Origin of the sequence: Planktomarina temperata RCA23, assembly GCF_000738435.1 — a bacterium.
Lineage (GTDB): Bacteria > Pseudomonadota > Alphaproteobacteria > Rhodobacterales > Rhodobacteraceae > Planktomarina > Planktomarina temperata.
Genome location: NZ_CP003984.1, coordinates 2461212 through 2571494, shown reverse-complemented (window position 1 = coordinate 2571494; position 110283 = coordinate 2461212). Strand labels below are relative to the sequence as shown.

Below are 110283 nucleotides of genomic sequence, written 5' to 3'. Positions count from 1 at the left end.
ACAATTATTGGTTTTCGGCTGCGGCCTATATGGCACTGATTGCCAATCTGCCCAACGCGCAGCTCACCGATGCGACGGGGCTGGTCAATTGGCAGCGGGCCGTGAAATCAGATGCCGAATTGGCTTTGATGCGCCAAGCCGGGCAGATCGTTGGGCGGATGCATGAGCGCATTGTTGAAAAGGTTGAGCCCGGCATTCGAAAATGTGATTTGGTGGCCGATATCTACGATGCCGCCTTGCGCTATGATCCGGCCATTGGGGCCGGTGGGGATTACCCGGCACTTGTGCCGCTTTTGCCCTCGGGCGCCGATGCCTCTGCGCCGCATTTGACCTGGGATGATGCACCGATGAGGTCGGGAGAGGGTACATTCTTCGAGATTGCTGGCGTTGTGAAGCGCTATCACTGTCCTTTGTCACGGACGGTCTTCCTGGGCAAACCGACACAGACATTCTTGGATGCGGAACAGGCGGTTTTGGAAGGTATGGAGGCTGGGCTGGAAAAGGCGCGCGTCGGCAATACTTGTGAGGATATTGCCATCGCATTTTTTGATGTTCTCAAGAAATATGGCATTACGAAAGACAACCGCACCGGCTACCCCATCGGTGTGAGCTACCCGCCCGATTGGGGCGAGCGCACCATGTCATTGCGGCCAGGCGACAGGACCATCTTGCAGGAAAATATGACGTTTCATTTCATGACGGGCCTATGGATGGACGATTGGGGTTTTGAGATTACCGAAAGCATTCGCATCGGAAGCACGGGGCCGGAATGTCTGGCCGACGTGCCGCGCAAGATGGTTGTCAAAGACTGAAAAGATTGGGTGGCGACACTCTGTAAAGACAAGGACGCAGACCATGCTGAAAAACGATCTACTCGATCAATGGGACCGCGAGAATTTTTTCCATCCTTCGACCCATCTGGCGCAACATGCGCGAGGAGACAGCCCAAGTCGGGTGATCAAGACCGCCAGCGGTGTCTATATTGAAGACCGGGATGGTCACAAGCTTTTGGATGCCTTCGCAGGGCTTTACTGTGTGAATGCAGGCTACGGCCGACAAGAAATTACCGATGCGATTGCCGCTCAAGCCAAAGAATTGGCTTACTACCACTCTTATGTTGGGCATGGCACCGAAGCCTCTATCACTTTGTCAAAAATGATTTTGGATCGTGCTCCGGCGAATATGTCGAAAGTTTACTTCGGTCTTGGCGGATCAGATGCCAATGAGACCAATATCAAACTCATTTGGTATTATAACAATATTCTTGGACGGCCGGAAAAGAAGAAGATCATCAGCCGTTGGCGGGGCTATCACGGCTCTGGGCTGGTTACAGGATCTCTGACGGGGCTGGAGCTGTTTCATAAGAAATTTGATCTGCCCCTGGCCAATGTGCTGCATACACAAGCGCCTTATTATTTCCGCCGGGAGGATCTGGGGCAAAGCGAGGCGGAGTTTGTGGCCCATTGCGTGACCAGTTTGGAAGAGATGATTGCGCGCGAGGGCGCCGATACCATCGCCGCCTTTATTGGAGAGCCAGTGCTTGGGACCGGAGGGATCGTTCCGCCGCCGGCGGGCTATTGGCCGGCTATTCAAGAGGTGTTGAAGAAGCATGATATTTTGCTGGTGGTCGATGAGGTGGTCACCGGCTTTGGGCGATTGGGATCTATGTTTGGCTCTGACCATTATGGGCTTGAGGCTGATATCATCACCATCGCCAAGGGGCTGACCTCAGCCTATGCGCCGTTGTCCGGCTCTATCATTGGGGAAAAATTGTGGAAGGTTCTGGAGCAAGGTACCGACGAAAATGGCCCCATTGGCCATGGCTGGACCTATTCGGCCCATCCCATTTGCGCTGCCGCTGGGGTGGCCAATCTGAAGGTGATTGAGGCGTTGGACTTGATGAACAACGCGCGCGACCTTGGCGCCTATTTGAAGGGGGCATTGGCCGATGCGCTGGGCGATCACCCGCATGTGGGAGATGTGCGCGGCGAGGGGCTGCTCTGCGCGGTGGAATTTGTGAAAGACAAAGATGACCGAATTTTCTTTGATACGTCAGAGAAAATTGGCCCGCAGATCTCGGCTGCTCTTTTAGCGCAAAGCCAGGTGATTGCGCGGGCCATGCCCCAAGGCGATATTCTGGGTTTTGCACCGCCGTTTTGTTTGACCCATGCGGAGGCGGATATCGTGGTGGCGGCGACCGTGCAGGCGGTCGGGGCTGTGTTGGGCTAAGGTGGTTTGGGCGCTTAGCGGCGGTCCAGCTTTGCCAAAACCCGCCAGACCGCCCAATAGGCCGCGAGCAGGCGCTTGCGACCTGCCGCCAGTCCCGCCGCCTTGCGCAGGGACTGATAGCCTTGCATTCCGCCGGCGCGCGCTTCCATCTTGAGATACCGCTTCCAGAGCCAGGATTGGGTCTTGCTGTCTGTTGCCAGAATTTCTGCATGACTGTCCAAAATATGCTTGAAATATCGGGCGCGTTGCCGCGGCCCGTAGCGTTTTGTGGTCGAGCTGGCGGCGGCTCTCCCGTGATCGCCCTGAAAAATTACCGCACCCTGTGACGGGGTGTTGTGGCAGTGCGCGCCAGCGCCCAGAAGTTTGAGGCAAAAATCTGTATCCTCATTTGTGCGCAGCTCTGGGTTAATGCCACCAACCTTTTGATATAAGGTTTTTGACACCCAAAACCCGAGGCCCAATCCTGCGATTTTGGACCTAAGAGAACTGCCCACTTGCGGCTGAATATGAAACACAGTCTGGGCTGCCGCGGCGTGCTGCATTGCTCTGCGATCGGATTGGGGGTTGGCGCGGCAAAACCCATAGGCGAGATCTGTGGATTGAAAATATGCGTCGATATAGTGGGCGACCGCCTGCCAATATCTGGCGGCAATGAGATCATCATCATCCAAAAACAAAAGCCATTGACCGCGCGCGCAGTCTGCGCCGATGTTGCGCGCGGCGCCCGCGCCGAGCCCACCTTTGGTTTTTACAGCCACGGCGCCTAATTTCTCAATCAGGTCACATGTGGGTCGCTCAAAATCAGTGCCATCGTTGACGACAATCACTTCCGAACAATCGGGCAGGGCAGCTTGGACGGACCGCAACGCCTCTGCCAGCAGGGGCTCGCGATTGTAGGTTGGTACAATCACCGAATATTTAACGCGCATATCGCCCATCTTCTCACCTTATGGTTCCGCCTGCGACCATAGCGGCTTAAGGCGATGAGGTGAATTCTTTTGTCCAACGAGCACAGGTGAAAACCCTTCGAAAGATCTGTGCATAACCCAGCCGCCACGCCAAAACACCTTGCCTGGTGGAAACACCGGGCTGCGCCTGCCTGCCCCCCCCGGCAGGCGCATTCACCATCTGGGTATGCTGGTAGGTATGGTTATGGATCAAATTCTGCAGTGATTTCACCACCGGACATATGCGCCCCCCAGGTCGGCGCTGCCCTCATATCGTGTTGAAACGGCGTTATGCAGAGGTCTATTAGATGACAAAGTCAGAGCGCCCAATTGTCTTGCCCGCTGGCGTCAATCTCTATGCCTGAGCTCAGTTGCGGCCGATTGCGACAGGGGGGCGAGGGCAAAGAGCAGGCCTGTAACCAAGGTGAGGCCAATGCCGCCAAGGATCACCAATGCGGCATTGGTCCAGATGACTTCAAATTTATTTTCAAATACAAAATGGCTGACGGCCCAGCCGCCCAGAAGCCCCGCGCCAAGGGCTACGCCGGCGGCCAGCGCTCCGATCATGGCCGAGCGCAGGGCGAAAGAGGTGAGGATTTCGCGCCGCGTGGCCCCGAGTGTCTTTAAAATTGCGCTTTCATAGGCCCGCTGGGCCGTGCTGGCTGCGGCGGCTCCGATCAGGATCAAAAATCCGGTGATCAGCGTGGCAAGCGCGCCGATCGAAGCGGCAGAGGCGATGGAGGACACCACGCTCGTGACCAAAGCCGCAGCCTCTCGAATTTGAATGCCTGTGACATTGGGGAAGGCTTCGTTCAATTCATCCAAAATTGGGATTTCAGCTGAGGCTTCGGCATAGACAGTTGCGATGTGAGAATGCGGCGCGCCCTTCAATGCCGCTTCATTCAACAAGATCACAAATCCCATGCCAACCGTTGAGAAATCCACCTCGCGCAGGCTGGTGATCGTGGCGGTGATATCGCGGCCCAGCACGTTGAGGGTCAATTGATCTCCAAGCCCGATGCCGATCTCTTCAGCCTCTTCAGCGGCAAAGCTGATTTGGGGCGGCCCGCTGTAGCCCTCCCCCCACCATTGTCCGGCTGTAATTTTGGTTTGTTCGGGTAAACCATCGGCATAGCTGATCCCGCGGTCTCCGCGCAGCACCCAATGATCTCCGCCAACTTCGGCGGCGGGTTGTTGGTTAATTTTCGTGACGAGACCGCGCAGCATGGGGGCCGTTTCAACTTGCCTTACTGCCGGATTTTCCGCCAGTCGCTTGTTGAACTCTGGCAGTTGATTGGATTGAATATCAAGGAAAAAGAAACTTGGAGCTTTGTCAGGCAAAGATTGCGTGATGGAGCGCCGCAGATTGCCGTCAATTTGCCCGACCGCAGCCAAAACCGTGAGTCCAAGACCGATGCCCATAACCACCGAGCCAGTGCGTTCCGAGCCGCTGGCCAGAGCGCTGAAAGCTGCGCGCAGCGGCAACCGGCCCTGAAACGCGGATCTGTGCATGATACGTTTGAGTGTGAATTGAAATGCGCCAGAGATCATCGCTAAGATGAGCAGCGAAATTGCAATGCCGCCCAAGAGCCAGAAGGTCATTGACCAAGAGCCGGAAAACTGCACTGCGCCAAAGAGTGCCGCCGCCAATAAGGCCCCTTGCACAAGGAGATAGCGCCGCGCGGGCCAATGGGCAGGCGCGCCTCCGCGGAACAAATTGGCTGGGCGAATGTGTTCGGTTTGCGCCAGGGGCCAGATCGAGAAAATCGCCGCAGCTAAGCATCCATAGACCGCGGCCTCAATCAGGGCTGAAGGGTAGATGGATATGAGGGCCACCTCTGCCAGATTTTCGGGTAAAAATGGCCGGGCCGCAAAGGGCGCAAGGGCGCCGAGTAACAGGCCAAGCACCACCGAAAGGCCAGTATAGACGGCAATTTGCAGCGTGTAGATCCAAAAGATTTGGCCAGGTGTGGCGCCTAGGGTCTTTAACACGGCGATATGGCCAGTTTTTTTGGCAATAAAGGCCCGCACAGCAGCGCTCACCCCAATACCGCCAACGACCAGGCCCGATAGGCCGATCAGGATTAAAAAGCGGCTCATGCGCTCAATCACACGATCGGCGCCGGGAGAGGCTTTGCGGGCATCTTTCCATTTGGCGCCAGTGCCGGGCCATTCCTCGTTAAACCTTTGTTGGGCCTGATCCAAATCACTCCTATCCTCTAAAAGCAGGCGGTATTTGCTCGAAAAAAGGGTGCCCGCGGCCAGGAGCCCTGAGCCGTCTAGGTCTTTGGTCAAGACAAGGCTGCGGGGGCCCAAAGCGAAATTGCCAAAATTATCAGGTTCTTTGAGCAGGGTTGCCATGACGACAAAGAGTTTTTGTCCAAACTTCACCTGATCACCCAAGTTGATGTTGAGGCGCCGCAGAAGCGCAGGGGCGAGAATCGCGCCCGGCAGGCCGTCCTGGCCGGCAAAGGCCTCTGATAAACCCATATCACCCGACAGGGTGACAGCGCCCACCAAAGGGTAGGCTGAATCCACCGCTTTGACCTGTGTGAGAATGCGCTTGTTCGTGTCTGGGGCGACGGCCATGGAACGAAAATCAATGATCTGCGACTGCGCCCGGCTTTGACGGGCCATCCAAGCCAATTCCTGCGCATTGGCCTGGCGGTAGGTGAGCTCAATTTGGGCGTCACCGCCGAGAAAAACCCTTCCATTGCTATTTAGTCCCGCGTCTATGGCGCCGCGCAGTGAGCCAATCGCGGAGATGGAGGCGATGCCGAAGATCAAGCAGAGCATGAGAATGCGAAAGCCGTGCAACCGCTCGCGCCAGGCTGCGATCAATTCACGCTGGGCAATTTTGAGAGCAATCATGCTCCCTGGCTTTCACAGATTTTGCCATCTCGCAGATCAATGATCCGGTCACAGCGCTGTGCCAGTTGATTGTCGTGAGTGACGAGGATCAAAGTCGTATCGGCCTGCTCTTGGGTGAGGGTGAACAGGCTGTCAACAATGCTGGCCCCATTGGCTGCATCCAGATTGCCCGTGGGTTCATCTGCAAAAACAAGTTTGGGATTGGGGGCCAAGGCGCGCGCCAGGGCCACGCGTTGTTGCTCGCCGCCGGACATTTGTTTGGGGAAATGATCAGAGCGGTGGGCCAAGCCTAAGTCGGCCAGTTTCGCACGCGCGCGCTCAAATGGATCGGGTTGCCCGGCCAATTCAAGCGCTGTTGCGACGTTTTGGAGGGCCGTCATTGAGGGAATGAGATGGAAGGATTGGAACACGACACCAACCCGCCCGCGGCGAAACTGCGCCAATTCGGCCTCCGACATCGCGCTGATATCCTCTCCCAGCACGGTCACCCTGCCGCTTGTGGCCTGCTCCAATCCGGCCATAACCATCAGCAGGCTAGACTTGCCGGATCCTGAGGGGCCAACCAAGGCGCAGCTGCTCCCTTGAGTAATTTGCAAGTCGATACTATGTAGGATGTCTACCATCCCGGCGTTGCCCTCAAGTGAGAGATGAACCTGCTGGAGATCGATTGCGAAGTGATTGTCCAAGGGAGCCGTCCTATTATGTTTTCTTCCTTTGGATATGGGCTGATCTGCCGTTTTTGCAACGCCTTGGCGCTAATTCTTTTTTGCACAATGGGTCAGGCGGAGACCCAATCGGAGGCTGCGGCTGAGACTCCCGCCAAGACCGTCGTGGCTTTCGGAGACAGCTTGACCCAGGGTTATGGTTTGCCGGCAGAAAGTGGCTTTGTGCCACAGTTGGGCGCTTGGCTGGCCGGGCAGGGGGCTCAGGCGCGCATGATCAACGCAGGCGTTTCCGGCGACACGACAGCGGGGGGATTGGCCCGGCTGGACTGGACTTTGGTCGAACCGGTGGATTTGGTGATCGTCAATCTTGGTTCAAATGACATGCTGCGGGGCTTGGATCCCGGCTTGGCACATGAAAATTTGAGTCAAATTTTAGATAAATTGGAGGCTCGGGGTATCGCGGCGCTTTTGGTTGGGCACTTGGGGCCGCTGAACTATGGCGCGGAGTATAAGGCGCAGTATGACCGAGCTTTTCAAGAGCTGGCCACTCGCTATGATGTCGCCTTCTACCCTTTCTATTTCAAAACGCTCATGGCGCCGGACGGGGTGACACCAGATTTGCAGAATTATTTCCAAGCCGACGGATTGCACCCCAATGCCGAAGGCGTCGCGGCTGTGGTTGCTGATATGGGCCCCTATGTTTTGCGCGCGTTGGGCCGGTAGCGGTCTACGCCCTAGATACTGGTGTTGGCTTTCAAAAAGAATTGAGCGCGAATGATTTCGCAGGCTGCGCCCTGGGATCGGGCATTGGCGCCAATGCTGCCGGCTTCAATTTTTGGCGGGATGAGGCCGCGGGTGTCTTGAGTGGCGACATAACGGCGGACACGGTTTACCAAATCATCGCGTAGGCTGGCCGGGAAGGACCCATCGATTAAGATGGCCTCAAAATCAATAACCGAACAGGCCGAGAGGCTGGCTTTCGCCAGCTCTTGCGCCGTTTGCAGCAGCCAGGGTTCCACATAGCGTGTCAGCCTGGTCCAGCTGTCTGGATCATCCCAAAGCTGCCGGGTTTCGATATCGACTTCGCGCAAGCGGGCCTCTAGGAGATGAATGGAGGCCATGTCGATCAATTGCATACTTTCGCCGATAGGGCTGATGCTTCGGATCGAGCCCAAAGCGCCCGCATTTCCTTGCCGTCCGACATAGACAGAGTTGTTCAGCACCACACCCCCGCCAATAAAGGCGCCAATGAAGAAATAGGCATAGTCTTGAAACTCTTTGCCGCGTCCATAGGTGTGCTCAGCTTGGCAGGCGGCCGTGGCATCATTCATCACGATGACAGGCAGGTCGCTGAATTCGCCAACTTCAGCGACCAAATCAACCTCGCTCCAGGCGCGGAAGGCATTGCTGGGCGCGTCAATCGAGGCGTCCCAATTCCAAAATTCAAATGGCGCTGCGATGCCAATGCCGCAGATTCGCGCCTGTTCGGAGGCTGACAATTGCTCGGCGAGATTGAACAGGCCGTCTTGCAGGAAGGTCAAAACCACCTGTTTGATTGGAAAGTCATAGGTGATTTGCATCTCGCCGTGCGTGCCGCCTTTGAAATCCATTAATATCAGATCGGCGGATCTGCGTCCGATTTTGATGCCAAAGGAGAAGGCGCCATTGGCCGCCAAGCCCATGGGAATCGAGGGCTTCCCCACCTTGCCGCGCACAGGCGTTCCACGTTCCACCAGCCCGTCGGCTTCAAGCTGGCGTAAAATACCGGAGACGGTGGGGGGCGATAAATCGGCCAATTTGGCCAGGGCGCTGCCGGGCAAGCTGCCATGACGTTGGATAAGAGATAGAATCAAACGTTCGTTGTGATCCCTCACACCCTTTTGGCTTAAGCCCATACTCAATGATTTTACCTGCGCGTCATCCATATTGGGTGCATCTTACTGTATGTTACTCAGATAAATATAGGCCAAATTAATTAATAAATAAAGTTAATTAATTAATTGACTTGAGCCATCGAATCGCGCAATCTTATCCAGATAACCGCGTTTGGCGGCTGATCGACGGCAAGGGCAAAAGCCCTTGTGACTTGTTTTATGGGAGGAAGACATGAAGAAACTATTAGCTGGGTCTGCATTGGCCTTGATTGCATCTGTGGGCATGGCATCCGCAGGCGACCTGACTTGCTTGATCACAAAGAACAACACCAACCCGTTTTTTGTGAAAATGAAAGAGGGTGCGGAGGCGGCTGCAACGGCTGCGGGCATGGATTTTCAGGCCTATGCGGGCGTGACAGATGGTGATGCTGCTCCGCAAATCAACGCAATTGAAAACTGTGTTGCGGCTGGCGCAAAAGGCATTTTGATCACACCGTCCAACGACTCTGTGGGACCGGCTTTGATTGATGCGCGCACAGCGGGTGTTTTGGTCATCGCTTTGGATACGCCGCTGGCGGACAAAAACGCACAAGATATGACCTTCGCAACCGATAACTTTGAGGCAGGTCTTTTGATCGGCCAATGGGCTGCTGCAACACTCGGTGCTGATGCAGCAAACGCGAAAATCGGTATGCTCGATATCAACAAAGACAATATCTCTGTTGATGTTGCGCGCGACACAGGCTTCTTGGTTGGCTTTGGTATTGATGTGCCAAATCTGAACGTCATGGGCTCAGAAACGGATCCGCGCGTGATTGGTCACGAAACATCCTATGCCTCTGTTGAGGGCGGTGTGACCGCGATGGAAAATCTGTTGGCCCGCGAGCCTGATATCAATGTCGTATATACCATCAACGAACCTGCCGCTGAAGGCGCTTATCAGGCGCTGCAAAATGCCGGCAAAACAGGGGTTCTGGTGGTCTCTGTTGACGGCGGCTGCCCCGGTATTGCCAGCGTCAAAGACGGTGTGATTGGCGCAACGTCTCAGCAGTACCCATTGCTGATGGCCTCCAAAGGTGTGGAAGCGATTGCCAAATTTGCAGCCGATGGCACGAAGCCTTCCGCTTCAGATGGTTTGACCTTCTTTAACACCGGTGTGAACTTGGTTACCGATGCGCCGGTCGATGGGGTTCCTTCTATTGACAGCGACCGCGGCACTGAGCTTTGCTGGGGCTAAGGCTGTTTTAAGCGAAACGATAAGACAGAAGGCGGCATTCAGTGTCGCCTTCTTTCGGTAAGCTGGATCAATTCGCCAGCTGCCGCGACATTGATAGAGGGTAGGATATCGCCATGAGTATGGAACAAGAGCCAAAACAAGCCGGCTCCGAGTTTGAGGTCGGCCTTGATGCCGCAGACAAATCTGTCGCCTCTTTCGCGCGCGATGATCGGTCAATAGATCACATTTTGCGCGGCATATTGCGCCGCAACCCAACCATTATTCCCGCGATGGTTTTGGTGTTCAGCGTGATTTGCTTTGGCATCATCGCGCCAAATTTCATGTCGCCGGGCGTGCTGTCTTTGGTGCTCAAACAAGTCACCGTGACCGGTGTGGTTGCCATTGCACAGACCTTGATCATTTTAACCGCAGGCATCGACCTCTCGGTGGGCGCGATTATGGTGCTCTCGTCTATGATTATGGGTCGTTTGGCGGTTGATTTTGGCATCCCGCCCTTTTTCGCCGTGACGATCTCATTGTTCGTTGGGGCGCTTATGGGCTGGGTCAACGGCGTTTTGGTGACCATCGTCAAACTGCCGCCTTTCATCGTAACCCTTGGCACGCTGTCGGTCTTTACGGCTTTGCTGCTGTGGTATTCCGGCTCGCAATCTATCCGCGGCGCGGATATCCGCGAGATGGCACCGAGCCTTCTATTTTTTGGGCATTCTTTGCGCTTTGGTGGTTTTGTGCTGACCTATGGAGGGCTCGCGCTGATCGGATTGGCGATATTGATTTGGTATCTGCTCAATCACACCGCCTGGGGACGGCATGTGCATGCGATCGGCGATGATCCGGATGCTGCGATGCTGTCAGGGATTAAGATTAATCGTACATTGATTTCTGTTTACGCGCTGGCCGGGCTCATCTGTGGATTCGCTGGCTGGGTGGCCGCCGGCCGGGTGGGGTCGATCTCACCCATTGGGTTTACCGACATCAACCTTGCCAGCATCACCGCGGTGGTGATTGGCGGCACCTCACTGTTTGGTGGGCGCGGTTCGATCCTAGGATCTGTGCTGGGGGCGATGATTGTGGGTGTATTCAATACCGGCCTGTCTTTGGCCGGGGTAGATGATTATTGGCAAATGTTTGCAGCGGGTAATTTGGTTTTGATCGCGGTGGCGCTTGACCAATGGCTGCGGAGGGCGACAAAATGAGTGAGAAGCAACCTATTATCCAAGCCCGAGGGCTTATGAAGCGCTATGGTACGGTGATCGCCATGGATGGGGCAGATTTCGATTTATACCCCGGAGAAATTTGCGCAGTGATTGGCGACAATGGCGCGGGCAAATCGACCTTGATCAAGGCTCTCTCTGGAGCGGTTGTACCAGATCATGGCGAGGTCTTGGTGGATGGGCGTCCGGTGAATTTCAAATCCCCGGATGATGCCCGCAGCGAAGGCATTGAAACGGTCTATCAAAACCTGGCTCTATCGCCAGCGCTCTCGATTGCCAATAATATGTTTTTGGGGCGCGAGATGCGCAAGCCCGGTGTCCTGGGATCAGTGTTTCGCATGATGGATCACAAACGTATGCAAGACTTTGCGCGTGATAAATTGTCCGAGCTTGGGCTTATGACCATTCAGAACATCAATCAAGCGGTGGAAACGCTCTCGGGTGGCCAACGCCAGGGGGTCGCGGTGGCGCGGGCCGCGGCTTTTGGTTCGAAGGTGATTATTCTCGATGAGCCGACAGCGGCATTGGGGGTCAAGGAATCTCGCCGGGTCTTGGAGCTCATCTTAGATGTGCGCTCGCGCGGTATTCCGATTATCTTGATCAGTCACAACATGCCCCATGTCTTTGAGGTGGCCGATCGCATTCATGTGCATCGCCTGGGCAAGCGATTGTGCGTCATTGATCCTCGTGACTATACGATGTCCGATGCGGTGGCCTTTATGACCGGTGCCAAGGAAGCGCCTGAGCAGGCCGCATGAGTGCGCAGATCTCCGCCCTGCTGGAGCGGGTGCTGCAAAGCCCCAGGCGCCATGTGCGGCGGGTGATCGCCATTGCGGGGCCTCCCGCCAGCGGGAAGTCCACGCTTGCGGCCGGGCTGGTCGCGGCCTTGCAGCAGGCTGGCGTGACCAGTCAGCTTGTGCCGATGGATGGGTTTCACCTCGACAATAGCGTTCTTACGGATCGCGGGATTTTAGACCGCAAGGGCAGCCCGCCGAGTTTTGATGCAATCGGGCTTTTGCGATTGGTGCAGGTGCTTGGCGCGGCGCAGGAGTTATATTACCCGGTGTTCGACCGGGCCCGCGATCTCTCTATTGCGGGCGCAGGGCATATTGCACCGGACTGTGATACGATCGTCATCGAAGGGAACTATCTTTTGATGGACGCGCCGATCTGGCGCGATATGGCGGGCTATTGGGATTTGTCCATCCAGCTGACTTGCTCTGACGCTGAGCTTGAGGCGCGGCTGATACAGCGCTGGCTGGATCATGGATTGACGCCAGAGGCCGCGCGCATCCGTGCCCAAAGCAATGACCTGCCCAACGCCCGACTGGTGGGGCAGACGGCGCTTCGCGCCGATGTGGTGCTGTGAGAAATCGCAGCCGCGCGCACTTTAAATCCGTTCAATTAAAAGGAGCATGAGAAGTTGTCGCCTTACGCCTGCTACCTGTTGACAGCAAAAGCGACTCTGCATATACGCCCCTCATCTGCCATGGGGGATACCTCATTGCGCAACATCAAAATTTGAAGTGGTCAAGAACAGCTTGCTGTTCCTCTGGAACCCCCGCCGCCCCCTCCGACTACGGGAAGGGATGCGGTTTTGGTTGTGCTTTGGCGAAAAATTACCGCGATCAGACGCGGAAACCGGCGATGGGTAACTGACCTGGCGCTTAACATTGGAACCGGTGGGGACTATTCCCATCACCTTATTTGTCTAGACGGGAAGAGAACCGCCAATGCCAACGATCCAACAGCTGATCCGGAAACCCCGGCAGCCTAAAGTAAAACGCAGCAAGTCCATGCACTTGCAAGAATGTCCACAAAAACGCGGTGTCTGCACACGCGTTTATACAACAACGCCTAAGAAACCGAACTCGGCGATGCGGAAAGTTGCAAAAGTCCGTTTGACCAATGGTTTTGAGGTGATCAGCTACATCCCAGGTGAAAGCCACAACCTGCAAGAACACTCTGTTGTTTTGATCCGCGGGGGCCGGGTAAAAGATCTTCCTGGTGTGCGTTATCACATCCTGCGCGGTGTTCTGGATACTCAGGGCGTCAAAGATCGTAAGCAACGTCGTTCGAAATACGGCGCGAAGCGTCCGAAGTAAGGGAATCAAGATATGTCACGTCGTCACGCCGCTGAGAAGCGCTCTGTCCTGCCCGATGCCAAATATGGTGATTTGGTGCTGACAAAATTCATGAACAACTTGATGCTCGATGGTAAAAAATCCGTTGCAGAACGCATCGTCTACGGTGCGCTGGAGCGTGTCGAAGCCAAGGTCAAGCGCGCACCTGTTGAGATGTTCCACGAAGCTTTGGAAAACATCAAACCTTCCGTCGAAGTGCGCTCACGCCGCGTCGGTGGTGCAACCTACCAGGTGCCTGTTGAAGTACGTCCCGAGCGGCGCGAAGCTCTTGCAATCCGTTGGTTGATTACAGCCAGCCGCAAGCGCAACGAAAACACAATGGAAGAGCGTCTTGCTGGCGAATTGTTGGACGCGGTGCAATCCCGTGGTTCCGCCGTCAAGAAGCGCGAAGACACTCACAAGATGGCCGACGCAAACAAAGCGTTCAGCCATTATCGCTGGTAATCCCACAGAGGCTGAACAGATATGGCACGCGAATATCCACTAGAGCTGTACCGCAACTTCGGTATCATGGCGCACATCGATGCTGGTAAAACAACCTGCTCCGAGCGGATCCTGTATTATACAGGTAAAGAGCATAACATCGGTGAAGTGCATGATGGCGCTGCAACCATGGATCACATGGAGCAAGAGCAAGAGCGTGGCATCACGATCACTTCTGCTGCGACCACCACTTTTTGGGAGCGCACAGAAGACGGTGTGTCCCCAGACAGCCCCAAGCACCGCTTGAACATTATTGACACTCCAGGCCACGTTGACTTCACAATTGAAGTTGAGCGGTCCTTGGCGGTTCTTGATGGCGCGGTCTGCGTGCTCGATGCGAATGCTGGTGTTGAGCCTCAAACCGAAACAGTTTGGCGTCAAGCGGACCGCTACAAGGTTCCACGGATGGTTTTTGTCAACAAAATGGACAAAATCGGCGCGGACTTTTTCAACTGTGTTGAGATGATCGAAGATCGTACAGGCGCGGTGGCTGTGCCAATCGCTTTCCCAATTGGCGCAGAGACTGAACTGGAAGGTTTGGTTGATCTTGTGACGATGGAAGAGTGGCTATGGCAGGGTGAAGACCTTGGCGCCTCTTGGATCAAAGCTCCAATCCGTGCTGAGCTGCAAGAAACAGCTGATAAATGGCGCGCCAAATTGGTTGAATCTGCTGTCGAGCAAGATGATGAAGCCATGATGGAATATTTGGAAGGCAATGAGCCCGACGTTCCGACGCTGCGCAAATTGATCCGCAAGGGTACATTGGCGATGGCATTCGTGCCTGTGCTTGGTGGATCTGCGTTTAAAAACAAAGGTGTTCAGCCCTTGCTGAACGCGGTTGTAGATTACTTGCCGAGCCCTCTCGATGTTGTCGACTATATGGGCTTTAAACCCGGCGATGAGACAGAAACCCGTGACATCGCCCGCCGTGCGGATGACGACATGCCCTTCTCTGCGCTGGCGTTCAAAATCTGGAATGACCCCTTTGTTGGCTCTTTGACCTTCACACGGATTTATTCTGGCAAATTGGAAAAAGGCGATTCTTTCTTGAACTCCACAAAGGGTAAGAAAGAGCGCGTGGGTCGTATGATGATCATGCACTCCAATGACCGTGATGAAATCTCAGAAGCATTTTCTGGCGACATCATCGCTTTGGGTGGCCTGAAGGACACAACAACTGGGGATACACTTTGTGCGGTGAATGCTCCGGTGGTTCTGGAAACAATGACTTTCCCAGAGCCTGTGATCGAAATTGCGGTTGAGCCAAAAACCAAGGGCGACCAAGAGAAAATGGGCCTGGCGCTGCAGCGTCTGTCTGCTGAAGATCCATCCTTCCGCGTGGAAACTGACATTGAATCAGGTCAGACCATCATGAAAGGCATGGGCGAGCTGCATTTGGATATCCTTGTGGATCGTATGCGCCGTGAGTTTAAAGTCGAAGCCAATATCGGTGCGCCACAGGTGGCCTATCGTGAGACCATCGGCCATGAAGTCACCCACACTTACACCCACAAAAAACAATCGGGTGGCTCTGGTCAATACGGTGAGGTCAAGCTGACCATTACACCGACCGAGCCGGGTGAAGGTTATTCTTTCGAATCTCGCGTCGTTGGCGGCTCGGTTCCAAAGGAATATATCCCAGGTGTTGAAAAGGGTATTCGCTCCGTTATGGACAGCGGTCCTCTGGCTGGCTTCCCTGTGATCGACTTCAAAGTGGCTTTGCTTGAGGGTAAATATCACGATGTTGACTCCTCTGTTCTGGCCTTTGAGATCGCATCGCGGATGTGTATGCGCGAAGGCATGCGTCTGGCTGGCGCGAAACTGCTTGAGCCTGTGATGAAGGTCGAAGTGATCACACCTGAAGAGTATACAGGTGGCATCATCGGCGATTTGACATCGCGTCGGGGTCAAGTTCAGGGTCAAGAAAATCGCGGCAACGCGATTGCAATTGATGCCTTTGTGCCTTTGGCGAATATGTTTGGTTACATCAATACTCTGCGTTCCATGTCTTCGGGCCGCGCCAATTTTACCATGCAGTTCGATCACTACGAACCTGTTCCGTCGAATATCTCTGAAGAGATCCAAGCGAAATTTGCATAAACGTGGTGGGCCACTGGCCCACCCTACACCAACCCGTAGGGTGGGCATTGTGCCCACCGCCACGAACAACAAGAGGAGCCACCCATGGCTAAGGAAAAGTTTGAACGCTCGAAACCCCACGTTAACATCGGCACGATTGGTCACGTTGACCATGGTAAGACAACCTTGACAGCTGCGATCACCAAGCAATTTGGTGATTTTAAAGCCTATGACGAGATTGACGGCGCGCCGGAAGAGAAGGCCCGTGGTATTACGATTTCGACTGCGCATGTTGAATATGAAACAGAGACCCGCCACTACGCGCATGTTGATTGCCCTGGCCACGCTGACTATGTGAAAAACATGATCACCGGTGCGGCGCAGATGGATGGTGCGATCTTGGTTGTGAACGCGGCCGATGGCCCGATGCCACAGACCCGTGAGCACATTTTGCTCGGCCGTCAGGTTGGCATTCCTTACATGGTTGTTTACATGAACAAAGTTGACCAAGTTGACGACGACGAGTTGCTCGAATTGGTTGAAATGGAAATCCGTGAGCTGCTGTCCAGCTACGAATATCCTGGCGATGATATCCCTGTGATTGCCGGCTCTGCTTTGGCCGCTTTGGAAGATCGCGACGCGGCTATTGGCTCTGAGTCCATCGCAAAATTGATGGCGGCTGTGGATGAGTATATCCCAACACCGGCGCGTGCGGTTGACCAGCCTTTCTTGCTGCCGATCGAGGATGTGTTCTCAATCTCCGGCCGTGGTACAGTTGTAACTGGCCGTATTGAGCGCGGTGTGATCAATGTGGGCGAAGAGATTGAAATCGTCGGCATCCGTGACACATCGAAAACTGTCTGCACAGGCGTTGAAATGTTCCGCAAACTGCTCGATCGCGGTGAAGCTGGCGACAACGTAGGTGTTCTGCTGCGCGGCATCGACCGCAATGGCGTTGAGCGCGGTCAGATCCTGTGTAAGCCAGGTTCTGTGAAGCCTCACACGAAGTTTGAAGCCGAAGCCTATATTCTGACCAAAGAAGAAGGTGGCCGTCACACGCCATTCTTCGCCAACTACCGTCCACAGTTCTACTTCCGGACCACCGATGTGACCGGCACAGTTGTTCTGCCTTCGGGTACTGAAATGGTGATGCCAGGTGATAACCTCAAATTCGACGTTGAGCTGATCGCCCCAATCGCCATGGAAACCGGCCTGCGCTTCGCCATCCGCGAAGGCGGCCGCACCGTCGGCGCCGGTGTCGTATCCAAAATCAACGAGTAAAACTCACTACCGCAGGCCTCATTCGTGAGGCCTGCACCGTTCGACGAGGGCGGGTTCGCCGGTCCTCCTATCAACAGACTTCAAGCCCTGGAAAGGGGTAACGAAATGCAAAGTCAAAATATCCGCATTCGTCTGAAGGCCTTTGACCACCGTGTGTTGGATGCGTCCACACTCGAGATCGTCAATACAGCCAAACGGACAGGTGCGCAGGTACGTGGCCCAATCCCACTGCCGAACAAAATCGAGAAATTTACAGTTCTGCGTGGCCCTCACGTTGACAAAAAATCTCGTGACCAGTTTGAAATCCGCACGCACAAACGCCTGCTGGATATCGTTGATCCAACACCACAGACCGTGGACGCGCTGATGAAGCTCGACCTGGCTGCCGGTGTTGACGTGCAAATCTCAGTTTAAGGGGGGTATTGATTATGCGCTCTGGAGTTATTGCGAAAAAAATGGGCATGACCCGTTTGTTCATGGAAGACGGTAAGCAAATCCCGGTGACAGTGCTCGCTTTGGATGGTCTGCAAGTTGTCGCACAGCGTACTGCCGATTTGGATGGTTACACAGCCGTGCAATTGGGCGCTGGATCGGCAAAAGCTAAACGCACAAGCCAAGCGATGCGCGGCCATTTTGCCAAGGCAAATGTTGCGCCCAAGCGTAAAGTTGCCGAATTCCGCGTCTCTGCTGAAAACTTGATTGAAGTGGGTGCTGAGATTTCAGCCGAACATTTCCTTGAAGGTCAAATGGTTGACGTATCCGGCACATCGATCGGTAAAGGTTTCCAAGGTGCGATGAAGCGCTGGAACTTTGGCGGTTTGCGTGCATCACACGGTGTGTCCATCAGCCACCGTTCCCACGGTTCGACAGGTCAATGTCAAGATCCGGGTAAAGTGTTCAAAGGCAAGAAAATGGCCGGTCACATGGGTGCGGCGAAAGTCACCACCCAGAACTTGGAAGTTGTGCGTACAGACGCTGATCGCGGTTTGATCATGGTCAAAGGCGCGGTTCCAGGTTCCAAGGGCGGCTGGGTCACAATCAAAGATGCGATGAAAAAGAAATTGCCTGACGGCGTTCCTTTTCCAGCAGCAATCAAATCAGCAGCCGCACCGGCCGAAGCTCCTGTAGCTGACGCTCCTGCGGAAGGCGGTGAAGCATGAAACTAGATGTCATCAAACTCGACGGCGGCAAGGCCGGTTCGATTGATCTAAATGAGGCATTGTTTGGTCTTGAGCCACGTGTCGACATCCTGCACCGTGTTGTGCGCTGGCAGCGTAACAATGCGCAGGCTGGTACACATAAGGTGAAAACCCGGTCTGAAGTCAGCTACTCCACCAAGAAGATCTATCGTCAGAAAGGCACCGGCGGCGCACGTCACGGCGCGCGTTCTGCTCCGATCTTCCGCGGTGGCGGCGTTTATAAAGGTCCAACACCGCGCAGCCACGGCCATGATTTGCCGAAAAAAGTGCGGGCGCTGGGTCTGAAGCATGCTCTGTCTGCGAAAGCAAAAGCGGGTGAGCTGGTTGTGATTGATGCGGCTGTTTCTGACGGTAAAACAGGTGCGCTGGCCAAAGCGGTTGCGAACTTGGGTTGGAAACGTGCTTTGATCATCGACGGCGCAGCTGTAAATGAAAACTTTGCACAGGCAGCGCGGAATATTGAAGGTCTGGATATCCTGCCGACAATGGGTGCGAATGTGTTTGATATCCTGAAGCGTGACACTCTTGTGATCACAAAAGCAGGGTTGGAAGCTTTGGAGGCCCGTTTGAAATGAGCGCGAAACCAGAACATTACGATGTGATCCGCAAGCCGATCATCACTGAGAAAACCACAATGGCCTCTGAAAATGGCGCGGTTGTGTTTGAAGTGGCTATCGACAGCAATAAGCCCAGCATCAAAGAGGCTGTTGAAAGCCTGTTTGACGTGAAGGTTAAAGCGGTGAACACTACGATCACCAAAGGGAAATCAAAGCGCTTTCGCGGCATGCTCGGCAAACGCCGTGATGTGAAAAAAGCCTATGTGACCCTTGAAGAAGGCAACACAATCGACGTAACGACTGGGTTGTAAGATTTTCAATGCGTCCGCATTTCGATGCGGGCGCATTTTTTGATCGTGGGCCGCGCGATCATCCAGCACGGTCTACGGTTTGCTTACGCCCGAACTAGCCCCAGCTGTAGTTAAAACTCACAGAAATTCTGTCGTCTTCTGCCATATTCATTGGCACTTCGTGGCGCAGCCAACTTTCCCACAACAACACATCCCCGACCTTTGGTTTGGCGTAGAAAAAACTGCGCAGCTCTTCGCGTGCGGTTTTTCGGCGCGTCGGGGCCGCCATCATCATGGCCAGGCGCGGGTCTTCGAATTTGATAGCGCTGGTGCCTTCAGGCATCGCCACATAGGTGGTGCCGCTGATGATTGAATGGGGGTGAATATGGGCGGTATGAATGCCACCATAGGGCAAAATATTGATCCAAAGGCTGTCGAGCGTGATGGCTTTCTCGCCCAAATCAAAGTCGAGATCTTTAGCAAATTGGGCGACATGCAAGTCCAACGCGGTCACCACATCTTTGAAGATTGGGAAACGCCAATCTAGATCGGTGAGGGAGGCATAGCTGGTGTAACCAGGAAAGTCATTCTTGTCACACCAGTCTTGACCGGCCTCGTCATCTTCCGCGATGGCCAGGCAGGAGGCCGTCAGCTCATCGGTGTCAACAGAGGGGCCGTGCTCACAGAGCGCGGCGTGATACAGGCGGGTTGCGAAAAGCGATTTGATATCGGACATAGGGTTTTGTAGCGCAGCACAACGCCGAGGGCGAGTGGGAAAAGCGCAGTCTGGCACGGGTGTTTGGACGGTAAAATCACGACAATTCAGATTGCCGCAAACAAAGCGTCGCTGCGGGGTTGCTATATGGCTCAATCCCCACTAAAGCAGCACTTCATCATGATCTCCACTGGAATCAGGGTAACCCTTCGTGCGCCCTCCAGTGATGTTGAAAGGAAAAGGCTATGAATGCCAACGAACTTCGGGACAAGACCCCGGATCAGCTCCGTGACGAGCTGGTTGCACTGAAAAAAGAAGCTTTTAACCTGCGGTTTCAGCAGGCGACAGGCCAAATGGAAAACACAAGCCGGATGCGTCAAGTGCGCCGCGGTGTGGCCCGTGTAAATACTATCTTAAACCAAAAAGCGGCCGCCGCCGCAGGCGAGGAGTAAGCCCTATGCCCAAACGTATCCTGTCCGGCGTCGTTACATCGAACCAGAACGAACAAACTGTGACTGTATCGGTCGAACGCCGCTTCAAGCACGCTTTGCTGCAGAAAACCATCCGTAAGTCCAAAAAGTACCGGGCGCACGATGAGAAGAATGCTTTCAATGTAGGTGATATCGTTCGCATTCAAGAATGTGCGCCTAAATCGAAAACTAAACGCTGGGAAGTTATTGCAGAATAACAACGCAGTTTAATCGAAACCCTGGGGGATATTGCGGCATCGCACCCCATAGGTCGGGAGTAACCACATGATCCAGATGCAAACAAATCTGGATGTAGCTGACAACAGCGGCGCACGCCGTGTTCAGTGCATCAAGGTTTTGGGTGGTTCCAAGCGTAAGTACGCATCCGTAGGCGACATCATTGTTGTCTCGGTTAAGGAAGCCATCCCACGTGGCCGTGTTAAGAAGGGCGACGTCCGTAAGGCCGTTGTTGTTCGCACCGCCAAAGAAGTTCGCCGTGAAGACGGCACAGCGATCCGTTTCGATCGCAACGCAGCCGTTATCCTCAACAATGCAAATGAGCCCGTGGGAACACGGATCTTTGGCCCTGTTGTGCGTGAGCTGCGTGCCAAGAACTTCATGAAAATCATTTCACTCGCCCCAGAGGTGCTTTGATATGGCTGCTAAACTGAAAAAAGGCGACAAGGTCGTCGTTTTGGCCGGTAAGGACAAAGGCAAGCAGGGTGAAATTTCCTCTGTAAATCCTTCCGCCGGCAAAGCTGTTGTCGATGGCGTGAACATGGCCATCCGTCACACCAAGCAATCCCAGTCTGACCAAGGCGGTCGCATCCCAGTGGCGATGCCGATCCAATTGTCGAACTTGGCCTTGCTGGACAGCAATGGCAAAGCAACCCGCGTTGGCTTCCGTGAAGAAGACGGTAAGAAAGTGCGTTTCGCAAAAACAACTGGGGAGGTCGTATAATGTTGGATGCAGCAAACTACACTCCGCGTTTGAAAGCTCTTTATGTCAGCACGATCAAAGCTGCGATGAAGGAAGAGTTTGGTTATAAAAACGACATGATGATCCCGCGTTTGGAAAAAATCGTTCTAAACATGGGTATCGGCGATGCCGTTAAAGACACCAAAAAGGTTAAGCACGCGCAAGAAGCCCTGACATTGATTGCAGGTCAAAAAGCCGTGGTGACCAAGGCCAAGAAATCTATTGCGGGTTTCCGGGTGCGTGAAGAAATGCCTCTTGGCACGAAAGTCACGCTCCGCGGTGATCGCATGTATGAATTCATGGATCGTCTGACCACTATCGCCTTGCCACGTGTCCGCGACTTCCGCGGCGTGAAAGGTTCTTCGTTCGATGGTCGTGGCAACTATGCCATGGGCCTGAAAGAGCACATCGTGTTTCCAGAAATCGACTTCGATTCCGTTGTTGATATGCTGGGCATGGATATCATTATCTGCACTGACGCTAAGACAGATGCAGAAGCCAAAGCGCTGTTGAAGCATTTCAACATGCCCTTCAACAGTTAAGGATCTGCGATATGGCTAAAAAATCAATGATCGCCCGCGAAGTTAAGCGTCAGAAATTGGTGGACAAATATGCCGCCAAACGTGCTGAGCTCAAAGGTATTGCGCGCGATGAATCCCGCCCCATGGAAGAGCGTTTCAAGGCCCAGCTTAAGCTGGCCAAATTGCCACGCAATTCATCTGCAACACGACTTCATAACCGCTGTCAGCTCACCGGACGTCCTCACGCTTACTATCGTAAGTTGAAGGTCAGCCGGATCGCGCTGCGGGAACTTGGCTCGAACGGCCAAATCCCCGGTATGGTTAAGTCAAGCTGGTAAGGAGTTTAAAACATGAACGATCCTATCGGTGATATGCTGACTCGTATTCGTAACGCTTCGTTGCGCGGCAAATCCACAGTGGAGACGCCGGCTTCTAAAGGGCGTGCGCGCGTATTGGATGTCCTGGCCGACGAAGGCTACATCCGCGGCTATGAAAATACGACTGGTAAAGATGGCCACCCGGCGATCGAAATCAGCCTCAAATATTACGACGGCGCGCCTGTGATCCGCGAAGTAAAGCGCGTATCCAAGCCTGGCCGTCGCGTATATTTGGGTGTGAAAGACATTCCTGTAGTCCGTCAGGGCTTGGGCGTGTCGATTGTCTCCACCTCTCGGGGTGTGATGTCGGATGCCAGTGCACGCGCCAACAATGTTGGTGGCGAAGTGCTCTGCACAGTCTTCTAGGAGTAAGGTATGTCTCGTATTGGTAAAAAACCGGTCGAGCTGCCCTCAGGTGTTTCGGCATCTGTGTCCGGCCAGACCATTGAAGTTAAGGGTCCGAAAGCGACCCGCAGCTTCACCGCCACTGATGATGTGACAATCACAGTACAAGAAAATAACGTATCGGTTGAGCCTCGCGGCAAATCCAAGCGCGCGCTTCAGCAGTGGGGCATGTCCCGCACAATGATCGCAAATATGGTAACTGGTGTGTCCACCGGTTTCAAAAAAGAGCTTGAGATTAGCGGTGTGGGTTACCGGGCACAGGTGCAAGGCAATGTCTTGAAACTGTCTCTGGGCTACAGCCACGACGTGAATTTTGAAATCCCTACAGGTGTAACCGTGACGGCTGCGAAGCCAACCGAGGTTGCAGTTGAAGGTACGGATGAGCAACTCGTAGGCCAAGTCGCGGCGAATATTCGCGAATGGCGGAAACCAGAGCCCTACAAAGGCAAAGGTATCAAATACAAAGACGAGTATATCTTCCGTAAAGAAGGTAAGAAGAAGTAGGGACCCAGGAAATGGCAAACAGCAAAAGAACTCTGTTTCTGAAGCGCCGCCTGCGCGTTCGGAACAAACTGCGGAAAATCAACACTGGCAAACCCCGGTTGTCGGTTCACCGCTCTGCGAAAAACATCTCGGTTCAGGTGATCGACGATATCCAAGGGATTACCTTGGCTTCGGCATCCACCTTGGAAAAGGACTTGGGATTTGTAGGCAAAAACAACGTGGACGCCTCCGCAAAAGTGGGCTCTGTTATTGCAGAGCGTGCGAAAAAAGCGGGCGTCGAAGAGGTTCTCTTCGACCGTGGCGGCCGTCTCTTTCATGGCAAGGTAAAGGCTCTGGCCGATGCTGCGCGTGAAGGCGGGTTGAAATTCTAAATCAGTGCAGGCGGGCGTTCAGCCCGCCTCGATGATGCCGCGTCCTATGGGCGACGGACATCGCAGAAATAGGGTGCATGGCGCCCACAGTTCAGGAGGCCAAAATGGCTGAAAGAAATAACCAACGGGGCAATCGTCGCGATCGCGAAGAAACTCCAGAATTTGCAGATCGTTTGGTCGCGATTAACCGCGTATCCAAGACCGTAAAAGGTGGTAAACGCTTCGGCTTCGCAGCCTTGGTTGTGGTTGGCGATCAAAAAGGTCGTGTCGGCTTCGGCAAAGGTAAAGCCAAAGAGGTGCCTGAGGCGATCCGCAAAGCGACAGAACAAGCCAAGCGCCAAATGATCCGCGTGCCACTGCGCGAAGGGCGGACGCTGCACCACGATATGGAAGGCCGTCATGGTGCCGGTAAAGTTGTGATGCGCACAGCGCCGCAGGGTACTGGTGTGATCGCCGGTGGTCCAATGCGTGCGGTGTTCGAAATGCTCGGCCTGCAAGATGTTGTTGCGAAATCTATTGGGTCGCAAAACCCATATAACATGATCCGCGCGACAATGAATGGTTTGCAAAAAGAGAGCAGCCCGCGCATGGTCGCACAACGTCGTGGCAAGAAGGTCGCAGACATCCTCAACAAGGGTGATGCGCCGGCTGCCGCTGCTGAACCTGTAGAAGCTTAAGGAGCGGAGAAATGGCTAAAACCATCGTTGTAAAGCAAATCGGTTCTCCGATCCGCCGTCCCGCCAAACAGCGCCAAACGCTGATCGGCCTCGGCTTGAACAAAATGCACCGCACACGGGAATTGGAAGATACCCCATCCGTGCGCGGCATGATCAACAAGATCCCGCATATGGTTCAGATCATCGAAGAAAAAGGCTAACGACTGCCGGAGTTTTCCGCGCAGTCGCCCAATTAAAACCCTGCCAGGAGACTGGTGGGGTTTTTTGTTTGTGGCGAGATAAGAGAAGCCGCCTGGCGCGCAGCTTTGCACTTGATCCTCTACGCTCAGGACACTATACGCACCGAGTGGCCAGAATTCTGTGCCAAGAATCAATCAAGCCGTGGTTGGCCCGCTTACGCTTCAGGGGTCACATCCGGCAAAGGAGAAGCGATATGAGACTTAATGAACTGCACGACAATCCCGGCGCAACCCGATCCAAAAAGCGCATCGCGCGTGGTCCGGGCTCTGGCAAAGGTAAAACTGCTGGTCGGGGTATTAAAGGTCAAAAATCCCGTTCAGGTGTTGCGATCAAAGGTTACGAAGGCGGCCAAATGCCCCTGTACCAACGTTTGCCAAAACGGGGCTTTAACAAGCCGAACCGCAAGGCCTATGCCGTGGTAAACCTCGGCTTGATCCAAAAATTCATTGATGCTGGCAAGCTGACCGGTGATGTCACTGAAGACAGCCTGATCGCATCGGGTCTTGTGCGCCGCAAATTGGACGGCGTGCGGGTTCTGGCCAAGGGTGATTACTCGGCAAAAGTCTCAATCACCGTGACAGGTGCCTCTGCGGCAGCGAAAGCGGCGGTGGAAGCGGCTGGTGGGTCTTTGACAGTGGCGTCTTCCGCCTCTTCTGAGTAATCGGCGGTTGCGAGCAGCCTCTAAGCTGCTTACATAACTTTTAGTTTCCAAGCGCCGCCATCGGGGACCCCCGTGGCGGCGATCTTGTTTTAGGGAGTTTTCAAATGGCATCTGCCGCCGAACAAATGGCCGCAAATTTAAGCTGGAGCACACTGGGCAAGGCGACCGAATTGCGCCAGCGCATATTTTTCACAATCGGTCTGTTGATCGTCTATCGCATCGGGACTTACATTCCAGTTCCCGGGATTGACGCCGTTGCATTGCAACAATTCATGGATGAAGCCGCCTCCGGGATTGGCGGGGTCTTGTCGATGTTCACCGGCGGCGCCTTGGCACGCATGGGTATTTTTGCACTTGGCATTATGCCTTATATTTCAGCCTCCATCATCGTGCAGCTTTTGGGCGCCATGTGGGAGCCGCTTAAGCAGCTCAAAAAAGAGGGCGAGCAGGGGCGCAAGAAAATCAACCAATATACCCGCTACGGCACTGTTATCCTAGCGACCTTCCAAGCCTATGGCCTGGCCGCCAGCTTGCAAGCTGGTGATCTGGCTTCAGATCCGGGCATGTTCTTTATTGCGGCATGTGTGATCACATTGGTGGGTGGCACGATGTTCTTGATGTGGCTGGGTGAGCAAATCACCGCGCGTGGCATTGGGAATGGTATTTCCTTGATCATTTTCGTGGGTATCATCGCCGAGCTTCCCGCAGCCTTTGGCCAGTTTTTCACTCAAGGGCGTTCAGGCGCGATTGGCACCGGCACGATGCTGGGCGTGATTGCAATGCTGATGATCACACTTGGGTTTGTGGTGTTCATGGAGCGCAGCCTGCGCAAAATCCATATTCAATATCCACGCCGTCAGGTTGGTATGAAAACCTATGACGGTGGTTCAAGCCATTTGCCGATCAAGGTCAACCCGGCCGGTGTTATTCCAGCGATTTTCGCGTCAGCCCTATTGCTGCTGCCCACCACGCTGGCGACGTTTTCCGGCGGGCAGTCTGGTCCGGTGATGTCCACGATATTGGCCTACTTCGGCCCCGGTCAGCCGGCCTATCTTGCATTCTTTACGGCGATGATTGTCTTCTTCACCTATTTTTACACGCGCGAAGTGGCATTCAAAACCGATGAGGTGGCTGACAATTTGAAAAACCAAAATGGGTTCGTGCCGGGTATTCGCCCGGGAGCGAAAACCGCCGAGTATCTCGACTATGTTGTCACGCGGCTTTTGGTTTTGGGATCTGGCTACCTCGCGCTTGTGTGTTTGGTTCCTGAGATTCTGCGCAGCCAATTTGCCATCACGGCATATTTTGGCGGCACCTCAATCTTGATCATCGTCTCGGTGGGTATGGACACCATCCAACAGGTTCAATCTCACCTATTAGCGCATCAATACGAAGGTCTGCTTGAGAAATCACAGCTGCGGGGCAAGCGCCGCGGCAAAAAGGGCGGAGTGACGCGTCGATGAATATTATTTTAATTGGTCCACCCGGTGCGGGCAAAGGGACGCAAGCCAAGCTTTTGGTTGAAGAGCGTGGCATGGTGCAATTGTCGACGGGTGACATGCTGCGCGCTGCCAAGACATCTGGTACAGATATGGGCAATAAGGTTGCCGCCGTCATGGATGCTGGCCAATTGGTCACTGACGACATTGTGATCGGCCTGATTGCAGAGCAGCTAGACAGCGAAGCTGCCGGAGGCTTCATCTTTGACGGCTTCCCGCGCACCTTGGCGCAGGCCGATGCACTGGGTGAGCTGCTGGCGTCCAAAGGCGCAGGCTTGGATCATGTGATCGAGATGCAAGTGGATGATGAGGCCTTGGTGAACCGTATCACCGCAAGGTCCACCTGTGGTGGCTGTGGGGAAGGTTATAACGACATCTCCAAACCCATCCCGGCATCGGGCGCCTGCGGCAAATGCGGCAGCAGTGAATTCAAACGCCGGGCGGATGACAATGAAGAGAGTCTGAAGACGCGTTTGATGGCCTATTATAAGGAGACATCCCCTTTGATTGGCTATTACTACGCCAAAGATAAGCTGACATCCGTGGATGGTTTGGCCGATATTGAGGATGTGACCGCATCGATTTCTCAAGTCTTGGGTTAAGGTCTTGACGTTCTGAGCGGATGCTCATAATTCACCCTATCTCTGTTAAGAGAATCATAAGGGCCATGCGCATGGCTCTGAGTACCTCAATCGCAGGCTCGATGGCTTTTAGCTCCGGGCCTGTATCTGTGAAAAAAGGTTCCGGCGTTACGGAACCGCAGTAGAAAAGGAATATGCCTTGGCTCGTATTGCCGGCGTAAACATCCCGACCCATAAACGGGTCCCGATTGCCCTCACTTACATTACTGGAATTGGCCTCACATCTGCCAAAGAAATCTGTGCCAGCACAAATGTTGACGAAACCCGTCGCGTGAATGAGCTGAGCGATGCAGAAGTCCTTGCTATTCGTGAGCACATCGACGCCACATATACCGTTGAAGGTGACCTGCGTCGTGAAACCCAGATGAACATTAAGCGTTTGATGGACCAAGGTTGCTATCGCGGCCTGCGGCATCGCCGTAATTTGCCTGTGCGCGGTCAGCGGACACACACCAATGCGCGGACGCGCAAAGGCCCAGCGAAAGCAATCGCTGGCAAGAAGAAGTAAGGGCAGATAAATGGCACGTGATAAAAGAGCGCCTAAGCGCAAAGAGCGGAAAAACATTGCAGCCGGTGTGGCGCATGTGAACAGCTCGTTCAACAACACAAAGATTTTGATCTCTGACGTACAGGGCAATGCGATTTCATGGTCGTCTTCGGGCAGCTGTGGCTTTAAAGGCTCGCGGAAATCTACGCCCTATGCTGCGCAAATGGCAGCTGAAGATGCTGGTAAAAAAGCTCAGGATCATGGCGTGAAAACTCTGGAAGTCGAAGTCCAAGGTCCAGGCTCAGGTCGCGAGAGCGCTCTGCGCGCTTTGGCAGCATTGGGTTTGAACATCACATCTATTCGTGACGTGACGCCTATGGCTCACAACGGTTGCCGCCCACCAAAGCGCCGCCGCGTATAAGTATTTTGACCGAAGGGCGCGCGGATTTTCGCGTGCCCTTTGGACGTTTTTTCCCTCGAGCGTCTTTGGTTTTGGGACATGGAGCAAAGACAAGAATGGAGGACCGCATGATCCACAAGAATTGGGCCGAATTGATTAAGCCAATGCAGCTTGAAGTGAAGCCGGGCAATGATCCGAGCCGTCAAGCGACATTGATCGCCGAACCCCTTGAGCGGGGCTTTGGTCTTACATTGGGCAACGCCTTGCGCCGCGTTCTGATGTCGTCTTTGCAGGGCGCTGCAATTGCCAGCGTGCAAATTGACAACGTATTGCATGAATTTTCCAGCGTTGCCGGTGTTCGTGAAGATGTCACGGACATTGTCTTGAACCTCAAAGGTGTTGCGATCCGCATGGAAGTGGAAGGCACTAAGCGTTTGACTGTTCAAGCCAAAGGCCCTGGTGTCGTAACGGCTGGCAACATCGTTGAGTCTGCTGGCATTGAAGTTTTGAACAAAGAGCATATCCTGTGTCACCTCGACGAAGGTGCGGATCTGTTCATGGAACTGACTGTGAACACGGGCAAAGGTTACGTGGCCGCGGATAAAAACCGTCCCGAAGATGCGCCGATCGGTTTGATTCCAATCGATGCGATCTATTCACCTGTGAAAAAAGTGAGCTATGATGTTCAACCGACCCGTGAAGGTCAGGTTTTGGATTACGACAAGCTGACTTTGAAAGTGGAAACTGACGGCTCTTTGACGCCAGATGACGCTTTGGCCTATGCTGCACGGATTTTGCAAGATCAGCTGTCGATCTTTGTGAATTTCGACGAACCAGAAAGCGCCAATGCGGCATCGGAAGATGACGGTTTGGAATTCAACCCGCTGCTTTTGAAGAAAGTGGACGAGTTGGAGCTTTCTGTACGCTCTGCAAACTGCCTGAAAAACGACAATATCGTTTATATTGGCGATTTGATCCAAAAAACCGAAGCAGAAATGCTGCGCACGCCAAACTTTGGCCGGAAATCTTTGAACGAGATCAAAGAGGTTCTGTCTGGTATGGGGCTGCATCTCGGCATGGATGTCGAGGATTGGCCACCCGATAATATCGAAGATCTGGCCAAGAAGCTCGAAGATAACTTCTAAACCGGCAGGCGGGGCTTGTCTCCGCCTTCCATACGACTGGGCAATACCGCCCCAATAGGGAGGGGTTCACTCGCATGAGCCCCCAGACAAAGCAAAATGTAAACGGAGAAATAAAATGCGTCACGCCCGTGGTTACCGCCGCCTGAATAGAACTCACGAACACCGCAAAGCGATGTTTGCGAATATGGCTGGGTCTTTGATCGAACATGAGCAGATCAAAACGACTTTGCCAAAAGCCAAAGAATTGAAATCCATCATCGAGAAGCTTGTCACTTTGGGCAAACGCGGTGATGAGCATGCGCGCCGTCAAGCGATGAGCCGCCTGAAACAGCATATGTATGTCACAAAATTGTTTGACGTGCTCGGCCCGCGCTATGCAGAGCGCCAAGGCGGCTATGTACGCGTTTTGAAAGCGGGTTTTCGTTATGGCGACATGGCGCCCATGGCGATTATCGAGTTTGTTGATCGCGACGTAGATGCAAAAGGCGCGGCTGACAAAGCCCGCTTGGAAGCCGCTGACGAATAAGCGCACTTCACCATCGACATGATTTTGAGACCTCCGCCCGGCGCGGGGGTCTTTTTTGTTCCTCCCCTATACTTTTGCTTGGGTTTGCGGCGCGTGACAGTGCGCGCAGCAGGTATTAGGCTTGCAGGCAGAGTTTTACGATTTTTTGAGCATTTTGGCTTATCGCCTGTGGCATGTTCTCGGCACAAGCCGCAGGGGGCAGATCGCAGTATTTAGGGCCTTGCGTTTATGGTTTGGGATTATTCTTTTGAGCGTGAATGCGTTGAATTGAAGCGTTTGGCACCGGCTGGCTATCACATCGGGCTGCACATCAAAGACACGACACCGCTGCACCGATTGCTCGACTACCCCGCCAGCTGGGTCGCACATTATACGGCGCAGGCCTATGCGTTGCGTGATCCGGTGGTGGCCTGGGGCTTATCTGAGGTCGGATGTTTGCGCTGGAGTGCAATCACATTGCCCGATCCTTTTGATATTTTGGGGCAGGCCAGGGCGCATGGTTTGGTCTATGGCGCGACTGTGTCAACCGGCCCGCTTGATGCGCGCACCATTGGCCGTGTGGCCAGACCGGATCGCGAATTGACCGATGAAGAACTGGCGCAGGCTGAGGTGCTCATCACAGATTTGCATCGGCGGTTGATGCCGCCCAGGCCACTTACGCCCGCGCAGGTGGAGGCGCTGCGCTTGATTGCCAAAGGATATCGCTATGCAGATGCTGCGGATGCTTTGCAAATTTCGCAAAGCGCATTGAAGGCGCGGATCACCGCAGCCCGTCAGCACCTCCGTGCGCGCACCACCGCAGAAGCCATTCAACGCGCTGCCTCTTATGATTTAATTTAATCTATGCTCGGCTCGACAGGTCGGTTGGATATTTCCCTTTGCCTGCCCCTCGCTTAGGGTGGTGGCATGATGGATTTATTCGATACGCCGGGCGAAGAGCTGCCCGCCTCAGATGCGCCGCGCCCTTTGGCGGACAGGTTGCGTCCGAGGCTTTTGGCCGATGTGATTGGTCAAAGGCAGATTTTGGGGCCAGAAGCTCCTTTGACTGTGATGCTCAAGGCCAATGCACTCGGCTCAATTATCTTTTGGGGACCACCGGGCGTGGGCAAAACCACCATCGCGCGGCTCTTGGCTGAGGAGACAGATCTGAAATTTGTGCAGATCAGCGCAATTTTCAGCGGTGTGCCGGAGTTGCGCAAAGTCTTTCAAGCGGCGCAAAACCGGCGTGACAATGGCCAGGGAACGTTACTCTTTGTTGATGAAATTCATCGTTTCAACAAGGCCCAACAAGACAGTTTCCTTCCACTGATGGAGGATGGTACGCTGGTTCTGGTGGGAGCCACCACTGAAAACCCCTCCTTTGAATTAAATGCTGCTGTTCTGTCGCGGGCGCAAGTTCTGGTGTTAGAGCGCCTCTCAGTCGATGAGTTGGAGCTTCTGGCACAGCGGGCCGAGACGGAGGCGGGGCGTGTGTTGCCGCTGGAGGCAGGCGCGCGCCGCGCAGTTTTGGAGATGGCCGATGGTGATGGGCGCAGCCTTCTCAATTTAATTGAGCAAATTTTGGCTTGGGACCTGCAGAGCCCCATAGACCAGAGCACCCTGTCCACACGTCTGATGCGCCGCGCAGCCGTCTATGACAAATCTGGTGACAGCCATTACAATTTGATTTCGGCCTTGCATAAGTCCATCCGCGGTTCGGACCCGGATGCGGCGCTCTATTGGTTTGCGCGGATGGTGCAGGGGGGTGAAGATCCGCGCTACTTGGCCCGGCGCTTGACGCGCATGGCTGTGGAAGACATCGGTTTGGCCGATCCACAAGCGCAAGACGTCTGTTTGCAATCTTGGCAAACCTACGAAAGATTAGGCAGCCCGGAGGGGGAGTTGGCTTTGGCGCAGGCCGTGACCTATCTGGCGTTGGCGCCAAAATCGAATGCGGCCTATGTGGCCTATAAGGCCGCGCTGAGAGAGGCCAAGCACACCGGCTCGCAGCCGCCTCCCAAACATATTCTAAATGCCGCGACTGGTTTGATGAAGGATCAAGGCTATGGCGACGGATATGCCTATGATCACGATGCGGAAGATGGGTTTTCCGGTCAAAATTACTTCCCAGAGGGCATGGAGCGCCCGGAGTATTATGCGCCGGTGGAGCGGGGGTTTGAACGAGAGCTGCGCAAACGTCTGGCCTATTTCGAAAAGCTGCGCAACCGCCGCAAAGGTTGACAAACCCTCCGCCTGAGCACATTGCACCCATATGCTTACGACAGTTTTACAGGTGGCCCTTGGTGGGGCGATTGGCGCGGTGCTTCGGTTTTTGGCCGGGGTGGGCATATTGCGTCTTGTGGGCCCGGGCTTTCCACTGGCAGTGATGACGGTCAACATCTTGGGCTCTTTTGCTATGGGGATGTTTGTGGTCTATGCGGCGCAACGCGGTATGACATATTTGACGCCATTGGTCATGACGGGCCTGCTTGGCGGGTTCACGACCTTCTCCGCCTTCTCCTTGGAGGCGGTGACTTTGTTTGAACGCGGCAGCATGGGGCAAGCGCTGGGGTATGTCACCCTATCGGTGGTCCTTTCGATAGGAGGTCTGATAGTGGGCCTGATGATTGCACGAGGAATATGGGCATGAGCCGAGTACAGCTTTTACAAGTCAATGAGGGGGACGGTGATCAGCGCTTGGATCGTTGGTTCCGCCGCCTCTTTCCCCAGGTGCAGCAGGGCCAGATCGAAAAGATGTGTCGCAAGGGCGACATCCGCGTTGACGGGGGACGGGTGAAGTCCAATACCCGGGTCGAAGTGGGGCAAGTGGTACGCATCCCGCCTTTGCCCGATACGCCAGCGCCGGCCATTGTCGACAAGAAAATCTCTGATGCTGATGCCAAAATGATTCAATCCTGCGTGCTGTATCGCGATGAGCATATCATCGCGTTGAACAAACCGCCGGGCCTGCCCGTGCAGGGGGGCAGCAAGCAGCATCGCCATGTGGACGGCCTCACCCCTGCGCTGCGGTTCGGCAATGACGAAAACCCACGGCTCGTGCATCGTTTGGATAAGGACACCTCCGGGGTTTTGATCCTAGGGCGCAGCCGGCAAATGGCAGCGACTTTGGCTGAGGCTTTTCGCCACCGCGAGACGCGCAAGATTTATTGGGCCGTTGTCGCCGGCGTGCCGCATCCGAAAATGGGCACCGTAAAATATGGGTTGGTCAAAGCCGGCGGCCATGGCAGCTTTGGGGAAGGCGAGAAAATGCATTGTTTGCATCCCAATGAGGTTGCAACAACCCCCGGAGCGAAGCGCGCCACCACGGATTATGCGGTTCTATCGCCGCTTGGCAGCCGGGCAGCTTGGGTGGCATTGGTACCCGTCACCGGGCGGACGCACCAGCTGCGGGCGCATATGGCCGAAATGGGGCATCCCATTGTCGGGGATGGTAAATATGGCGGCTCAAGCCAAGAAAACCTTGGGCATGGCTGGGGTGCGCAACTGGGCGGAGATATCAGTAAGAAGATGCATTTGCACGCCAGGCATTTGCGGCTGGAGCACCCGGTGACCCGCGCAATGCTCTCGTTTACCGCTCCCTTGCCAGAGCATATGCAGCGCACCTGGGATCAGATGCAATGGGATCCGCGCGATGTGGAACTTGATCCATTCGAGGGCGATGAATGAGCCGACCACGGACTTTGGTTCTATTTGATGTGGATGGTACGCTGATCGACAGCCAGTCCCATATCTTGGGAGCCATGGAATTTGCGTTCAAGGCGCGCGGTCTTCTCTTGCCGCCCGCCTCTGAGATATTAGCGATTGTCGGGTTGTCATTGTCCGAAGCTTTTGCGCAGCTCTGCCCCGAAACAGATGCGCAAGAGCGCGGGCTATTGGTTGAAACTTATAAAGAGAGTTTTGCAAGCCTGCGCCAATCGGCTGCCGCCGCTCCGCTCTATCCTGGGGCTCTGGAGTGTTTGGAGATCCTAAAAGATCTGGATGATATCGTCTTGGGCATCGCCACAGGCATGTCGCGTCGCGGGTTGAGCCATGTTTTGTCCAATCCTGATTTGGCCGGGCGTTTTGTCACAACGCAAGTGGCGGATGATCACCCCTCTAAGCCGCATCCTTCTATGGTCTTGCAGGCCATGGCGGAAAGCGGCGCGGCGCGCGGGGTGATGATCGGTGATACAACTTTTGATATGCAAATGGGCCGGGCTGCTGGGCTAAAAACGATTGGGGTCACCTGGGGCTATCATGCGGCGGAAGCCTTGCGGGGGCAGGCGGACCGGATGGTTGATCACTATGGGCAGCTGGTGCCGGAAGTTCAAAACCTATGGGGTGAGATATGAGTGATTGGGCCGCAAAACGATTTTGGAGCGATGTGACGGTTGATCTGCGCGGAGAAGACTATGTGATCTTGCTAGATAAGCGTCTGGTCAAAACGCCAGCCAAGGCAACCCTGGCGGTGCCCAGTCAAGCCATGGCCGAGGCGATTGCGGCGGAGTGGGAGGCGCAAGGTGAGAAGATTGACCCGCGCACGATGCCCACCACGCGGTCGGCAAATGCAGCCTTGGATAAGGTGACGCCGCAACAGGCTGAAGTGGCGCAGTTAATTGCGGCTTATGGCGAAGATGATTTACTGTGTTACCGCGCGCCCTCGCCTGACGAACTGGTGGCCCGGCAAAAAGAGGCCTGGGATCCGCTTTTGGCTTGGGCGGCTGAGCATCTTGATGCGCCCTTGCGCACCGTGGAAGGCGTGATGCATGTGGCGCAACCGGCGAATGCGGTGGCCAACCTAACCGCATGGGTTGTGACGCAGTCCCCGTTTCAATTGGCCGCCCTTCACGATCTTGTCAGCATGTCTGGATCATTGGTGATTGGACTGGCGGCACAGGCAGAGGCGTTTGCCATCGACGATCTTTGGACACGCTCGCGACTCGACGAACTGTGGCAGATCGAGCAATGGGGACAGGATGACGAAGCTGACGAAACGGCAAGTTTAAAGCGATCGGCATTTATACACGCCCATCGATTCTACAAAATGAGCTGAGCGGCGCGGTATGCAAAAGTATACAAATAATTCTGTCTTATTTTAACGAAATGTTCACCAAAAAGCATTGATTTTCGCGGTGATCACTTGACCCGTCGGTATAAAATTTGTCATTGTCTTTTTCATTGCAGAGGCAACTCTCGCATTCATGCCAATTAATTTAATTGGATTAGACCGCCCCTTATGGGGGTGGAAAAACAGGATGAGGTAAAAATGAAAAAAACCGTATTTCTTGGTGCACTGACCGTAGCTGGCCTGGCGGCTGGCTTGGCGTCTGCTGGCACTCTCGATGATGTTAAAGCACGCGGCAAACTGAACTGTGGTGTGACCACAGGTGTTCCTGGTTTCGCTGAGCCCGATGCAAATGGCGTTTGGCAGGGTTTTGACGTTGCTGTCTGCCGCGCTGTTGCCGCTGCAGTCTTGGGCGACAACATGGCTGTTGAATTCGTTCCAACAACCGGCAAAACACGTTTCACCGCTTTGGCATCTGGCGAAATCGATCTGCTCGCCCGTAACACAACTTGGACAATGTCTCGTGACGTTGACCTGAAGTTCGAATTTGTCGGCGTAAACTACTACGACGGTCAAGGCTTCATGGTTCCAGCGTCTTTGGGCGTGTCTTCAGCCGCTGAATTGGATGGCGCGACTGTTTGTATCAAAACTGGGACAACAACAGAGCTGAACTTGGCTGACTTCTTCCGTGCGAATGGCATCTCTTACGAGCCAGTGCCAATCGAAACCGGTTCTGAAGCTGCACAATTGTTCCTCGCAGGCTCATGCGACGTTTACACAACTGACCGGTCCGCTTTGGCCGCTCAACGTGCAAACTTTCCAAGCCCAGACGACTATGTTGTTCTTCCTGACGTGATCTCCAAAGAGCCACTTGGCCCATTGGTACGTCACGGCGACAACGACTGGGGCGATATCGCGCGCTGGACTTTGAACGCTTTGATCACAGCTGAAGAGCTGGGTGTGACTTCAGACAACATCGCTGAGATGGCTGCGGGCACAAACAATCCAGAAATCAACCGTCTGTTGGGCTCTGAAGGCACTTTGGGCGAGATGCTCGGTTTGGACGCAGAATGGGCAAAACGCGCCATCATGTCCGGCGGCAACTACGGTGAAGTGTTCGAAAGCAACATCGGCACAGCAACAAACATCGGCTTGTCCCGTGGTTTGAACGCACAATGGAAAGACGGCGGTCTGATCTATTCACCACCATTCCGCTAAGAATATTTTGGATTGGGCGCAGAGAAATCTGCGCCCTTTTCTTATCTAAGCCTAAGACAAATCTGAAAATATAAAATTCAAAATAAATTCAGAAACTCAGGGAAAAATTCTATGTCATCAACGACACACACAGAGGCAAGCAAGTTCAGCTTGTCGATGTTGATAAATGATACCCGCTACCGATCAACAACATTTCAAGTAATTGCGCTGATCGGGCTTATTTTCGCGATGGGCTATCTTGTTTCCAATCTTTTGTCGAACCTGGCCGACGCAGGTCTGAATATCAGCTGGAGATTCTTCGGTGAGACCGCGGGCTATGACATCAATCAAATGCCCATCGAATATAACAATCAGATGAGCCATGGCCGCGCCTCTATGGTGGGGGCTGTGAATACGCTGATCGTGGCCTTCTTGGCCTGTGTGAGCGCCACCGTTTTGGGCGTCATCGCCGGGGTGCTGCGCCTTTCAAATAACTGGGTCGTCTCGAAACTCATGGCCATATATGTGGAAGCCTTCCGCAATGTGCCGGTTTTGATCTGGATTTTGATTATCTTTCTTGTCATGTCGAATGTCTTGCCGCAGCCTCGCGAGTTTCGCGGTGACGCAGCGGCAAGCGCCATGTGGTTCGATATGATCGCCTTCACAAATCGCGGGGTCTACGTTCCACGGATGATTATGGGAGATCTGAGCTGGCTTGTTGTGGCCACCTTTGTCCTGTCAATCGCCGGCGTGTTTGCTTTCCGGCGCTATGCGCGGAACCTGCTTTTCAACACCGGTCGCTTGATCCCGACTCTCCTGCCATCCATTGGTATTTTTATTATTCCGACTGTGTTGGTCTATTTCATTTTAGGCAGTCCGATTGGGCTAGAATCTCCTGAACTTAAGGGCTTTAACTTTAAGGGCGGCTTGCATTTGCGCCTGTCTTTGATCGCGCTTTGGTTTGCCTTGGCCATCTACACAGGCGCGTTTATTGCCGAAAACGTCCGTGCAGGGATCCAAGCCATCAGCCACGGCCAAACGGAAGCGGCCGCGGCCTTGGGCATGCGCCCGGGTCGGATCATGTCACTGATCATTTTGCCGCAAGCCCTGCGTGTCATCGTACCGCCGCTGATCTCGCAATATCTCAATATCACCAAAAACAGTTCGCTGGCCATTGCGGTCGGTTATATGGATATCACCGGCACATTGGGCGGCATCACCCTCAATCAAACTGGCCGCGCGATTGAGTGTATTTTGGTGCTGATGCTGTTCTATTTGGTGATCAGCCTGTCAATTTCGGCGATTATGAACGTCTATAACAATGCTATGAAGTTGAAGGAGCGTTGAGATGAGCGATACACCGAACCTCGGCTTTGTACGCCATGAGCCTATCCCGCCATCACCGCCGCCTGTTCAACAGGCCGGTGCGGTCAAATGGGTGCGCGAAAATCTGTTCTCGAATTGGATCAATTCGATCCTGACCATCCTGTCCATCTATTTCGTAGCCAAAATTATTCTCGCGTCCACTCCTTGGATGTGGAACGGGGTCTGGACCACAAGCAGCCTGCGTGAATGCCGGGAAGTCTTGCAAGGCACCAGTGGCGCGTGTTGGTCGGTTTTGACGGAACGCTGGAACCAAATGTTGTTTGGCTTCCAATATCCGGTCGAAGCCTACTGGCGCCCGACCCTGGCCTTTGTGTTGCTTTTGGTCTGCATCGCCCCGGTATTGTTCCAAAAATTGCCACGCAAGATGCTGATCTTTTCCGCGATTTACCCCTTTCTGGCTTTTTGGTTGATCTGGGGTGGAACACTTTTGACCCCCGTTATTGTGGGTCTCTCACTCATTGCGGGTTATATGGCCTTCGTCAAAACGGAGCGCCTGATTGGCTTTGCAACAGGGCTTTTGTCCGGTGTTGTCGCCGTGGCGCTGGTGCTTTACCTGGGCAGCTTTGTGACCGCAGCGCTGTCTGGGTTTATCGCACTTGAGCCGGTGGCTTCTCGGGATATGGGGGGCTTTATGCTTAACCTTATCTTGGGCACGGTCTGCGTCTCTCTGTCCATTCCCCTAGGGATCGTCTTGGCCTTGGGACGTCAGTCGAATATGCCGATCATTAAGGGCATTTGTGTTGTTTTTATCGAGTTTATCCGCGGTGTGCCGCTGATCACGCTGCTGTTTGTGGCCAATGTCGTCCTGTCGTATTTCTTCCCACCCGGCACCAATTTGGATTTGATCCTAAGGGTGATTATCATGATCACGCTCTTCTCTGCGGCCTATATCGCAGAGGTGATCCGGGGTGGCCTCGCGGCCTTGCCGCGTGGGCAGTATGAGGCCGCTGACAGTCTGGGGCTGGATTACCCGCAGGCGATGCGGTTAATCATCCTGCCGCAGGCGCTCAAGATCTCAATTCCGGGTATAGTAAACGTAGCGGTTGGGCTGTTTAAAGATACGACTTTGGTCTCGGTTATCTCAATGTTTGATCTCGTTGGTATGATCCGTGGTCCTATTTCCTCCTCCACGGCTTGGACGGGGATTTATTGGGAGCTGTATCTCTTCGCGATCTTGCTGTTCTTCGTCGTCTGCTACGGCATTTCACAATATTCACAATGGTTGGAGCGTCAGCTTCGAACCGATCATCACTAAGGGAGCTTTGAGAATGTCTGAAGCCCAAATGAAAGTTTCTGATGAGATCGCAATCTCAATCAAGGACATGAATAAATGGTATGGCACATTCCACGTGCTACGCGACATCAATCTTGATGTGCAGCGTGGCGAGCGGATTGTGATTTGCGGACCGTCCGGCTCCGGGAAATCCACCCTCATTCGTTGCATCAATGCTCTGGAAGAGCATCAAAAGGGATCCATCACAGTTGATGGAACATTGTTATCCTCGGATGTGAAGAACATTGATAAGGTGCGCTCCGAAGTTGGCATGTGCTTCCAGCACTTCAATCTGTTTCCACATCTGACCATCTTGGAAAATTGCACTTTGGCCCCAATTTGGGTGCGTAAAACACCCAAGAAAGAAGCCGAAGAAACGGCGATGCACTTTCTCGAGAAAGTTAAAATTCCGGAGCAAGCGGACAAATATCCTGGCCAGCTTTCGGGCGGTCAACAACAGCGGGTGGCCATTGCGCGCTCCTTGTGTATGAAGCCTCGAATTATGCTCTTTGATGAACCCACCTCTGCGCTTGATCCTGAGATGATCAAAGAGGTGTTGGACACGATGATTGAACTGGCTGAAGACGGTATGACCATGCTCTGTGTGACCCATGAAATGGGTTTTGCACGTCAGGTGGCCAATCGGGTCATTTTCATGGATGCGGGGCAAATCGTCGAACAAAACGAGCCAGAAGAGTTCTTCAACAATCCCCAATCAGATCGCACCAAACTGTTCTTGAGCCAAATTTTGGGTCACTAGCGGTCTTGTGGGCCTATCAGAGTTTAAATCGGGCCCTTCGGGGCCCTTTTTTGTGGCGCAAGATCTGCTGGCGTCGTGAAGTCAATGAGCTGCGCGGTACCGCCTTGGGGATCGCAGTTTAGCACAAGCGTTGCGCCGGGTGGATATGTGTAAAAAGCGGCATGTGCCGGTGGTGTTTGAACCAGGGCGCTGGCCAATTCGGCGATGCCGGGATTATGCGCCAGCAGCAACAGGCAGTCCGTGTTGCGCTGGGCATTGATAGCCGCGCGTAAAGATGCAGGCTCTGCCAAATACAGCTCCGCCAGTGCATCAGCCGGGCAGCTCAGCGCCAGCGCTGCAAAACTTTGGCCTGTGCGCTTGGCATCTGAAACCAGTGCATGACTTGGCAGATGACCGGATTTTCTGAGCCAATTGCCCAGCCGGCGCGCCTCATCTTGCCCCCGTGGGCTGAGTGGGCGGGCGTGATCGTCCTGCCCGGGGGCCCAGTCGGCATGGGTATGGCGCATTAATATGAGCTTCAATTCAAAAACTCCCGCATGTGGTAGGCCGATTGTTCCACGTTGCGCGCATAGGTTTGACTAACCGGACAAGCGCGCCGGGCCAGACAGCCGTGCGTGAGGCAGCGTTGTGCTGGATCAGACCGCACATAGGATCTGCAGGCCTCAACATCGTATTGAGCGCCCTGTAGCGCGCCCACTGGGCAGGCGGTGGTGCAGGGCTTGGCGCATCCGGTGCAGGGGCGGGGCGGGGCGTCAGGCGTTTCGATATGCCAATTAAATTCCAATGCGCCGCGATAGGAGACCATAAGCCCGGCTTCGGCCTGCACCAGCATGCCGACGGGGCTGACCCAGGCGCGATCACTGGCCATAGCCCAAGTCAGAAACGGCGCCGGCTCCGCTCCAAAAGGAAAATGCACCTGCGCTCCCAGCCTGTCTGCCAACCCTGTGATCATACGTCGTGACCAGCGGTCCACAGGATCTGCCGCACCATCTTGCCACTCGGGACTGTCACAAAGCACAGGCCAAAACCCGGGCTCATGCGGCCCGAGCAATAGGATCGTGCCCTGCGCACCGCGTAAGCTTCCGAAGATTGTCAGCTGCTCCGCCTGCAGCCTGCGGAGGAGGTCGTCATATGTCATTTGCGAAAGAATGGCAGAGCCAAGGACCAGATCAGACGCGTGGGGCGTAAATCTTGCCATTGTAGGCCGATTTTCATCTGACTATGGCCGTCTTGCGGGCTCTGGGTATAGGTGCCAAATAGGCGGTCCCACCAAGATAGAGCAAATCCGTAGTTGCTGTCGTGCTCAAAGCGATGCACCGAATGATGAATACGGTGCATGTCAGGGGTGACCAAAACACTGCGAATGACGCGATCCAATTTCTTTGGCAATGCGATGTTGGCATGGTTAAACATGGCCGATCCATTGAGCAAAATTTCAAATACGACCACAGTCCAGGCCGCAGGGCCAAGCAGATAGACAATGCCAATCTTGAAACCCATCGACAGGGCAATTTCCACGGGGTGAAAGCGGATCGCTGTGGTGACATCAAATTCAATATCGGAGTGATGCACGCGGTGAATGCGCCAGAGCAGCGGGATTTTATGGCTCAGTAAATGTTGCAGCCAGATCGCGAGATCCATAACCAGGATGACCAGTACCAACTCGACCCAACCGGGCAGGGCAACAAGGTTGAGGAGGCCCCAACCCCGGGCGCTGGCATCTGCGGCCGCCGAAACGGCGGCGAATGGAAGAATTACCGCAAGGGCGCGCAGGGTGAGCGTGTCGACCACAACAAAGATCCAATTGGTGATCCAGCGCCGGTTTTTTTGCGGCCGAGGACGGCGCGGGGCCAAATGTTCAATGCCGGCTAAAATAGCAAATAGGCCAAGAAATATGGCGAGGCGCATTATGGCGTCTTGGGACATCTGCGCGCTCTTCTCTATGATCCAATGGGAGCATCGGGCGATCGGATCAAAGATCCGGCCCCATGGTCCGTGAACAATTCCAAAAGACAGGCATTCGGCGCGCGGCCATCGATGATCACCACCGCCCGGACACCGCCCGCAATCGCTTCCAGCGCGGTTTCTGTTTTTGGAATCATGCCTCCGGCAATCACACCGCTGGCGGTCAACTGTTTGATGGTGTCTGGCGACAATTCTGTAAGAATTTCGCCCTCCGCATTTTTCACGCCTGAGACATCGGTCAGAAGCAAAAGCCGATCAGCCTTGAGTGCTGCGGCAATGGCGCCAGCGACTGTGTCGCCGTTGATGTTAAACGTCTCGCCAGCATCGCCTGAGCCGAGTGGGGCAATGACTGGAATCATATCCGCCTCAAAAAGCGTATTCAGCACGGTTGGATCAATGTCACGCGGTTTGCCAACCAGGCCCAATTTCGGATCTGCAACATCGCAGGTCATCAAACTGGCGTCCTTGCCCGATAGGCCGACCGCACGCCCACCCTGCGCGTTGATGGCCTGCACGATCCGCTTATTGACACGACCTGACAGGACCATTTCAACCACTTCCATGGTGGCCGCATCCGTGACGCGTTTTCCGTCGACGAAGTCGGATTGAATATCAAGGCGCTTGAGCATGTCGTTGATCATCGGCCCGCCGCCGTGCACAATCACCGGGTTCACACCCACCTGCTGCATCAAAACAACATCACGCGCAAAGGACTCCATGGCCGCATCGCTGCCCATGGCATGGCCGCCAAATTTTATCACCACTGTCGCACCGTCATAGCGCTGCAGATAAGGCAAGGCTTTCGACAAGGTGCTGGCGGTGGTTAACCATTCGCTTTTCATGGGGTGTTCTTTCTGTGGCATCTGGTCTGAAGCGGCTTGTGCAAGCGTAGTGGCTCCAAGCCGTCGTGCCAAGAGTGTTTTACAGGCAGACAGCTATTCTAAGCTGGAGATCACCGCGCGCAATGTGGCAATGCCCTCGCCTTTTTCTGAGCTTGTCAGGATCAGCTCTGGAAAGGCGGCGGGGTGCTTTGCCAATTTCCCGCGCACTTGCTCCAATACTCGGTCTCGTTCGTGGTCTTTGATCTTATCGGCTTTGGTCATGACCACCTGAAAGGTCAGGGCGGATCTGTTCATGAGCTGCATGATCTCCTCATCCACCGGTTTTATTCCGTGGCGGCTGTCGATCAATACAAAGGCGCGGCGCAAATTTGGGCGGCCAGAAAGGTAGTTTTTCAAAAGGCGTTGCCACTTTTCAACCACGGCAAGCGGCGCATTGGCGTAGCCATAGCCCGGCAGATCGACCAAATAGCGCGCCTCGCCCAGTTCGAAGAAATTAATCTCTTGGGTGCGCCCAGGCGTATTTGACGCGCGGGCCAGGCCTTTGCGGTTGGTCAGCGCGTTGATCAAGCTGGACTTGCCGACATTTGAACGCCCGGCAAAGCAAACCTCGACGCGATCGGCATCGGGCAGGCCATCCATGGCAACCACACCCTTGAGAAAGTCGACTGGACCGGAAAACAGTTTGCGCCCCAATTCGGCGGCAGCGTCGCTTTCAGGTTCCGCGATCGGGAAAGGTAGGATCATAACAGCTCCAACGTGTCATCGAGTGAGAGTGTGCCCGGTTCAATCACGCGGGCATAGAGGCCGAAGTCTTGATGACCGCAAAGGGCGTTCAAAGCACTGAGCGTATCGGCATCGCGCAGGCCGGTGTCGGGATTGGCGGTTGTAGCCATGCAGCGCTCGATTGGCTCCACGCCTTCAAAAACCACGCTGCCGATGCGAAACTTTTGTTCAAGCCAGCTGTGTTCTACCCATGGATCCAGCCCGTCAATCCAGAGGTTGCCGCGCCATCTATGCTGTGACAGCGGCTGCCCTATATGCTCAGATAAAGCGCGCAAGGAGGCGTGGCTGTTGATGCTGATGGATGGAAAGTCGGAATCTGTAAAGCCTCGCTCGGGGAGGCGCAGAATGCGCGCGGATTGCGCGCGATCCGCAGGCATCAGAGGTTTGACCCAAGCCAGAAACCCTGACAGCTGCCGTTCATCATCGGGTTGAAAGGTGAAGTCTTTGCGATTGGGGTGCGAGAGTGTGAGGCTTTCATCTGCCTCATTGAGCCGCGCGGTGATGGCCATGAGGAGCGGCGCTTTTGAGACGCGGGAAAAATTGGCGCAGGCGGCCCATTCGCGGCCATCGGCTTTGGAGGCCTCATGGGCCACTGCCCAATGGCGATCCCAGGGCATGGCCGCCCCCTGAGACAATGTCACCCGCTGTAAGGCCTCACGCCCATGAGATTTCAGCGGGTGGCGGAATATATCCGTAACGCGCGGCATATCAGCTCTTCTTTTTCGATCGCTTGAAGGTGCTGGTGATATTGCCAAAGACGTCTGGTTTGACCCCTTGGCTGCGCATGATCGAATATTGCTGAATGAAGGTGATCGTGTTGTTGGCAATCCAGTAGACCACGAGACCCGAGGCGAAGCCGCCAAGCATGAACATAAACACCCAAGGCATCCATGCGAAGATCATCGCCTGTGTTGGATCTGTTGGCGCGGGATTGAGTTTCTGCTGCATCCACATGGAAATGCCCAAAAGAAGCGGCAAGATGCCAATCAAGATCAAGGCCACGATGGATCCAGGCTCTGGCGCGCCCCAAGGCAGGAGGCCAAACAGATTCATGATCGAAGTTGGATCTGGTGCGGAGAGATCCTGAAATGGGCCGAACCAGCTGGCGTGCCGCAGCTCCAGCGTCACGAAGATCACTTTATAGAGCGAAAAGAAAATTGGGATCTGCGGCAGGATGGGCAGGCAGCCGGCGGCAGGGTTGACCTTATTCTTCTTATAAAGCTCCATCATGCCTTGCTGCATTTTTTGCCGGTCATCACCAGCGCGTTCTTTCAGCTTTTCCATCTCTGGCTGCAGCTCTTTCATACGCGCCATAGAGACATAGGATTTATAAGCCAGGGGCAAAAGCAACGCTTTGATCACCAGGGTCAAGCAGATGATTGACCAGCCCATATTTCCGATGAAACCGTTCATTGTATGCAGCAGCCAGAATATGGGTTTGGTCAAGAAGTAGAACCAACCCCAGTCGATGCTATCGACGAAGCGATCCACGCCCTTGTCTCTTTGGTAGCTGCGGATCACTTCCCATTCTTTCGCGCCGGCGAAAAACTGCGATGTGACGGTGGTTGAGGCGCCCGCTTCGATGGTCTGTGTTGGCTGTACCGCTTCGGTCAAATAGACGTCGTTGTTGATGTCATATTTGGCCACGGATTTGAACGCGCCCTGCGGCACGATTGTGGTCATCCAATAGTGATCTGTGAAGCCGATCCATCCGCCTTCGGCCACTTGCACGACATCTGCCGGCGCGCGTTCTTTGGGGTTGATATCGAATTCGGGCATATTGTCATATTTGGTTTCGTTCAATTCGCCGTCGGACATGCGCACCATGCCCTCGTGCAGAATAAAAAAACCTTTGAGGTTGGGCGGCTCGCCGTGGCGGGCAATTTGACCGTAGGGGGCCAGCGCTACGGCCGCCGAGCCGTTGTTTTGCACGGTTTGCTCGACAGAGAACATGAAATTCTCATCGACCGATATCACGCGCTGAAAGGCCAAGCCTTTGCCATTGTCCCAGATCAGGGTCACGGGCGATGTGGGGGTCAGCTGGGTGGATTTGGTGGACCAAAGCGTGGTGGGGCCCGGCACGTCGGCAGGATCAACGCCAGAGGCGGCGGCCCAACCGTTAATGCCGTAATAGGCGTTGTCGGAGCCTTCCGGTGACAGAAGCGTCACAATTTCAGACCCTTCTTTTATGGTTTCGGTGTAGTCTTTGAGGCGTAAATCATCAATCCGGCCTGCGAGAAGCGATAGAGAGCCTTCGAGGCGCGGCGTGCTGATCGTGATGCGGCTGGCCTCTGCAACGGCCTGTGCGTTGCCAGAGGCGATATTTGTATTGACATCGGCTGTGCCGGGGGCAGTTGCGGCAACGGGCGCGGTTTCAGTTTGGGCCTGCTCTGGCGGCGGCGCAGTTTGCGGCGGCGCAATTGCGAACCAGGCCAGCATCACCGCAAAGCTGAGGCCTGTGGCCAAGAGAAGGTTTTTATTTTGATCGTCCATTTGAGCCCACCATGCGTCATTTGCCCGATATCGGGTTACATGGGGTTCAACCGTCGGCAGGGCAAAAGGTCAAGTAGATTCGGGGATTTCTGGGCTTTTCGCGCCCTTTATGCCAATTTTGCGGGTGATGTGTGCGGGTGGGGCGCTTGTTGGTATTGCAAAGCCCAATTTTGCAATTGATCAAGGGGCATCGGCCTGCCGATTCCGTAACCCTGCGCATGGCCGCAGCCAAGTTTTTGCACGACGCGCCGCTCCGCATCGGTTTCAATGCCCTCGGCTATGGTGTCAAGATTTAGGCGTTGGGCCATTAGAACGACAGCTGCGAGCATATCTTGCTTTTTGGGATCCTTATCGATGTTGAAAACAAAGGAGCGATCAATTTTCATTCGGTCAATATGCAATTGGCGTAGGGAGTCGAATGGATTTTGCGCGGTGCCAAAATCATCCAGATCAATGTGACATCCAAGCTTGGCCAGAGAATTGACCGCGTGGCGCACGGGCGATTGCGCGTCCTGCACTACGACACTTTCAAGTACCTCTACCGAGAGCCTGTTTGGCTGCAGATCGAATTGGTCCAGCGCCCATAGGATTCGGGTGACCAGCTGCGGATGCTCTAGATCCGATTGTGCGAAATTGACGCCGACTTGCGGGACGAAAATGCCAGCGTCTTCCAAATCGCGCATGGCGCTTAGGGAGTCGTGCAGTATCGTGTCGGTCAATTTATGCCAAAGTTGAGCCTGAGCGACGGAGGATAAAAATGCCAGCGGTGGAACCATGCCCTGGCTTGGATGGTGCCAGCGTGCCAAAGCCTCCATGCCGGTGATCCGCCCATCGCTGAGGCTGACCTGTGGTTGAAAATGCGGTCTAATCTCCCGATTATCGAAGGCGGACTTGAGGTCCTGCGTGGTGGCGAGATTGCTTTTGCTTGAGGCGGGCGGGGTGATGGTTGATGTTTTGGCGGCTGCCCCCCGAAGGAGGCGCGCAGCCATCGCGGCACATAGAATCGCGCCCCATAGCCAAGCCTCCGGCGCGAAGATGCGCGCCAAGGTGGCTGTTAAAGCGATGCCACAGAGTGCACCAAGGGCCCATAATAGGCCATTGTGCAATCTGGCTGCGGTTTGATTTTGCCAAGCGATCACGGGTCGTCCTCATTGTCGTCAGGACAGTTAGCGGACAAATAGTAAGGATTGGCTTAATCAGCAGGCGGATTTCGCTCGCCCTGCGGATCGAGAGCCAGGCCAAGGAAATCAAACAACTTGCTGTCAAGAAGATGAGAGGGTCTGGCATTGGTTAATGCGCGAAACAGCACATTGCGCCGCCCGGGATGATTAGCCTCCCAGCCATCCAAAATTGCCTTGACCTGTTGGCGCTGCAGCCCATCTTGGCTGCCGCAGAGATCACAGGGAATGATCGGGTAATTCATCGCTTTGGCAAAAGCCTCGCAATCTTTTTCAGCGACATGCGCAAGGGGGCGATACAAAAACAGATCTTTATCTTCATTGACCAGCTTGGGCGGCATCGTCGCCAAACGGCCGCCGTGAAACAGGTTCATGAAAAATGTCTCTAAAATATCATCGCGGTGATGCCCCAAGACCACGGCGGAGCAGCCTTCCTCGCGGGCGATCCGATACAGATTGGCGCGCCGCAACCGGGAGCATAGCGCGCAAAAGGTGCGCCCGGCCGGTGTTTTGTCCATCACAACCGAATAGGTGTCGCGGTATTCAATGCGATGTGGCACCTGCATGCGCTCAAGGAACTCAGGCAAGACGGTTGCTGGAAAGCCCGGCTGACCTTGGTCGAGATTGCAGGCAATCAAGTCAACGGGCAGCAAGCCGCGCCATTTCAATTCATAGAGCACCGCCAGGAGCGTATAGCTGTCTTTACCGCCCGATAGGCAGACCAGCCAGCGCGCGCCTGGCTCAATCATCCCATAAAGTTCGATGGCTTCGCGGGTGTTGCGCAACAGGCGCTTGCGGAGCTTTTTGAACTCAGTGGTTTTTGGCGCCCCCTCAAAGAGCGGATGAATTTCTGTATCGTCATCTAACATGCGCACCTTATGCCCAAGCCGCTGATGGGTTGCAATTGCTCTTGGATCGGTCAGGCTACAAAAGAAACTTGAACGGATCAGGCGGTTTATGCGCAGGGGTCAACCCGATGTCGCGGCGCATATGCGGGTTCACGGGCAAATGCATGGCCCGCTTGGTTCTGCGCCGCATTAATTTGAGTTTGAGGATTTGGCCCAAGACCCGAAGAGTTCCGTGGTCTCTGATCAAGTCTTGAATATGGGCCAAGAGGTGGTCGCGTTCAATAAGTGTCATGATATGTCTCCTGAACGGGCAGAAGCCACGCTCAATGTTGTAAAATAGACAGCCGCGGCCGAGGGCCGGTGGCGTGTAAATGGGATGGAATTATGAGGGTTGGGCCCTAAAGTTTGGGCGGGGCAGAGGGCAAAAGAAGCCCGGTGACAGATGCGTTAGGACGCAGCGCCTTGATTGCCACAATACGCACATCGAGAGATATAATTCAAAATTGTCATTATTTTCCTCCCTTTCAAAGAGTTGCGTGGTGCCTTTGTCGCACGGCACTCACCCTCAGGCAAGAGGGTTGGGCCAAATATCCCGCTCGTGTGGATTTTTGGTCACGATTTAGGGGGGTGTTTTCCGGGCACCGGGTCGTAGCCATCGCCGCCAAAAGGGTGACATCGACCCAAGCGCCGCAGGATCAAGGTGGAGCCTTTGAAGGCGCCGTGCTTTTCCAGCGCCTCAAGCGCATAGGCCGAGCAGGTCGGTTGATACCGGCAATTAAATCCCACCCAGGGGCTAAAAAATAGCCGGTAAAACCGCACGGGCAGGGCGAGGATATGGGCAAAGATCGTCATGGCTTGCCTTGCAACTTTCGCAAGGCAGCTAGGAGCTCGTCTTGCAGCGCGGTGAATTTGGTGGTGGCGGTGACATTGGCCCGGCCAATGAGCACATAATCATGGCCGGCCTGACCAAACCGCGGCAAAATCAGACGGGCGATTTCGCGCAGCCGGCGTTTTGCACGGTTGCGCGCCACCGCATTGCCGACTTTTTTGGAGCAGGTGAAGCCGACACGCAGCACCTGCGCATCGCCTCGATCACGGGCCTGAAGTACGAAGCTTGTGGAATGGACCCGTTTCGCATGGGCCAGCCGCAAAAAGTCTTTGCGTTGTTTCAAACTCTCCAACACCAATAAGTCCGACGACCCATGATCGCCGGACTTACTGTTGTTAAACTCAGACATCACTGGAAGGGCGCTTATGCGCTCAATGATTTCCGGCCACGGGCGCGGCGTGCATTCAAAATTTTGCGGCCAGCTTTTGTGGCCATGCGTGCACGGAAACCGTGGCGGCGTTTGCGAACAAGGTTCGATGGTTGGAATGTGCGTTTCATCGCGAAGTCTCCGGTTGGATCAGCTCAACTGCTAAGCCATTTATTTCAGGACCCAGCCTTTAGGGCCTGATCGTCGGCGAGTCAAACAGACAATGCGTTATTTTCGGCAAATTTCTTTCAGAAAGTTTATAATCATTGAAACAATTTTGTGATTCTCATCAATGAAGCGTGAGGTGGGGTAGGAAAACTCTGTTTAGGCATGCATGTGTACGGGAAATATATAGGGAATTTGATAATGCAGGCATTCTTCACATCCGTTTTTCGTATCTTGGTGCAATATCGCGCCGCGATCTTGTTGCTGGTGTTTGTGGCAACCGGCTCCTATTTTTTGCAAGGGTATTTGAGCTTCGACAGCCTGCGCGAGCATAGGGCTGTTTTGATTGAATTTCGCGATGCCAATTACCTAGCGGCGGTTCTGGTCTTCATTTTGGTCTATACGTTGTTTGTGGCGTTTTCCGTGCCGGGAGGTTTGATTCTGTCCCTGACGGGTGGATTTTTATTCGCGACCTTCCCAGGAGTTTTGTACAATATGTTAGGGGCAACATTGGGAGCCAGTGCTATTTTCTTGGCGGCGCGCTGGGGGTTTGGCGCAAAGCTTGCCGCCACTTTGGAAAACTCTCAAGGTTTGGTTAAAAAGATTAAAGACGGCGTGGATGAGAACCAATGGTCCATGTTATTTCTCATCCGTTTGATTCCGGGGGTGCCATTCTTTTTGGCCAATCTGGTACCAAGTTTTCTCGATGTGCCGCTGCGACGCTTTGTTATTTCAACTTTTTTGGGCATTTTTCCTGGGGCTTTGGTGTTCACCTCTATTGGCGCGGGGCTGGGCGATATCTTTGAGCGCGGGCAGACACCGGATCTCTCCATCGTGTGGGAGCCGCAAATTATTTTGCCAATTTTGGGCCTTTGCCTGCTCTCGGCCTTGCCGATCGTGCTTAAGGTCTTGCGCGGCAAGAAAGGGATTTGAGCATGGAGCGGATAGAAACAGATGTTTTGGTGATTGGCGGCGGATCGGGTGGCCTGTCTGTTGCGGCGGGTGCGGTGCAGATGGGCGCGCGGGTTGTGTTGCTGGAGGGCCATAAGATGGGCGGTGATTGCCTCAATTATGGCTGTGTGCCGTCAAAAGCCCTGTTGGCCGCTGCCGCTGTGGCGCATGGGCAGGGAGGCAATGCCGCCATGGGTGTTGGGCCGGGCAAGAATACGGTCAGCTATGGGAAGGCCAAAGATTTTGTGGCCTCGGTCATTGACCAGATTGCGCCGCATGACAGCGTAGAACGGTTTGACGGCCTGGGCGTAACGATGATTGAGGATTATGGCCGTTTTATCTCCCCCACAGAGGTCCAAGCAGGAGAGCGGGTGATCACCGCGCGCAGAATCGTAATCGCCACCGGCTCCAGCCCCTTCGTGCCGCCCATCCCTGGCCTGAGCGATGTGCCCTATTATACAAATGAAACAATATTCGATTTGCGCGCGCGGCCAGATCATCTCTTGATTATTGGCGGCGGTCCCATTGGCATGGAGATGGCGCAGGCGCACCGTCGCCTTGGATCAAAGGTGACGGTGATAGAAGGGCAACAGGTCTTTGCCAAGGATGATCCCGAATTGGCGGCGATCCTCGTGCTGAAGCTGCGCGATGAAGGCATTGAGATTGTCGAGGGGGCCTTGGCGCAAAGCGTGTCAGGCACGGGCGGTGATGTCACCGTGTCCACATCACGCGGTGAGTTTCATGGGACGCATCTTTTGATGGCCGTGGGCCGCAAGGTCAATATAGAGCGGCTCAATCTGGAAGCCGCTGGAATAGCCTTTGATCGAAGTGGGATAAAGGTGGACGCGGGGCTGCGCAGCAGCAACCGGCGGGTCTATGCGATTGGCGATGTGGCCGGTGCTCTGCAATTCACCCATGTGGCGGGGTATCATGCCGGGGTTGTAATCCGCTCCATGCTCTTTGGTCTGCCGGCCAAGGCGAAGAGTGATCACATTCCTTGGGCGACCTATACTGATCCCGAGCTGGCGCAAGTGGGGCTGACCGAAGCGCATGCACGTGAAAAATATGGCGCGCGTTTGGAGGTTGCTCGATTTGATTTTGGCGGCAGCGACCGGGCAATTGCCACCGGCAAGACCACGGGATTGATCAAAGTCATGGTGGTCAAAGGAAGGCCCGTTGGTGCCTCTATCGTCGGCGCGGGAGCCGGAGAGCTGATTGGGATCTGGGCTATGGCTCTGGCCAACAATCTCAAAATGTCTGCAATCGCTGCTATGGTCCTGCCTTATCCCACCATGGGCGAGATCAACAAAAGGGTCGCCGGCGCCTATTTTTCGCCGAAGCTGTTTGAAAGCCCGTTCATTCGGCGCGTGGTCGGCCTAGTGCAGCGATTTATTCCTTAAAGTCTCAGGTCACAATAGAATGTTTCAAACGCTTTCAGGACGGTTCTTTATCCTTACAGTGCTGTTTGTGGTGCTGGCGGAAGTTCTGATTCTGGTGCCATCTGTCGCGCGCTTTCGGCAAGACTATTTGAGTGCAAGCCTCGAGCGCGCCCAAATCGCATCCTTGGCGCTTGAGGCGGAAGATCGGATCTCTTCGGATCTGGAGGCGGAGCTCTTAGAAACAGCTGAAATCTATAACGTGGTGTTGCGGCGCAATGAGGTGCGCCAGCTGGTGCTGTCTTCACCTATTCCCGCGCCGATCGTCGCCTCTTTTGATTTGCGGCATCCCTCTGCTTATGACTTGGTGGTTGACGGTTTGGCCGCCCTGTTCGATTCCAGTGATCACGTCATTCGCGTGCTGGGAGATCCGGTACGCCGGGCCGGGCTTTTGATTGAGATTACCATGTCCACCCGCGGGCTGCATGAAGCGCTTGTGGCCTATGCTATTCAAGTGCTTTGGGTGTCAACGGCGATTTCGGCCCTAACAGCGGTGCTGCTGTTTTGGGCCGTGCGGCAGGCCTTGCTCTTACCGATGCGCCAAGTGGTTTCGCATATGCAGTCCTACGCCAACGCGCCGGAAGATGCCCGCAGCATCATTGCCCCCAATGCTCGGCTCCGCGAGCTGCGCGAAGCCCAAGATGCGATGAAATCCATGCAAGTTGAATTGACAGGTGCTTTGAAGCAAAAAGAGCGATTGGCGCAATTGGGTGGCGCTGTGGCAAAAATCAGCCATGACCTGCGCAACATCCTCAGTTCGGCGCAATTGTTTACCGATCGCATCGAAGCGAGCGAAGACCCCACGGTTGCACGATTGGCACCAAAACTTGTTCGATCGATTTCACGGGCCATCCACCTGTGTGAGACGACACTGGCCTACGGGCGCGCCGAGGAGTCTGCCCCTCAGCTCGAATGGTTGAAGCTGTCGCGCCTGTTTGAGGATGTGGTGGAGGCAGAGCAATTGGCCAGCGAGGGCAAAATCACATTCACACGCACTGTGGCGGAAGATTTGCAACTGCGGGCCGATCCTGAGCAACTCTATCGGGTGATTTCAAATCTGTGCCGGAATGCCCGCCAGGCCTTGGAGGCCACGCCAGGGCAAGGGCAAATTGATTTGAGTGCTGCAGATGCGCAGGGGCATTGGTGGATCAAAGTGCAAGACAACGGTCCGGGTCTGCCCGAGCGGGCAAAAAATAACCTGTTTACCGCCTTTCAAGGCGGCACAACCAAAGGTGGCTCTGGTCTGGGCCTGGCCATTAGTGCCGAGTTGATCCGCGGTCACGGCGGACGTTTGAGCCTGGAAAAATCAGATGCGCAGGGCAGTATATTTTCCATCGAGTTGCCAAAAGCAAACAACTGAAGTTTTCGAAATATTGCCCTTGCATCCGCGCCCACCTCCCGCTATCTCCCCGATCAGTGGACCGATAGCTCAGCTGGATAGAGTACCTGACTACGAATCAGGGGGTCGGGGGTTCGAATCCTCCTCGGTCCGCCACTGACTTATCTCACATCCAACAGCTTCATATAACCGGTTTTTATACCCGTCTTTTCAGGCTGTTATTTTCAGATTTTTGATCTGAGGATTTTCTCTCGCGCGAGAATTACCCCGTTTCAACCTATTCCTCTGAGGCAATATTTAGGCAGCACGAGTTTCCCTGTTGTTTGCAATTAACAGGGAAATTAACAGGGAATTTTCTTTTTTTGGGTTTTGGAAATGTCTAAAAACGCTGTAATAGCCATAAATTATTGGTGTTTAGAAGCGCGCTGGGCAAAATTAACAGGGAATTAAATAGGCATTAACAGGGAACTTTACTGATTAAGAGCTTGTCTTGTTCAACCCAGGTTGCAGGCACACGCTTGCTTTGCAAATAGCGAATGGTGAACTCTGGATTTAATGTTCCGTTAAGGATGGCCTTTTGAACTTTTGGCGACAGACATGCGAGCCGAACACGCTTCCAAATAGTCCCGTCGAGAAGTCCTGTGGCTTGAGTAATGTCGGTAATCTGTTTGCCGGATTTTAACAGGTCGAGCCAGGTGTGAGCATCGTGAAGGGCCTTGATGAGATGCAGTCTCGGGCCTGTTTCATATTGGGCCCAGAAAAGCTTTGTACCATTTTGCCTGCGTTGGAATGTAATGGGTTCGTTAAATGTTAATCGCTCTGCCTCTATTAGGTTTGAAGAGCATTGTAGAAGCTTCTCAAGCTCCTTTTGATTAATGGCGATCGTTATATTGCCTTTGGTTAAATCTACGCGAGAGATGAGCTTCAATGCTGCTTGGGACTTCAGTGTGTCTATACAACTTATGTATTGGGTAAGCTCATGAGCTGTGAGGCCATCTTTGATGTCAGGATTTTGGCAGGCCTGCATAAGATTGGATTTTACCATCGAGGATAAAGCCGTCTCAAGTGTCTCTGCCTTGATGCGCCAGCCTGTTGGGTCAGCGCCTTTGATCGTCAGGCGATTGGAGTAGTAATATCGATGCATACGGCCCACACGTTTTGTGTTGGAGGGCGTAAGGCGATCTCCAGTCTCGTCGTAGATTTTTCCGATCAAGCAGGCGGACAATCCTCGCGTAGGGTGGGTCCCACGTTTGATGGCTGATTTGAGTTTGAGCTGTTCTTGAACCCGGTTAAATTGCGCCACATCGATGATGGCGGAATGAAGGCCTTCATAGATGTCGGTCTTGTGGCGGATCTTACCAATATAGATTGGGTTGGTTAAGATTTTATAGATACGGCCACGGCTATAATTGCGCTCTGGCCATAGGCTATCAATTTGGCTTTTAACCTGCGCTAAGCATCCAAGTTCCTCGTATAGATCATATATCCGTTGGATATCTTTGGCGTGCTCGAGATGTATCTCTAAGGATTGAACCTTTGGATCGGGATGAATGGCGTATCCCCAGGGCACCCGGCCGCCCATCCACATACCCTTCTTTTTTGAGGCCGCAATTTTATCGCGAATGCGATCGGCTGTGACTTCACGCTCAAATTGAGCAAATGATAGAAGCACATTCAGTGTTAGGCGCCCCATGGATGTCGACGTATTAAAAGATTGTGTCACGGACACAAAAGAGCAGCCCTTCGCCTCCAGCCGGTCAATTAATTTGGCAAAGTCGCTCAAGGAGCGCGTCAATCGGTCGATCTTATAGACAACGATCATATCAACCAGGCCTTGATCTACATCCGCCAAAAGGCGCGTGAGTGCAGGGCGATCCATAGTTCCTCCTGATACCCCTCCGTCATCGAAGCGGCCCTTTAATTGTTTCCAGCCCTCATGTCGTTGGCTGGTAATGTAGGCCGCGCAGGCCTCATGTTGGGCGTCTAAAGAATTGAACTCCTGCTCGAGACCTTCTTCCCTAGATTTTCGCGTATAGATGGCTGCACGGATTTTTTGACGTGGGGCTGAACTCATTTTGTCACCCCGAAGAACTTGTGTCCGGAGCAGTGATAGCCGCATATCTGCTTGGCGACCTGAGATAGGGATGCAAAGGATTTGCCCTGCCAGATAAAGGCCCCCGCCGCGTCTACTTCGACAACATGGGTCTTGCCATGATGCTCGCGTACAAACCGCGTTCCTGATTGCAGCTTGGGCTTGGAGGCTTTGCCGCTAACTTGGCGCTCTAAGGCTTGGCGGAACCTTTGGTTTGGCCTCCCATACTGTTTTGCCTGCTGCTCAAAAGAAAGAACGGTGATCAAAAGTGATCGACTAATGTGTTTTGGCGCCGGCCTGCCGATAGCCTTGCGCCATGCATCAATGAGATCAGCGCGGCTTGCGGTTTTTAAAGTTTCAAATGAGGGGTCCAAATTTTGCTCCTTGTGATCATTGTCACTGAGCAAAGCCCGATGGTATTCGAGCTTAGGAGCATACAGGCTTACGGTTGGGGCGTAGTCCAGTCCAAAGTTTCAGATCTATCAATCTCAGCTAATGTGCCAAACTGGTACGCCGCTGCCAGTCCCCATTTGAGCAAGCGCCTGTGAGAAGCTATCGACCAGGTCATCATAGCGTCCATTCGGGAATTGCCGCAGCTCATTGTTAACAAGCTCAAGGTTCGGCTCGTCACTTAAGAAGAACACTTTGCCAGTGTTGATCTTATGCAGCTGTGCCTCCAGCCGCTGCATTTTAGAGGTTCCACCTGTTGGTACGGATCTCACAATGCACCCATCCGGCATCTCAGGCGCGACCATTCGAATAAGATCAGCCGCATGATTTGCCTTTTCAATGCAGACAAATCGTGCGGAATGCGCCAACGCTTTCTGCACGATTATGCTCTGAAGTTTTTCGCTCGTGACGCGGTAGCGCGCTGCATCAAGCAATACATAACGGCCATCCTCAAACTTTGCCCAAGTTGTTACTGCAGAATAATCGGCGGATGGTTTGTCCGAGAGCGCCGTATCCCAGCTTTGATAAATTGTGGGTGCAAGACTGATTTCATCAAACTCCTCCCTACTGATGTGCTTAATTTTCTTAAAATCAATCGGACAGTCGCTCTCATGAAGAGGCTTTTGTAAATACTGCGCATAATAGGCTGCATCGCCCATCTCAGCTTTTTTCTCATTGAGAAAAGCCTCTGGCATTCGCGCAGGTGTTAGAAGATCCCCTGCTGCGACATCTTTCCACTTAGAGAATCCTAAATAAAATTGGGCTGGCTCATCAAAGCGGGCTGGCAGACATAAAACCTTCCAAGGATGTGCGGGCACGTCAGTTAATGCGCCGCACAAATCATTTGGGCTGATGCGTTGCTGTACGAGAAGGATTTTACCGTCCTTTGGAGTGTTGAGGCGCGTGCTGATACTTTGCTTAAACACTTGGATGACATCATCCTGGCGGGTCTCAGATCGCATATGGGCCGCCTGTAGGGGGTCATCGAGGATAATCCAATCTGCACCAAGGCCGGTCATCACTCCATGGAGGGAGGTGAAGATAACATGGCCACCTTGTGATGTGCGCAACCTAGTGGCTTGCATATTGTCATTTTCTAAAACGGTGTGTGGAAAGATTCTCTTATATTCACGATGCAGAAACACTTTCTTCGTGGCTTTTGCGAGTGTTGAAGAAAGGTCATCGCCGTAGGTGACAACCATGACTTTGGTGGTTGGATCCTGTCCAAGCAGCCAAGGTATAAAATAGGTGTTTGCCAAAGAGGTCTTTAACGAGCGCGGCGGAGCGTTAACGATCAAGCGCAGACATGTGCCATGATACATCTCAAGCAAATGCTGGCTTATGGCATGAAGGTGCCACGAGCACTCAAAGTCGCGAACCGTATCGATCTTTGGAAACAGATGCGTGAAGAACAGGCTGGGCGACCGCCGAAGAAGGGCGTCTAAAGTCCTCTGGCTTATGTTATGTGTCATGATCAGCCTCATCAATTTTAAAACCAAGTTTCTGCAATTCCAACAAGAGAGCTTCGTCATGTCTCTGGAGCTCTTTAGCGTCGATGGGGTTGTCTTTGTCCATGCCAGACATGCTTAGAATTTGGACAAGGAGGCGTTGCTGGCTACTGCCGCCATTTATTGCCGAGGTTGCTATTGAAGATATTAAAGCGCTTTGCTTGGTAACGCGCTTGGTCTCTCCATTTTTCTTGACCGTAATTTCTTCACTAAGCTCGCGCTTCAGGTCATCGGCGAGAGTGGTGCCGGTTTGCAATTTTTTGCGTGGGCGGCCTTTTGGATTGCCGGACTGGCCCTTTATGAACTGATGTTTTTTTGGAGGGTTCCCATAAGTCATGCTGCGCCCTCACTCTTTGTGAGGCGCTCACTGCTAATGTCAGCATAGCTTTTACCCGTCTGAACATGAACGGCGTCTAAGCTGCATCTTTCTTTAAGCCGCTTGAGAGCGACATCGACAAACTTGGGTTCTAATTCCAGCCCAAGACAGCGGCGATTAATCCGCTCTGCAGCGAGGCAGCTGGTGCCGCTCCCTAAAAATGGATCCAACACCCAGTCACCGATCGAGGTACAATCTAAGATAATGTCTGCAATCAGCTGGGTGGGTTTTACGGTAGGGTGATCTATTAAATCTTCGGTTCGTGTGGGGCCAAAGCTGGTTACGCCATCATAGTGCCAAACATTTGTCCGGTATCGGCCACTTGCTCCGAGGTTGATATTATTTTGGAAGGTTTTAGCTCGGCTGTAGACAGCAACCAATTCATGCTGTGAGCGATAAAACGATCCCATCCCTGCATTTGTCTTGGCCCAAACACACAAGTTCTGGGGCGTCAGTCGTTGTGTCTTTGCGGCTGCGTTCAAAAGGTCGATATGGCGCCAGTCCATACAGACATAGAAAAGGGCCTTGTCTGTTGTAAGGTTGAGAGCTGATCTTAGAAATGCGTTTAGGAACTCCTCGAACTCTGCGTCTGACATCTCGCCAGCAGCCATGGCAAATTCCTGATGATCATGGCTGGTTCTGATATGACCTTTTGTTGGCACATTGTATGGAGGGTCTGTTACGCAGACTTTGGCCAAAGGCGGGTTATCCAGTTCGCTTAAAGCCACTTCTGGTGATAATGCGTCTACGCAGGCAATGATGTGGTCGCCAACGCGCCATATATCGCCCGGCCTTGTTACGGGGTCTGTGCCGCCCCAATCTTGTTCGGCCTCATCAATAATTTCAAAGTGAAGTATTTTATCAATCTCAGCTTGTTCAAACCCTGTGAAGCTCAAATCAACATCGAACTCTAAGAGCTGCTCTAGCTTTTCCCTTAAGCGTGCCTCATCCCAGTTGCTGTCTTCTCCAAGGCGGTTGAGGGCTAATTCCAGTTCGATAATCTTGGCGCTTGATGCCTTAGAGACAATAACTGCGTTGAGGTTTTCGATGCCAAGTTCCCGCGCCACCATGAACCGAAGATGCCCATCAATTATGTGATGGTGTTCGTCCACAATAATAGGAACAACGATGCCTTGTTTTGCAAAGAGGTCCTTTGCCTTTTTAATTTGGCGTTGAGAGTGTTTGTGAGGTGTTGAGTTTGAAGAACGAAGCTCCCCAAGACCCAACGAACAAGTGGTCAGCAACATGCCAACTCCTTCCGTTGATTTAGGGCTTCATTCTTGAAGCTATACACGAGCCAAATTAGCTCGTCATGCACACTGCACGCTTCAATAATACCATTAAATAGGTTCAATCCAAAGCGATTTAATTATGATCGATCGCAAAATGAACAATAGTAAGCTGTATCAGAAAATTAACTTGTGGAAGGTACACCAATCACAATTAAAACCGCATAATTTTTTCGATTGCATCCGCTGACTAAAGGAGGTGATTCCCCTGGCTTTAAAGGGAACGCAGAGCGGTCTGCGAATTCTGGCGAACATGTGCCACTTTCACCCTCGGGCGTATACCGCGCTGATCTACATGGCCCATGGGTCACATTCGCAAGTGTTTTATCGTCTGACAGTGACCAAGATTGTTTCCCTTCTGCATCGGGCTCTTCGATGGTGAGTAAAGAGAAGTGTTCCTCACCATTTGTAACAAAATACTGCCCAGCAGGGATTGGAAATTCTGGAGCCTTCATGATCAGGCCGTTCTCATCCAGCCACCAATCATCAATGTCAAACCTCCAGCCGGCAGGGGCCAAATTACCCGCCTTTTGGAGTGTCTGATAGAGCCTAAGCCATACGCCAATTGCACCAGGATCTTCCTTCCAAAGACCCCACGTTTCCGCGCCTGTTCCTGAAGTAGCGCCCTCGGCTCCAAGCGCTGCGATATATTGAGTTCGGATGCGGCGAATTCTTGTTTGTGCGAGTATGGGGCTGGCTATTGAGGTGGCCAAAAATCCAAAAGTAGCAGCGAGCCATTGGCGGCGATTGAAGTTCAAATTGGCTTTCATGTATATCTCAGACTGATTTAATCATGCGTAAAAATAGCTTGATTGCTCTTATTGGCAAATGCGATTCCATTTGAACTGTGGTGTGAGTTTTTATGGGCAACTGATTTGTAATCAGTAGGTCCGCGGTTCGAGTCCGTGTGGGGGCACCACTTAAATCAATAACTTAGCGGATATGTTGGCGTAATCATCAGTGACTTTGTGCCAAAAAGGTTTCACTTAGGTTTCATCGTTAGTCTGACTAAGTTGCTATTTGGTGCGCCTAGGCAAGCCACAACTCACACATCATTTCGAACTGAAGCCTTGTTTAGTGCCGTAACTATGTCGCAGCGTCTGATGTGCAGATATTTGACCGCTGAAAAGTAGGGGTTACTGTGCCCAATTTCTCCAGCTAAGCCTCAGGCCCGCGGACCAGCCCCCCCTATCATAAGGCCCCGCGTCTCGGACCACGGGCCTTTAGTGTTCGGTTAGTGGATTCATTGGGGGATTGTTTTGTTTGGTAACTGCATCTTTATTCACGCACTAGTTTCAAGCTGAACCGAGCTGCTGTTCTCGCTGAGTGGTGCCAATTATTGAGCGCATAGATTCAGGCTGCACCAGCAATCCGATGCGTGTTCTCATTCGTCTGACAGCACCTATTGCTTTGCACAGATAGTTGGGTATCCGGATCCCTGCCTAAAGGCGCGGTTATTATCGGGTGCCTGGGCATATAATTAAATGTCTAAGGTGTTAGCTTTTTCCCAATCGCTAAAGTGGCTACAGAAGTCATTCCATTCAGACTGTTTCATTTTCAGGTAGGCGGCTGAGAACTCTTCACCCATTGCCGCTTTGAGCCCTTTGTCTTTGTCATATTCACGCAAGGCATCAAGCATATTGAGCGGTAGCTTTGGCGCGCCGCGCACTTTATGGCCCTCAGCATACATATCAATATCATAGCGTTTCCCAGGATCAGCCTGCGCTCGGACGCCGGACAGGCCAGCAGCAATAATGACCGATTGCAGCAAATATGGATTAACTGCCCCATCTGGAAGGCGAAGCTCAAAACGGCCAGGGCCGGGGACGCGCACCATATGGGTACGATTATTGCCCGTCCAAGTCACCGTATTGGGTGCCCAAGTTGCGCCAGATGTTGTGCGTGGCGCGTTGATCCGTTTGTAGCTGTTAACGGTTGGATTAGTAATAGCGGCTAGCGCGGAGGCATGTTTCATGATCCCACCTAAGAAATGCTTGCCCTTTTCGGATAGCCCCAATTCGGCAGTTTGGCTGCTGTCGTTTGCCTCCATAGCAAAGATATTTGTTTTAGCTGCAGCGCCGGGGGCATCCCAAACCGAAATATGGGCGTGGCAACCATTGCCTGTCAGCCCCTCAACAGGCTTGGGCATGAACGTTGCCCGATAACCATGTTTTTCTGCGACGGTCTTGGTCATGAATTTAAAGAAACTATGCTTGTCTGCGGTGGCCAAAGCATCGTCAAAATCCCAGTTCATCTCCCATTGACCGTTAGCGTCCTCATGGTCGTTTTGATAGGCTCCCCAGCCCAATTCAAGCATATAATCGCTGATTTCGCGGATCACATCCAAGCGGCGCATAAAGGCTTGCTGATCGTAGCAGGGTTTCGCCGCAGTATCATAGGGATCAGAAATTCTGTCTCCTGCTGGGGTGAGCAAAAAGAATTCTGCTTCGATCCCAGTTTTCACATGCATCCCTTTGGAGGCGGCCTGTGCTATCAAGCGGCGCAGAACATTGCGTGGCGCTTGGGCTACATCCTCGCCCTCCATGACACAATTGGCTGGAACCCAAGCAATCTCTTTGTTCCAAGGCAGAATGACAGCCGCTTCTGGATCGGGAATGGCCAGCATATCGGGATGGGCCGGGGTGAGGTCGAGCCAAGTGGCAAATCCTGCAAATCCTGCGCCATCTTCTTGCATATCGCCAATGGCGCGTGCTGGCACCAGTTTTGCCCGTTGCCCACCGAAAAGATCAGTAAATGAAATCATGAAGTATTTGACGTTGTTATCTTCAGCGAACTTTGCCAGATCTGTTGCCATGGTCTTTTTTCCCTATTGGTCTTTGATATGAAATAGGGTGCGGCCCGTAATGCGCCGCGCCCCTGAGGTTCAAAATAATCCAGATTTTCCAGGCCACCAATCCGTGCCCGCCAATGGAACCTGCGCCATTGCTGCCGCTTCCAAGGTCAGTGCCACCAGGTCCTCTGGTTCCAAATTGTGCAGGTGGTTTTTTCCGCAAGCCCGTGCAATGGTTTGCGCTTCCAAAGTCATCACCTTGAGATAATTACGCAGGCGCCGGCCCCCTTCAATGGGATCAAAGCGTTTCATTAGCTCTGGATCTTGCGTTGTGATGCCCGCGGGGTCTTGTCCTTCATGCCAGTCATCATAAGCACCGGCGGTTGTGCCGAGTTTGTTGTAATCTGTTTCCCATTTTGGATCATTGTCGCCAAGCGCAATCAACGCGGCCGTGCCAATGGCTACTGCATCGGCCCCAAGCGCCATAGCTTTGGCCACATCAGCCCCCGTTCGAATACCGCCCGAGAGGATCAGTTGCACTTTGCGGTGCATGCCTAAGTCTTGTAGGGCTTTGACGGCTGGGCGCACGATGGCCAGGGTTGGCTGGCCTACATGTTCGATGAACACATCTTGGGTAGCCGCTGTGCCGCCCTGCATGCCGTCCAAGACAATTGCATCTGCTCCAGCTTTGATGGCCAGAGTAGTGTCGTAATAGGGGCGGGCACCAGCGACTTTAACATAGATTGGCACTTTCCAACCAGTGATTTCGCGCAGCTCTAAGATCTTGATTTCCAGATCATCCGGGCCGGTCCAATCGGGGTGCCGACAAGCCGAGCGCTGGTCAATACCTTTGGGCAGGTTGCGCATTTGTGCCACCCGGTCGCTGATCTTTTGACCCAAGAGCATACCACCACCGCCGGGTTTTGCGCCTTGACCAACTACGATCTCAATCGCATCTGCTTTGCGTAAATCATTAGCGTTCATTCCATAGCGCGAGGGAAGATATTGATAAACGAGTTTGGACGAATGTCCGCGCTCTTCAGGCGTCATGCCGCCATCGCCTGTTGTGGTTGACGTGCCGGCTTCTGACGCGCCGCGTCCAAGCGCTTCTTTGGCTGGACCGGAGAGCGCGCCAAAGGACATGCCGGCGATTGTGATGGGAATGTCCAAATGGATGGGATTGGCCGCATTCAATCCACCGATGGTGACATTAGTGTCGCATTTTTCACGGTATCCCTCCAAGGGATACCGCGAGATTGAGGCCCCCAGAAACAAAAGATCGTCAAATGTTGGGAGTTTGCGCTTTGCGCCACCACCGCGAATGTCATATATTCCTGTAGCCGCAGCACGACGAATTTCACTATTGATATCTTGTGTGAACGTTGCTGATTGCCGGGGCGTGGTGCGCGGGATACCGCTGTCATTATTGTTCATTTCTTAATCCCTTAATAGGCATTATCGACGTTGAAATTGTAGAGGGTTCGAGCAGAGCCGAAGCGCTTGAATTCCGCCGGCTTTGCATCGCATTCGCCTTGTAGCAAAAGCTCACGCAGAATTTCCATATGCTCTGGGCGCATTTCTTTTTCTTCGCAATCTGCCCCAAGTGATTTGACTGATCCGCGTACGAAGATGCTAGCCTCATAGCAGCTGTCACCCAACGCGTCGCCGGCATCGCCACAGACCACTAAATTGCCTGATTGCGCCATAAAAGCGGACATATGGCCAATATTGCCGTGGACGACTATGTTAATTCCCTTCATTGAAATCCCACAGCGCGAAGAGGCGTTGCCTTTGATAACCAAAAGTCCACCATTACCAGTGGCGCCGGCGTATTGGCTGGCGTCCCCGTCAATTACAACTTTGCCGGACATCATATTTTCTGCGACGCCGGGACCGGCACTGCCTTTGATGTTCACTGTGGCCTGTTGGTTCATGCCTGCGGAATAATAACCAGTTGAGCCATGTATAGCTACTTCGATTGGCGAATCTAGGCCGCATGCAATCGCATGTGCACCGCGCGGATTTGTAATTTCCCAGCTGGTTTGATTTGTGGTTTCATTTTGAGCATGTAATGTCGCGTTGAGCTCACGCAGGCTGCCGTTTGCAAGGTCATATGTTTGCATTTTAATGTTTCCAGAAATAAACGGTTGCGGGTTCAGGCTCCCAAACGCGAGCCTGCTCAATGCCTGGCAGGTTGACCAGGGCTCTATATTCGCTGCCAAAAGCTACATATTGCTCGGTTTCTGCCATCACGGCGGGCTTGCAGGCAATGGGATCACGTACAACGCCAAATCCGTCTTTTGTGCCGACCACGAAGGTAAAAAAACCATCAAGATCTTTTAAACTGCTCTCCAAGGCTTCGCCGAGGCTACTGCCATTTTGCATTTTCCACGTTAGATAGGCTGCGCCGACTTCGGTATCGTTTTCAGTTTGAATGTGCACGCCATCGCGGCGCAGTTTTCGGCGTAGGGAATTGTGATTTGACAGAGAACCGTTATGGACCAGGCACTGATCGCTTCCGGTATTGAAAGGGTGTGCGCCCATAGTCGTCACCGCTGATTCGGTGGCCATCCTCGTATGGCCAATTCCGTGGCTGCCGGACATTCTTTTGATTTCAAACCTCGCGGCCACATTTTTTGGCAGGCCAACTTCTTTGTAAATTTCTAAACTTTCACCGATGCTCATTACGCGCAAATTAGGGCGTAAATCTTCAAGAGCTAGGCGGGCGCTGTTCACTTGATCTAAGGCCAATTCCAGCACAGCGTGGGTGCTTTGAACTCGCAGATTGACATCGCCTTTGACCTGTTTTTCCAAATCGATTTTAAGAGAGTTAAAATCCATATCCGGCGTGTCTGATTGGACTGTGATTTTGGATGTGTTTTCAGCGGTGTCACCATATATTGCTATTCCAGCACTATCTGGTCCACGATCTGTCATTGTGATCAACATATCTGACAGCATGGCTCCAAGCTGAGTTTCCATTGTTTTGTCTTTAAGGAAAAGACCAACTATCCCGCACATGCGGCATTCCTTTCTCAATAAATGACCCGAACTGGTATAAGTCGAAGTTTAGCACCAAAATTTGTATGGATCAACTATGGGAAAAAAATTTTCACCTCAGGTAAATAATATTAGCAAAATTTTACTCATTTATTTTTGTTCTAGCTATTGTCGAATCCTTTTGGTTGTAAGGCGCATCGTAAAAATACAAAGAGGAAATTCGTGGAACAACAATTGGCACACCTCACCGCACAAATGGCTGCATTGAAATCCAGTTCTGGTGTTACCAACACCAGCCTTGTAGAATTGTATTATTGCGTAACAATCCCTCTTATGATCACCATCCATGCGGGCTGTTTAGCATATGAAATGGGGGTACAGATTGAGTCGTGTGGTGCGCGATTTGCCTGAGGAATTGGCCAATTATAAAGGTTTCATAGAAAATCGCTGTATGATGCTAGACTGCTTGTCACAATTTGACGATGGCCTGCCGATCTTGTGGGGTGTTGCCAGACGAACACATTACCCCGTTTTTGCAGCGATAAGATTTTCGACTAAGTTTTTACGGCATTCAGCTATTTTGTGGGTAACTGATGATGGAGAGATAACGGGCGGGCAGTTGTACTAGCCTTTCTGGTCCATGTGGGCTGTCAGCATCAAAAAATAATGTGTCCCCTGCGGTAAGCGTGTAGACCTCATCTCCATGCCGGTAATCGACTTCCCCCTCCAGCATATAGATGGTCTCAATCCCACCATGTTGGAAGGTTGGGAACACATCCGCCATGGTTGAAAGGGTAATCAAATAAGGCTCAACGATTACCCCGCTTGTATTAGCGCCTATATGCCCCAGAAGATTATATTGATGGCCCGCCCGAGTGCCGGCCCGCTCGGTCTCAACTCCTTCACCATTCTTTGTGTATACTGCTGCGCGGTGCTCCTCAAAGCGGCGTAAAAACGCGCTGAGCGGCACAGACAGCGCATTGGCAAGGGTCTGTAAAGTCTTGAGGGACGGGGAAGTGTTGCCGTTCTCAATCTTTGAAAGCATGCCAATCGATAGGCCAGTTAGGTTGGCGAGCTCAGTGACCGTCACCTCTTGGCGTAGCCGAAACGCACGCACTTCGCGACCAATGGCCACCTCAAGAATTTTTTCACGCATTCCGGTGATTCGGTGGGGATCCTGTGTGAGTTTTACAACCATGTCTGGAGTAATTTTTTCAATATTCATTATAGATCTCAATATTATGCTGTGACCACAAGATCTCCGGATCAGTTCTCTTTTTAGTATGATATTTATGAATGAAAAGAAAATCCAGTCTCTTGGTTTTTTGATTTTTGACGGCTTTCCGACGGCTTGTGTTACCTCAAGGCACTGTAAGACAAAACGAGCTTAAGACGGAGCGGGCTGTTTCGCAGCCTCGCCGTATAACAAAACACTCTCCATTCAGGTACATGAAACCTGGCCCGGGGTTCTTAAACTACCTTGCCTAGGACCGGGCATCAAGAACCAGGGCCCACGGTCCATTCACCACCCACCGTCGGCCTACTTAAGGTTGTTACATGTGCACAGGTGGCGTTGGACGGTTTCGCTCGGGCCGCGGTCCGTGGATCACCGGCAGGGGTTACTGTGCCTAATCCCTACATTTAAGCCTCAGGACCATGGACCGGGGCCCCCAATCCCAGTGCCCCGCGTCTCGGACCATGGGCCTTTAGTATTAGCGTTGTAGTTTCATTGGACGGGGGTTTTGTTTACTGCCATTAACTGAAGAAGCAGACATTGCCCTATCCAAGCACTAACGGCTGCTATGCGGACTTGTTTGCCGTTCAGTTGGAGCGACCCAATGTCTGCTTAAGGCAGTTCGGAGGAAAGGCAAAGGGGCGCTTTTGCACAACAACGATCCCGAGCGCGGCAAAAGCATCCAGTGAGATCGGTAGCAACTTCCATTCCACGTGGTCGCGTCATGATCAATCGCAGGTGTATATATCTGGGAAAGTTTGAGGTGTGATCGGGTGAAAACTAGGTGGCCGAACTGTGCACGTCCGGCCACCCATACTCCTACGTGAGGAGTGTCGGTCAGGCGTCCGTTCATTGGTCCAACCGTTGTTGTAGCCAGTCCAAAATCTCGTCCTCAACCCATCCCACTCTGTTGAGGCCCAGCTGTACCCGCTTGTTGAACAGGCCGGCCTGTTCCAGACGTGCAACGTGTTGCGGCGAGTAAAGAACCAGCTCCTTGAGTTGGCGTTTCGAAAGTATCCTCATCACGATCTCTCCATCTCTGAAGAGCATCGCGATGCCGAAGGTTACGACAATACCCAGGCAGATGGAGGCTAGCAGATAGGAACAGCTCTTAGCAATTTTGAAATTAGTCGCCTCGGCACAGGAATACGGTGCGCCCCGCAGCGAAGGTGGTGATCAGGAATATCAGGCGTCACTTCGTGCTGCCACGCACCACCAGCTGGAATCCGATGTCTTCCTGAATCGCAAGATCATGCGAACCTCGCAAGCGCTCCACGAGGATTTCAGCAGATCGCTCGCCAATTCTTTTTCCCGGTATTTTGATCGTCGTCAGCCCGGGATGAACAAGGCCTGCAATATTGGCATCGCCGATACCAGCGACACCGATCTTCTCCGGAATTTGCCAACCGCGGCCATGCAATTCTTTGATCGCCCCGACGCCCAGGACCTCGCTTGAACAGATTATTGCGTCAAATTCTGGGTTGGCCGCAACGAAGTCTGCTGCGGTAGCGCCGCACTCATCAATCGCCAGGGGGTCACTAACATTTCGTCTCAATGGCGCGGGACGGTTTGCGTCCCTGAAGGCCGCATAAATACCGGCGCTGCGCTTTGCGGCGCGGAATTCGTGTGCTTCGTGTTCAAGCGTTGTTGCAACTAAGCCGATGTTTTCGTAGCCGCATTCCAGCATGTAACGCGCAATTTCATATCCCGCTTTATAGTTGTCAAAGCCAACACAGTTTTCACTGCACTGATCGGAAAAATCCCACATTTCGACAATGGGGACGCCCGCATTTTTAAGGAGTGCCCGCGTCGTATCGGTATGCGAAACTCCAGTCAGAATAATGCCGTCGGGTCTTCGTCCGAGAAAGGCGCGTGTCAGCTTTTCTTCCTTTTCCAGGTCGTATGACGTGCATCCGAGCAGCAGCTGATATCCCGCGGCTTCCAGTATGTCCGAGATGCCTTGAATGGTGTCGCTGAAGATCGAATTTTCAACCGTCGGCACCATGGCGACTATGACACCGCTGCGCTCGCGCCTGAGCGTATTGGCAGCGAGGTTCGGGACGTAGCCGAGCGCGTCTAGCGATGCCTCCACTTTTTGCCTGGTCGCCTCTGCAACTTTGTTCGGTTGATTGAGGACGCGCGAAACCGTCATCGCAGAAACACCGGCATGTTCTGCGACACATGTCAGGCTTGACCCAGCGTTGGAAAGCTCGTTTTTGTAGGTCGCCACATCTGCTCCGTTCGGTCGCTTGAAAAAATCTGCTAGACATTGGATCGATTGGTGTTAAGGTTAACACACTTGATGTTATTTTCAAGACCCCTTTGGTTTTGGTCAAGAAAAAAAACGAACAACCAGAAATGGCAATCGGACAATAATTGAAATGCAACATGGAGGAAAAAAATGGTAAGCTTAACATCGCTGAAATTGGCGCCGCTGTGCGTCCTGCTTTGCGGCACGGTTCTGGCCCCTGCCGTATCGGCAGCTGAATTTGAAGCGAGCAGGCAAGGCGGAACCCCAGGCGCGCTTTTGCCCGAAGAACTCGCGCTTTGGTCCTATAACACCGAAACGAGCGCGTTCGAGGTGGTATCAGGGGATGCCTCTGCGCCCTATGCGCTCAACCTGCGCGCGCTGCCAGAAGGTTCAAGGGTAGGTTTCGCCGAAGGCTGGGCTGCGATCCCGTTTTCCTACGCAATCAATCAACGGCTTTACGAACTGGCCGACGAACTCGGGTTCGAGGTTGTGTATTGCGACAACGACTTCAAGGCTGAAAAGGCGGTGTCCTGCGCTGAACTGATCGCGCTGCAGGGTGCAGATGTCGTGATCGAATCGAACTGGCACTCCGGCGCGGCGGCGCCTGTGATGAATATCTTTGACGAGGCGGGTATACCCGTCATGTCCCTTGACGTTCTCCACCCCAATGCGATTTTTCTGGGTGCCAACAATTACGTCAGCGGGTTGATTGGCGGTCAGGCGGCGGCTGAACATGCCAAGGCTCTGGGACGCTGCGACGATGTCTCGGTTCTGCTTGGGATCGCCCCCGCCGATGGTGACGCCGCGAATCAACGTTTGTCGGGCTTTGCCGATGGGGTTCAGACGGTTTGCGGTGCGCTTCCTGAGGCTCGGATTCATGAAGATCTGATTGACGCTGGCACCACGGATCAGGCTCTGACCAAGACTACAGACTGGCTGACGGGCCATCCCGGTGCCGGATTTGTTCTGGCGACTGCCATTGACGATCCGCGTGCCTTTGGTATGTCGAACGCGCTGGCACAAGCCGGGCGCGAGGGCGTGGCCATCGGTCTCGGCTGTGACGATGTTGGCGTGGCCGCGACACGCACACCGGTCGAGGACAATAATTTCCTTGGCTGTGTTGCCTACTATCCCGAAAAGTATCCCGACTGGGCTTTGTCAGTCGCGGCGGACATTCTGGAAGGCAAGGCCGTGCCGCAGGAAGTTCACCTGGAGCATGTCTTCCTTGATGCAGGAAGTATCAATGATGTCTACCCGGAATAATTCCGAAACCAAGAGCACGGGCGCTGACAACAGCGCCCGTGCTCCGCTGATCGAGCTGTCGGGCATCACCAAGTCGTTTGGCAATGTCGATGCGCTTTCCGGCGTCGATCTGAAGATCGGCGAGGCTGAATCGGTCGGCATCATCGGCGACAACGGCGCAGGCAAGTCGACCCTGGTGAAACTCCTGTCCGGCGTCTATCCGGCAACCGGTGGCACAATGAAGTTCCGGGGGCGCGAGGTGCGGTTCAACAGCCCGCTTGATGCGCGCCAGAACGGGATCGAGATGATCTATCAGGACCTTGCCCTGTGCGAGGATCTTAACGTGGCCCAAAACATCTTTCTGGGTCGCGAGATCAAGAAAAACTATGGCCCGATCCGTGTGTTGGACAACAAGGCCATGACCCGCGCTGCCGCTGAGGACATCGCTAACATGGGACTTGATTTCGACGTTGAACGCGAGGTCGGCATGTTGTCTGGCGGCGAGCGCCAGATGGTTGCCGTGGCCCGTGCGTTGCAATTCGAACCGTCGACATTGCTGATGGACGAACCGACAGCGGCGCTCTCAGCCGAGAAAATCCGCAAACTCTGGGAGATGATCTCGGAGTTGAAATCGCGCGGCGTATCGATCCTGCTGGTCAGCCACCGCTTCACCGACATCCTCAGTATCTGCGACCGGATCGTGGTGGTGCGCGGCGGCAAGATCGCAGGCGAGATGAAGCCGAACGAACACCCGCCCGCGCAAACCATGGCGATAATGACCGAGATGATGACGGGCGACAGAATTCCCGAAGAGGCAGGCGCATGAAACAGCTTGGAGCAATCATGAATTCCAAACTCTGGGGCCGCGGAGCCTCGGCTATCAACCCTGGTCTGGTTGTGGCGACTTTCGTGGTTTTTATCGTGCTGTGTTTTGCATCGCCGTATTTCCTGACCGTATACAACCTGATCAATGTGGCAAAGGCGCTGGTGATCGTGGGCGTTGCCGCTGCGGGTGAAACCGTGGTGATCATTGCGGGCGGGTTTGATCTTTCCATCGGCTCGACCATGGCCGCTGCCGGAATGCTGGCCGCCTCTCTTCTGAACATCGGCTCGGGCGTCGGCCCGGCCTTTTCCGCCGCGATCCTTCTGGGCATTTTCATCGGCGCTGCCAATGGCACGCTGATTGCCTATTTCCGGATCAATCCCCTGATCACGACGCTGGCGACGATGGCCATCATCAGGGGGCTGGCCTTTGTCATTTCGGATGGTCGCGAGATCATCATCACCAACAAGACCTGGCTAAGCCTGGGCACCGGCAAATGGGTAGGTATCCCTTATATCGTGCTCATCCTGATCGTGATCTATCTGGTGTTCGCGCTGATCTTGCCGCGCACGACGTTCGGTCGCTATGTCTATGCCATTGGCTCGAACCCACGCGCGGCACGCCTATCGGGCGTCTCCACAAAGAAGTGGCAGTTGGCGATCTACATTACCTGCGGGGCCACTGCAGCACTTGCCGGTCTGATGCTGGCCGCCCGTACTGGCACCGCCATGCCCGCCGCGGCCATGGGATTTGAACTGGACGTGATCACTGCGGTCATTCTAGGCGGTGCAAGCCTGAAAGGCGGGCGTGGGACAATCCTGGGAACGGCGATTGGTTTGATCCTTTTGTTCATGATCAACAACGGATTGACCTTGGCGCAGGTCCCCACCTTTTGGCAGCAGGTGGTCAAGGGCTTTATCCTGTTGGCAGCGGTTCTTTACGATGAAATCCGCAGCGGACGAAGTGATGACAGTTAGCCAACACCGGCAATGATATAGGCGCGCAACAAAGGTTCACAGATGTATTTTCATCCACCGAAATCAGGTGATGTCACCCCTCGGCCCGGGCAACCGGTGATCCGGGAGGTGCGCGCCCTGGTCAGCAACCCCGATCAATATGGCGCCAGCGATGTCCACGACACGCCCGATACGCACTGGATCGCGGGTTGCCCCGAAAGCGACGGAAGCTGGGATCACCAGACGACGCATCCGCCGATTGCCAATCCGATGTCGGGCTATCCCAAATACGCCGGATCGCGGCAAAGCTGGGGTGTTTCAGCGGTGCCGTCTGTCATCGTTGAGATCGAAGATGACGACGGCCGTATCGGTATTGGCGTCAGCACAGGGGGCGCGGCAGCGGCCAATCTGATCGAACAGCATTTGTCGATTTTTGTCGAAGGTCAAACCGCCGCGAACCGGACACTGATCTGGGAACAGATGTGGCGCGCTTCGATCCACTATGGTCGTAAGGGACTGGGCGTCCATGCGATCAGCGCAATTGACCTGGCACTTTGGGATTTGTACGGGCGAACGGTTGGCGCTCCGGTGTTTGATCTGATGGGCGGGCGCACAAAGGATCGTGTCCCAGTCTATGCCACAACAGCGCGCCCAGATCATGCCAAGGCGCTCGGCTTTCACGGCGCAAAAGTTCCCCTCCCATATGGCCCGGGCCATGGCATCAAAGGCATGGGTGACAACATCGCCTTTCTTGCCAATTGGCGCGAGAAGGTGGGGCCGGACTTTCCGTTGATGTTGGATTGCTACATGTCCATGACGACAGATTACGCCGCCGAACTGTCGCGACGTCTGGCACCTTACAATTTCCAGTGGATCGAAGAGCCATTGATGCCCGACGACTATGAAGGTCACAGGCGATTGGCTGCCAAGATGAACACCCGCGCGGGCGGCACTGTTCTGGCATCAGGCGAGCATGAATACACAAGATTTGGATATGAGCAACTGATGGATGCCGGCGTTGGACTTATCCAACCGGATGTCATGTGGATGGGTGGCCCGACCGAATTTATCCGCGTTGCCGCTCAGGCCAGCGCCCGTTCTGTGGATGTGATCCCCCACGGTTGTGGCGTCTACGGGTACTACATGGCCATGGCGCTGGATTGTGTCTCGTTGGCCGAGTTCATGATGATGAGCGAAATGGCCGACAAGATCGAACCCAACTTTGGCACGATGTTCAAAAGTGAACCTTTACCCGAGAGCGGGTATATTTCGCTTCCGGACACACCGGGCTTCGGATTGGAGCTCAATCACGATGCGCTTAACCTGATCCGGCCATTCGACCGTTCAAAAAAATAATAATTGTGAGGAGAAGCAGATGAACAAATACGATTTTGACGGAAGAACGGCCATTGTAACCGGCGGTGCACAGGGTATCGGTCACGCCGTCGCCGAAGAATTGAACAAAGGCGGTGCGCGTGTCGCCATATGGGATACAGACTTTGAGCTGGCCAGCAAGACAGCAAAAGAACTTGGTGACGGATCTCTTTCGGTCAAGGCTGATATTGCCAACTGGTCAAGCGTCGAAGCAGCTTATCGAAAAACCAAAGATGCTTTCGGTCGGGTCGATATCGCTGTGAACTCGGCCGGGATCGCCGGATCGAACGCACCTGTCGCCGATTATCCTGTCGAGGAGTTCCACCAGATCGTTGCCGTGAATCTTCTTGGCGCCTTCCACGTCAACAAGGTGGTCGCAGCCGACATGAGGGAGCAAAATTATGGGCGGATCGTCAACATCGCCTCGGTCGCAGGCAAGGAAGGCAACCCGAATGCGTCGGCCTATTCCTCGTCCAAAGCAGGTGTGATCGGGCTGACTAAATCACTGGGCAAGGAAATGGCCGATTGCGACATTGCCGTGAACTGCGTCACGCCCGCCGCGGCCCGCACGCGCATTTTTGACCAGATGAGCCAGGAACATATCGACTATATGCTGTCGAAAATCCCGCGCGGAAGGTTCCTGGAGCTGAACGAGGCCGCGGCGATGATTGCCTGGCTAGCCTCGTCCGAGAACAGTTTCACCACCGGCGGTGTGTTTGATCTGTCCGGCGGGAGGGCGACATATTGACTCGGAGGTGACGGCATGAAACTCAGCGTATCGACTTGGGCTATTTCTTTGAACCTGCCCTCGGCAAGGCGCGGGTGTTAAACGAGCCTGAAACCTATGGCGCCGAGATTGCCACCGGCTTGCCACTGCCCGTGGCCAACCTCTTTCACCTTTTCGGAGATGACCTGCAGGATCGCAACCTGGCCGGGCCATCGAACCCGCAAAACCTGACCGACCTGATAGCCGCCGGCGCCTTTGCCAAATCCGCGAGCGCGCCTTCGGTTTTTATCCTGCCCGGCATGTTCAACTCCGGGCAAAGCCGGTCGCACGCCTTGAGCACCTCTGTCGAAACTTTGACGCCGGTGGTCGAAGCAGGGTAGGCCGCCGGTGTTGAGGTGCTGATCGAACCCCACACCGGCAGCATTCTGATCTCGCCAAACACCACCCGCGATCTGGTCGCGATGGTGCCGGCGCTGAAGATTGTTCTCGACCACTCGCATTTCGTTGCGATGGGATACATCACGCCAATCATGAAGGTCGGGATTGACGAAAGAACCGGATATCCGTTTTTTGCTACCGCTGATTTGGCGGATGGAAGGTTAAACCTCAAACCGTCGCACCGCCATCCACAACCAAGCTGGCACCGGTAGCGAATGATGCTTCGTCGGACGCCAGAAAAAGTGCGGCATAGGCCACTTCTTCCGGGTTGCCCTGAAGTTTGAAGAAACTCGCATTCGCCTCGTCGGCCATGAATACGCGCACCCAAACAGAGACGACAGTGATCGTCGCAGTCGACCAGATGGTTCGTTCTGACTGTAAAACAAAAAATGCGATTGATCCTCAGGATACGACAATATGTTAAGGTTAACACTTGACTCACAGGATACGACAGCATAATCCTGTTAAGGTTAACATAGGAAAAGCCCATTGAAACGGGCCGAAGGTAGCGCGTTAAGAAGGGCAGTAAATGGGCTGCTTCGAAGGTGCTTTCATCAGCGTTAGTTTCATGGATGAGCTTGTAACAGGGAGATTGGAACATGTTTGAACTAAACCGACGCACACTGACATCAGCTGTTGCTGGACTATTCGCCAGTACTGTATTGGGGGCGTTCGCGACAGTCGCGAACGCTGCTGACCCGATCCGCGTCGCCGGCTACGGCGGCGTTACGTGGGATCTCATCACCAAGAATTTTCTGACGCCTCTCGGTGAACGGACGGGTCTCGAGGTCAAGTTGGAAACGGATCCCAGCGTGGCCAAGCTTAAGGCCATGGTCGCCTCAGGGCGATGTGACTTCGATGTCATCGAACTCAGTGGTTCCGAATTTCTGATCGCAACTCGCGACGGCTTGTTACAGGAGATCGACTATAGCGTCGCCGATCCAGACAACGTCATGCCGGATTTTGCCAAACAGAAAACAGGCTTCCTATTCGTCACCTTCTCCGAGATTCTGGTCTATCGCGCGGACCACTTCCCAAACGGGGGCCCGCAGAACATGGCCGATCTCTGGAACGTGGAAGCCTTTCCTGGGCCGCGAACCCTTCACGATACCCCTGTGGCCAATCTCGAGTTTGCGCTCTTGGCGGATGGTGTCGCCAAAGAGAACATCTATAACGTACTCGGCACCGACGAGGGTGTGGACCGGGCCTTTGCAAAGCTCGACGAGATCAAACCGCATGTGGTGAAGTTTTGGAGTGCGGGCGCAGAGCCCATTCAATTGATCGCAGAAGGTGAAGCTTACATGGGCGTGGCTTGGAACGGTCGTATCAAGGTGATGCAGGACGAAGGCGTCGATGCGGTCATGGTTTGGCAGGACTCGAACACCGACTCCAGTTACTACGGCATCCCGGTCGGCTGCGATAACAAGAATGCGGCGGAAACCTATTTAAGCGCATGGGCCAACCCTGAATGGGTGGCCAATTGGGCCAACGACATTCCCTATCCCGGATTCGTGGCCGGTTTGATGGAAAATCTTGATCCTCAGGTTGCCGCCAACATGCCAACAAACCCCGACAATGCGGCCAAGTCCTTTTTGACCGATTGGGCATTCTGGGGACAAAACCGGGAAAATCTGGAAGAACGTTGGATTGAGTGGTTGCTGGAATAGTTTCGCAGTACCTCCGATGCCCTTACACCCAAGGATGTAAGGGCATCGGCGCTCTAGAGCCGTTATGGTTGAACTTTAGCGGCAGTAAATAGCGTGTGAGCTTAGCGGCCTAACGTGTGTACCTCACCGGGGCACCCCGATATTAAATCCGTTTGCATTGTGGAGAGAAGTTCCGTGTTGGGCGAAAGACAAAACTTTTTGAAGGGAAACCTTCGCATACGCGGGCACGCTCTTTTAGCGTTCGTCAAGCGGCTCACAGCGGACCAGTCATTCGTTTTGTTGGTGCCGGCGGTAGTGCTACTGCTGATTTTCTTTGCTTATCCCCTTATCCAATTGATGAAGATGAGTGTTTTTGATCCCAACTTCACCACGGCTCATTTCGAGAAGTTCTTTTCTCGACCGGTCTACCCTCGTGTCTTATTCAATACGGTCAAGCTAACCGCCATCGTGACGCTCCTCTGTTTCATTATTGGCTATCCCGCGGCCTATTTTCTGGCGACCGTCCGCTCGCGAATCCGGCCCTTCCTGATTTTCCTTATCCTCCTACCGCTTTGGGTCAGCATCCTGGTCCGTAGTTATTCCTGGATGGCCGTTCTTGGGCGCGAAGGCCTCATCAATTCACTGCTGATCGCGCTCGGCGTGACAACAGAGCCGATTCCCATGCTCTATACGACCGGTGCGGTCTATGTCGCGATGGTGCAGATCATGCTGCCAATCATGATTCTTACCAGTTATTCTGTCATGGTCGAGATCGACAACGGCCTGATCAAGGCAGCCCGCGTCCTGGGGGCGAGCCCATTTCGCGCCTTCCTTTTCGTGTACTTCCCCTTAAGTCTGTCTGGCGCGCGCAACGGGTCCATCATCATCTTCATCCTTTCCATGGGGTTCTTCATCACCCCTGCGCTGGTTGGCGGACGAAAGGACTTAATGATCGGCAACCTCATCGTTTTTCAGATCGAAGAATTGCTAAACTGGGGTTTTGCTTCGGCTATCGGACTAATTCTTTTAGTATCTACGGTCTTGATAGTGCTGATGCTACGTTTCATTCTCGATGCGGCGACGCCAGGGGCTCCTAAGAGACGTTCGAAGGAGCCGGTCTGACCCATGTCCCGCATTCTGCTTTCCATATACTTCGCGTTCGTGGCGTTATACCTGCTTACACCGCTGTTGATCGTCATACCGATCTCGTTCGTCGATTCTCGCTTTCTTCAATTTCCACCGGAATCTCTATCCTTGCGTTGGTACCGTAACTACTTCGAGGACTCCGACTTTCTGGACGCGACCATCTTGAGTTTCATAATCGGAGTCCCTGCCTCTCTTATCGCCACAACTCTCGGCACCTTGGCTGCACTTGGCCTAACTCGGACGCGATTCTTCGGGAAGGGCATCGTCTATGCCCTGATGATCTCGCCGATCGTCGTTCCCGCTATCATTGTGGCTCTTGCTCTCTTCCTTCTCTTTGCGCAGCTTGATCTCATCGGGAGCAATTTCGGCTTGATTCTCGCGCACAGCATTCTGGCGATGCCATTTTCGGTGCTGATCGTCTCCGCGACTCTCGAGCATTTTGACACAACGTTGGAACGCGCGGCGCGTATCCATGGTGCCGGGCCAATACGTACATTCTGGTATGTCACCTTTCCTGCAATCAGACCGGCGGTCTTCGCCTCGGCAATCTTCAGTTTTTTCATCTCCTTTGACGAGCTGATTGTCGCCTTGTTCGTTATGAGCGGTCAGCAAACTCTACCCGTGCGCATCTGGCAGGATCTCAGATTTGAGATCGATCCCACCGTCGCGGCCGTCGCGTCCATTCTGATTGCCCTAACCACGATCGGAATTGGTCTCGGCACTCTGCTCCAAACGCGGGCGACACAACGCTTAAAACAGAAGTAGGACACAATGCTGAAGTCAGAACGTATCAAGATTGCCAGAATGCCAGCGGATGCTCTTGTTAAGGATTTGCAACCATGAAACAACTTCAAGAGTCCAGGGGCGCAGTCGTTGAATTCAGCGGGGTCTGTAAATCTTTCGGTGACGTGGAGGTGCTCGGGAATTTCACACTCAGCGTTGGGGCCGGCGAGTTCCTTACGCTTCTTGGGCCAAGCGGTTCCGGCAAGACGACTGCCCTGAACATGTTGGCGGGCTTCCTGAACCCGAGCGCGGGCGAGATATCCATAGCAGGCGTTCCCGTGACCGCGACACCCATTGAAAAGCGGAACATCGGAATGGTGTTTCAAAGCTACTCTTTGTTCCCGCACATGAATGTGGAGCAGAATGTCGGCTTTCCTTTGAAGATGCGCGGTGCTGACAGTCAGGTCACGCAGGAACGGGTTGCCGCCGCCCTTGACCTCGTTGGCCTTGGCGGGTTTTTGGAGCGCATGCCGAACCAGCTTTCTGGCGGCCAACGCCAGCGCGTCGCCTTCGCACGTGCCATCGTCTTCGAGCCAAAAGTGCTCCTGATGGATGAACCCTTGGGCGCGTTGGACCTCAAGTTGAGGGAACGCATGCAACTCGAGATCAAACACTATCAGCAGCAGATTGGCTGCACCGTTATATATGTAACGCACGATCAGGGTGAGGCTCTAACATTATCCGATCGAATCGCAATTATGGACCAAGGCCAAATCGTTCAGATCGGCCATCCTCAACAGATCTATGATCATCCGAAATCGCGCTTTGCCGCGGAGTTCATAGGCGAAACGAATCTCCTGACACTCACCAATCCGCTTGAGAAGTCTGCAGGAGGATGGGTGATTGATGGACTTGACACCATCTATCCACGACCACCCGAATCGGGTCGCCGTCATGCCCTGCTTTCGGTGCGGCCGGAAAAAATTGTTCGACTGCCCGAACACGCTGCCCTGGGAAATGGACATGTGTCATTTGATGCGACGGTTACCGAGGTAGTCTTCTTCGGTGACGTGCATCGTTACACGATTAAGTGCAACGGCCAGCAAGACTTGGTATTCAAGGAGTTTCGCTCTGGTAACACGCCTGTACTGCGGTCCGGTCAGACGTTGCGCCTTAGCTTTCTTACGGATGACGCTGCGTTATTGCCGGAAACGATTGTTTCAAAAGACAAAGCCCTTTGACAATTCAACGACCTTGAGGAGAATACAATGAAGATCGCAAGAGTGAAGGTGACCCCCGTTGACACGTCGTTTTGGGGCGACTTCGCCGCTAGGCAAGATGAGCTCAAGCTGGTCACCCCCATGGCGAGATACCCCGAGTATCGACATCCGCTGTCGAGCTGGTTCCCAAACGACTCTATGTGTGTGGTCGAGATCGAGACCGAAGACGGTCTGGTGGGTACGGGTTGGTGCGAGGATTACTGCCGCACCAGCAGCTCCATCATCGATCAGCATCTCAACAGGTTCTTGATCGGAAGCGACCCGCTCAACCGCAATATGCTCTGGGACCAGATGTATCGAAGCACCATGCCCTACGGGCGAAAGGGTCCTGCGTTGCACGCGATCAGCGGCATCGATATTGCTCTGTGGGATCTCGCCGGCAAACATTTGGGCCAACCGGTGCATCAGCTCCTCGGTGGCAGGACCCGGGGTTCGATCCCTATTTATGCAAGTGGGCTTCACTTCACTAACGAGGACGAGTTCACCCGCGAAGCAGCCGGCTACGTTAGCCGGGGATTTAAGGCCATGAAAATGCGGTTTCTCCACGGTCCGGTAGACGGACGGGAGGGCATGAACCGCAACATCGAGATAGTCGAGCTTCTTCGCTCAACCGTCGGTGACGATATCGACATCATGGCAGATGCCTACATGGGTTGGGACCTCGAGTACGCGCTGCAGATGTGCCACGCGCTCGGTCCGTTCAACCTCAAGTGGGTGGAGGAGCCGCTGATGCCCGATCAGATCAGAGACTACGCCGCGTTAAGGCGGGCATCACCGGTACCGATCGCTGCCGGCGAACACGAGACCACTCGTTATGGATTCGCTCAGTTGATTGAGGCCGAAGCCCTCGATATCATCCAATTCGATATCGGCCGGGTTGGCGGGTTCAGCGAGGCCCAGCACGTGTGCACGCTCGCGCAAGCAGCCGGACTCTCCGTATACCCACATGCCTACGGTCTCCCCACACTGCATCTGGCGGCAAGTGACAATACCATCGGCATGGTCGAATACTTCCCGGTTCCGGCTTATGAGGAGCATGAGGAAACACCCCTATTTGATGGTGCAGCCATACCTCTCAACGGCGAGATCACGCTCAGCGATGATCCAGGGCTTGGGGTGAGTCTTGCGCTGCCTGGCTTCACTCCGATCCGATGACCCAGATTCTTTCGATCCATTTGGCCATGTATTCGTTTTCGTCTCTCAACCCCTCAAGGAATAAGATGAACCGAAAACTCTCGCTTAGTAAGACAACACGGTCTGTCTCACGGATATGACGGGTTACAAGATTGTTCTAGCACTATCAAAAAAGGACCTGCGTGATGCTTCTTAAAGACAAATGTGTGATCGTAACCGGGGGATCCCGCGGAATAGGCGCGGGTATATCTCGCGCCATGGCGCAGGCAGGCGCTGATGTGGTCATCAATTATTTCAGCGAAAATGATGCCGAACTTGGTCAAACGGAGGGAATTGAGGCCGTTTTGGCCGACATTGAAGCGTCAGGGCGCCGTGCGATTGCAGTTGAGGGTAATGTTGCTGACCCCGATACCGGACAGAAAATTGTTGATGCCGCAGTCGCGGAGTTTGGCAAAGTGGATGTATTGTCATCGAATGCTGGGATTTGTCCTTTCCACTCGTTTTTGGATATTCCGATTGATGTCATGCGAAGGGTGTCGGCTGTAAATTACGAAGGTAGTTTCATTGTTTCTCAGGCTGCTGCGCGGCAGATGGTGAAACAGGGCCACGGCGGCGCGATCATTGCTACTTCGTCAATTAGCGCGCTAGTAGGTGGCGAATTGCAAAGTCATTATACACCAACCAAGGCCGCGGTTCACTCGATGATGCAGTCGGTGTCAATCTCGCTTGGTAAGCACAATATTCGCTGCAACTCCATCATGCCCGGAACCATTCTGACTGACCTTACACGCGACGTTCTCGACGGTACAGAACTTGCTGAGTATTCTTTGAAACGTATCCCACTCGGTCGGTTCGGAACGCCAGACGATATTGGCCAAGTTGCAGTGTTCTTGGCCTCGGATATGGCCCGCTATGTCACTGGCGCAAGCCTTCTTGTCGACGGCGGCATGTACGTAAATTTGGAATAGCCAACCCGAACCGGATTATTTGAAATCAGAAGGAGTAGAACATGAGCGACCCCATTAGAGTTGTCGATGCACACATTCACTTGTGGGATCTGTCTACGGGCCTGTACCCGCATTTTGAGGAACCGTCAGACAGTTTTATTGGCAATACAGCTGAAATCGCCCGCAGCTATCTTCTGCCTGAACTACTGGCTGAGGGTGGGGCAGAGGTTGTCCTTGAAAAAGCGGTGCATGTCGAAGCTTTTCCGACAGACCGCGTGGAAGAGACTCGAGTTCTTCAATCGCTCGCCGACGGAGCAGGCGAAGGCAAACCCCAGGCGCTTGTCGTGAACGTGGATCTTGCCGCGGATGATGCTGAAGCGCAGATAATTGATCAAAAAAGATTTGCCAACACACGGGGTATCCGTCAGGTTTTGAACCTGCACGAAATCGCTGATTATTCCTACGGTGCGCCTGATCATCTGGCCAATCCGGTTTGGATGGAAAACTTCGATCTGCTGCGGTCACATGATCTGTCATTTGATTTGCAAATATACCCACATCAAATGGCGGGCTGCGCTGCCCTTGCAGCCAAAAACCCCGACGTAGGTATCGTTTTGAACCATGCCGGTATGTTTGTTGATCGAACCCCTGATGGCTGGAAAGAATGGAAGGAGGGTCTGCGAACAATGGCCGCCCAACCTAACATAACCGTAAAGATCAGCGGTCTTGGCATGTTTGATCACAACTGGACCGTCGAAAGCTTTCGCCCGTACATTTATGAGGTTCTCGAAGCATTCGGCCCCGAAAGATCTATGCTTGCGAGCAACTTCCCGGTCGACAAGCTCTTTGCGACTTATGTTCAGCATTGGCAGGCATTTGCCGAAATTATAGCGCCGCTCTCCGAAAATGAACAGGCGCTTCTGCTAAGGAAGACCGCAGAGCGGGTTTATCGAATCTAACGACAGGATTGTGCAATTGGCATGTCGTTTGAGATGCCTAAATGGGAAAAGTCTTAGCGATGCGTCTCACCATTGCCGGTAACGACAAATACATAGCTAGACGCGACAGCAATCGACCATGTTCGCTAAAAGAGAAAGACTAATCAAATGACAAAACAATTGCATCCAGGAATTTATCCGATGCTTTACTCCTTTTTTGGCTCTGACGGTGAACTCCGGCTCGATCCGTTCTCACTTCAGGTGGACGCGGCCATCTCAGCTGGGGCGAAAGGCATTGCAGTTCTGGGACTCGGGACAGAAGCAGCCAAATTGGATGAAGATGAGTGCGCGGCCGTGATAACTACGATTGCAAAACGTCTGAACAACCAATTACCGATGATTGTAACTATCCGTGGAGAAACACCCGACAATCAGCTGAAAGCGGCTAGACGAGCACTTGATCTGGGTGCTACTGCGCTGCTCCTGCAACCTCCGTCTGAAACGATCAGCGAAGCCGCACTCCTTACTTTCTTCTCTGAAGTTATAAATGCGCTCGATTGTCCGGTGGGCATTCAGAACGCGCCCGAATTCCTTGGCTATGGTCTCAATGACAACAACCTTATCTCGTTGGCGCAAAATTACACCAATTTTTCGATCGCAAAGTTGGAATGCTCGGCGTTGGCGCTTGAACCGTCCGCTAAAGCGCTCACTGGTAAGACAATGGTCTTCAATGGTCGCTGCGGGCTGGAATTGACGGATAATTTGCGGGCCGGAGCTCAAGGACTGATCCCTGGAATCGAGACGATTGACCGAACGGCGGCAATTCATGCTGCTTTTATCGCTGGCGAGCATGAATATGCGGATGAGCTTTATGCAAAATTGCTGCCGGTCCTTACATTCGTAATGCAGGGCATCCCGCAGTTTCTGACGTATGGAAAGACGTTGCTCGCCTATCGCCTCGGGATCGAAATCGGATCTGCGCGAGAACCCTGGCTTCAACCTACTGATTTCGGACTCGAATGTATCACACGGTATGCCGCCCAGCTTGGACCACTTCCGACAGGGGCATGATGGTCAACCACGATTATGGCTTCAGGCACCTGCCTATGCCGACTTCAAAGGGAAATTAAACATGCAAATACAGATTACTACTCAACACAACTTCAACAACCAATACACAGTTGTTACCGGTGGCGCACATCGTGCTGTCGCGGTTGGGCCAATACATAAAGGAAATCAAAGTGAAGCTTCTTAGATTTGGCGAAACTGGCGCTGAAAAACCGGGCATTATCGACACCGATGGCAACATTCGTGATCTGTCCGGCATAGTTAACGATATTGCTGGCGAAACCTTATCGGATAACGGGTTGAAAGCCATCCGGTCGACGGATTTGAACAGCCTGCCTTTGGTCGGCCCCGACACCCGGCTGGGCGCCTGCATTGCTGGAACCGGCAAATTCATCTGCATCGGCCTGAACTATGCAGACCACGCGGAAGAAAGCGGTATGGATGTGCCGCCGGAACCAGTGATATTCATGAAAGCCACCAGCGCAATCTGTGGTCCAAATGACCCGATCATCATCCCGCGTGGTTCGGAAAAAACCGATTGGGAAGTGGAACTGGCCGTCGTGATCGGCAAGCGCGCGAAATACGTGTCTGAATCTGATGCACTGAAATACGTTGCGGGCTATGCCGTGACAAACGATGTGTCTGAACGCGCTTTTCAACTGGAAAGAGCGGGCAATTGGACCAAAGGCAAATCCTGTGACAATTACGGCCAGATCGGTCCGTGGCTGGTCACAAAGGACGAAATTTCCGATCCGCAGAACCTGCCGATGTGGCTGACAGTGAACGGCAAGACCATGCAAAATGGGTCGACCAAAACCATGGTCTACGGCGTGGCACATGTGGTGTCCTACCTCAGCCAGTTCATGAGCCTTCACCCCGGCGACGTTATTTCCACCGGTACTCCTCCCGGCGTTGGAATGGGGCAAAAACCGCAGCAATACCTGCGCCCCGGTGATGTGGTTGAACTGGGTATCGAAGGCTTGGGCAGGCAACGCCAGGACGTTATAGCCGACCCGGAATGATATTTGAAAGGAACCACCATGACCGCACCTTTGGACACGAATCAACACATGATTTATCCGGATGTTGCCCGTTCCCCATGTGATTCGCAGAAATTGTTGCCTCGGTTGGAGACAAAATCGACGTGATTGTGGGTAGCGGCGTACAGCGTGGAACCCATGTTCTAAAGGCACTATCGTTAGGTGCAAAAGCTGTTGGAGTTGGGCATTAAAATTTATATCCGTTGGCCGCCGCTGGACAACGCGGTGTTGGTAGGGCTTTGGGTTTGATGCGTGAGGAACTTGAGCGTGACATGAGACTCATGGGCTGCGCATCAATTGACCAACTTACCTGTGAGAACATCCGGTGTAATTACTTTTTTTGCAACCAAGGAGCACGATATGTCACAATATGCTTGGATTTTGGAACTTCGCCCCGGATATGAGGACGAATACACGAAACGCCATGATGAGATCTGGCCCGAACTCGTCGCAGAAGTGAAAGATGCTGGTGTTCGCAATTATTCAATTTTCCGCCATGGTCTTACGCTGATCGGCTATTTTGAAACTGATGATCTGGAACTTGCAATTGAGCGGATGAACGAAGGCGAAGCCAACCGTCGCTGGGACAAATTCATGGCTCCGATTATGAAAGTGGAAATCGACGAGGCGACGAACTTTCCATTCCTGCTGCCAATGGTCTGGCGGATGCAGGACTGATCTGGTCAGACCGTCGCGCAGGGAAATTTCGTTTCCGTATCAGCGAATTAGGTACTGTCAGATAAAACCAACTTGAGACGGGGCGGGCGGTTTCGTAGCCTCTCCGTATGACAAAACACTCCCCATTCAGGTACTTTAAAACGAGCCCTGAGATCATCCGCTTGGCTGTGATGCTGTACGTTCGTTTTCCGCTCTCACTCCGTAATGTTGAAGATCTTCTGCACGAACGAGGCATTGAGATCAGCCACGAAACAGTTCGGTTTTGGTGGAATAGATTTGGTCCGATGTTTGCTGCTGAGATACGAAGAAACCGGGTCAGTAGGATGCGATCGTATTCGAACTGGCAGTGGCACCTGGACGAAGTCTTCGTGAAGATCAACGGAGAGACGCATTACCTCTGGCGGGCCGTTGATCACGAAGGTGAGGTGCTTGAAAGTTATGTAACCAAGCGCCGAGACCGCAAGGCAGCATTGAAATTCCTCAGAAAAGCAATGAAGCGCTACGGCGGGCCAGAAGTAGTTGTGACGGACAAACTACGTTCCTATGGCGCTGCAATGAAAGTTGTTGGCAACGCGGATCGGCAGGAAACGGGTCGCTGGGTAAATAATCGGGCTGAGAATTCCCACTTGCCGTTTCGACGACGAGAACGCGCTATGCTCCGCTTTCGACAGATGCGATGTCTGCAAAAGTTCGCTGCCGTCCACTCTTCAGTCCACAACCATTTCAATCAGGAGCGCCACTTCTACTCACGAGACAATTTCAAACTCAATCGAACCGCCGCTCTTACTGAGTGGCGCCAACTGTTGAGCGCATAGATTAAAGCTGCGCCAGCAATCCGATGCGAGTTCTCATTCGTCTGACAGCACCGCCACATATACCAATTAAGTAGCTGATTAAATTTATATTTATAATAAGATAAAATTTCTACCCACAACGCTACCCACAATGAAACATCAGATCAAAACAGAGTTAATCAGGGGTTACTGCGCCTAATCCCTACAGCTGAGGCGCAGGACCTAGGAACGGGGACCCCCATTTTAGGCTCCCGCGTCTCGGACCACGGGGCTTTAGTATTAGCCTTGTAAAGTCATTTGGGGGTAATTTTGTTGGGGGGCTCGCCATCTCTATTCACGCACCAACTTCAAGCTAAACCGCGCCGCCGCTCTTACTGAGAGGCGTCAATTACCGAGCGCATAGATTTAGGCTGTGCTAGCAATCTGATGCGTGTTCTCATTAGTTTGACAGCTTCAGAGATGGCCCTCCCCGGCTGACATGGTGACCAAACCTTTGGACGCTGAGAATCTGTGATAGTCTTTCCCAGTTGCCAAGCTCAGCGCGTTATCCATGGCCACGAAAGTTTTGCCTGATCCAGATGGGCCAATTAAGCCGATCAGAGATTCCTCCTTGATAACATCTTCGATCAGGTATTCTGGGTCTTTAAGCTGAACGTCAGCGATTAGGGTCAGAATGTCTCTTGGTGAAGAGTTTTGTTTAGGCGCGTTGCTATTAGCTTGGGCATCATAATTCTTTTTCGCGCGCCTTCGATCATCGGCTGAACGTCTTGCCATGTTTGCTCCAGAGTGTAGTCGGGCAAAGTATGTTTTTCCGCAAGAATACGTATTTCAGTGTCTATGTTGCCTTTGGCAATCCAGCTCCCAACCAACCTCAGCATATTAGCATGCCAATTTTGGCCACTCATAGCCGCCTATGAGGCAACATCTCTATTCAGAGGCTCCCGCGCATCGTTTCGTGTCGCAAATAATGGCTCCAGCGGTGGGAATATGTTGTTCCAATGCTGGATATTCGGCAACGACATCAGATTGCCTCCCGCTTGAGGGTAACCAATTCAGAAATATAGCACCTGGCTGCCTTGCTTGGCTCGGATAGTTAACAGTCCCAGCAATCCGCATCATACGTGATGGGTTAATCACGCGAGGGTCATTTCCGAGGCCAGACGATACTTTAACGTCGCTTACTTTTTTCGATGGTTTACCATCGAGCTTATACGCTTACCGGCAAACCGAGACGATAAAATTTGTTGGCATTGTCACGGTAGAGCTTACGCAATTCAGTTTCCGAAGATCCGGCCAATGCGCGGTCCAGTACCTCTATGCCACGGGTTACGCTTCCTGCCAGTAAACAAACCGGGTAGTCGCTGGCATAGATAGTGCGATCAAATCCAAAGGTTTCAATCGTGGCATCAATGTAGGGACGAAGATCACCTTCGCTCCAGTTTTCGTGATCTGCCGCCGCTGGAAGGTCTGACATTTTTATCAGTAAGTTGGGATGCTCCGCCAGTTCCCGGATGTCACTTCGATATTGTTCAATCGCGCCGTCGACGATGCCGGGTTTTCCACAATGATCAAGTATCATAGGTACGTTTGGAATATGTTTCACAAACTCCCGGACGATATCCATCTGGGTGAAATTCACATTGATTTCAAAATGGAAGCCAAATTTTTCCAGGAGGTTAACACCCTCGATAAAATTGTCGCTCAGGGTCAATGCTCGTGGATCATCGTCAAACTCAACAATCCTGCGAATGCCTTTTACAGCTGGGTGTAGCTCTTTCATCTCGGCAAGCATCGGCTCGACCTTTGGGCCCCATTCCAATGGGGCCATGGGAACGATGCCCTTGATCCTTGGATCAAGTTTGGCGGAGTCTTCGACGAAATCGATCTCTTCCATATATTGCCCTGATGTCGTTGTGAAATCGGCATAGCACTCCAAAAATACCATCGCCTCGACCTCAACATTTTCGCAATCCCGCTGATAATCTTCAATCTGATAGGATTTGCCAAACAACGGATGCCCTTGGAACGCTGAGTAGGTCAGTCGGTCAAAATCCCAAATGTGCAAATGTGTGTCGATGATTGGGAAATTTGGCATCATGTTCTCCATTTTTTGGTGGCCCAACAAGAATGTTGATCTGGTTGGACTGCGACAAACAATATTGGTTAAAAAAATTACAAAACTAATTTTTGCAAGGCAACTTTGGCAAGGGTCTTGGTCGGCAATAAATTCTTATTCCAACGTATGAGGGAAAGAGTGCTAAACTAATGGTGATCTGGAGGCGGGTTGCCATCGCAAATCAGGTACAGGCGCATCGGTCTCTATCAGTCCACTTTGCATGAGATCCTGCCAGAGTTTAGCCGGGATGTGCGCCTGCGCCGAAGAAATATTTTGTGTAACCTGCTCCGGTTTCGCGCCACCCGGGATCACTGAGGTAACCGCAAGATGCGCCAACGGAAATTGCAATGCTGCTGCCGCCAAACTAACTCCGTGTGACAGACATATTTCTTGAATTTTTCTGGTTTCCATCATTACCTCATCTCTGGCGGGCTGATATCCGTATCGGGCGACAAAACCAACATTTGTCCGTCAGTACTGTTCAGTTTAATCTAACTACAGGTTTGGTTTCCGTCGTTCAATTGTGTCTACTTTCAACTTTTTGGTTTATTCAGCATCAAATCACGCCACATTCCTGCAGTAAGTTGCGCATTTGGATCGTTTCGGTGAGGACGTCGTCGAACAGCGTGTTCATGTAATTTTGGTGGACGTACTCGATTGATAGAAAACCCTCGAAATCAACAGAGCGAAGCGTTTCTACCATTGCGACGAAATCCAACGTGCCCTCGGCCAATTTTGCCTGAAGTGCACCAGGGCGCGCTTGGCGCATATGCACGTGTGCTGCATGCCGGGCAAGCGGATCAATTTCAGTTTGGGGAAAACCCATGCATGCGAAATGCGCATAGTCCAGCGTAAGCTTCAACCCTGGTACAGCATCAATAAATTCAAGGCAGGTGTTTGGGCTTTTAAGTAATCCACCAACGTGGGGTTCGACACTTAATTTTACACCGTGACTATTGGCCATGGGAACCATGGAGCGCAGCGCCTGAGCGGAATTGGCAAGCAGATCACTTTCTGATTGCCCCGATTTGCTGACGCCAGGCAATAAAAACATGGTGGGAATATTCAGTTCCTCGGCAAACTTTAGAACGGGTGAAAGGTCAGCCGTATTCTGATCAAGGGCAGTCAAATCGGTCAAGGGGCGGTCCTGGGGAGTGTCACCAAAGAGCCAATAAAGATTGGCCACGGAAATTCCAATATCCTTGACCTGTGCGGCCGCGGATTGGGGATCAGTTAGTACTAGGTCGCGGTCCAAGGATGCGCCGTGAAGCAGACCTAGGTCCATGTGTGAAATCCCTAAGGCATTTGCAATGCTCCAGCTTTCCTTGAGCGTACAAGCGGGAAATGACCATGATGTCAATGAAATTTTCATTCGCTGTCTCCTGTTCAACGTGTCACGGTGAAATTTTTTAATACTGCATGATTAACTCGAATACCTAAACCTGGAGCGTCTGAAGGAGTGAAGTTGCCGTTGGTATCAAATAGCAGTTCTGGTAGTGCTAGGCCCTGCTGCACGGGGCTTTGAAGGGGTTTCATTTCGAAAAAACAACTCGTCGAACTTGTTGCTGCAACTTGCAGGCTGGCAGCACTGGATATAGCCGTCGACCAGCTGTGGGGGCCGGTTTTTAGTCCGGCTGCCTCAGCAAGGTCCAGAACCTTTCGGTATCCGGTGATACCTTCGGCCCGCGACACATCAATAGAAAGTACGTCGCAGTCACCTCGCGCGATGGTGCACTCATAATCTTCGACGCGGTAGTTACGTTCGCCGTATCCGATTGGCAACTGTGTTGATCCTCGCAGGCGCTGGTAGCCTTGCCAATCGTCAGGGTCTAGCGGCTCGTCGATCCAGCCCAGATTTAGGGGCTCAAGCGATTTACAGAATGAAATAGCCTGTTCTATTGATAAATTTAGGCCGTTGCCGATATCAACCATGAGGCCAAATTTTGGCCCTGTGGCCGCACGGAGAAGCTCCATTGTAGAGCGAACGGTTTCGGTTGGATTTGGGCCAAGTGGAAAAGAACCCTTTGAGTTAAAGCCTAATTTGGCAGATCGGTAACCGCGTTTCTGCAAGCTGACTACAAATTCAACGAGTTCTTCAATAGAGCTTTGATTAACATGTAGTGGCGCTTGGGAAGGCAAGCCGGCTGATATAATGCCGCCAAGCAAGGCATGGACAGGTCGGTTGATCTGTTGTCCCCAAAGGTCCCAAATTGCAGTATCAATTGCTGCTATCGCGAACGATGTAAGGCCACCACGCCCGTACCACCAGCTATGATTGCGAAGATCTTGCCACAGAGACGTCACCTCTGATGCGCGGCGACCGAGTACGATGTTTTGTAATCCCGATGATATAAGGGTTGAAATTGCATGGCAGGCTTCGGGCCACATCGCTACGGCTTCGCCCCAGCCTTCGTTTCCTGCTTGGTCAGTGATTTTAAGCAAACAGGTCCACCGCATCCGCCCGCCGTCATTGGGCTCTGGGTGGTGAATTACATAGGGAATCACGGCGTTGATACTAGACATTTCCCATCTCTCCAAAAGTGGTCAGACCAATTATAAAGCGCCAGATGAATTTTTTACAAGAATTATTTTTGCTGTAAATTATTGAAAACAATAATTTTTAAAAAAATTTTAGTATTGACAGAATATTGACCGACGTGGTTAAGTGGTAAGGCCAATTTTGTCGAGCGAAATAAATCGACAATGCCTGTCAGAATATTTCTCAGGGAGGAGAAACAAATGAAAGTATGGAAAGTCTCTACGCTTGCTGTGTGTGCTGCATTAGCAGGGTCAATCGCATCGGCTGAAACGGCCATTGCTCAAAAGGGTTTAGAAGCCGACATGGTGCTTCTGCCAAAATTCCTTGGAATTTTGCCCTTTGATCAGGCAAATCAAGGTGCGCAAGAAGCGCATGAAGAACTCGGTAATACCGGTGATCTGCTTTATACTGGTCCAACACCTGAGAACTCAGTTGCAGGCCAAATCGAAATCATGACAACATCAGCCTCACAAAAGAGGGCTGCAGTTATGCTGTCCAACAACGCAGGTGAGCAAATTGTTCCATCAGCTGTCGCTGCACAAGCTGCTGGCACCAAAGTTGTAACTTGGGATTCGCCTATTCCTTCCGCGAAAGGGGAATCGCTTTTTATTGCACAGGTTGATTTTGGTGAAATCGGCGTGGTTATGGCAGATATGGCCCACAGCATTCTTGACGGTGAGGGTGAGTTTGCAACCTTGTCTGCAACACCAGACGCTTCAAACCAGAATGCTTGGATTGCGGCTATGGAAGAGGCGTTGAAAGGTCCTAAGTATGCGGGCCTTAAACATGTCGACATTGTTTACGGTAATGACCAATCCGAAGTAAGCTACAACCGCGCACTTGCGTTGGCAGATAAGTACCCAAATCTGGGTCTGATTATGTCGCCTACTTCTGTGGGTATTGTTGCGTCCGCGAAAGCGATACAGGACGAGGATCTTTGTGGTCAAATCAAAGTCTCTGGCCTTGGCGTTCCAGCCGAAATGGTTACCTACACTATGAATGGTTGTGCGCCTGAATTCGCGCTCTGGGACTTCGTTGATCTTGGGTACCTGACCTACTACACCAGCTACATGCTGGCCACAGGTCAGATCGAAGGCGAAGCTGGTGAGACCTTCAATGCAGGCCGTATGGGTGACTATACAATCGAGAAGGATCCAACACGTGACGCAGGATTACGCGTTCTAATGGGACCATTCACAGTTTATAACAAAGACAACGTCGAAGCTGCTGCGAAGTAAGCTTGCGTGTCGAATAAGTGACTGGCCTGCCTTCGCGCGGGCTAGTCTTAACGCAATATTGGCGGAGCAAAGATGATGGTAGCGCCTATTCTGGAAATGAAGAATGTCAGCAAACATTTTGGAGTAACCGCTGCGCTGAGTGATGTGTCATTTGAAATGTTTCCGGGTGAAATTCATGCGCTTGTTGGTGAAAACGGTGCCGGAAAGTCGACCTTGATCAAGGCGATGACAGGTATTCATCAACCAAGCTCTGGTGAAATATGGGTTGACGGTAGCGCCCGCATTTTACGCACCACTCAGGAGGCGCAAGTTATTGGTATTACGGCAATTTATCAAGAGCCTATGGTTTTTCCAGACCTTGATGTTGCCGAAAACATCTTCATTAATCACCATAGTCGCTCACAGTTCATTCTCTGGAACGACATGTATGAAGAGGCTGAAGCGGTGATCGCCAAATTGGGTGTGTCGCTCGATGTGCGTCGCCCGGCTTCCACATTGACACTTGCCGAACAGCAGACAGTTGAAATTGCAAGGGCGATTTCGCTTGATGTGCGGGTTCTCATTATGGATGAGCCAAGCGCGTCGCTTTCGGATAATGAAGTGCAACGCCTTTTTAGTATCGCGCGATCCTTGAGTTCACAAGGTGTCGCTGTGCTCTATATTTCCCACCGTCTCGAAGAAATTTTTGCACTGGCCGATCGCGTCACAGTAATGCGCGACGGTACTCATATTTCGACGAAAGTGATTGACGACGTGACAAATGAAAGCCTGGTCACGGAAATGGTCGGGCGCGATATGGAAGGTCGCTTTGCCCGCAAGCCATCTACGGCTACCGGCGAAGACATGCTGACGGTTCAGGGGCTAAGTAAGAATGGCGTATTTTCAGATATCTCATTCAGTGTAGAGAAGGGTGAAATCGTTTGTTTTTCCGGCCTTGTTGGCGCGCGGCGCACCGATGTCGCCCTTGCCCTTTTCGGGATTGATCCCGCGAACAGTGGAAAAGTTTCTATCGACGGTGTCGTGGCGAAAATATCTTCGCCGAAAGATGCTCAGGAACTTGGTATTGCCTATGTTTCTGAAGACCGACGCAAGTTCGGGATCGCAATGGATGAATCAATCACAAGCAACATCACGCTTCCAATGATGAATAAATATAGCAACTCAGTTGGTTTAATCGATTTCGACGCAGAAAGCAGGGACGCTATAGAATTTCGGATGCGCTTGAATATCAAGGCGGCGGATTTAGTTTCTCCCGTTGGCGCCCTTTCTGGAGGAAACCAGCAAAAGGTAATGTTGGCGAAATGGCTGAATACCGCGCCGCGTCTCCTTATAGTGGACGAGCCTACGCGGGGCATCGATATTGGGGCCAAAGCTGAGGTACATCAAATCTTGCATGAACTTGCCGCTGAGGGCGTGGCGATTATGATTATATCATCAGACTTACCAGAAGTGCTTTCTTTAGCTGACAGGATAATCGTTATGCGTGAAGGTCGGATTGCCGGAGAATTTATCGGCGATATTGCCACTGAAGGAAACGTAATGCATCTGGCCGTCGGCGCTGGCGTTCAGATGGAGTTTGCGTAATGCTGTCGTCGATTTCAAAAAAACTAGGTCCAAACGGGCAACGTGTTGCGATATTACTCCTCGTTTTGGTGGCCATTGCGCTGTTTTTTTCATCGCAAATTCAAAATTATCTTACACCTAGACTATTTGTACGAATCTCAACGTCGGTTTCAATAATTGCGTTGATTTCTGTTGGTCAGGCAGTGGTAGTTATGACCCGAAATATCGATCTTTCAATAGGATCGGTGGTCGGGTGTACGGCTTATTTCCTGGGCGGCATTTTGGCTAGTTTTCCTGACCTCGCGCCCGTCTTTGTCGTTCTGTTGGCAATGGGAATTGGCGCGTGCTTTGGACTCGTAAACGGACTGCTGGTCAGCCGGTTAAATCTTCCGTCAATTATCGTGACACTGGCCACATTGGCACTGTTTCGCTCGATCCTTGTGGAAAGTTCGGATGGAAGTTCAATTACAACTGGCTCGCTGCCTATTTGGCTCATTGAATTTGCCCGCCAGAATATGTTTGTCGTTGGCGGCTTCAAAGTGCGCTGGATGGTGGTGATCGCTTTGTTTGTAGTCTTTAGCATGCACTTTTTCCTGACCAAATTTCGTGCGGGTCGACAGTTTTATGCTGTGGGTTCCAATCCTGATGCGGCGGAATTTTCTGGAATCAATCTTAAACGCACCGTACTGCAAGCCTTTTTAATTTCCGGTGCGCTGGCCGGGTTAGCTGGGTTTATGTTCCTCGCCCGGTTTGGCAACATCACCGTTGTCGCTGGGCAAGGGCTTGAGCTGAAATCCGTTGGTGCCGTGGTCGTCGGTGGCGTGAACATTTTCGGTGGCTCTGGAAGCATTATTGGCGTGCTACTTGGCGCCACACTGATTGATTTGATCGATACCAGTCTTGTTCGATGGGAATTAGTGTCAGAGTTCTGGCGTGAAGCGATCTTGGGTCTTTTGATACTTTTTGCAGTGGCGATGGACACACTATTGGCGCGCCGGCTTTTGGGAGGGCGAAAACCTAACCCCTCAGACAAAGAACCTGAGAAAACAAAATTAGCATCTGGCCGAGTAAAGGAGAGCAGCACATGAGCACTGAAAACTTCACATCGCGCATCGTAAAAGCGTTGAATTCATGGGAAGGTTTTTTGCTTTTGGTGCTGGTACTGCTTTTCGTTGGCAATACCATCAACTCACCGTTTTTCTTTACGCTGAACAACCAGATCAACCTGTTTCAACTTTCGATCGAAAAAGTGATAGTCGCAGTCATCATGACGTTCGTCATCATCAATGCCGAAATTGACCTCTCAGTTGCATCGATTATGGGTTTCGCTGCATGCCTTTTTGGCTGGTTGTTTCAATCTGGAGTTTCTGCAAGTGGTGCGGTTGTCATCGTGCTTGCCGCAGGTGCCATTCTCGGCGCATTCAATGCTTTCTGGATTGCCTGGGTTGGCATCCCTTCTCTGGTTGTCACGCTAGCTACGATGATTGCGTTTCGTGGTTTTGCGCGCGTCCTTGTGGAAGACCGTGGGATCACAGGCTTCCCTGATTGGTTTGACAAGTTGGGGCAAGCGCCGCTAGTGGGGCCTATACCGCTTTCCATACTCGTGTTTTTCGTGTTGGTTTTCTTTTTCTACATTGTGCTGCAACGCACGGTATTTGGACGCCAAGTGTATTTCATCGGGTCCAACCGTGACGTTGCTGAATATTCAGGCATCAATGTACGAGGGGTTCAAGCAATCATTTTTACACTTTCGGGTTTAATCTCCGCCCTTGCTGGCCTTTTGTTTGCCGCGCGTCTTGGTGCTGTACGAGGTGATGCGGCCCTTGGGTTCGAGCTTGATATTATTACAATCGTGTTACTCGGTGGCGTGTCGATTTTTGGTGGCAGGGGCACTATGGTTGGCACCCTTTTGGCAATTCTCATCGTATTGAATCTTCGCAATGGTATGGCGCTTGCCAATATCACCGGGCACATCCAGACGGGGGTCCTTGGTATTTTGTTGATTCTTTCAGTCATGGTTCCAAATATACAGGAGTGGATCAAAAAGTTGAGAAAACTGGGAAAAGGAACCGTAGAATGAAACAGCGGACGACATCCGCACTAACCGTTGGTGGAATGGCCCTTAACCAGCCCATAGTTCGCAAGAAAGCCGTCTCGGAACTTGTGGTCCAGCGCGTTCTTGACCTCATCAAAGACGGTCAGCTTATCGCTGGTGAAAAACTTCCGTCTGAACGCGACCTAGCTGGTATTCTCGATGTGAGTCGTCCAACTGTGCGTGAAGCACTGCGTGCACTTTCGATTCTTGGTGTACTAGAAATTCGTCATGGTGGTGGTGTATTTGTAACCTCGCTTGAAGCGGGCGAACTTTTGAATCCATTAGATTTTTTCGTCTCTCTCAACCCCCAGAATATGTTTGAATTATTTGACGCTCGGATAGAATACGAGCCGATGATCGCAGCAATAGTGGCCACACGAATTTCGAATGAGGATCTGACTCACTTACAAGAACTTCTAGACGCTCAGCTGGCGGATCCAGATGACGCAAATACATTTCATGACACCGACGTGGAGTTTCACAAAACTTTACTGGACGCGTCTGGAAACGTTTTTTTGTCGCGTGTTGGTAAAATGTTACAATTCTTGGGTGATCAGGGCCGCCGGGTACTACAAAAAGAAAATCAGGTTCGTCGTCAGTCCATTGCCGACCACCAGGCTATTATGGCGGCACTTCACGCGCGCGATGCGCAAGCCGCTGAAAAAGCTATGCGTCAGCATATGATTAATGTCCGAAACGCACTTAAGGAGGCCACAGGTGCCTAAATCAAAAATAGCAATGATTGGCGCTGGTTGGTGGGGCGTTGAAGCCTACGTTCCAGCGCTTTTGGAAAACCTAGATGTTGATTTTGTAGCTGTGAACCGGCGCAATCAGGGTGCGTTGGATAAAATCCTCGCCAAATACGATATTGCGCGCGGATATACTGATCATCGCGAAATGTTGCAAAACGAAGATCTGGACGCAGTGGTTATCACATCACCGCACACCCTTCATTTTGAACATGCGCGTGATGCGCTTGAAGCCGGGTGTCACGTACTGATCGACAAGCCGATGGCAACAAGTGCCGAAGACGCCCGCGCATTGGTCAAACTGGCGGAAGAAAAAGGTCGTGAAATCCTTATTCCTTACGGATGGAACTACAAAGATTTCGCGACAACCGCATCTGAATTGATTGCTGATGGACGCATTGGAGAGATACGCCATGTGAGCTGTCAGATGGCGACTTTCACCTTTGATCTGTTTGGCGGTGATGGCCTTAGCGAGGCTGCAGATCATATGTTCCAGCCCAACAAGTCAACTTGGGCTGATCCCGATAAAGCGGGGGGGTACGGTTGGGGACAGCTGAGCCACGCTCTGGGTCTGTTGTTCCGGCTTGTTGATTTGGAGCCTTCTGAGGTTTACGCGCTCGAAACCAAGTCGGCGGCTAATGTTGATTTGTTGGATGCAGCCATCTTGACCTTTGCCAATGGTGCTAAGGCGAGTTTGTCGGGGAGTGCATTGGTACCCAAACATTGCTCCTACCAGCTTGATATTCGCGTCTTTGGATCGGAAGGCATGCTTCTTATCGATATGGAACGGTCGCGCATGGAATTGCGCCGATTTGACGAGGACGACGTCGTCCTCGATCTGGCACCGAACGCTGGCGAATATATGGCCATCGAACCGATCCATCGGCTTGCTGAAGTGTGTCAGGGCACCGCAAAAACCATTGAAGCCAACGGGGTAGTTGGTATGCGCGCGATCGAAGTTCTGGATGCCATGTACCGTTCTTTCAGATCTGGAAAATCGGAGGCAATTTAGATGACGTGGAAAAACAAAAGATCTGACATTGTAAAGGGTGGGTTCTCGACCCCTCTTGATGCACCGATGATACCCAGTTTTCCGTTCACGTTTCGCGATATCAAGATTTTCACATTGGTCTATCGCACTGATGTTGAGGCGATGCGCGCTTTGCTGCCCGAACCGCTTGTCCCCACGGGTGACGAAGTGATGATCCATTTTTATCAGATGAACGACACGTCGTGGGTTGGGCCTTACAACGAAGTGAACGTGATGTTTGGTGCCGAGTTGCCGGGTAAAGCAGTTGGTTCTTACTCACCATATCTGTTTCTTTCGTCAGATGTTGGTGTCACCCATGGGCGGGAAATTCACGGCCAACCAAAGAAACTTGGCAACCCAAAGATCGACTTCAGGGGCGACCTGATTGTTGGAAATCTTGAACGAAACGGAATTGACGTCGTTACTGGCACGATGCCTTACAAGCAACAAGAAGCTGATATATCTGAACTTTCTGATGTTTTTCCGTTTGCAACCAACATAAATCTAAAAGCTGTTGATCATATTGATGGGTCGCCAGCAATCCGTCAGCTCACCTCGAGAAGCCTGTCTGATGTAAAGGTCACCGAATGCTGGCGTAGCCCCTGCACCACGGAACTTCGCGCAAATGCGCAAGCGCCTGTTCACCGCCTTCCAGTTCGCGAAATGCTGGACGGCTTTTTCTGGGCTGCCGAATTTACCCTCGTTCCCGGTGAAGTTTTACTCGATTACCTGAAGGAGGAAGAATGATGTCCAGCTATGCATGGATTCTAAAAGTACGGCCTGGATATGAAGAAGAATACAAGCACCGCCATGATGAACTCTGGCCAGAAATGGATGCAGCACTTCGTGCGTCGGGACTTAAGTCTTATCATATTTTCCGCCACGGGCTGGATTTGTTTGGCTATTTCGAAACGGACAATTTACAAACCACGATAGATTTCCTCAAAGACGATCCGGTGAACGCAAAATGGAGCGAATATATGGCTCCAATCATGGAAGTCGATATTGATTCCAGCACCGGATTCCCCTTCCTTTTACCTAAACAATGGAGCCTCGACCAATGAGCCTAGACCTTAACAACAAAAAAGCCCTTGTCACCGGAGGTGCACGCGGCATTGGTTTCGCGACGGTCGAGGCATTGGCAAAAGCTGGTGCTGAGGTGACGTTTACAGCGCGCAACCAACCATCAATTGACAAGGCGCTTGGTGAACTTCCCGAAGGAGTTACCGCGCGTGGTGTTATTTGCGACGCAACGGATCAGCCTGCGGTTAAGGCTCTTATGGCTGTAGGATTTGACATTCTGGTCAACAACGCCGGTGTTATTAACCCGATTGGGCGGATGACGGATGTGGACATTGGCGACTGGGCGAAAAACGTCGAGATCAATCTAACTTCGGCATTTTATGTAATCCAACAGGCACTGCCGTATATGATCAAGAATGGTGGCACAATTGTGAACCTGTCTTCTGGTGCTGCGCATAACCCGATGGAAGGATGGAGTGCTTATTGCTCCAGCAAAGCAGGCGTCGCGATGTTAACGCGGTGCGTAGACAAAGAATATGGCGAACAGGGCGTACGTATTTTCGGCTTTGCCCCGGGTGTTGTTGATACTGGCATGCAGGGATCAATTCGCGAAAGCGGTATCAATCCCGTGAGTGATCTCAAGCGTAGTGACTTAGCGCCGGCCTGGGAGCCTGCACACGGAATTGCTTGGCTCTGTACTTCGGCTGCCGATGAGTTGGTTGGCAGTGAAATTGACGTACGTCATGAAGATTTTCGCCGGCGCGCTGGTCTGGAGATTGCAGCATGAGTGCAGATGTTGTCATAACCGATGCAACCTTCCCGGATGTCGAAAGAGAACGTGCTGTAGCAGAGGCGCTGGGGGCAAGCTTTGAGCTTTGCGACTGTCGTACACCCGAAGACGTGGCGGCAGCTGTAAAAGGTGCAAAAGTTGCCGTAGTGCAATTTGCAGAACTAAATGCCGAAGCGGTGGAAGGGCTCGCGCCGGATGCGACCGTGATACGCTACGGCGTGGGGTACAATAATCTTGACGTTGCCGCGATGAACAAGCGAAATATTCAGGGTGTTTATGTCCCTGATTATTGTACGTCGGAAGTGGCCGATCATACCGCAGCGATGATCCTGGCCAAATTACGTAAACTGGAAGCGTTTGATACATCTGTTCGAGCTGGTGACTGGGCCGCAGTCAAGATCGCCAAACCGATGAAAGCATTTGGCAACACTAAGATTGGTTTCTTCGGGTTTGGCCGGATCGCGCAGGCCGTAGCTGAGCGGCTCGCCCCATTTGGGTTTCAGTTTCTAGCCACCGATCCCATGTTTGATGAGGCGAAAAACAATCCGCTGAAGGTAAAAGGTGTATCTTTTGAAGAGTTGATCTGTGAGTCAGACTGCATCTCGTTGCACGCTCCTGCAACACGAGACACTATTGGCCGGATGAATGCTGATGCCTTTGCGAAAATGAAATCGACATCTTACGTGGTTAATTCTGCGCGTGGTGACCTGATTGATGAAACCGCATTGGCGACGGCGCTTACCAACGGTGAGATTGCCGGTGCGTCAGTTGATGTATTTTTGCAAGAACCCTTGGCAGCAGACTCCCCTCTCAGATCTGCACCGAACCTTACGATGTCGCCCCATGCAGCATGGTATTCGGATGTTGCTGTTGAAAGCCTCCAAAGCCTTGTAGCAGATGAAATCACACGTGCGCTGACAGGCAAATCTGCGCGCCGCCCAATTCCGGGTTCTAAACCCACAGAAATACAGGAAGCATTATGAAATTCCTCCGATATGGCCCGCGCGGCTCAGAAAAACCCGGCATTCTTGACGATGCAGGAAACATTAGAGACTTGAGTGGTATTACCAGCGATATTGCCGGTGATGTGCTGAGCGATCTTGGCCGGTTTGCAAATCTTGATAGCCACAGTTTGCCAATTGTTGAGGGCGATCCGCGCATTGGTGCTTGTGTGGCGCGTACAGGAAAATTCATGTGCATCGGTTTGAACTACGCAGATCATGCGGCGGAAAGCGGGCTGGATGTTCCGTCTGAACCGGTGTTATTCATGAAGGCGACTTCGGCAATATGTGGGCCTAACGATCCGATCGTCATCCCGCGTGGATCTGAAAAGACGGACTGGGAAGTGGAGCTTGGTGTCGTCATCGGCAAGTCGGCAAAATACGTGACTGAAGAAGATGCGTTGGATCACGTCGCTGGCTACTGCGTAATTAACGATGTATCCGAGCGTGCCTATCAAACTGAACGTGAGGGACAGTGGACCAAGGGTAAGTCCTGTGACAACTTCGGCCAAACCGGCCCGTGGTTGGTAACCCCAGACGAAGTTGGCGATCCCCAAAACCTTTCAATGTGGCTAGAAGTTAACGGCGAACGTGTTCAAAATGGTTCAACGACGACTATGGTTTATGGAGTAGCGCATCTTATTGCTTACCTGTCGAATTTCATGACGCTTGAGCCTGGCGATATCATTTCTACTGGTACACCTCCGGGCGTTGGTCTCGGTTTCAAACCACCGCGTTATCTAAAAGCTGGTGACGAAGTTGAACTGGGGATCCAGGGTTTGGGTCAACAAAAACAGCTTTGTGTTTCTGATGAGTAAAGCATATAAAATCAAAAGCGTTGAAGCTATCCCGGTCTCCTATCAAGAGCCAACGGATCACAACCGGTTTCGTGCAGTTTGTCTGGTCAAAATCACCGGTGAAAATGGTCAAGTAGGCTGGGGCGAATGCTGTTCCTATTTTCCTGAAGCAACGTTGGCCGCAGCCAAAATCGTTGAAGGACTTTCCGAGATTGTTGTTGGCCGAAACGCTATGCATACGGCTGGCATCTGGCACGACTTGCACGATCACAGCTGGTGGTATGGAACTGGCGCTGGTCTTGTATCAATCGCGATCTCGGGGATCGATATTGCGCTTTGGGACCTCAAGGGCAAGATGCTTGGCGTCAGCGTGCTCGACCTCTTGGGCGGACCAATGCATGAAAAAATGCCAGCAGTCGCCAGTTTACATGGCACCAAAGCAACCATCGAGGAAATGGCTGAAGAAATTTCGATCCATACCGCTACGGGCTTGCATGGGGCGAAAGTTGGATTTGGGAAACGTGGAGAGGCTAATCTTGGCTTTGACCATGATCGCGATGTCGATTTTGTCCGCCAAGTTTCCGAGGCGATGGGGCCCAGCAAGATGCTGATGATTGATCTGGGCGTCAAGAATTTCTGGGATGTTCCAACTGCCATTCGCCGTGCGCGTGTCTTTGAAGATTATGGTGTTCACTGGCTTGAAGAACCTTTGGGGCACGATGACCCTGAAGGATACGCAGCACTTCGTGCGGCGACCGGTATACGTATTGCCTACGGTGAACGTGAATGGAATGCACGGGGCGTAAAGCGGATCGTTGACACTGGAACGGTTGACGTGATCGGGCTTGATCCCGGGCGGGTCGCCGGAATCACTGGGTTCGCCAAGGCGGCGGAAATATGTGCTCAATCCCGCCGTCAGGCGAATGCTCATAACTTCTCGACGGCCATAGTCGGGGCTGCAAGCCAGGCGCTAAGTTGGTCCAATCCGGCGTGTACAATGCTTGAACTTCAGCCAGTTTATGGCCCGGCGCAAAAAGACCTGGTAGACAAGCCTATCTGGCATGAGAAGGGGTATGTTCCGATGCCCACGGGGCCGGGTCTTGGGATTGAAATTAACGAAGACCTTGTCGCGTCCGCGCGTATGGACAAATAGGAGACAAAAATGAGTGATAATCTCAGTTTTGGCTTAGAGGGCAAAACCGTTCTATTGACAGGCGCTACCGGCGCCATAGGCGGCGCCGTTGCCAAAGGTTTTTCAGAAGCTGGTTCTAAAGTGGCTGTGGTCGACATTGATCAAGCCCAATGCGATGAATTCGCCCAGGAACTAGGGCCGCAACACGCTGGTTTCGGCGTCGATCTGACCGATACCGCACGCTTGCCCTCACTTGTTAAGAAAATCGATAGCACACTTGGCAAAATTGACGTTTTGGTGAACATTGCTGGTGTTATCAAACGAGCGGACGATTTGTTTCAAGTATCGGAATCTGATTTCGATTTCCAGATGGACATCAACGTAAAGGTGCCGTTTTTTCTCAGTCAAGCTGTTGCAAAATTGATGGTTGACGACGGCCGGAGTGGTGTGATCATCAACTATTCCTCACAAGGCTGGATGTCAGGTGGGTTTGGCGGGTCGGTCGTTTATAATGCAGGCAAAGGTGCAATCACAACCATGACCCGTGGTCTCGCACGCAGTTGGGCAGACCATGGAATTCGCGTAAATTCGGTTGCGCCGGGTTTGGTGGAGACACCAATGCTTGGACTAGATAGAATGAGCGGAGGTCAAATCGAAAATATGGTGGGTGGCATTCCACTCAAACGCTTGGCGCAACCCGGAGATCATACAGGCGCAACCTTGTTTTTGGCAAGTGATCATGCGGCTTACATGACAGGTGCAACGATCAATGTAAGTGGTGGGTTCTTGATGTATTAAACTAACCTCCCTGACGACTCAGGCCCGGCCTAACGCTGGGCCTTTTTTATCCGATGGGTGCGTCCGGAACGATTAAACCGCGGTTCTTCATTTCTGTCCACAGCTCTCTGGGAATATTTAAATTGAAATTTTCCATATTTCCAGTAATTTGACGCGCTGTTCGGGCACCTGGAATAATCGAATAGACAGCTGGATGAAGGAGCGGGAATTGCAACGCTGCGGCCATCAGCGGCACGTTGAATTCCGCGCAACAATCCTGAAGCCCAATGGCTCGAGCGCGAATGTAATCCGGGACGGGGCCATAATTATAGCGCACGTCTGGATTTGTTGGATTTGTTAACAATCCGGAGGCAAACGGTGAACCAACAACAATTTTTATCCCGCGCTCGATACATCTCTTCATTGCCGTATTTAGCGAATTTTGATCAAGAAGTGTGTAGGGCATCGCAACAAGGAAAAAATCCAAATCGATACGATCTGCAAAAAATTCGAAATCGCCCAACGCGTTGATACCCATTCCGACCGACGAAATTTCTCCACGTGATTTCAAATTATGAAGATACTCCAACCCGCTATCTTTGAGCTGTTGGTAGTATCTGTCAAATTTATCGCCATGATATCCTTGGTCCAGATCGTGAATGATCAGCGCGTCAACCGAACTTTGGCCAAGGCGCAATTGGCTTTGTGTATAAGATACTGCGAGTCCCTCTGCGGTGTAGTCATATTTGACTTCGAAATTCTGTCCACCGCACCATTGGACGCGCTTGTCTTCACCGCGTGGCGCCGGAAGATACACGCGCCCAACTTTAGTTGAGACGTAGTAACCTTGCCGTGAATGCTGTCGTAACAATCCGCCCAAACGGTGCTCGCTCAGCCCGTGCCCATACCAAGGTGCTGTATCATAATACCGCACGCCTGCATCCCATGCAGTGTCTAGAGCCAGCCGAGTGTCGGCTTCAGAAGTTTCGACAAACAGGTCACCAAGTGGCGCGCAACCAAATCCAAATTGGGGCATTTCAATGGAAGAAATCGGTGCCGTTCGCGGCGGGTATTTTGTGGGATTATCTGCTGTTGAACTCATGGTGACTCCGTTTTTTTTTGCAAAAAGGTAATTGGCATTGATTTATATATTTTATGACTTGGTGTCACTGTTTGGATTTAGTTTCCTTACTGTAATGTGTAAGAATACGACGTGCCTTTGTCAGACGAAATCACTTGAGACAGGCAGGGTGACTTTGTCACCTCGGCCAATGACAAAACACCCTGCATCTCGCTACTTTAAACCTGGCCCGGGGTTCCTGGACCATCTTGCTTGGGTCTGTGGACTGGGGATCAAGAGCCACGCCCTACGTTTCCGCCTTCAGTGTTGCATGAGCTCAATTTGCGCTGGACGGTTTTGCTTGGTCCGCGGTCCGTGGACCAAGCCACGCGCGCCTAGCCACACCATCAAAAATGGGGTATAATAAAACCCCATAAACCGATGATAGTTGAGCACAATGAAAGCTAATCCCAAACCATGGCTCTACGGCCCAAACTGGCAAGGTCAGAGGTGCGAGGCCCGAACGCGCAGCGGCACGCCTTGCCAGCGCCCCGCTAGACTCCCTGTGGGCCGCTGCAAGCTCCATGGAGGCGCGAGTACCGGTCCGAGGACCAAGGACGGCCTGGCGCGACTCACAGAGGCTAGAACCAAGCATGGCAAGTTCACGAAAGAGAAGCGCGCAGAAGCACGGCGCTTTGCAGAGGAGGGGCGGCAGATGCGCGGCGAACTGAAAGAGCTGGAGGCTTGGTTCGTGGACCACGGGCATCTGTCCAAGGACTGGCGCAAAGATTGGGAACTCTGAGACCATGATAGTAGACCATTGGCATTAGACCAATTGCCTTGGGGGTTACTGCGGCCTTTCTTGGGGGCAAGCAGGGATGCCGCAAGGGGGTACCCATTAAGCATGGGCCGTGGTCTTTGGACCATGGGCCTATAATATTGGTGCCGCAAATTCATTGGGGCGCAATTTCATTTAGTGATCGTAGTGACTCGATTTTCTGCAAACATTCATAATCTGAATTGTCTAGTGTGATGCTAAGTTTAAAAAGTCTACGAATTTCCAGTCATCCGAGTCACTAGATTAGACCTTTGAATTTTCTTCCCGTCTGAATGTCGAACCTCCTCCCAACTCGGGTCATTGGTGATGAATTCCCTTATTTTTGAGTTAAATTTGGGCAACCCAGGGATATATTTGATACCAACTTCATCCATGTCTTTTCTGAAGTAAATGTAAACTTCATTGAAAAGCTTTGCTACGCGTATTGGTACGGCTCTTTTTAAACCACCGTCTTCTAACCAGCTTCTCACAGTGTCCGCTTCTTTCATCCACTGCGTGGTTGCCTCTTGGCAAGAGGCTGGCATCGAGTAGTGACCGTTTTTAAACACTATTGCCGCTTCGCGGATGGCCTCTGAAATCAAAATGTCTCCCTGCTCTCTCATTAACTTTGTCTCAAAGTCTGAAATCCGCTCTTCAACACGTATTGTTCGACTGAACGGTATTACCAGCAATCGGCGCTCGATCCCCGCATCTATGCCGCCTTTAAAACTTGGAAGTACATTAGTCGACAAAATATGCATAGCTCTGGGTTTGAACTCCACTGGCTCTTTGTAGATGATCTTTGCGGTAACAGGGTCTCCCGTAATTACAGCTTTGAATTTGTCCGATGAGATAGCTGCAGCGTTTGATAACTCATCAGACAGATTTGCTGACGCCCCGATTAACTTGGCCAGATACTGTTCTTTATCCATGTCACCTGGCGATATGCTACAAATGACACCATGCGGAAGTATACGCCTCAGCACCTCTTGAATGGTGGATTTACCATTCGCTGCAGATTGCCCATAAAGGATGAATGCTTTCGGTTCTTTTAACCGCGTCCCAACCCCACAGATAGAAGCGCCATACATCTGTAAGATTAAAGAGGGTACTGTCAGACAAAACGAGCTTGAGACGGGCAGGGTGGTCTCGTAGCCTCTCCGTATGACAAAACACTCCCCATTCAGGTATTTTAAAACGAGCCCTGAGATCATCCGCTTGGCTGTGATGCTTTACGTTCGTTTTCCGCTCTCACTCCGTAACGTGGAAGATCTTCTGCACGAACGAGGCATTGAGATCAGCCACGAAACAGTTCGGTTTTGGTGGAATAGATTTGGTCCGATGTTTGCTGCTGAGATACGAAGAAACCGGGTCAGTCGGATGCGATCTTATTCGAACTGGCAATGGCACTTGGACGAGGTCTTCGTAAAGATAAATGGAGAGACACATTATCTCTGGCGAGCCGTTGATCACGAAGGTGAGGTGCTGGAAAGTTATGTTACCAAGCGCCGAGACCGCAAAGCGGCATTGAAATTTCTCAGAAAAGTAATGAAGCGCTACGGCGGGCCAGAAGTAGTTGTGACGGACAAACTACGTTCCTACGGCGCTGCAATGAAAGTTGTTGGCAACGCGGATCGGCAGGAAACGGGCCGCTGGTGTAACAATAGGGCGGAGAATTCCCACTTGCCGTTTCGACGACGAGAACGCGCTATGCTCCGCTTTCGACAAATGCGATGTCTGCAGAAGTTCGCTGCAGTCCACTCTTCAGTCCACAACCATTTCAATCAGGAACGCCACTTCTACTCACGAGACAATTTCAAGATCAATCGATCCGCCGCTCTTACTGAGTGGCGCCAACTATTGAGCGCATAGGTTCAGGCTGCGCCTGCAATCTGATGTGAGTTCTCATTCGTCTGACAGCACCGCCATGAATTTTTACAAGCTTTTGTTTTTCAGTTATTTTATTAAGGTTTAATTTCTAGCCCGCCAGTATACCCGCCAACCCAACGCTTGCTTATTCAGTGTTACAAATCAACTACCGGAATTGTTTCATAGCTTAATGCATGAAAGTGGGGGGCGGGTCTAATCCCTTGCTGACCTTTCGGCGCACCGGCGCTCGTAACTGACTTTTTGCGCGTTTACGGAAAAACCCGGAGAAAAAAATATGAGCCAGAAAAAGCGTAGCGATAAAAACAGCGTCACCGCCGCGCTCGGTGGTTTTAAAGGTGCAATTGAAAGCGTCCCTTTACCGCAGGGCGTAGAGTTACGCAGCGATGACGAGTTGATAATTTGGGGCCAGTTCACGCGCGCACGCGCACGCGAGGATTGGCGCGATATGGACCTTATTCTGTTGGCCAAGGTCGTGAGAATGGAAGCGGACATAAGACAACACCAAGCATCGGTCGAAGAACAAGGTGTTATCATTGAAAACCAGCGAGGGACACCAATCCCAAACCCGCTTCTTGCAATTATCGACACAGTTGAGCGCAGGCAGCTTGCTGTCATTCGCTCAATGTCACTCAATCAGCAAGCAAGCTCAATCGAACCGCTGCTCTTGCTGAGTGGCGCCAACTATTGAGCGCATAGGTTTAGGCTGTACTAGCAATCCGATGCGAGCTCTTATTCGTCTGACAGCGCCGCTACCGATGCTGAAAATGGATGTGTCTGGGTGCTCCAAGAGAAGCATTCTTAGCCTGACGGACCGTGCTTGATCGCAGCGGCTCAAGAACTCAGCTAAACCCTCTTTGGGCAGTAGCGGTAAGTGGCCTACAACCGTGTTGGCCCAACCAATATATTCCAGGCGTCGCTCCAAGGACCAACCGTCAGGTGGCGAATTAGCAATAGCACCGATGTTTGAGGTTGTATCAGCGAGTTTTACCAAGCTGGCCTCGTTACTCTTTTTTGGAGGCATTCAAGATTTGTTGCTTCTTTCTCTCTGCCTTCGGTAAAGACTTGTCGTCGGTAAGCTCAGCTACAATGCTAGCTATTTCTTTGCCGAAAAGGGCCTCTAATTCAGCCACAGAGGTAGGTGGGCTGTCCTCTACAAAGTCATGCAGTCGAGCTGCAGCTATGGCTCTCTTTTACTACAATCCAATACAAGTTTCTATTTGTCTGATTGAGTCAAGGCGAGGGATGTTTACCTAGTGGCTGTGGCCATGACCGTCAGGTCCATCGTCATCTAAAGAGCCATGGATGGCAAATTGGTTCAATCCCGCATCTTGCGATTCAATCATGCGAAACCCCTCTTTCACGCCGGAGCCTGTCAACTCGCGCACCACTGTGAGCAAAGTATTAGGGTCGTGGTCGTTGCAAAGCTCGGTCATATGCACCAATTCTTCTTCTGCAACTTGGCCTGCTTCCTCTAGGGACGGGGCGCCATAGATTTGAACAAAGTGCCGTGCTAAGGAGTCCTTGAGAAACGCGTATTCTGATGGTTCAATTTTGGTTGTAGCCACAAATGTTACGCGGCCAAAGGTCTCCACACCAAGCCAACCGTTGGAAAAGGCTTGCCGCGACTTTCCAGTCAAATCAGCTTCTGTCCAATTGGAAAATTCAAAGCCGCCCGAGATACACCATTCACCAGTGCGCGCAGGCGAGTGAAAGACATTCATATCGCTTTCGTCAAAATGTATTGCGCGCGCCAGCATCATATCAGTTGCCCTCCAGTACGGAACTTAATGGGATGAGTTGGGTAGTCACTTCAGATCGAAGCAGCATTCCGAATTTCTCGTCTACGCCAAGAAAAGTGCCGGCCTGTCCATGAATCTTTATGTCTTCGCCAATGCCATGCGCCAGACCGCGCCAATTAGAATGCAAAGATTTTACCCCATCTTCGCTCCAGGTGTTGATGCCAACCAAAGTGTGTTTAACCCAAGACTCCAATAGACCCAGTGCGTTAACCTCTGCGCAGCCCTCAGCATAGAGTGCAGTATGGTCTGGTGTTTCGCCCGGTGCATCACTTTCTGGCCAGAGGGGCAGGGTCAATCCAACTACTATCCAATCGGGCAGCGCATCGGTATCCACGGTAGACGCTGCAACCCGTAAAGCGCCGCAGCGGGCTCCATTGATCCGCAAACCGCCGGCCCACTCGAGCTGAACTGCCACCTCAGGTGGCGCCAGAGCGCCCAAGGCGTTTTGAAAACCAATACCACAAAGCGGCAGCACGGCCATGGCCTCTTCGAGCGTCACATCTGGAGCGAAAACAATCGCCGCTTCAAGCGAATTAGCAGCCAAATTATAGACTACCAACCCGGCATCACAGCCACGGGTAGCCTCTGCGCGGGCCTTTTCAAAGGGATTAATCTGGCCGCTGATGGCCAGTCCGCTGAAGAGTGGGGGAAAGCTTGGTCTTTGATTTTCTGTCATGCCTGACCGCTTTCAATCAAAGATTTTGCCAGGCTGCGGAAAGCTTGTGCCTGAGTAGAATTGGGTTTGGAGACAACAATCGGTGCCCCACCATCGGCAGCCAAACGAATGTCGAGATGAAGCGGAATTTCGGCTAGTAGCGGTACGTTCAATTTCTTGGCCTCCTCGCTAACGCCACCATGTCCAAAGACATGCTCTTCGTGGCCACATTGCGAGCAGATATGCGTGCTCATATTTTCAATCATACCAATGATAGGTGTTCCCAATTGATTAAACATATCAATGCCTTTTCGTGCATCCATAAGTGCAACATCCTGCGGCGTGGACACAATAATTGCCCCATCTACATGGGCTTTCTGGGCAAGGGTCATATTTACGTCGCCTGTGCCAGGCGGCAAATCGACAATCATTACATCCAACGCGCCCCATTGTACTTGTGTGAGCATTTGTTGCAAGGCGCCCATGAGCATCGGACCACGCCAGACCACCGCTTGATCCTCATTGGTCATTAGTCCAATAGACATCATCGTCACACCAAAATTTCGTAGTGGTAAAATGATCTTGCCATCCGGGCTTTGCGGACGGCCAGACACGCCAAGCATGCGGGGCTGTGATGGTCCATAGACGTCTGCATCAAGCATGCCAACCCGACGCCCTTCTGCGGCCAAAGCACAGGCCAAATTGGCCGCAACAGTTGATTTTCCTACGCCGCCTTTGCCGGAGGCCACAGCAATAATGCGATCTACGCCTGGAATTTTTTCTGGGCCTGCGGGCTCTGCCTTTCTGGTGGGCGATAGGTCAGGCGGGGCGGAAGGTTTGCTGTGAGCCGTCATCACGATGGATACTGGCGCACAACCAAGGGCCGCAAGTTTTCTTTCTGCTTCGGCCTTAGCCGGTTCAAAGGGGTCGGGGGAGCTCACTTCCATTACAAATCGGACAGCGCCACCGGTTACTGAAAGAGCGCGAACCAATCCTGCTTCGACCAGATCTACGCCAGAGGGCGCTTGGATCGTTTTGAGGCAAGCGAGTACCTCTTCGCGGGTTACTGACATTTAATTACTTTCAATTTTACCGGTGACGACATGTTCGAAATCCAGTCCCTCAAGGGTGAGGACCATTTTGGCAGAATAGCTTTTCCCGGCGGTATTTGGTACCGCACGCAATGCGTCTTCAATCGCTTGCTGTGAGGTAACTCCAACTTGCTTGAGAAATTTTCGCATGGACATATTTAACTCTTCGCTCATCGAACGTTCCTTTTAGTTGCTGCAAATGTTGACGTTTGAATCCTACTGCCCCTAGGGTGAATTGCAAGTTGGGGCAAATTGGGGAAATAGGTGAAATGTTTAAAGCTTTGGTGATATGTTGGGCTCTGTTTGCCGCACCCGTTTTGGCCCAAGAAAAATCCTTTACCCTGCAAGCCCCCTCTGCCTTTAAAGACAGTGGCTTTCTGAGGTATCTTTTGCCTCGTTTCTCTTTGAAAACAGGCACAAAAGTCTATCTCTTGCAAGGTGGCGCTCAGGCGCGCTTCGGGGCAGAAGGCACGCCTGTGTTTCGCGAAGGCGCTAGATTGTGGCGGTTTGCTTCGGGTGGTCATCCCGCCGCTGAGCGGTTTGAAATTTGGCTCTTGTCGGATACGGGCAAACTCACAATTGAGGAGTTTGCCCCAAATGGAATCGCGGTGTTTCAAGCGAAAATTGAGACGGCAGCTGTTGCGAAACCTAAGCCGCTGACTGGAGACGCGGCTCTGGGTGCGCGGGTTAGTTTGGAAAAATGCGGTCGTTGCCATGTTGTTCATGAAAGCAATCGGATGAAGGCCATAGGCTCGACCCCTTCGTTTGCGCTCATGCGCAATTTTAAAGATTGGCGTCGCCGATACGAGGCATTCTATCTCCTCAATCCACACCCTGCGTTCACTCAAGTGTTTGAGGTGACCGATCCCTTTGCCGCTCATTTGCCCTCTCCAATCGTACCGATTGAGGTCTCCTTGGACGAAATTGCGGCCATTGTGGCCTATGTGGCGACCATTCAGCCGGCTGATTTGGGATCGCCTATCCAATCTCAATGATCCCGGCGCTTTGACAGATAATCTTCTGTTGTGCGTACCCGAGGGCGGGCGTCACCTTGGAACGGATTGTCTGTTGAGTGATACTGTGCCTGAATACGGCAGTTGTCGCACATTTGGATCATCTTTGACGCGGCCGGATTTGCAAACATCGCATGATTTCCCGCTAGTTTCTCAGTGATCTTCTCAACCGTAGATTTCACGCCAAAAAGTGATCCGCATTCGATGCAGGCGAAGGGTTCTTCTTCATGCAAAACTTTTTGTGTAAAGGCTTGATCTGTGAGATCCATCTGCGGTTTCAAAGAAATGGCCTTCTCTGGACAAATATTGCTGCAGAGGCCGCATTGCAGACAGGCGTCTTCTTGAAACCGTAGTTGTGGCAGATCTTCATTGTCTCCCAAGGCACCAGAGGGGCAAAGGGAGACGCAGGCCAGGCAGAGGCTACAGGCTTCTGTGTCAATTAGGACTGCCCCATAGGGCGCCCCGATCGGTAGGTTGAGCACATTTGCCTCTGGCTGAAGAGCTTTAGCAGCTAAACGTGCCACTTGCCGCCGAGAACCGATTGGCAAAATCGGAGCGCAGG

Annotated in this window: 127 protein-coding genes, 1 tRNA gene and 2 pseudogenes (2 of these 130 running past the window's edge); 85 read left to right on the top strand and 45 right to left on the bottom strand. The window is 52.7% G+C overall.

Going from position 1 to position 110283, the window contains the following annotated elements; translation table 11 throughout:
- Both doeA and RCA23_RS12410 read left to right on the top strand, forming a co-directional pair.
- On the top strand, positions 1-812 hold the 3' portion of the coding sequence (gene doeA, locus RCA23_RS12415) for an ectoine hydrolase DoeA (protein ID WP_044050577.1). 376 nt of this gene lie to the left of the window's left edge; 812 of the gene's 1188 nt are visible here — the last part of the coding sequence; the start codon falls outside the window, past its left edge; its stop codon occupies positions 810-812.
- A 43-nt stretch (positions 813-855) separates the two neighbouring features.
- A complete protein-coding gene (locus RCA23_RS12410; protein WP_044050576.1) occupies positions 856-2229 on the top strand; it encodes an aspartate aminotransferase family protein in 1374 nt (457 codons plus the stop codon).
- A 14-nt stretch (positions 2230-2243) separates the two neighbouring features.
- On the opposite strand, the gene RCA23_RS12405 is transcribed toward RCA23_RS12410, so the two are convergent.
- The 3 genes from RCA23_RS12405 to RCA23_RS12395 all read right to left on the bottom strand — a co-directional run bounded on the left by RCA23_RS12405 (position 2244) and on the right by RCA23_RS12395 (position 6670).
- A complete protein-coding gene (locus tag RCA23_RS12405) occupies positions 2244-3167 on the bottom strand; it encodes a glycosyltransferase family 2 protein (RefSeq protein WP_044050575.1) in 924 nt (307 codons plus the stop codon).
- 357 nt (positions 3168-3524) lie between these two features.
- Positions 3525-6047 carry an ABC transporter permease gene (locus RCA23_RS12400; protein WP_044050574.1) on the bottom strand — a complete coding sequence of 841 codons (2523 nt, stop codon included), beginning with the start codon at positions 6045-6047 and terminating at the stop codon, positions 3525-3527.
- Positions 6044-6670 (bottom strand): ATP-binding cassette domain-containing protein, encoded by a 627-nt coding sequence (locus RCA23_RS12395; protein ID WP_052377175.1) that lies wholly within the window; start codon positions 6668-6670, stop codon positions 6044-6046. Before RCA23_RS12395 ends, RCA23_RS12400 begins: the two co-directional genes overlap by 4 nt.
- Positions 6671-6748: 78 nt before the next feature.
- On the opposite strand from RCA23_RS12395, the gene RCA23_RS12390 reads away from it, so the two are divergent.
- Positions 6749-7435: a GDSL-type esterase/lipase family protein gene (locus RCA23_RS12390; RefSeq protein WP_081871029.1), complete on the top strand. Its 687-nt coding sequence runs from the start codon at positions 6749-6751 to the stop codon at positions 7433-7435.
- Positions 7436-7446: 11 nt separating this feature from the next.
- Here RCA23_RS12390 and RCA23_RS12385 read toward each other — a convergent pair whose 3' ends face one another.
- Complete coding sequence (locus tag RCA23_RS12385) at positions 7447-8637, bottom strand: ROK family transcriptional regulator (RefSeq protein ID WP_044050573.1); 1191 nt, start codon at positions 8635-8637, stop codon at positions 7447-7449.
- A gap of 181 nt (positions 8638-8818) precedes the next feature.
- On the opposite strand from RCA23_RS12385, the gene RCA23_RS12380 reads away from it, so the two are divergent.
- The 12 genes from RCA23_RS12380 to RCA23_RS12325 all read left to right on the top strand — a co-directional run bounded on the left by RCA23_RS12380 (position 8819) and on the right by RCA23_RS12325 (position 19088).
- Positions 8819-9823, top strand: coding sequence for a substrate-binding domain-containing protein (locus tag RCA23_RS12380; protein ID WP_044050572.1), 1005 nt, complete (start codon positions 8819-8821; stop codon positions 9821-9823).
- A 113-nt stretch (positions 9824-9936) separates the two neighbouring features.
- Complete coding sequence (locus tag RCA23_RS12375; RefSeq protein ID WP_201770464.1) at positions 9937-11016, top strand: ABC transporter permease subunit; 1080 nt, start codon at positions 9937-9939, stop codon at positions 11014-11016.
- Positions 11013-11792 (top strand): ATP-binding cassette domain-containing protein, encoded by a 780-nt coding sequence (locus RCA23_RS12370; protein WP_044051554.1) that lies wholly within the window; start codon positions 11013-11015, stop codon positions 11790-11792. The genes RCA23_RS12375 and RCA23_RS12370 overlap by 4 nt, the downstream gene beginning before the upstream one ends.
- A complete protein-coding gene (locus tag RCA23_RS12365) occupies positions 11789-12403 on the top strand; it encodes a nucleoside/nucleotide kinase family protein (RefSeq protein WP_044050570.1) in 615 nt (204 codons plus the stop codon). Before RCA23_RS12370 ends, RCA23_RS12365 begins: the two co-directional genes overlap by 4 nt.
- A gap of 364 nt (positions 12404-12767) precedes the next feature.
- The gene (gene rpsL / locus RCA23_RS12360) at positions 12768-13139 is read left to right on the top strand and encodes a 30S ribosomal protein S12 (RefSeq protein WP_007118826.1); all 372 of its coding nucleotides are present in this window, start codon (positions 12768-12770) and stop codon (positions 13137-13139) included.
- Positions 13140-13151: 12 nt separating this feature from the next.
- On the top strand, positions 13152-13622 hold the full coding sequence (gene rpsG, locus RCA23_RS12355; protein WP_044050569.1) for a 30S ribosomal protein S7: 471 nt from the start codon (positions 13152-13154) through the stop codon (positions 13620-13622).
- Positions 13623-13643: 21 nt separating this feature from the next.
- On the top strand, positions 13644-15761 hold the full coding sequence (gene fusA / locus RCA23_RS12350; protein ID WP_044050568.1) for an elongation factor G: 2118 nt from the start codon (positions 13644-13646) through the stop codon (positions 15759-15761).
- An 84-nt stretch (positions 15762-15845) separates the two neighbouring features.
- Entirely contained in the window at positions 15846-17021 is a 1176-nt protein-coding gene (tuf, locus tag RCA23_RS12345) for an elongation factor Tu (RefSeq protein WP_044048960.1), read from the top strand.
- 105 nt (positions 17022-17126) lie between these two features.
- Positions 17127-17435: a 30S ribosomal protein S10 gene (gene rpsJ / locus RCA23_RS12340; protein WP_044050567.1), complete on the top strand. Its 309-nt coding sequence runs from the start codon at positions 17127-17129 to the stop codon at positions 17433-17435.
- 14 nt (positions 17436-17449) lie between these two features.
- Positions 17450-18181: a 50S ribosomal protein L3 gene (gene rplC, locus RCA23_RS12335; RefSeq protein ID WP_044050566.1), complete on the top strand. Its 732-nt coding sequence runs from the start codon at positions 17450-17452 to the stop codon at positions 18179-18181.
- Positions 18178-18795: a 50S ribosomal protein L4 gene (rplD, locus tag RCA23_RS12330; RefSeq protein WP_044050565.1), complete on the top strand. Its 618-nt coding sequence runs from the start codon at positions 18178-18180 to the stop codon at positions 18793-18795. The genes rplC and rplD overlap by 4 nt, the downstream gene beginning before the upstream one ends.
- Positions 18792-19088, top strand: coding sequence for a 50S ribosomal protein L23 (locus RCA23_RS12325; protein WP_044050564.1), 297 nt, complete (start codon positions 18792-18794; stop codon positions 19086-19088). Before rplD ends, RCA23_RS12325 begins: the two co-directional genes overlap by 4 nt.
- A 94-nt stretch (positions 19089-19182) precedes the next feature.
- Here RCA23_RS12325 and RCA23_RS12320 read toward each other — a convergent pair whose 3' ends face one another.
- A complete protein-coding gene (locus tag RCA23_RS12320; RefSeq protein ID WP_044050563.1) occupies positions 19183-19803 on the bottom strand; it encodes a TIGR02466 family protein in 621 nt (206 codons plus the stop codon).
- Positions 19804-20027: 224 nt separating this feature from the next.
- Here RCA23_RS12320 and rpmC point away from each other — a divergent pair, with 224 nt between their 5' ends.
- The 28 genes from rpmC (at position 20028) to RCA23_RS12180 (ending at position 39345) form a co-directional block, all read left to right on the top strand.
- Positions 20028-20234 (top strand): 50S ribosomal protein L29, encoded by a 207-nt coding sequence (rpmC, locus tag RCA23_RS12315; RefSeq protein WP_044050562.1) that lies wholly within the window; start codon positions 20028-20030, stop codon positions 20232-20234.
- A 5-nt stretch (positions 20235-20239) separates the two neighbouring features.
- Complete coding sequence (gene rpsQ, locus RCA23_RS12310) at positions 20240-20470, top strand: 30S ribosomal protein S17 (protein WP_044050561.1); 231 nt, start codon at positions 20240-20242, stop codon at positions 20468-20470.
- Positions 20471-20537: 67 nt separating this feature from the next.
- A complete protein-coding gene (gene rplN / locus RCA23_RS12305) occupies positions 20538-20906 on the top strand; it encodes a 50S ribosomal protein L14 (RefSeq protein WP_044050560.1) in 369 nt (122 codons plus the stop codon).
- A 1-nt stretch (position 20907) separates the two neighbouring features.
- The gene (gene rplX / locus RCA23_RS12300; protein ID WP_044050559.1) at positions 20908-21213 is read left to right on the top strand and encodes a 50S ribosomal protein L24; all 306 of its coding nucleotides are present in this window, start codon (positions 20908-20910) and stop codon (positions 21211-21213) included.
- Positions 21213-21773 carry a 50S ribosomal protein L5 gene (gene rplE, locus RCA23_RS12295; protein ID WP_044050558.1) on the top strand — a complete coding sequence of 187 codons (561 nt, stop codon included), beginning with the start codon at positions 21213-21215 and terminating at the stop codon, positions 21771-21773. The genes rplX and rplE overlap by 1 nt, the downstream gene beginning before the upstream one ends.
- Before the next feature lie 11 nt (positions 21774-21784).
- Entirely contained in the window at positions 21785-22090 is a 306-nt protein-coding gene (gene rpsN, locus RCA23_RS12290; RefSeq protein WP_044050557.1) for a 30S ribosomal protein S14, read from the top strand.
- Positions 22091-22102: 12 nt separating this feature from the next.
- A complete protein-coding gene (rpsH, locus tag RCA23_RS12285) occupies positions 22103-22495 on the top strand; it encodes a 30S ribosomal protein S8 (protein WP_044050556.1) in 393 nt (130 codons plus the stop codon).
- Between the two features lie 9 nt (positions 22496-22504).
- Positions 22505-23038 carry a 50S ribosomal protein L6 gene (gene rplF, locus RCA23_RS12280; RefSeq protein WP_044050555.1) on the top strand — a complete coding sequence of 178 codons (534 nt, stop codon included), beginning with the start codon at positions 22505-22507 and terminating at the stop codon, positions 23036-23038.
- Between the two features lie 11 nt (positions 23039-23049).
- The gene (gene rplR / locus RCA23_RS12275) at positions 23050-23409 is read left to right on the top strand and encodes a 50S ribosomal protein L18 (protein WP_044050554.1); all 360 of its coding nucleotides are present in this window, start codon (positions 23050-23052) and stop codon (positions 23407-23409) included.
- Positions 23410-23513: 104 nt separating this feature from the next.
- Entirely contained in the window at positions 23514-24086 is a 573-nt protein-coding gene (gene rpsE / locus RCA23_RS12270; RefSeq protein ID WP_044051553.1) for a 30S ribosomal protein S5, read from the top strand.
- A gap of 11 nt (positions 24087-24097) precedes the next feature.
- Positions 24098-24286, top strand: a complete 189-nt coding sequence (gene rpmD / locus RCA23_RS12265) for a 50S ribosomal protein L30 (RefSeq protein ID WP_044050553.1) — start codon at positions 24098-24100, stop codon at positions 24284-24286.
- A gap of 233 nt (positions 24287-24519) precedes the next feature.
- The gene (gene rplO / locus RCA23_RS12260; RefSeq protein WP_044050552.1) at positions 24520-24987 is read left to right on the top strand and encodes a 50S ribosomal protein L15; all 468 of its coding nucleotides are present in this window, start codon (positions 24520-24522) and stop codon (positions 24985-24987) included.
- 104 nt (positions 24988-25091) lie between these two features.
- Entirely contained in the window at positions 25092-26450 is a 1359-nt protein-coding gene (gene secY / locus RCA23_RS12255) for a preprotein translocase subunit SecY (protein WP_044050551.1), read from the top strand.
- Positions 26447-27088 carry an adenylate kinase gene (locus tag RCA23_RS12250; protein WP_044050550.1) on the top strand — a complete coding sequence of 214 codons (642 nt, stop codon included), beginning with the start codon at positions 26447-26449 and terminating at the stop codon, positions 27086-27088. Before secY ends, RCA23_RS12250 begins: the two co-directional genes overlap by 4 nt.
- Before the next feature lie 178 nt (positions 27089-27266).
- The gene (rpsM, locus tag RCA23_RS12245) at positions 27267-27635 is read left to right on the top strand and encodes a 30S ribosomal protein S13 (protein ID WP_044050549.1); all 369 of its coding nucleotides are present in this window, start codon (positions 27267-27269) and stop codon (positions 27633-27635) included.
- Between the two features lie 10 nt (positions 27636-27645).
- A complete protein-coding gene (gene rpsK, locus RCA23_RS12240) occupies positions 27646-28035 on the top strand; it encodes a 30S ribosomal protein S11 (RefSeq protein ID WP_044050548.1) in 390 nt (129 codons plus the stop codon).
- A 107-nt stretch (positions 28036-28142) separates the two neighbouring features.
- On the top strand, positions 28143-29159 hold the full coding sequence (locus tag RCA23_RS12235) for a DNA-directed RNA polymerase subunit alpha (RefSeq protein ID WP_044051552.1): 1017 nt from the start codon (positions 28143-28145) through the stop codon (positions 29157-29159).
- 115 nt (positions 29160-29274) lie between these two features.
- Entirely contained in the window at positions 29275-29685 is a 411-nt protein-coding gene (gene rplQ, locus RCA23_RS12230; RefSeq protein ID WP_044050547.1) for a 50S ribosomal protein L17, read from the top strand.
- 228 nt (positions 29686-29913) lie between these two features.
- The gene (locus tag RCA23_RS12225; protein WP_044050546.1) at positions 29914-30525 is read left to right on the top strand and encodes a helix-turn-helix transcriptional regulator; all 612 of its coding nucleotides are present in this window, start codon (positions 29914-29916) and stop codon (positions 30523-30525) included.
- 66 nt (positions 30526-30591) lie between these two features.
- Positions 30592-31905 carry a replication-associated recombination protein A gene (locus tag RCA23_RS12220; RefSeq protein ID WP_044050545.1) on the top strand — a complete coding sequence of 438 codons (1314 nt, stop codon included), beginning with the start codon at positions 30592-30594 and terminating at the stop codon, positions 31903-31905.
- A gap of 31 nt (positions 31906-31936) precedes the next feature.
- The gene (gene crcB, locus RCA23_RS12215; RefSeq protein ID WP_044050544.1) at positions 31937-32314 is read left to right on the top strand and encodes a fluoride efflux transporter CrcB; all 378 of its coding nucleotides are present in this window, start codon (positions 31937-31939) and stop codon (positions 32312-32314) included.
- On the top strand, positions 32311-33351 hold the full coding sequence (locus tag RCA23_RS12210) for an RluA family pseudouridine synthase (protein WP_044051551.1): 1041 nt from the start codon (positions 32311-32313) through the stop codon (positions 33349-33351). Before crcB ends, RCA23_RS12210 begins: the two co-directional genes overlap by 4 nt.
- Positions 33348-34016 carry an HAD-IA family hydrolase gene (locus RCA23_RS12205; RefSeq protein ID WP_044050543.1) on the top strand — a complete coding sequence of 223 codons (669 nt, stop codon included), beginning with the start codon at positions 33348-33350 and terminating at the stop codon, positions 34014-34016. Before RCA23_RS12210 ends, RCA23_RS12205 begins: the two co-directional genes overlap by 4 nt.
- On the top strand, positions 34013-34717 hold the full coding sequence (locus RCA23_RS12200) for an ATP12 family chaperone protein (RefSeq protein WP_044050542.1): 705 nt from the start codon (positions 34013-34015) through the stop codon (positions 34715-34717). Before RCA23_RS12205 ends, RCA23_RS12200 begins: the two co-directional genes overlap by 4 nt.
- A 213-nt stretch (positions 34718-34930) precedes the next feature.
- Positions 34931-35947: a transporter substrate-binding domain-containing protein gene (locus tag RCA23_RS12195; protein WP_044051550.1), complete on the top strand. Its 1017-nt coding sequence runs from the start codon at positions 34931-34933 to the stop codon at positions 35945-35947.
- A gap of 111 nt (positions 35948-36058) precedes the next feature.
- Positions 36059-37273, top strand: coding sequence for an ABC transporter permease subunit (locus tag RCA23_RS12190; protein ID WP_044050541.1), 1215 nt, complete (start codon positions 36059-36061; stop codon positions 37271-37273).
- Position 37274: 1 nt separating this feature from the next.
- Entirely contained in the window at positions 37275-38567 is a 1293-nt protein-coding gene (locus RCA23_RS12185) for an amino acid ABC transporter permease (protein WP_044050540.1), read from the top strand.
- A 13-nt stretch (positions 38568-38580) separates the two neighbouring features.
- Positions 38581-39345, top strand: a complete 765-nt coding sequence (locus RCA23_RS12180; RefSeq protein ID WP_044050539.1) for an amino acid ABC transporter ATP-binding protein — start codon at positions 38581-38583, stop codon at positions 39343-39345.
- Positions 39346-39368: 23 nt separating this feature from the next.
- Here the strand turns inward: RCA23_RS12180 and RCA23_RS12175 are convergent, their stop codons facing one another.
- From RCA23_RS12175 to rpmH, 13 genes are all read right to left on the bottom strand, one after another.
- Positions 39369-39866: a histidine phosphatase family protein gene (locus tag RCA23_RS12175; RefSeq protein WP_169701409.1), complete on the bottom strand. Its 498-nt coding sequence runs from the start codon at positions 39864-39866 to the stop codon at positions 39369-39371.
- Positions 39863-40483 (bottom strand): hypothetical protein, encoded by a 621-nt coding sequence (locus RCA23_RS12170; protein WP_044050538.1) that lies wholly within the window; start codon positions 40481-40483, stop codon positions 39863-39865. Before RCA23_RS12170 ends, RCA23_RS12175 begins: the two co-directional genes overlap by 4 nt.
- On the bottom strand, positions 40480-41271 hold the full coding sequence (locus RCA23_RS12165) for a sterol desaturase family protein (protein ID WP_044050537.1): 792 nt from the start codon (positions 41269-41271) through the stop codon (positions 40480-40482). The genes RCA23_RS12170 and RCA23_RS12165 overlap by 4 nt, the downstream gene beginning before the upstream one ends.
- A gap of 14 nt (positions 41272-41285) precedes the next feature.
- Positions 41286-42173, bottom strand: a complete 888-nt coding sequence (argB, locus tag RCA23_RS12160) for an acetylglutamate kinase (protein ID WP_424459775.1) — start codon at positions 42171-42173, stop codon at positions 41286-41288.
- 72 nt (positions 42174-42245) lie between these two features.
- On the bottom strand, positions 42246-42896 hold the full coding sequence (yihA, locus tag RCA23_RS12155; protein ID WP_044050536.1) for a ribosome biogenesis GTP-binding protein YihA/YsxC: 651 nt from the start codon (positions 42894-42896) through the stop codon (positions 42246-42248).
- Positions 42893-43642, bottom strand: a complete 750-nt coding sequence (locus RCA23_RS12150; protein ID WP_044050535.1) for an MOSC domain-containing protein — start codon at positions 43640-43642, stop codon at positions 42893-42895. Before RCA23_RS12150 ends, yihA begins: the two co-directional genes overlap by 4 nt.
- A 1-nt stretch (position 43643) precedes the next feature.
- Complete coding sequence (gene yidC, locus RCA23_RS12145; RefSeq protein ID WP_044050534.1) at positions 43644-45428, bottom strand: membrane protein insertase YidC; 1785 nt, start codon at positions 45426-45428, stop codon at positions 43644-43646.
- A 107-nt stretch (positions 45429-45535) separates the two neighbouring features.
- Complete coding sequence (locus RCA23_RS12140; protein ID WP_052377172.1) at positions 45536-46567, bottom strand: EAL domain-containing protein; 1032 nt, start codon at positions 46565-46567, stop codon at positions 45536-45538.
- A 53-nt stretch (positions 46568-46620) separates the two neighbouring features.
- Positions 46621-47475 (bottom strand): tRNA 2-thiocytidine(32) synthetase TtcA, encoded by an 855-nt coding sequence (gene ttcA / locus RCA23_RS12135; protein WP_044050533.1) that lies wholly within the window; start codon positions 47473-47475, stop codon positions 46621-46623.
- Between the two features lie 55 nt (positions 47476-47530).
- Positions 47531-47746, bottom strand: coding sequence for a hypothetical protein (locus RCA23_RS12130; RefSeq protein ID WP_044050532.1), 216 nt, complete (start codon positions 47744-47746; stop codon positions 47531-47533).
- Between the two features lie 320 nt (positions 47747-48066).
- On the bottom strand, positions 48067-48306 hold the full coding sequence (gene yidD, locus RCA23_RS12125; protein ID WP_044050531.1) for a membrane protein insertion efficiency factor YidD: 240 nt from the start codon (positions 48304-48306) through the stop codon (positions 48067-48069).
- Positions 48303-48692, bottom strand: a complete 390-nt coding sequence (rnpA, locus tag RCA23_RS12120) for a ribonuclease P protein component (protein WP_044050530.1) — start codon at positions 48690-48692, stop codon at positions 48303-48305. Before rnpA ends, yidD begins: the two co-directional genes overlap by 4 nt.
- A gap of 14 nt (positions 48693-48706) precedes the next feature.
- Positions 48707-48841, bottom strand: a complete 135-nt coding sequence (rpmH, locus tag RCA23_RS12115) for a 50S ribosomal protein L34 (RefSeq protein WP_012177012.1) — start codon at positions 48839-48841, stop codon at positions 48707-48709.
- 235 nt (positions 48842-49076) lie between these two features.
- Here rpmH and RCA23_RS12110 point away from each other — a divergent pair, with 235 nt between their 5' ends.
- From RCA23_RS12110 to RCA23_RS12095, 4 genes are all read left to right on the top strand, one after another.
- Positions 49077-49808 carry a TVP38/TMEM64 family protein gene (locus RCA23_RS12110; RefSeq protein WP_044050529.1) on the top strand — a complete coding sequence of 244 codons (732 nt, stop codon included), beginning with the start codon at positions 49077-49079 and terminating at the stop codon, positions 49806-49808.
- Positions 49809-49810: 2 nt separating this feature from the next.
- Positions 49811-51226, top strand: a complete 1416-nt coding sequence (locus RCA23_RS12105) for a dihydrolipoyl dehydrogenase family protein (RefSeq protein ID WP_044050528.1) — start codon at positions 49811-49813, stop codon at positions 51224-51226.
- Positions 51227-51245: 19 nt separating this feature from the next.
- The gene (locus RCA23_RS12100; RefSeq protein ID WP_044050527.1) at positions 51246-52622 is read left to right on the top strand and encodes a sensor histidine kinase; all 1377 of its coding nucleotides are present in this window, start codon (positions 51246-51248) and stop codon (positions 52620-52622) included.
- A gap of 58 nt (positions 52623-52680) precedes the next feature.
- Positions 52681-52757: transfer RNA gene (locus RCA23_RS12095), tRNA-Arg, on the top strand.
- 301 nt (positions 52758-53058) lie between these two features.
- Here the strand turns inward: RCA23_RS12095 and RCA23_RS12090 are convergent.
- From RCA23_RS12090 to RCA23_RS12040, 10 genes are all read right to left on the bottom strand, one after another.
- Positions 53059-54720 (bottom strand): recombinase family protein, encoded by a 1662-nt coding sequence (locus tag RCA23_RS12090; protein ID WP_169701408.1) that lies wholly within the window; start codon positions 54718-54720, stop codon positions 53059-53061.
- Positions 54672-55067 (bottom strand): DUF2924 domain-containing protein, encoded by a 396-nt coding sequence (locus tag RCA23_RS12085; protein WP_044051546.1) that lies wholly within the window; start codon positions 55065-55067, stop codon positions 54672-54674. Before RCA23_RS12085 ends, RCA23_RS12090 begins: the two co-directional genes overlap by 49 nt.
- A 114-nt stretch (positions 55068-55181) precedes the next feature.
- On the bottom strand, positions 55182-56627 hold the full coding sequence (gene terL, locus RCA23_RS12080) for a phage terminase large subunit (protein ID WP_169701407.1): 1446 nt from the start codon (positions 56625-56627) through the stop codon (positions 55182-55184).
- Complete coding sequence (locus RCA23_RS12075; protein ID WP_044050524.1) at positions 56605-56988, bottom strand: DUF5681 domain-containing protein; 384 nt, start codon at positions 56986-56988, stop codon at positions 56605-56607. The genes terL and RCA23_RS12075 overlap by 23 nt, the downstream gene beginning before the upstream one ends.
- Positions 56985-58274 carry a DNA modification methylase gene (locus RCA23_RS12070; RefSeq protein WP_052377169.1) on the bottom strand — a complete coding sequence of 430 codons (1290 nt, stop codon included), beginning with the start codon at positions 58272-58274 and terminating at the stop codon, positions 56985-56987. The genes RCA23_RS12075 and RCA23_RS12070 overlap by 4 nt, the downstream gene beginning before the upstream one ends.
- 167 nt (positions 58275-58441) lie before the next feature.
- The gene (locus RCA23_RS12065; protein WP_044050523.1) at positions 58442-59086 is read right to left on the bottom strand and encodes a hypothetical protein; all 645 of its coding nucleotides are present in this window, start codon (positions 59084-59086) and stop codon (positions 58442-58444) included.
- Between the two features lie 710 nt (positions 59087-59796).
- Positions 59797-61131, bottom strand: a complete 1335-nt coding sequence (gene glnT, locus RCA23_RS12055; protein WP_044050522.1) for a type III glutamate--ammonia ligase — start codon at positions 61129-61131, stop codon at positions 59797-59799.
- A gap of 69 nt (positions 61132-61200) precedes the next feature.
- Positions 61201-62541 (bottom strand): FMN-binding glutamate synthase family protein, encoded by a 1341-nt coding sequence (locus RCA23_RS12050; RefSeq protein WP_044050521.1) that lies wholly within the window; start codon positions 62539-62541, stop codon positions 61201-61203.
- Positions 62542-62552: 11 nt separating this feature from the next.
- A complete protein-coding gene (locus tag RCA23_RS12045) occupies positions 62553-63230 on the bottom strand; it encodes a GltB/FmdC/FwdC-like GXGXG domain-containing protein (RefSeq protein WP_044050520.1) in 678 nt (225 codons plus the stop codon).
- 1 nt (position 63231) lies between these two features.
- Positions 63232-64128, bottom strand: a complete 897-nt coding sequence (locus RCA23_RS12040; protein ID WP_044050519.1) for a class II glutamine amidotransferase — start codon at positions 64126-64128, stop codon at positions 63232-63234.
- Positions 64129-64329: 201 nt separating this feature from the next.
- Between RCA23_RS12040 and RCA23_RS16305 the strand changes: the two genes are divergently transcribed.
- Entirely contained in the window at positions 64330-64518 is a 189-nt protein-coding gene (locus RCA23_RS16305; protein ID WP_081870972.1) for a hypothetical protein, read from the top strand.
- A 160-nt stretch (positions 64519-64678) separates the two neighbouring features.
- Here the strand turns inward: RCA23_RS16305 and RCA23_RS12035 are convergent, their stop codons facing one another.
- From RCA23_RS12035 to RCA23_RS12025, 3 genes are all read right to left on the bottom strand, one after another.
- Complete coding sequence (locus RCA23_RS12035; RefSeq protein WP_052377168.1) at positions 64679-65332, bottom strand: helix-turn-helix domain-containing protein; 654 nt, start codon at positions 65330-65332, stop codon at positions 64679-64681.
- Between the two features lie 858 nt (positions 65333-66190).
- A complete protein-coding gene (locus RCA23_RS12030) occupies positions 66191-66364 on the bottom strand; it encodes an AlpA family phage regulatory protein (protein WP_044050518.1) in 174 nt (57 codons plus the stop codon).
- 169 nt (positions 66365-66533) lie between these two features.
- Entirely contained in the window at positions 66534-67571 is a 1038-nt protein-coding gene (locus RCA23_RS12025; protein ID WP_052377167.1) for a LacI family DNA-binding transcriptional regulator, read from the bottom strand.
- A 171-nt stretch (positions 67572-67742) separates the two neighbouring features.
- On the opposite strand from RCA23_RS12025, the gene RCA23_RS12020 reads away from it, so the two are divergent.
- The 7 genes from RCA23_RS12020 to RCA23_RS16570 are packed head-to-tail and all read left to right on the top strand — an operon-like array spanning position 67743 to position 73364.
- On the top strand, positions 67743-68855 hold the full coding sequence (locus RCA23_RS12020; RefSeq protein ID WP_044050517.1) for a sugar ABC transporter substrate-binding protein: 1113 nt from the start codon (positions 67743-67745) through the stop codon (positions 68853-68855).
- Positions 68809-69660, top strand: coding sequence for an ATP-binding cassette domain-containing protein (locus RCA23_RS12015; RefSeq protein ID WP_201770463.1), 852 nt, complete (start codon positions 68809-68811; stop codon positions 69658-69660). Before RCA23_RS12020 ends, RCA23_RS12015 begins: the two co-directional genes overlap by 47 nt.
- The gene (locus RCA23_RS12010; RefSeq protein ID WP_052377166.1) at positions 69657-70634 is read left to right on the top strand and encodes an ABC transporter permease; all 978 of its coding nucleotides are present in this window, start codon (positions 69657-69659) and stop codon (positions 70632-70634) included. The genes RCA23_RS12015 and RCA23_RS12010 overlap by 4 nt, the downstream gene beginning before the upstream one ends.
- Positions 70635-70676: 42 nt before the next feature.
- Entirely contained in the window at positions 70677-71969 is a 1293-nt protein-coding gene (gene rhmD / locus RCA23_RS12005; RefSeq protein ID WP_052377165.1) for an L-rhamnonate dehydratase, read from the top strand.
- Positions 71970-71988: 19 nt separating this feature from the next.
- A complete protein-coding gene (locus tag RCA23_RS12000; protein WP_044050516.1) occupies positions 71989-72735 on the top strand; it encodes an SDR family NAD(P)-dependent oxidoreductase in 747 nt (248 codons plus the stop codon).
- 35 nt (positions 72736-72770) lie between these two features.
- Positions 72771-73094 carry a hypothetical protein gene (locus RCA23_RS11995; protein WP_044050515.1) on the top strand — a complete coding sequence of 108 codons (324 nt, stop codon included), beginning with the start codon at positions 72771-72773 and terminating at the stop codon, positions 73092-73094.
- A gap of 15 nt (positions 73095-73109) precedes the next feature.
- Positions 73110-73364: a hypothetical protein gene (locus RCA23_RS16570; protein WP_044050514.1), complete on the top strand. Its 255-nt coding sequence runs from the start codon at positions 73110-73112 to the stop codon at positions 73362-73364.
- Here the strand turns inward: RCA23_RS16570 and RCA23_RS16300 are convergent.
- A complete protein-coding gene (locus tag RCA23_RS16300; protein WP_081870971.1) occupies positions 73321-73464 on the bottom strand; it encodes an SDR family oxidoreductase in 144 nt (47 codons plus the stop codon). The genes RCA23_RS16570 and RCA23_RS16300 overlap by 44 nt on opposite strands.
- Positions 73465-73751: 287 nt before the next feature.
- Between RCA23_RS16300 and RCA23_RS16060 the strand changes: the two genes are divergently transcribed.
- The 13 genes and pseudogenes from RCA23_RS16060 to RCA23_RS17035 all read left to right on the top strand — a co-directional run.
- Positions 73752-74819: an ABC transporter substrate-binding protein gene (locus RCA23_RS16060; RefSeq protein ID WP_052377164.1), complete on the top strand. Its 1068-nt coding sequence runs from the start codon at positions 73752-73754 to the stop codon at positions 74817-74819.
- Positions 74820-74993: 174 nt separating this feature from the next.
- The gene (locus RCA23_RS11980) at positions 74994-75920 is read left to right on the top strand and encodes an ABC transporter permease subunit (protein ID WP_169701406.1); all 927 of its coding nucleotides are present in this window, start codon (positions 74994-74996) and stop codon (positions 75918-75920) included.
- 3 nt (positions 75921-75923) lie between these two features.
- On the top strand, positions 75924-76709 hold the full coding sequence (locus RCA23_RS11975; protein ID WP_044050513.1) for an ABC transporter permease: 786 nt from the start codon (positions 75924-75926) through the stop codon (positions 76707-76709).
- Between the two features lie 74 nt (positions 76710-76783).
- Positions 76784-77908 carry an ABC transporter ATP-binding protein gene (locus tag RCA23_RS11970; RefSeq protein ID WP_044050512.1) on the top strand — a complete coding sequence of 375 codons (1125 nt, stop codon included), beginning with the start codon at positions 76784-76786 and terminating at the stop codon, positions 77906-77908.
- A gap of 27 nt (positions 77909-77935) precedes the next feature.
- Positions 77936-79102, top strand: a complete 1167-nt coding sequence (locus RCA23_RS11965; protein ID WP_052377162.1) for an enolase C-terminal domain-like protein — start codon at positions 77936-77938, stop codon at positions 79100-79102.
- A 164-nt stretch (positions 79103-79266) separates the two neighbouring features.
- Entirely contained in the window at positions 79267-80049 is a 783-nt protein-coding gene (locus RCA23_RS11960; RefSeq protein ID WP_044050511.1) for an SDR family NAD(P)-dependent oxidoreductase, read from the top strand.
- 41 nt (positions 80050-80090) lie between these two features.
- Positions 80091-80987, top strand: a complete 897-nt coding sequence (locus RCA23_RS11955) for an amidohydrolase family protein (RefSeq protein ID WP_201770462.1) — start codon at positions 80091-80093, stop codon at positions 80985-80987.
- Between the two features lie 147 nt (positions 80988-81134).
- Positions 81135-82037, top strand: coding sequence for a dihydrodipicolinate synthase family protein (locus tag RCA23_RS11950; protein ID WP_081870970.1), 903 nt, complete (start codon positions 81135-81137; stop codon positions 82035-82037).
- 170 nt (positions 82038-82207) lie between these two features.
- Complete coding sequence (locus RCA23_RS11945) at positions 82208-83056, top strand: fumarylacetoacetate hydrolase family protein (RefSeq protein WP_044050510.1); 849 nt, start codon at positions 82208-82210, stop codon at positions 83054-83056.
- 92 nt (positions 83057-83148) lie between these two features.
- Positions 83149-83478, top strand: a pseudogene (locus tag RCA23_RS16295) (alpha-hydroxy-acid oxidizing protein).
- The gene (locus RCA23_RS11940) at positions 83435-83752 is read left to right on the top strand and encodes an L-rhamnose mutarotase (protein ID WP_044050509.1); all 318 of its coding nucleotides are present in this window, start codon (positions 83435-83437) and stop codon (positions 83750-83752) included. Before RCA23_RS16295 ends, RCA23_RS11940 begins: the two are co-directional and overlap by 44 nt.
- Before the next feature lie 107 nt (positions 83753-83859).
- Positions 83860-84567, top strand: coding sequence for an IS6 family transposase (locus RCA23_RS11935; protein ID WP_044050508.1), 708 nt, complete (start codon positions 83860-83862; stop codon positions 84565-84567).
- Between the two features lie 301 nt (positions 84568-84868).
- Positions 84869-84949 (top strand): annotated as a pseudogene (locus RCA23_RS17035) (IS6 family transposase); the annotation flags it as partial.
- Positions 84950-84999: 50 nt separating this feature from the next.
- Here RCA23_RS17035 and RCA23_RS11930 read toward each other — a convergent pair.
- From RCA23_RS11930 to RCA23_RS11910, 5 genes are all read right to left on the bottom strand, one after another.
- Positions 85000-85320: an AAA family ATPase gene (locus RCA23_RS11930; RefSeq protein ID WP_044050507.1), complete on the bottom strand. Its 321-nt coding sequence runs from the start codon at positions 85318-85320 to the stop codon at positions 85000-85002.
- A gap of 433 nt (positions 85321-85753) precedes the next feature.
- Entirely contained in the window at positions 85754-86641 is an 888-nt protein-coding gene (locus tag RCA23_RS11925) for an amidohydrolase family protein (RefSeq protein WP_044050506.1), read from the bottom strand.
- Positions 86642-86803: 162 nt separating this feature from the next.
- Entirely contained in the window at positions 86804-87076 is a 273-nt protein-coding gene (locus tag RCA23_RS11920; protein WP_081870968.1) for an aldo/keto reductase, read from the bottom strand.
- Between the two features lie 142 nt (positions 87077-87218).
- On the bottom strand, positions 87219-88034 hold the full coding sequence (locus RCA23_RS11915) for a sugar phosphate isomerase/epimerase family protein (RefSeq protein WP_044050504.1): 816 nt from the start codon (positions 88032-88034) through the stop codon (positions 87219-87221).
- A gap of 14 nt (positions 88035-88048) precedes the next feature.
- Positions 88049-89185 (bottom strand): mandelate racemase/muconate lactonizing enzyme family protein, encoded by a 1137-nt coding sequence (locus RCA23_RS11910; protein WP_052377159.1) that lies wholly within the window; start codon positions 89183-89185, stop codon positions 88049-88051.
- 216 nt (positions 89186-89401) lie between these two features.
- On the opposite strand from RCA23_RS11910, the gene RCA23_RS11905 reads away from it, so the two are divergent.
- The 13 genes from RCA23_RS11905 (at position 89402) to RCA23_RS11845 (ending at position 101417) form a co-directional block, all read left to right on the top strand.
- Positions 89402-90439, top strand: coding sequence for a rhamnose ABC transporter substrate-binding protein (locus RCA23_RS11905; protein WP_201770461.1), 1038 nt, complete (start codon positions 89402-89404; stop codon positions 90437-90439).
- 72 nt (positions 90440-90511) lie between these two features.
- On the top strand, positions 90512-92023 hold the full coding sequence (locus tag RCA23_RS11900) for an ATP-binding cassette domain-containing protein (protein WP_044050503.1): 1512 nt from the start codon (positions 90512-90514) through the stop codon (positions 92021-92023).
- Positions 92023-93090, top strand: a complete 1068-nt coding sequence (locus RCA23_RS11895; RefSeq protein ID WP_169701405.1) for an ABC transporter permease — start codon at positions 92023-92025, stop codon at positions 93088-93090. The genes RCA23_RS11900 and RCA23_RS11895 overlap by 1 nt, the downstream gene beginning before the upstream one ends.
- Entirely contained in the window at positions 93087-94082 is a 996-nt protein-coding gene (locus tag RCA23_RS11890; protein WP_044050502.1) for an ABC transporter permease, read from the top strand. Before RCA23_RS11895 ends, RCA23_RS11890 begins: the two co-directional genes overlap by 4 nt.
- Complete coding sequence (locus tag RCA23_RS11885) at positions 94079-94822, top strand: FadR/GntR family transcriptional regulator (protein WP_081870966.1); 744 nt, start codon at positions 94079-94081, stop codon at positions 94820-94822. Before RCA23_RS11890 ends, RCA23_RS11885 begins: the two co-directional genes overlap by 4 nt.
- On the top strand, positions 94815-95858 hold the full coding sequence (locus RCA23_RS11880) for a Gfo/Idh/MocA family oxidoreductase (RefSeq protein ID WP_044050501.1): 1044 nt from the start codon (positions 94815-94817) through the stop codon (positions 95856-95858). Before RCA23_RS11885 ends, RCA23_RS11880 begins: the two co-directional genes overlap by 8 nt.
- Entirely contained in the window at positions 95859-96623 is a 765-nt protein-coding gene (locus RCA23_RS11875) for an acetoacetate decarboxylase family protein (RefSeq protein WP_044050500.1), read from the top strand. It begins immediately after the preceding gene.
- Positions 96623-96940, top strand: coding sequence for an L-rhamnose mutarotase (locus RCA23_RS11870; protein WP_044051530.1), 318 nt, complete (start codon positions 96623-96625; stop codon positions 96938-96940). Before RCA23_RS11875 ends, RCA23_RS11870 begins: the two co-directional genes overlap by 1 nt.
- Positions 96937-97686, top strand: a complete 750-nt coding sequence (locus RCA23_RS11865; RefSeq protein ID WP_044050499.1) for an SDR family NAD(P)-dependent oxidoreductase — start codon at positions 96937-96939, stop codon at positions 97684-97686. Before RCA23_RS11870 ends, RCA23_RS11865 begins: the two co-directional genes overlap by 4 nt.
- A complete protein-coding gene (locus RCA23_RS11860) occupies positions 97683-98672 on the top strand; it encodes a C-terminal binding protein (protein WP_044050498.1) in 990 nt (329 codons plus the stop codon). Before RCA23_RS11865 ends, RCA23_RS11860 begins: the two co-directional genes overlap by 4 nt.
- Positions 98669-99508 carry a fumarylacetoacetate hydrolase family protein gene (locus RCA23_RS11855; RefSeq protein WP_044050497.1) on the top strand — a complete coding sequence of 280 codons (840 nt, stop codon included), beginning with the start codon at positions 98669-98671 and terminating at the stop codon, positions 99506-99508. Before RCA23_RS11860 ends, RCA23_RS11855 begins: the two co-directional genes overlap by 4 nt.
- Positions 99501-100640 carry a mandelate racemase/muconate lactonizing enzyme family protein gene (locus tag RCA23_RS11850; RefSeq protein WP_044050496.1) on the top strand — a complete coding sequence of 380 codons (1140 nt, stop codon included), beginning with the start codon at positions 99501-99503 and terminating at the stop codon, positions 100638-100640. The genes RCA23_RS11855 and RCA23_RS11850 overlap by 8 nt, the downstream gene beginning before the upstream one ends.
- A 9-nt stretch (positions 100641-100649) precedes the next feature.
- Entirely contained in the window at positions 100650-101417 is a 768-nt protein-coding gene (locus tag RCA23_RS11845; protein ID WP_052377158.1) for an SDR family NAD(P)-dependent oxidoreductase, read from the top strand.
- A 46-nt stretch (positions 101418-101463) separates the two neighbouring features.
- Here the strand turns inward: RCA23_RS11845 and RCA23_RS11840 are convergent, their stop codons facing one another.
- Positions 101464-102498, bottom strand: coding sequence for an aldo/keto reductase (locus RCA23_RS11840; RefSeq protein WP_052377157.1), 1035 nt, complete (start codon positions 102496-102498; stop codon positions 101464-101466).
- A 415-nt stretch (positions 102499-102913) separates the two neighbouring features.
- On the opposite strand from RCA23_RS11840, the gene RCA23_RS11835 reads away from it, so the two are divergent.
- The gene (locus tag RCA23_RS11835) at positions 102914-103258 is read left to right on the top strand and encodes an HGGxSTG domain-containing protein (RefSeq protein WP_044050495.1); all 345 of its coding nucleotides are present in this window, start codon (positions 102914-102916) and stop codon (positions 103256-103258) included.
- A 248-nt stretch (positions 103259-103506) separates the two neighbouring features.
- Here the strand turns inward: RCA23_RS11835 and RCA23_RS11830 are convergent, their stop codons facing one another.
- The gene (locus RCA23_RS11830) at positions 103507-104487 is read right to left on the bottom strand and encodes a phage/plasmid primase, P4 family (RefSeq protein WP_081870964.1); all 981 of its coding nucleotides are present in this window, start codon (positions 104485-104487) and stop codon (positions 103507-103509) included.
- Between RCA23_RS11830 and RCA23_RS11825 the strand changes: the two genes are divergently transcribed.
- Entirely contained in the window at positions 104438-105145 is a 708-nt protein-coding gene (locus RCA23_RS11825) for an IS6 family transposase (protein ID WP_044050493.1), read from the top strand. The two genes, RCA23_RS11830 and RCA23_RS11825, sit on opposite strands and share 50 nt — an antisense overlap.
- 292 nt (positions 105146-105437) lie before the next feature.
- Positions 105438-105851, top strand: a complete 414-nt coding sequence (locus tag RCA23_RS11820; protein WP_044050492.1) for a P27 family phage terminase small subunit — start codon at positions 105438-105440, stop codon at positions 105849-105851.
- A gap of 313 nt (positions 105852-106164) precedes the next feature.
- On the opposite strand, the gene RCA23_RS17030 is transcribed toward RCA23_RS11820, so the two are convergent.
- The 5 genes from RCA23_RS17030 to RCA23_RS11795 form a co-directional block, all read right to left on the bottom strand.
- Positions 106165-106344, bottom strand: a complete 180-nt coding sequence (locus tag RCA23_RS17030) for an HD domain-containing protein (RefSeq protein WP_081870963.1) — start codon at positions 106342-106344, stop codon at positions 106165-106167.
- 69 nt (positions 106345-106413) lie between these two features.
- Complete coding sequence (locus tag RCA23_RS11810) at positions 106414-106923, bottom strand: DUF6505 family protein (protein ID WP_044050491.1); 510 nt, start codon at positions 106921-106923, stop codon at positions 106414-106416.
- Position 106924: 1 nt separating this feature from the next.
- Positions 106925-107638 carry a biotin/lipoate--protein ligase family protein gene (locus RCA23_RS11805; protein ID WP_044050490.1) on the bottom strand — a complete coding sequence of 238 codons (714 nt, stop codon included), beginning with the start codon at positions 107636-107638 and terminating at the stop codon, positions 106925-106927.
- Positions 107635-108690, bottom strand: a complete 1056-nt coding sequence (locus RCA23_RS11800; protein ID WP_044050489.1) for an Mrp/NBP35 family ATP-binding protein — start codon at positions 108688-108690, stop codon at positions 107635-107637. The genes RCA23_RS11805 and RCA23_RS11800 overlap by 4 nt, the downstream gene beginning before the upstream one ends.
- Positions 108691-108882 (bottom strand): DUF6494 family protein, encoded by a 192-nt coding sequence (locus tag RCA23_RS11795; protein WP_044050488.1) that lies wholly within the window; start codon positions 108880-108882, stop codon positions 108691-108693. It lies immediately after the preceding gene.
- 95 nt (positions 108883-108977) lie between these two features.
- Here RCA23_RS11795 and RCA23_RS11790 point away from each other — a divergent pair, with 95 nt between their 5' ends.
- Positions 108978-109703, top strand: coding sequence for a cytochrome c family protein (locus RCA23_RS11790; protein ID WP_044050487.1), 726 nt, complete (start codon positions 108978-108980; stop codon positions 109701-109703).
- On the opposite strand, the gene RCA23_RS11785 is transcribed toward RCA23_RS11790, so the two are convergent.
- Positions 109697-110283, bottom strand: the 3' end of a protein-coding gene (locus tag RCA23_RS11785; RefSeq protein ID WP_044051527.1) for a 4Fe-4S binding protein. The gene runs 1381 nt beyond the window's last position; 587 of the gene's 1968 nt are visible here — the last part of the coding sequence; its start codon lies beyond the right edge, outside the window; it ends in the stop codon at positions 109697-109699. The two genes, RCA23_RS11790 and RCA23_RS11785, sit on opposite strands and share 7 nt — an antisense overlap.

Bases quoted from the DNA above. Each gene is read 5' to 3' on its own strand.
- rplX (WP_044050559.1), top strand. From the start codon at position 20,908: ATGGCTGCTAAACTGAAAAAAGGCGACAAGGTCGTCGTTTTGGCCGGT.
- RCA23_RS12100 (WP_044050527.1), top strand. From the start codon at position 51,246: ATGTTTCAAACGCTTTCAGGACGGTTCTTTATCCTTACAGTGCTGTTT.
- RCA23_RS12210 (WP_044051551.1), top strand. From the start codon at position 32,311: ATGAGCCGAGTACAGCTTTTACAAGTCAATGAGGGGGACGGTGATCAG.
- yidD (WP_044050531.1), bottom strand. From the start codon at position 48,306: ATGACGATCTTTGCCCATATCCTCGCCCTGCCCGTGCGGTTTTACCGG.
- rplC (WP_044050566.1), top strand. From the start codon at position 17,450: ATGCGCTCTGGAGTTATTGCGAAAAAAATGGGCATGACCCGTTTGTTC.
- RCA23_RS12225 (WP_044050546.1), top strand. From the start codon at position 29,914: ATGGTTTGGGATTATTCTTTTGAGCGTGAATGCGTTGAATTGAAGCGT.
- rplD (WP_044050565.1), top strand. From the start codon at position 18,178: ATGAAACTAGATGTCATCAAACTCGACGGCGGCAAGGCCGGTTCGATT.
- rpsH (WP_044050556.1), top strand. From the start codon at position 22,103: ATGAACGATCCTATCGGTGATATGCTGACTCGTATTCGTAACGCTTCG.
- fusA (WP_044050568.1), top strand. From the start codon at position 13,644: ATGGCACGCGAATATCCACTAGAGCTGTACCGCAACTTCGGTATCATG.
- RCA23_RS12410 (WP_044050576.1), top strand. From the start codon at position 856: ATGCTGAAAAACGATCTACTCGATCAATGGGACCGCGAGAATTTTTTC.
- RCA23_RS12065 (WP_044050523.1), bottom strand. From the start codon at position 59,086: ATGAAAGCCAATTTGAACTTCAATCGCCGCCAATGGCTCGCTGCTACT.
- RCA23_RS12010 (WP_052377166.1), top strand. From the start codon at position 69,657: ATGAAACAGCTTGGAGCAATCATGAATTCCAAACTCTGGGGCCGCGGA.
- rplN (WP_044050560.1), top strand. From the start codon at position 20,538: ATGATCCAGATGCAAACAAATCTGGATGTAGCTGACAACAGCGGCGCA.
- RCA23_RS12200 (WP_044050542.1), top strand. From the start codon at position 34,013: ATGAGTGATTGGGCCGCAAAACGATTTTGGAGCGATGTGACGGTTGAT.
- RCA23_RS12375 (WP_201770464.1), top strand. From the start codon at position 9,937: ATGAGTATGGAACAAGAGCCAAAACAAGCCGGCTCCGAGTTTGAGGTC.
- rpsL (WP_007118826.1), top strand. From the start codon at position 12,768: ATGCCAACGATCCAACAGCTGATCCGGAAACCCCGGCAGCCTAAAGTA.
- RCA23_RS11960 (WP_044050511.1), top strand. From the start codon at position 79,267: ATGCTTCTTAAAGACAAATGTGTGATCGTAACCGGGGGATCCCGCGGA.
- RCA23_RS11855 (WP_044050497.1), top strand. From the start codon at position 98,669: ATGAAATTCCTCCGATATGGCCCGCGCGGCTCAGAAAAACCCGGCATT.
- RCA23_RS12325 (WP_044050564.1), top strand. From the start codon at position 18,792: ATGAGCGCGAAACCAGAACATTACGATGTGATCCGCAAGCCGATCATC.
- RCA23_RS11940 (WP_044050509.1), top strand. From the start codon at position 83,435: ATGTCACAATATGCTTGGATTTTGGAACTTCGCCCCGGATATGAGGAC.
- crcB (WP_044050544.1), top strand. From the start codon at position 31,937: ATGCTTACGACAGTTTTACAGGTGGCCCTTGGTGGGGCGATTGGCGCG.
- RCA23_RS12205 (WP_044050543.1), top strand. From the start codon at position 33,348: ATGAGCCGACCACGGACTTTGGTTCTATTTGATGTGGATGGTACGCTG.
- rplE (WP_044050558.1), top strand. From the start codon at position 21,213: ATGTTGGATGCAGCAAACTACACTCCGCGTTTGAAAGCTCTTTATGTC.
- RCA23_RS12000 (WP_044050516.1), top strand. From the start codon at position 71,989: ATGAACAAATACGATTTTGACGGAAGAACGGCCATTGTAACCGGCGGT.
- RCA23_RS11795 (WP_044050488.1), bottom strand. From the start codon at position 108,882: ATGAGCGAAGAGTTAAATATGTCCATGCGAAAATTTCTCAAGCAAGTT.
- RCA23_RS11825 (WP_044050493.1), top strand. From the start codon at position 104,438: ATGACAAAACACTCCCCATTCAGGTATTTTAAAACGAGCCCTGAGATC.
- RCA23_RS11840 (WP_052377157.1), bottom strand. From the start codon at position 102,498: ATGAGTTCAACAGCAGATAATCCCACAAAATACCCGCCGCGAACGGCA.
- RCA23_RS12180 (WP_044050539.1), top strand. From the start codon at position 38,581: ATGTCTGAAGCCCAAATGAAAGTTTCTGATGAGATCGCAATCTCAATC.
- RCA23_RS12170 (WP_044050538.1), bottom strand. From the start codon at position 40,483: ATGACATATGACGACCTCCTCCGCAGGCTGCAGGCGGAGCAGCTGACA.
- rpsG (WP_044050569.1), top strand. From the start codon at position 13,152: ATGTCACGTCGTCACGCCGCTGAGAAGCGCTCTGTCCTGCCCGATGCC.
- RCA23_RS12030 (WP_044050518.1), bottom strand. From the start codon at position 66,364: ATGAGGATACTTTCGAAACGCCAACTCAAGGAGCTGGTTCTTTACTCG.
- RCA23_RS12130 (WP_044050532.1), bottom strand. From the start codon at position 47,746: ATGACACTTATTGAACGCGACCACCTCTTGGCCCATATTCAAGACTTG.
- RCA23_RS11885 (WP_081870966.1), top strand. From the start codon at position 94,079: ATGAAACAGCGGACGACATCCGCACTAACCGTTGGTGGAATGGCCCTT.
- RCA23_RS11895 (WP_169701405.1), top strand. From the start codon at position 92,023: ATGCTGTCGTCGATTTCAAAAAAACTAGGTCCAAACGGGCAACGTGTT.
- rpmC (WP_044050562.1), top strand. From the start codon at position 20,028: ATGAATGCCAACGAACTTCGGGACAAGACCCCGGATCAGCTCCGTGAC.
- rplO (WP_044050552.1), top strand. From the start codon at position 24,520: ATGAGACTTAATGAACTGCACGACAATCCCGGCGCAACCCGATCCAAA.
- rpsE (WP_044051553.1), top strand. From the start codon at position 23,514: ATGGCTGAAAGAAATAACCAACGGGGCAATCGTCGCGATCGCGAAGAA.
- RCA23_RS11805 (WP_044050490.1), bottom strand. From the start codon at position 107,638: ATGACAGAAAATCAAAGACCAAGCTTTCCCCCACTCTTCAGCGGACTG.
- RCA23_RS12110 (WP_044050529.1), top strand. From the start codon at position 49,077: ATGCAGGCATTCTTCACATCCGTTTTTCGTATCTTGGTGCAATATCGC.
- RCA23_RS11875 (WP_044050500.1), top strand. From the start codon at position 95,859: ATGACGTGGAAAAACAAAAGATCTGACATTGTAAAGGGTGGGTTCTCG.
- glnT (WP_044050522.1), bottom strand. From the start codon at position 61,131: ATGGCAACAGATCTGGCAAAGTTCGCTGAAGATAACAACGTCAAATAC.
- RCA23_RS11920 (WP_081870968.1), bottom strand. From the start codon at position 87,076: ATGATGGAAACCAGAAAAATTCAAGAAATATGTCTGTCACACGGAGTT.
- RCA23_RS11820 (WP_044050492.1), top strand. From the start codon at position 105,438: ATGAGCCAGAAAAAGCGTAGCGATAAAAACAGCGTCACCGCCGCGCTC.
- RCA23_RS11890 (WP_044050502.1), top strand. From the start codon at position 93,087: ATGAGCACTGAAAACTTCACATCGCGCATCGTAAAAGCGTTGAATTCA.
- RCA23_RS11915 (WP_044050504.1), bottom strand. From the start codon at position 88,034: ATGAAAATTTCATTGACATCATGGTCATTTCCCGCTTGTACGCTCAAG.
- RCA23_RS11870 (WP_044051530.1), top strand. From the start codon at position 96,623: ATGTCCAGCTATGCATGGATTCTAAAAGTACGGCCTGGATATGAAGAA.
- RCA23_RS11935 (WP_044050508.1), top strand. From the start codon at position 83,860: ATGACAAAACACTCCCCATTCAGGTACTTTAAAACGAGCCCTGAGATC.
- RCA23_RS12190 (WP_044050541.1), top strand. From the start codon at position 36,059: ATGTCATCAACGACACACACAGAGGCAAGCAAGTTCAGCTTGTCGATG.
- RCA23_RS11930 (WP_044050507.1), bottom strand. From the start codon at position 85,320: ATGGCAAGACGTTCAGCCGATGATCGAAGGCGCGCGAAAAAGAATTAT.
- RCA23_RS11835 (WP_044050495.1), top strand. From the start codon at position 102,914: ATGAAAGCTAATCCCAAACCATGGCTCTACGGCCCAAACTGGCAAGGT.
- RCA23_RS11865 (WP_044050499.1), top strand. From the start codon at position 96,937: ATGAGCCTAGACCTTAACAACAAAAAAGCCCTTGTCACCGGAGGTGCA.
- RCA23_RS12045 (WP_044050520.1), bottom strand. From the start codon at position 63,230: ATGCAAACATATGACCTTGCAAACGGCAGCCTGCGTGAGCTCAACGCG.
- RCA23_RS11830 (WP_081870964.1), bottom strand. From the start codon at position 104,487: ATGATCTCAGGGCTCGTTTTAAAATACCTGAATGGGGAGTGTTTTGTC.
- rpsN (WP_044050557.1), top strand. From the start codon at position 21,785: ATGGCTAAAAAATCAATGATCGCCCGCGAAGTTAAGCGTCAGAAATTG.
- RCA23_RS11950 (WP_081870970.1), top strand. From the start codon at position 81,135: ATGACAAAACAATTGCATCCAGGAATTTATCCGATGCTTTACTCCTTT.
- RCA23_RS12015 (WP_201770463.1), top strand. From the start codon at position 68,809: ATGTCTTCCTTGATGCAGGAAGTATCAATGATGTCTACCCGGAATAAT.
- RCA23_RS12050 (WP_044050521.1), bottom strand. From the start codon at position 62,541: ATGAACAATAATGACAGCGGTATCCCGCGCACCACGCCCCGGCAATCA.
- RCA23_RS16300 (WP_081870971.1), bottom strand. From the start codon at position 73,464: ATGGCCGACGAGGCGAATGCGAGTTTCTTCAAACTTCAGGGCAACCCG.
- RCA23_RS12395 (WP_052377175.1), bottom strand. From the start codon at position 6,670: ATGGTAGACATCCTACATAGTATCGACTTGCAAATTACTCAAGGGAGC.
- rpmD (WP_044050553.1), top strand. From the start codon at position 24,098: ATGGCTAAAACCATCGTTGTAAAGCAAATCGGTTCTCCGATCCGCCGT.
- RCA23_RS12165 (WP_044050537.1), bottom strand. From the start codon at position 41,271: ATGTCCCAAGACGCCATAATGCGCCTCGCCATATTTCTTGGCCTATTT.
- rpsK (WP_044050548.1), top strand. From the start codon at position 27,646: ATGGCACGTGATAAAAGAGCGCCTAAGCGCAAAGAGCGGAAAAACATT.
- RCA23_RS12035 (WP_052377168.1), bottom strand. From the start codon at position 65,332: ATGAATATTGAAAAAATTACTCCAGACATGGTTGTAAAACTCACACAG.
- RCA23_RS12320 (WP_044050563.1), bottom strand. From the start codon at position 19,803: ATGTCCGATATCAAATCGCTTTTCGCAACCCGCCTGTATCACGCCGCG.
- rplR (WP_044050554.1), top strand. From the start codon at position 23,050: ATGGCAAACAGCAAAAGAACTCTGTTTCTGAAGCGCCGCCTGCGCGTT.
- RCA23_RS16060 (WP_052377164.1), top strand. From the start codon at position 73,752: ATGTTTGAACTAAACCGACGCACACTGACATCAGCTGTTGCTGGACTA.
- ttcA (WP_044050533.1), bottom strand. From the start codon at position 47,475: ATGTTAGATGACGATACAGAAATTCATCCGCTCTTTGAGGGGGCGCCA.
- RCA23_RS11965 (WP_052377162.1), top strand. From the start codon at position 77,936: ATGAAGATCGCAAGAGTGAAGGTGACCCCCGTTGACACGTCGTTTTGG.
- RCA23_RS12390 (WP_081871029.1), top strand. From the start codon at position 6,749: ATGTTTTCTTCCTTTGGATATGGGCTGATCTGCCGTTTTTGCAACGCC.
- rhmD (WP_052377165.1), top strand. From the start codon at position 70,677: ATGTATTTTCATCCACCGAAATCAGGTGATGTCACCCCTCGGCCCGGG.
- argB (WP_424459775.1), bottom strand. From the start codon at position 42,173: ATGCCACAGAAAGAACACCCCATGAAAAGCGAATGGTTAACCACCGCC.
- RCA23_RS12370 (WP_044051554.1), top strand. From the start codon at position 11,013: ATGAGTGAGAAGCAACCTATTATCCAAGCCCGAGGGCTTATGAAGCGC.
- RCA23_RS11970 (WP_044050512.1), top strand. From the start codon at position 76,784: ATGAAACAACTTCAAGAGTCCAGGGGCGCAGTCGTTGAATTCAGCGGG.
- rpmH (WP_012177012.1), bottom strand. From the start codon at position 48,841: ATGAAACGCACATTCCAACCATCGAACCTTGTTCGCAAACGCCGCCAC.
- RCA23_RS12235 (WP_044051552.1), top strand. From the start codon at position 28,143: ATGATCCACAAGAATTGGGCCGAATTGATTAAGCCAATGCAGCTTGAA.
- RCA23_RS12220 (WP_044050545.1), top strand. From the start codon at position 30,592: ATGATGGATTTATTCGATACGCCGGGCGAAGAGCTGCCCGCCTCAGAT.
- RCA23_RS11905 (WP_201770461.1), top strand. From the start codon at position 89,402: ATGAAAGTATGGAAAGTCTCTACGCTTGCTGTGTGTGCTGCATTAGCA.
- RCA23_RS11850 (WP_044050496.1), top strand. From the start codon at position 99,501: ATGAGTAAAGCATATAAAATCAAAAGCGTTGAAGCTATCCCGGTCTCC.
- rplF (WP_044050555.1), top strand. From the start codon at position 22,505: ATGTCTCGTATTGGTAAAAAACCGGTCGAGCTGCCCTCAGGTGTTTCG.
- RCA23_RS11955 (WP_201770462.1), top strand. From the start codon at position 80,091: ATGAGCGACCCCATTAGAGTTGTCGATGCACACATTCACTTGTGGGAT.
- RCA23_RS12090 (WP_169701408.1), bottom strand. From the start codon at position 54,720: ATGCGGCTATCACTGCTCCGGACACAAGTTCTTCGGGGTGACAAAATG.
- RCA23_RS12250 (WP_044050550.1), top strand. From the start codon at position 26,447: ATGAATATTATTTTAATTGGTCCACCCGGTGCGGGCAAAGGGACGCAA.
- RCA23_RS12400 (WP_044050574.1), bottom strand. From the start codon at position 6,047: ATGATTGCTCTCAAAATTGCCCAGCGTGAATTGATCGCAGCCTGGCGC.
- RCA23_RS11975 (WP_044050513.1), top strand. From the start codon at position 75,924: ATGTCCCGCATTCTGCTTTCCATATACTTCGCGTTCGTGGCGTTATAC.
- RCA23_RS12105 (WP_044050528.1), top strand. From the start codon at position 49,811: ATGGAGCGGATAGAAACAGATGTTTTGGTGATTGGCGGCGGATCGGGT.
- RCA23_RS12365 (WP_044050570.1), top strand. From the start codon at position 11,789: ATGAGTGCGCAGATCTCCGCCCTGCTGGAGCGGGTGCTGCAAAGCCCC.
- yihA (WP_044050536.1), bottom strand. From the start codon at position 42,896: ATGATCCTACCTTTCCCGATCGCGGAACCTGAAAGCGACGCTGCCGCC.
- rpsJ (WP_044050567.1), top strand. From the start codon at position 17,127: ATGCAAAGTCAAAATATCCGCATTCGTCTGAAGGCCTTTGACCACCGT.
- RCA23_RS12385 (WP_044050573.1), bottom strand. From the start codon at position 8,637: ATGGATGACGCGCAGGTAAAATCATTGAGTATGGGCTTAAGCCAAAAG.
- RCA23_RS12405 (WP_044050575.1), bottom strand. From the start codon at position 3,167: ATGGGCGATATGCGCGTTAAATATTCGGTGATTGTACCAACCTACAAT.
- RCA23_RS12075 (WP_044050524.1), bottom strand. From the start codon at position 56,988: ATGACTTATGGGAACCCTCCAAAAAAACATCAGTTCATAAAGGGCCAG.
- RCA23_RS12150 (WP_044050535.1), bottom strand. From the start codon at position 43,642: ATGCCGCGCGTTACGGATATATTCCGCCACCCGCTGAAATCTCATGGG.
- yidC (WP_044050534.1), bottom strand. From the start codon at position 45,428: ATGGACGATCAAAATAAAAACCTTCTCTTGGCCACAGGCCTCAGCTTT.
- RCA23_RS12380 (WP_044050572.1), top strand. From the start codon at position 8,819: ATGAAGAAACTATTAGCTGGGTCTGCATTGGCCTTGATTGCATCTGTG.
- RCA23_RS11790 (WP_044050487.1), top strand. From the start codon at position 108,978: ATGTTTAAAGCTTTGGTGATATGTTGGGCTCTGTTTGCCGCACCCGTT.
- tuf (WP_044048960.1), top strand. From the start codon at position 15,846: ATGGCTAAGGAAAAGTTTGAACGCTCGAAACCCCACGTTAACATCGGC.
- RCA23_RS12040 (WP_044050519.1), bottom strand. From the start codon at position 64,128: ATGTGCGGGATAGTTGGTCTTTTCCTTAAAGACAAAACAATGGAAACT.
- rpsQ (WP_044050561.1), top strand. From the start codon at position 20,240: ATGCCCAAACGTATCCTGTCCGGCGTCGTTACATCGAACCAGAACGAA.
- RCA23_RS11845 (WP_052377158.1), top strand. From the start codon at position 100,650: ATGAGTGATAATCTCAGTTTTGGCTTAGAGGGCAAAACCGTTCTATTG.
- RCA23_RS12195 (WP_044051550.1), top strand. From the start codon at position 34,931: ATGAAAAAAACCGTATTTCTTGGTGCACTGACCGTAGCTGGCCTGGCG.
- RCA23_RS11910 (WP_052377159.1), bottom strand. From the start codon at position 89,185: ATGTCTAGTATCAACGCCGTGATTCCCTATGTAATTCACCACCCAGAG.
- RCA23_RS11800 (WP_044050489.1), bottom strand. From the start codon at position 108,690: ATGTCAGTAACCCGCGAAGAGGTACTCGCTTGCCTCAAAACGATCCAA.
- secY (WP_044050551.1), top strand. From the start codon at position 25,092: ATGGCATCTGCCGCCGAACAAATGGCCGCAAATTTAAGCTGGAGCACA.
- RCA23_RS11925 (WP_044050506.1), bottom strand. From the start codon at position 86,641: ATGCCAAATTTCCCAATCATCGACACACATTTGCACATTTGGGATTTT.
- RCA23_RS11900 (WP_044050503.1), top strand. From the start codon at position 90,512: ATGATGGTAGCGCCTATTCTGGAAATGAAGAATGTCAGCAAACATTTT.
- RCA23_RS11860 (WP_044050498.1), top strand. From the start codon at position 97,683: ATGAGTGCAGATGTTGTCATAACCGATGCAACCTTCCCGGATGTCGAA.
- RCA23_RS11810 (WP_044050491.1), bottom strand. From the start codon at position 106,923: ATGATGCTGGCGCGCGCAATACATTTTGACGAAAGCGATATGAATGTC.
- RCA23_RS12070 (WP_052377169.1), bottom strand. From the start codon at position 58,274: ATGTTGCTGACCACTTGTTCGTTGGGTCTTGGGGAGCTTCGTTCTTCA.
- terL (WP_169701407.1), bottom strand. From the start codon at position 56,627: ATGAGGCTGATCATGACACATAACATAAGCCAGAGGACTTTAGACGCC.
- rnpA (WP_044050530.1), bottom strand. From the start codon at position 48,692: ATGTCTGAGTTTAACAACAGTAAGTCCGGCGATCATGGGTCGTCGGAC.
- rplQ (WP_044050547.1), top strand. From the start codon at position 29,275: ATGCGTCACGCCCGTGGTTACCGCCGCCTGAATAGAACTCACGAACAC.
- RCA23_RS12185 (WP_044050540.1), top strand. From the start codon at position 37,275: ATGAGCGATACACCGAACCTCGGCTTTGTACGCCATGAGCCTATCCCG.
- RCA23_RS12020 (WP_044050517.1), top strand. From the start codon at position 67,743: ATGGTAAGCTTAACATCGCTGAAATTGGCGCCGCTGTGCGTCCTGCTT.